Raw genomic sequence first — 115,343 nt, forward strand, 5'->3', positions numbered from 1 at the left:
ATGCTCTAGGTCAGAGAGTTTTATCATTTTAGCCTCCGTCACTATAAGGATAAAAGCGCGTGGTCGAAAGAGACTCTTGGGTGACGACCTTGGGTATTAAATCGCTCCATAGCCCCGCCAAATACATCGTCACTAGCTCCGTCTAGCGTATATTCAAACTGTTCAATTTTCTCATGAATATCACTTTTCACATCAGGGTACATATCAAGGGTTTCTTTAAGAACATCTATGTATGAAATGAGCTTGTAAACAGCTTCAACGTCATCTACCGCCTTGGCTGATTGGCACTTGTAACACATATCAAATTCAGCACAAGGTAAGCTTAGGCCTACTGCATAGTTTGTTTCTCGTTGCGTGTTTTTGCCATCACTAATGGCTTGTTGCCCATCACAAGTTAGACCATTGGGGTTGGTTTTTGCATTACCTGCTGTGCGCTTTTTCTTCCACTCATCGTGTGACAACATCGGAATCCCACGCCTTTTCACCACAATATCTTTTGCTTGCTCTAAGCTCGTTTCGTCATCAAGATTTTCAATGACCTCTATACTCTGAGATAGGATGACTTTATTTAGTAATGGATGCTCGTTAAGGTAACTTCTCTCTAAGGTTTCCTTCGCGTTTTGGAGTAAGCTTTGAGCGCCTTGAATACCGCCTTCTGCATAAGCTTGGTTACTGGTCATTTCTCTCCAGCGACTCGATTGAAGAGAGATATAATAATGGTTTGGCTCAACAGACCAAGTGCGCATTAACGTTGGTGAAATAGGGCTAGTGCCTTCCCAATCTTTAGGTACGTAGCGGCTACTTCTCGTTAAAAGTAGCCGTTCATATATCTTTGGCTGCTTGCCTGCGTTCTCTTTAGCATATTGCTCAATATCTTTGATTAAAGCTAAATCAGAAGCAGGTATTTTAAAGAAACCACCTATGCCATTTCTATAGCTAAAAGAAACGGTGACATTGCCATCACTATCTCTTTCAGAGTACGTGAGTGGAAGTAAAATACCTTTGAGTGGCAAGTCTGTGTAGCAAGACAAAATACAGTAGGCGCTATTGGTTGCCCCTTGCCCTGCCATGGTTTTGTTCGTTGTCTTGACTTCTTTACGAACAACAGTGCGACCCAGATGATTAACGACTTTCTTTAACGTGATTATTTGTTGGTTTCGGTAGGCGTAAAACAGCTCTTTAAACCAAGGTAGGTTGCCAGCCCGGTACGGAGATAACAGGTGTAGTTGGTTAACGAGCGTTTTATTTATCTCATTCAAATTAAAGGTATGATTCACATCGGCGTTGTTATTGAGGGTGAATATTAACTCTGAGCCATCTTCACTATTGCCATATAGCTTGGATAGTCGTTCGAGTAATCGAATAAACTTCACACCACCACGCTTATCAACGTCAAATTGCTCACCTACCAACAGAGCATCGACCTCTTTGTTCGCTCTGGGCTTATGGCTTGAGACTTTCACAACTTGCAGGCTCTTATCTCGATCTTCTGTATGAACCTTAATTGGGTGAGCAATGCTTCGAATGTTGCTGTCGTTTAGTGAGGTGAAAAAGCACATCAAATGATAGGCAGCGCCCATCGTGATGTTAAAAGCTGCTCCAGCATTAACTCTTGTACCATTTTTACTTGAAACGCCCCTGGTCGTATCCAACGATGTTGGAATTTGAACCACTTCCTCATGTTCACCAAGGTTAATAATAAGAGGAAGCGCTTCTGGCAAAGGTGTATCGTTTTCTTTGGCTGCAATAAGCTGTGGTGCGAGAGTGAAGAATAATGCATCTAACCGTGTCACAAGAAGCTTTTCTTCTTCCTCTGAATATCCTTTATAGGGCGTTTTTTCTAATGTAAACCCCCGATGATGCAAAGCCCAATCGGAAACAGGCAAGCCACACCAATCGAGCGCATGACGAAGCGATGTAAGTATAGACGAAGCTGACGACTCTTTCATGCCTAACTCATCACCATGATTGTATTCCCATAGGCGATTTGAAGGACTAAACATCTTGATACGATGCCTTAATTCGCCATCGTTGCCAGCAAACTTTAAATACCCACTTTCCGTAAATGGCGCTACATCTACCGCATCACAAAAAGCAAGATAGGAACGCAAGTTTTCGTAGTTAGTTGTGACTGTTCTAGCTGAGTTACCATTGCTGACATATTGGTTGGCTTTCTCGCAAAAGCGCCTAATAAATACGGTTCGGCTGTCTATTTTCTCATTTTCTTTGTTACACCCTAAATACAATAAGTGAGAAACATCGAACTGCTTTGGCTTACTTAAGCTTACGTTATTGTAAGGAATCGTCAGATTCAAAGGCACAACATTTTGACTATTTCGCACACGTTTAACGGAATTGGCTTGTCTGGTAATTTTACTTTTCGCCATTACGCCCAGCCTCCGTTTATTTTGCGGTTTTTCGCTTTAGCCATATTGATTTGGTCGTCCAGTTTATTCATGAACTTAATGTATTTCTCAGTGGTTGACGTGCTTGCATGCCCCATTAATTTCGCTAGTTCATCCATAAGGAAGTCATAGCCAACGGCACGCTTTTGCGACTCCTGCCAAAGCCAATGAGTTGCAAAGGTAGAGCGCAAATCATGAATCCTGTAATACCAAGAAGAGTCTACTTCACGTATCTGTTTTCGAAGGTTTGAAAAGTGCGTTTCTAGGGTGTTGCTTGAGTAGGGAGTCCCTTTATTTGAAATAAAGAGGTACTCTACGGTATCTAACACCTCACCTGACTGAACAAGCTCATTGCGTTTGTTTAGGTTCGTAAGTCGTGCATTACTTTCTTTGTATATCTCTAGCTCTTCGTAAAGCTCAATGGGAACTTCTACGGTACGTTCCTTACTACCTTTTGTGCGAGTGATTTTGATTGGTACTGCATCTAAATCACGGTAGTCAGCCTTTCCTATATCGTGAGCGGGGAAGTGAATAGCTTCGTCAATTCTTAGTCCAGCCTCGACACATAGCTGAAAGATTAATCCTGTCGCCTTTGGGAGTGAATTGGCATGTTCATTAAATAAAACCTTGTGCTCAGGGTGCATGGGCTTTAGTTTTTTATGGGCGGGAGTGTTTTCTTTTTTTGGAAACATCTTCATGAGATTGGATGTTTCATAATTACGTTTGGAACCTGACTTTGTGTGAGCCAACATATCGTGCTGATTTAACTCTTGATGCACCGTTCCTGTTGTGTAGTGGGTAACAACATTCTGAACGTCATTTTTGATGTAGCCGTACTTTTGCATCCACTTATAGAATCCAATAACGGCACTCATATAACTTCTAGCGGTAGATAAACTAAAAGCTTCATCGCCATTAGCACCTTCAATATTATTGCAGTTCGCAAGTAGAAACTCCGCAAATTGCCAAGGCGCACCTTCTTCCTCATACCTCGATAGGGTTTTATAAGTTAGATATTCAGGTGGTATTTCATTACCATCTTCATCAATTTGAGAGTAATGAGTGGAATCTAAATAACGAGTAAAAGCTAACAAGCCTTTTGCAATCGACCCTGTGTCTTTGACTTTCCCTTCACCACGCAATTTAGACACTAGGTATAGGGACTGTGGGTAAACAACCGTCCCATCAGGTGCAATGATGATATCGGTTTTCTTCAAGCGGGATTCCAGATTGGAAGGGAAAAGGTAGGGTGAGTGCGTCACTTCTCCAGATTCAGTATCGATACTCACTGAAATTTGTAGCTTTGCTAATGTATCTACCTCGATGGAAAGCAGTTGGTAGTCATCATAAATATCAGAATATTTGTCTTCATGCGTTTCTATCACAAAACAACCCTCAATATGTTACCCACATATTAAAGATAGATTTGTCATAAAAAATAATCAAGGTTTATTGTCATGAAAATTTTCTAAGGGTGAATTTCTTTTCACCCCAGACACCAAACTGCTCAGCCACGGCATGGTCTTCGTCAGACAGCAGCGTGAAGTTCAGGTTGTCGCGCTCAATAAATTTAGGCAGGCGTTTAACCGGATCGATACTCACCCCCAATACTTCCACATTCAGCGCATCCAGCTCGGCTTTACTGTCACGCAGGCCGCACGCCTGAACAGTACAGCCCGGCGTCATGGCTTTCGGGTAGAAGTAAACCAGCACTTTTTTGCCTTTAAAGTCAGCAAGGCTGACTGGCTCATCGTTCTGGTTTTGAAGGGTGAAGGCTGGCGCTGGCGTACCGGCGGTCAAAGTCTTCATAGTGTTTTCCTTATTGATTATGGCCGATGAATGTCACGCTGCCGGTAACAACCAGGTCGTGGCAGAGTGCTTCAAATTCTTCTTGCAGAGTCATCAGGTTACAGCCGTCGGGCAAATTGGTGCCGATCTGGAGCTGGAACCGGTTAGGCACCCCAGGCTCTGTACTGTCGTGGGTATGCGCGCTGAGCGAAGCGATATCAATCTGCCGGGAGGCAAAGAACCGGGTAAATTGCTCAATCAGTCCCGGACTGTCGTCAGCTTCGATATGAAAATCAGCTGTATAGGGGAAATAACGGTATTCATGTTTGCTGGTACGTTTCATCACCGTCAGCAGGTCATGTTCATGCGCTTTCAGCGGCAGCGTGGACTCAACCCGGGAGATGGCATTGGCATTGCCGGACAACAGCATCAGTAGGCTGAATTCGCGCCCGAAAATAGCCAGGCGACTGTCAACAATGTTACAGCCACACTGGGTGATGAGTCGTGTTATTTCATCTGAAATACCGGGGCGGTCCGTCCCAATTGCGGTCACAACGAGATAATGTTCCATATTTATTACATCACTTTATGAATACCTCTAGCATGGTAGCACACACACTGACTCAGCCAAGTGGCAGCTGCTGCAAAATCAGTCTTTCGACAGGCAGTTAGCCTTCCTGCATTTACATAACTCTGTCTTGAGTTTACTGTTACTGAAAAGTAGTATGGATTTTCCGGGCTGCCTTATTATTCGGTTCATCGGCATAAATTCCAGGCCGGGAGCCGTCTTTATCTTCATCGACCAATTGTGACTTGCTTTCTTTTCTGCTGGCGGCACCCAGCGGAGCTCTTCGGATCTGCGCTCTGCTCTGATGAAAGAATTTGTTGCAATTTCTTGTTCAGGTATAACCTGAAAAATGTTCAGTTATACGCATTATCAATGCGTGACATCCCACTGAGTGCTTTTCAGGAATTACACGACAATGTTGATGATTACCAGACTCTGGGCCCCGAAGATAAGGATACCGGGTCAACAATAATTATGGGGAGATGGACATGTTTTCAGGAAGCATGGTAGCACTTATTACACCATTGGATGACAATGGTGAAGTCGATTACGCCAGTCTGGCGTCTTTGGTTGAATATCATATTGCTGCCGGTACCGATGCCATTGTGGCTGTCGGCACAACGGGCGAGTCTGCGACACTGACGGTGGACGAGCATGTGAAAGTGGTACTCAAAACCGTTGAATACGTGAACGGGCGTGTGCCTGTGATCGCCGGTACGGGCGCGAATGCCACCCACGAAGCCATCACCTTTAGCAAACTGTTTAGTGGCACTGGGGTGGCGGGTTGTCTGACGGTAACGCCATATTACAACAAGCCAACGCAGGAAGGGTTGTACCAGCACTTTAAAGCCATTGCGGAAGCGACCGAACTGCCGCAGATTCTGTATAACGTACCGGGACGTACCGGTGTGGACATGCTGCCGGAGACCGTGGCGCGCCTGGCGAAGATTGATAATATTGTCGGCATCAAAGATGCGACCGGCGATCTGAGCCGAGTGAAGAAAACTCGGGAACTTTGTGGTGACTCTTTCATCCAACTGAGTGGTGATGATGCCACCGGGTTGGATTTTGTGCTTGAAGGTGGCCATGGCGTGATTTCGGTTACAGCGAACGTTGCCGCTGCCGATATGGCACAGATGTTTAAGCTGGCATTGTCCGGTCAGGCTGATGCCGCGCATGAAATCAATCAGCGTTTAATGCCTTTACATAAGCATTTGTTTGTTGAATCCAACCCAATCCCGGTAAAATGGGCAGCTCATAAGCTTGGTTTGATTCAGCATGGTACGCTTCGTCTGCCGCTGACCGAGCTGAGTGAATCTGCCCAACCAGTAGTTACGGAAGCCCTCAAGGATGCGAACGTACTGCTGTAAATAGCGAGAGCGTAGGAGCGCAGAAGCGGAATGAATTACAAATACAAGCTGGTGGCGGCTGCAATTGCAGTGGTAACACTGGCGGGCTGTTCTGACGGGGCGGATCGCCGCCGTCAGGCCAATCAGGATTTCAATTACCTTGAAACCGCCCCGTTGGGGACATGGACGCAACCGGCAGGGGCGATTCCTGCTCAGGTTAGTGATTACAATATCCCGGCTCGGAGTTTCCAGGGCGGGCTGGGGCCTTCGGTCGATATTCGTCCGCCGCAGCAAGTGCTGGCGCTGATCCCGGGTGCCCGGGCGGTGAAAGGCGAAGATGGCGTGAGCCTGTTGCTGGCCAAAGAAGAAGAGTTGAACAAGGTCTGGGCGTTAACTCAGAAGTTGATTGTTGAACGAAATATCACTTTGCGCAGCAATACCGCGAACGCGATGGAAACCGACTGGGTGACCTGGAATAATGACGATGAAGATCGTCAGATTGGCAGCCGTTACCGTATTGAGCGTTCCGCAGAGCCGGGTCGTTATACCTACCAGATTTCTCTGATTGACTGGCGGGAAGACGGGGTTGAAATGCCGGTCTCGGTTGACAACAAAGAGCGCTACAGCACCATCATGACCAACGTGGTGACCGCGCGTTATGATCAGCTAGAGCGTGATAAAGCCCGTGAACGTGCCCAGCAGCTGGTGAAGCAAATCCCTATTTCTATGGGACAGGATCGCAGTGGCCTGCCGGTGATCATCGCCCGTGCCCCTTACAATGTGTTCTGGGAACGTCTGCCGTTGGTGCTGAACGAGATTGGCTTTACAGTTGAAAGCCGTAACCGCTCGCAGGGTCTGGTTGAGGTGAAATACCGTTCTCCGGATGATGAGTTCTGGACTGAGCTGGGCACCAAGCCAATCATGCTGGACAGCCGTTCGTACAATGTTCAGCTGGGCGATCTGGGTAACCGGACGTCAATCAACATTACCAATGATAAAGGTAAGCCGGTGAATGAAGAGGCGTTGAACAGTCTGGCGCCGGTGCTGGCAGCTGCGATTGAGCGCGCGCAATAATAGGCGTACCTGTACCTGTACCTGAGTAGTGCAATTCGCAATCCTGCGTAGTGCAATCGTAATAACGCTGAATCAGCGACGAGTGCGATATGCATCCCTAAACGAAACGCTGCGGTTTTCCGCGGCGTTTTTTTTTTGCTGATGGCTTTGTCTGGTGAAATCTTGTTTGTGAATGATTGTTTGTGAATGATTGTTTGTGAATTTTTGCCTGGTGATTTCCGGCACCCGAAGAGTGCCGGTGTCAGACTCAAATCGGATGAGCTGTGTCACGAGGCAGCAACGTTGTGGCAAAGTGCAAAGTGCTTAGGGCTGAGCAAGCTAGGCAGTTGATGAAAATCAAGCATAAAAAAACGGTGAGCCAGGCTCACCGTTTTTATGAAAAAGAAGCGGCGTTTTTATTTCACTTCTTCGCCACGCGCCTGTAGGTCGGCGTGGTATGAAGAGCGAACAAACGGACCACAGGCTGCATGGGTGAATCCCAGTTCCAGCGCGATTTCTTTTAGCTCATCGAACTCTTCAGGCGGCACGTAGCGCTCTACCGGCAGGTGGTGACGGCTTGGTGCAAGGTACTGGCCCAGCGTCAGCATGGTCACACCGTGCGCACGCAGATCCTTCAGCACTTCAATGATTTCTTCTTTGGTTTCGCCAAGGCCCATCATCAGACCGGACTTAGTTGGTACCTCAGGGTGCATCTCTTTGAATTTCTTCAGCAGATCCAGTGACCACTGGTAATTCGCACCCGGACGCGCTTTACGGTACAGACGAGGTGCAGTTTCCAGGTTGTGGTTGAACACATCCGGCGGGTTATCACGCAGGATGTCTAGCGCACGATCCATACGGCCACGGAAATCAGGGACCAGAGTCTCAATGCGGATTTCCGGGCTTTTCACGCGAATTTCACGGATACAATCGGCAAAGTGCTGAGCACCACCGTCACGCAGGTCATCACGGTCAACTGAAGTGACAACCACATAGCGCAGCTTCATGTCAGCAATCGTTTGTGCCAGGTGGACCGGCTCTTCTGCGTTAGGCGGAAGCGGACGACCATGAGCAACGTCACAGAACGGACAACGACGGGTACAGATTGCCCCCAGGATCATAAAGGTGGCAGTGCCGTGGTTAAAACATTCTGCCAGGTTTGGACAAGATGCTTCCTCACACACAGAGTGCAGGTTGTTCTTGCGCATTGCCGACTTAATGTCCTGGATACGCTGACTGTCAGCCGGAAGTTTGATTTTCATCCATTCCGGTTTACGCAGCACTTGCTTTGGTGCTTCTTCAGCCACAGTACGAACTGGGATCAGCGCCATTTTGTCGGCATCACGGTATTTGACACCTTGTTCAATTTTGATTGGTTTACTCATGAATTGCTTTCCATTTTCCACTCAACGCTCTGATAATCGAGCAGGTTGTTCAGCTCTTCTACCAGTACAGGCTGAACTTCCGCTAGTTCAGAAGGCCCATTCAATGACACAGTTTGAGTCATTTCCATTCCTGCATAACCGCATGGGTTAATACGCAGAAACGGAGCCAGATCCATATTGATATTGAGTGCCAGACCGTGAAAAGAGCAGCCGCGTCTGATCCGCAGGCCAAGTGAGCATATCTTCTGGTGGTTGACATACACACCCGGTGCATCGGGACGGGCGTTAGATTCAATCCCGTAACGGGACAGGGTGTTGATGACAGTGTTTTCGATGTGGGTGACCAGCTCACGCACGCCCAGTTTGCGACGACGTAAATCGATCAGGATATAGGCGACCAGCTGGCCCGGACCATGATAGGTAACCTGACCACCGCGATCACTTTGCACAACCGGAATGTCACCGGTGTTGAGCAGGTGTTCGGTTTTGCCCGCCTGACCCTGTGTGAACACGGGATTGTGTTCAACCAGCCAGACTTCGTCGGTCGTGTCCGGAGTGCGTTCGTCAGTAAACTGATGCATCTCCTTCCAGATCGGTTCATAGTCCTGGCGGCCAAGGTTCCGAATAATTATCTTATTGTCCAATGTCACACCCATATATTGTCGTTTGGTAACGCCTGATACACGGACACCCCGGTAGGGGGTACGAGATTGAGGGTATTATAAAACTTGGCGACTGACTTTACAGCCGCCAATTTTGTAGGGGTATGCTGAACGCTTACAGAACGACGCGTACAATCTCAATTTCACTCAGTTCTTTGTACAGAGTTTCTACCTGTTCAATCGAGGTCGCTGTAATAGATACCGAAACGGCGCTGTAGGTGCCTTTACCACTTGGCTTCACGACAGGGCTGTAGTCACCTGGGGCGTGGCGCTGGATCACTTCAACAACCAGATCAGGCAGCTCAGGTTTGCTATAACCCATAACCTTGTACGTGAACTTACAAGGGAACTCCAAGAGATCTTTCAGTTTTGGCTGTTCTTGCTGCTGCATGCGGTACTCCGAGGTATTGCATTTATTGCGATTTAAGCCGTGCATATTAAAGGCTCAGACTAATTTTAACAAGTTCTGTGGGAATGCGAAAAGAGTCACAAAAAAGGGGCTGCAGAATCTGCAGCCCCTTTCTGTTGTATATCTGACTGTTACCCTAACCAGCTTTTAAACAGCAGCATGATGTAATCAATCAGACGGCTGAACATTCCGCCTTCGTTAACATCATTCAGTGCCAGCAGCGGGTACTCAGCAATGTCTTCTTCGCCAATACGGTAGTACAACTTACCCACGACGTCACCTTTTTGGATCGGCGCACGCAGCTCTTTTTCCAGCACAAAGCTGGCTGCCAGATCTTTGGTCTGACCGCGTGGCAGAGTCACAAAGGTATCTTCGCTGACGCCCAGTGAGACTTCATCGGTGTCGCCCATCCAGACTTTTTCGGTCACGAAGGTTTCGTTGGCTTTGTGTGGTGATACTGTTTCATAGAAACGGAAACCGTAGTTCAGCAGCTTCTTGCTTTCCGCTTTACGGGCGTTAGGGCTCTGAGTCCCCATCATTACCGCGATCAGGCGCATCTTGCCTTCCGTCGCTGTACTGACCAGGCTGTAACCGGCATTGTTGGTGTGACCGGTTTTCAGGCCGTCAACATTCAGGCTCTTATCCCACAGCAGGCTGTTACGGTTGTACTGAGTAATGCCGTTGTAAGTGAACGACTTCTCTTTATACAGCGCAAACTCTTCTGGGACATCGCGGATCAGGCCCTGAGCCAGCAGTGCCATGTCATACGGGGTGGTGTACAGGTTCGGGTTATCCAGACCGTGTACGTTGGCAAAGTGGGTGGAGTTCATGCCCAGGGTTTTTGCCCAGGCGTTCATCAGATCGACGAATGAATCTTCTGAACCGGCTACGTGTTCAGCCATGGCCACACACGCATCGTTACCGGACTGGATAACAATCCCGCGGTTCAGGTCAGAAACTTTAACCTCGCTGCCCACCTCAATGAACATTTTTGAGGAACCCGGGAAGTTTTTGGCCCAGGCGTTTTTGCTGATCACGACAGTATCATCCATAGATATGTTGCCGCGTTTGATTTCCTGGCCGATGACGTAGCTGGTCATCATTTTGGTCAGGCTGGCAGGCGGGATTTGTTCGTATTCGTTGTGACCAGCCAGAATTTTACCGGAATGGTAGTCTACAAGGACGTAACCCTTGGCAGCAATCTGTGGTGCTTCAGGGACAACCGCTGGTGCAGCAACCGCAGTTGCTGAAGCCAGCAGGGTGGCCGAGATTGCTACAGAGCGGAAAAGTGCAGCAGATTTCTTCATGATGGTTGTAACTTAATTTGTCGATTGCAAAAAATTGTACACACTATAGCAGATTGACAATAGCAGACCAGTGTTGGCGGTTGATATGACCGGTCATCCTGGTGACGATTGACGAATTTTGACAATACTGTGCGGAAATTTACCCGAGAGAAAGCACAAAAGTGCGGTCTCGGGCATCAAAAAGTCTGTTACTCAGAGTACAAATTACGATTTAGGTTCCAATTCCCTTTTCGAGGAAATGATGAAAGCCTGTGGGTAGCGGCTGGCTCGTGCCTTATCCCGCTGCGTCATGGCTTCTTCGCGATCCAGGTATGGCCCCAGGCGCAGGCGGTAAATATTACCGGTGTCGGCCTTTTGGGTATCGACCTGAGTGTTGAACTCTTTGGCCAGAGTCGTGGCAACTTGTTTGGCCTTGTCGCTGTCTGTGACGGCAGCCAACTGCACGAAGTACTGGTTCGGATTGGCGCTCTGCCATTCGTCAGGATTGGCCGGTTTGTCAATATTGATCAGCTCAATCTTTACCGGGGCAGTACCGTACTTGATCACATCCAGCCGGGCTGCAGCAGCCATACTCAGGTCAATAATGCGCCCGTCATGAAACGGACCGCGGTCATTAACCCGGACAACCACGGAGCGGCCGTTGTTCTGGTTGGTGACTTTCACATAGCTCGGTAACGGCAGAGTTTTGTGGGCTGCTGTCATCGAGTACATGTCATAAATCTCACCGTTCGACGTGCGGTGGCCGTGGAATTTTTTGCCGTACCAGGAGGCATAGCCTTCTTCGGTGAACGGCTGCTGACCGCGAATGATTTTGTAGTCATTGCCGCGCAGCGTGTAGTCCTTGTTGCCAGCCAGACTCTGCGGTTCGTAGCGCGGCTGGGCATCTTCAATGTGATCCAGCGTTGGCGATGATTCCGGCGCCTTATCATCGGCGATATCATAGCGCTCGTTGTTGGACGTGGAGCTACAGCCAGCAAGGATAAGAAGTAACAATAATGGAGATATGCGCATTTAGGTCGCCTTGGACAACATTTTTCTATGGGTGTGGATAGACATCAAAATACCGAAACCGGCCATCAGGGTTACCATGGAGGTTCCGCCATAGCTGACCAGCGGGAGAGGAACCCCCACCACCGGCAGCAGGCCGCTCACCATACCGATATTCACGAAAATATAAACAAAAAAGCTGAGCACGATACTGCCGGCCATCATCCGGCCAAAAGCGGTCTGGGCTCGGCTGGCCAGCATCAACCCGCGGCCGATGATGAATAGGTAAATTGTTAGCAGGCAGCAGACCCCAATCAGTCCCCATTCTTCGGCGATGACCGCAAAAATAAAGTCAGTATGGCGTTCAGGCAGAAATTCCAGCTGGGACTGGGTGCCCTGCATCCAGCCTTTGCCGTTGAGCCCGCCGGAGCCAATGGCAATTTTTGACTGGATGATGTGATAGCCCGCGCCTAGCGGGTCTGACTCTGGATTGAACAGGGTCAGCACCCGGGTACGCTGGTAATCCCGCATCAGGAACAGCCAGAGGACCGGTATGAACGCAGCCAGCATCAGCGCGGCAGCAATAATAATGCGCCAACTGATCCCGGACAGAAACAGGACAAAGATCCCGGAGGCGGCAATCAGGATAGAGGTGCCCAGATCCGGCTGCTTGGCGATTAGAATTGTCGGGACAAAAATCAGCACCAGAGCAATCGTGATGTTCTTCAGGCTGGGCGGTAGCGGGCGGTTACCCACAAAGCGCGCGACCATCAGCGGCACGGCCAGCTTGATCAGCTCAGAGGGTTGAAACCGGACTATACCCAGGTTCAGCCAGCGCTGCGCCCCTTTTGAGACTTCCCCGAACAGCAACACCCCGAGCAGCAGTAACAGCCCGACCCCGAACAGATAGGGAGCCCAGGTTTCGTAATGCCGCGGCGCAATCTGAGCCAGAATAAACATGACACCCAGTGAGAGCAGCATGCGAACCGCCTGACGTTCCATCATTTCCAGATTCTGGCCGCTGGCGCTGTACATCACAATCAGGCCAAAGCCCATCAGAGTGAAAATGCCCAGTAACAGCGGAAAATCCAGATGTAAGCGGTCACTCAGCGTACGTTGATTCCCTGTCGCTGACATCATACTCATGGTGATACCTCTGCGAGTTTTTTATCGACGATCACCTGCAGCGGATCCGGTTCGGTGGGTTCCAGCAGCATGTGGTCAAAGATTTTACGGGCAACCGGGCCCCCGTTCGAGGAGCCGCCGCCGGCATTTTCCAGCACCATCGAAACAACGACTTCCGGATGGTCAAATGGTGCAAAGGCCGTGAACAGAGCATGGTCGCGTAAATGTTCTTCCAGCTCCTCGGCGTTGTACTTCTGGTCTTCCGCCAGGCCAAAGACCTGAGCCGAGCCGGATTTTCCTCCGGCCTTGTATTCCGCCCCGTAGAAAGCCCTGCGAGCAGTCCCTCGGTTACCAAACAGTACGCGGAACATGCCGTCTTTGGCGACTTCCCAGGTGCTGTCGCTGACGTTATCGATCGGCGGGAAGTCATCAAAGTTGGCCGGCTTGCCGCCTTCATCATCAATGACATCCTTGAGCAGGTGAGGTGCCTGCACCCGGCCGCGGTTGACCAGTACGGTCGTCGCCTTGGCGATTTGCAGCGGCGTCGCTGTCCAGTAGCCCTGACCGATCCCGACCGGAATGGTGTCACCCTGATACCATGGCTGGCGGAAACGCGCCTGTTTCCATTCGCGGGTCGGCATGTTGGCCTTGCTCTCTTCGTAGATATCAATGCCGGTGTATTCGCCGTAGCCAAAGCGGCTCATCCAGTCCGACAGGCGGTCGATGCCCATGTCGTACGCCACCTGATAGAAGAAGGTATCAACCGATTCTTCAATGGCTTTGTGGATATTCACTCGGCCATGGCCCCAGCGCAGCCAGTCGCGAAACGGTCGGCTGTTGGTGTTAGGGATACGCCAGTAGCCCGGGTCATTTCTCGTGGTGTTGGTGGTGATCACGCCTTCCGTCAGTGCGGCGACAGCGATCATCGGTTTCACCGTGGAAGCCGGCGGATAAATGCCCAGCGTGACGCGGTTTACCAGCGGACGGTCTTTGTCATTGAGCAGATCGCGGTACTGTTTGCCGGAAATGCCGTGGACAAACAGGTTCGGGTCGTAACTCGGGCTGGATACCATAGCCAGGACTGACGAGTCACGCGGGTCGAGTACCACAACTGAGCCGCGCTTCGGTTTGACGATCTCTTCGCCGGTTTCCGGGTCAGTCGTGCGCACGGTCAGCAGCTCCTGCACATACAGTTGGAGGCTGATATCTATATTCAGCTTGATGTCTTTGCCAGGAATCGGCGGGACATATTTCAGAGTGCGGATGATCCTGCCGCGGCTGTTGACCTCGACTTCCTGATAGCCGGAGGTGCCGTGCAGCAGATCTTCGTAATATTTTTCAACGCCCAGCTTACCGATGTCGCGGGTCGCTTTGTAGTTATTCAGCTTGTTTTCGCGATCCAGCTTGTCGAGATCCCGATCGTTGATTTTTGCGACATAACCCAGCACATGGGTCAGGGCCTCGCCGTACGGATAGAAGCGCTTGAGGTAAGCTTTCACTTCCACGCCGGGGAAGCGGTGCTGGTTAACCGAAAATAACGCGACTTGCTCTTCGGTCAACTGGTTCATGATAGGCACGGACTTAAACCGGCGGGTACGGCGTCGTTCACGCTCAAACCGCTCGATTTGTTCGTCGGTGACGGCCATCATTTCTTTCAGGCGTGCAAAAGTGTCCTGCAGATCAGGCACTTTTTCTGAGGTGATTTCCAGGGAGTAGACCGGCCGGTTCTCTGCCAGCAGCACACCGTTACGGTCGTAGATCAGCCCCCGGTTCGGGGCGACGGGAACCACTTTAATCCGGTTATCGTTCGATCGTGTCTGGTAGTCTTCATGCTCGCGGATCTGTATGTGGTACAGATTCACCAGCAGAACACTGACCAGCACGATGATACCGATAAATGAGACAAGAGCCCGGCGAAAAAACAGTGCCGACTCAGCCCGGTGATCGCGGATCTGTGTACGCTTTTGCCTCATTCTCACTTATTCCCTGTGATATGGATGGTTAGCGGTGATGCTCCAGGCCCGGTACAGGCTTTCTGCCATTACGATACGGACCAGTGGGTGCGGCAGTGTCAGCGGCGACAACGACCAACTCTGGTCGGCAGCTGCCTTACAGGCTGGTGCCAGACCTTCAGGTCCGCCAATCAGAATAGACACATCACGGCCATCCAGCTTCCAGCTTTCCAGCTGTTCTGCCAGTTGTTCGGTGTCCCAGCGTTTGCCCGGAATATCCAGGGTGACAATCCGGTTGCCTTTCGGAACAGCGGCTAACATCGCTTCGCCTTCTTTTTGCAGAATACGGGCGATATCGGCATTTTTCCCCCGCTTGCCAGCAGAAATCTCGACCAGTTCAAGCGGCATATCTTTAGGGAAGCGACGGCTATACTCTTTGTAGCCTTCCTCAACCCATTTCGGCATTTTGGTGCCAACAGCAATCAGTTGAAGCTTCATTCTTGGTTAGCCCCAAAGCTTCTCCAGTTGGTACAGATTACGAGCATCTTCCTGCATGATATGCAGGATCACGCTGCCCATGTCCACGATGACCCATTCGCCGTCTTCTTCACCACTGATGCCTAATGGCGGGTAGTTGATCTGCTTGGATTCTTTGCTGACATGATCGGCAATAGAAGCTACGTGGCGGTTCGAGGTACCGGTGCACAGCACCATGAAGTCGGTAATGCTTGATTTACCGCGAACATCCAGAGTCACGATATCTTGGGCTTTGATATCATCAACTTTATCAACAATAAAATCGTGTAGTTCTTGAACCTGCAAAAGGATCTCCCTCTTTCACTGTATCTGTGTTTACTGTAGACCCGGAATCGGCCGGGTCACAATGTAGCGGCGCAGTATATCACGCACAAGAGCCGGCAACATATTCTGGCTGTAACTTTACATAACCCGTCCGGCTGTTGGGCGAAATACTAGCTAAACGGGTTGAGATGGGTTTTTATTCCGCACATTTGTGCACATAACGCTGCCAGTTCATCCCATGGTTGGGCGTCATAATCGGTTTTGACCTGCACTTCGAGCCGGGCCAGCTGACGCATCAGGGTGATCAGCGTCGGCAGGGGCAGGCGATGCAGTGCGCCGATGTAGAGCTCGCGGCGGCTTTGCCAGACCCGGAAATTTTCGAAGATTTTACTGAGTGGCGTGCCGCGGCTGCCCATTTCCTGCATCTTGTACAGTTGGGTGAGCTCGCGCTGGAGTGTGCGTAGCAATACCACCACTTCAACCCCTTCGCCTTCAAGCTGGCGCAGTACCCGCTGGCTGCGTTTGGCTTGTCCGGCGAGAATGGCATCAATCAGCTGGAACGGGGTGTAATGGTTGTGGCGGCTCAGGGCGTCTTCCAGCCGAGGTACCGTCAGTTCACCGTCAGGGTAGAGCAACACCAGTTTTTGCAGGCTTTGTGCCAGTGCCAGCAGGTTGCCTTCGTGCCATTGTGCCAGCATCAGTACCGATTCATGATCCGGCTTGAGGCCGAGCTGCTGGCAGCGTCCCTGAATAAAGCGGGGTAGATGGCGGGCATCCGGCGTGTTGCAGGGGACATAGAGCCCATGGTGATCCAGCTCCTTGAACCATTTGCTGGTTTCCTGCTTTTTATTCAGGCGTGGGCCCTGAAGCAGCAACAGAATGTCCGGGTGCAGATGAGCCGTGACCTCTTGCAGGGATTTGGCCTGTTGGGTATTGAGGCCGCTGTCTGGCAGAATGAGCTCGATGATCTGGCGAGCCGAAAACAGGCTCAGGGCCTGACAGCAGTCAAGCACCAGATTCCAGTCCAGCTGGGCATCAACGGTAAAGGTATGGCGTTCGTCAAAACCGGCTTGCTGAGCTGCCAGGCGAATCTGGTCGCAGGCTTCCAGCTTCAGCAGCGGTTCATTGCCGAACAGCAGATAAGCCTGACGCAGCCCTTTGCTGAGTTGCTGTGTCAGTTGTTCCGGGTAAATCCTCATTGTGTCGCAGTAACCTGACTGTTCTGGGTACGGTCGGCGTCAAACAGTTGCTCAGCGGCTTCCTGATCGGTCAGACGTTCAGTGGTGACTGTCACCTTGCCGTTAGCTGACGTGACGTCGTTGGCGGCATCTTGCTCCAGCGTTTCCAGTGATTCTTCATCAAGCTGATTGAACTTGGCGGTCAGGCGAGCTAGCTGACGCATGATCTGACGTGACGCCTGTTGGCGCATTTCGTTTTCAATCATGTCGCGCTCTACCGACTTGGCCAGTGCCGTTAACGGGTTATCAAGGAAGGTACGGTTAACACGGGTCGTGAAGCTTTGGCTGCCTTTGCCCGGCACCACAATGCTGTAGCGTACGGTGTAGGTCAGTTCATATTCAGCAGCACGGGCGTTCTGGTAGAGCGATAGGGTTCGCTCATCGACCGATTCGCTGATCAGGTGCAGGTTGGGTACTTTGCTTGAGCTTGGGACCGCTTCAATACCGTGCATTTTGAACTGGGATTTTACCTGACGGTGCAGGGGGCCATACGGGTCAAAGCTGGTCAGTGACAGTTTAGCAATGTCGTCTGGCAGCATATAGTTACCACGCAGGTGGAAACCACAGGAGGCGGTGGCCAGCGCCAGAGTGGCAATTAAAAAAGTGCGGAAGATGCTTTTCAGAGAAAATATGGCTTTCACCGAGTCTGCTCCATGAAAGTGAGTGAAAACGGACCGGCTGACGCAGGTGTATCTGATGGGATAGTGAGCCGGAAAATCTGTGGCTCCACAAGGGAGCCACAGGTTAGGCACTGAGAAACGGCGTTAGTTCGCAACAATATTCAACAGTTTACCCGGAACGAAGATGACCTTGCGGATCGTCTTGTCGTCGGTGAACTTAGTAACGTTCTCATCGTTCAGTGCGATGGCTTCTACCTGCTCTTTCGTCGCGTCAGCAGCAACCGTCAGCTTAGCACGCAGCTTACCGTTCACCTGTACGATGATCAGTTTCTCGTCTTCAACCAGTGCTTTCTCATCAGCCATTGGCCATGCAGCGTGGTCGATATCTGATTCACCCAGTGCTTTCCACATTTCGAAACAGATGTGCGGTGTCATCGGGTACAGCATGCACACGATAGCTTTCAGCGCTTCGTCAAGCAGAGCGCGGTCTTGCGCGCTTTCCTGCGGCGCTTTCGCCAGTTTGTTCATCAGTTCCATGATGGCCGCGATCGCGGTGTTAAACGTCTGACGACGACCCACATCATCGCTCACTTTAGCAATGGTCTTGTGAACATCGCGACGCAGCGCTTTCTGGTCGGCAGTCAGAGCCGCCGCATCCAGCGCTTCTGCTGCACCTTTGGCGGTGTGCTCGTGAACCAGTTTCCAGACGCGTTTCAGGAAGCGGTTAGCACCTTCCACGCCGGATTCCTGCCATTCCAGCGTCATGTCAGCCGGAGAAGCAAACATCATGAACAAACGAACGGTGTCTGCACCGTACTTGTCGACCATTTCCTGTGGGTCGATACCGTTGTTTTTCGACTTAGACATCTTCGTCATGCCTGAGTGAACGACTTCGTTACCTTCCGTGTCGACCGCTTTAGTAATGCGACCTTTCTCGTCACGCTCAACCGTTACTTCTGTCGGAGAAACCCAGATTTTCGCGCCTTTGTCGCTGGTGTAGTAGTAGGCATCAGCCAATACCATGCCTTGACACAGCAGCTGCTTGAATGGCTCGTCGCTTTGTACCATGCCACAGTCGCGCAGCAGTTTGTGGAAGAAGCGAGAGTACAGCAGGTGCATACACGCGTGCTCGATACCACCGATGTACTGGTCTACTGGCAGCCAGTAGTTTGCTGCATCGGAATCCAGCATTTCGTCCGCTTTTGGTGAACAGTAACGTGCGTAGTACCAGGAAGACTCCATGAAGGTGTCGAAGGTATCGGTTTCACGCAGCGCAGGCTTGCCTTCAAAAGTGGTTTCTGCCCACGTTTTGTCAGCTTTGATTGGGCTGGTTACGCCGTCCATGACCACGTCTTCCGGCAGGATAACTGGCAGTTGGTCAGCCGGTACCGGATGCACTTCACCGTCTTCTGTTGTTACCATCGGGATTGGTGCACCCCAGTAACGCTGACGGGAAACACCCCAATCACGCAGACGGAAGTTAACGGTCTTCTTGCCTTTGCCTTCCGCTTCCAGTTTTGCCGCGATCGCATTGAACGCATCCTGGAAGCCCAGACCGTCGAACTCGCCGGAGTCGAACAGCACACCTTTCTCGGTGTACGCCGCTTCAGAAATGTCCAGCTCGCTGCCGTCTTCTGGTTTGATAACCGGCACGATGTCTAGGCCGTATTTGGTTGCGAACTCAAAATCACGCTGGTCGTGGGCAGGAACAGCCATTACTGCGCCTGTGCCGTAGTCCATCAGAACGAAGTTAGCCACGTAAACCGGTACTTCACGGCCATTCAGCGGGTGAATCGCAGTCAGGCCCGTTGCCATGCCTTTCTTCTCCATCGTTGCCAGTTCTGCTTCGGCAACTTTGGTGTTACGGCACTCGTCAATGAACTTCGCCAGTTCCGGATTATTTTCTGCCGCCGCGGCAGCCAGCGGGTGACCGGCAGCAATGCCCACGTACGTAACGCCCATCAGGGTGTCAGGACGGGTGGTGTAAACTTCCAGGTCGCTGTGACCTTTAACGGCAAAGCTCAGTTCAACGCCTTCAGAGCGTCCGATCCAGTTACGCTGCATGGTTTTAACCATTTCAGGCCAGCCTTCCAGCTGATCCAAGTCGTCCAGCAGTTCCTGAGCGTATTCAGTAATTTTAATGAACCACTGTGGAATTTCTTTTTGCTCAACCGGAGTGTCACAACGCCAGCAGCAACCGTCTTCTACCTGCTCGTTAGCCAGAACGGTCTGGTCGTTCGGACACCAGTTAACGGAAGAGGTCTTCTTGTAAACCAGGCCCTTATTGTACAGCTTGGTGAAGAACTCTTGTTCCCAACGGTAGTATTCTGGCGTACAAGTTGCGAATTCGCGGTTCCAGTCGTAGCCGAAGCCCAGCAGTTTCAGCTGGTTCTTCATGTATTCAATGTTTTCGTAAGTCCAAGGCGCCGGAGCCGTCTTGTTCTTAACCGCGGCGTTTTCTGCTGGCAGACCGAATGCATCCCAGCCGATTGGCTGCATGACATTTTTGCCTTGCAGACGCTGGTAACGAGAAATCACATCACCGATGGTGTAGTTACGAACGTGACCCATGTGCAGACGACCACTTGGGTACGGGAACATGGAGAGACAGTAGAATTTTTCTTTATTAGGGTCTTCACTTACAACAAACGTTTTGTTGTTGTCCCAATGTTCTTGAACTTTCTGTTCAATGTCCTGCGGACGATATTGTTCTTGCATCGATGACATCCGGGGTTTTGTGAGTTGAGTACAAACACATTCAATATAATCGACATAGAATAACTAAAGGTAAAGGTGTCAACAATAGCTGAAAATCATTTCGGGCCGAATTGTTGACTGTTCGGCAGTGAAAGGCGGCTTAAGGCGTAAAAAGCCGGCAGAGTGACCGCGAGGAGGTGGCGAATGGCAAATCAGAAAAAGGATTATGAGACGCTGCTGGAGCAGGTAACCGAAACGCTCAAGCACAGTCCGGATGAGCTGAAACACTGGGCCGAAGTGACTGAAAAATACCGTCAGGCAGCCAGTGATATGACCAAAGATGAGCTGGCTTTGATCTCTGCATACCTGAAGCGGGATTTGCAGGAATTTGGGCAGAATGTGGAGGAAAGCCCGGCTCCGTTCAGCGAGAGTCCGTTTTATCAGGTCGTGAAAGAAACCATCTGGGAAGGACTGGCGGAAGTCACGGATAAAACCCAGATTGAGTGGCGGGAGGTGATGGATGACATCAAGCACCAAGGGGTGTACGAAGCCGGAGAAATTGTTGGGCTGGGCAATCTGGTGTGCGAGCAGTGCGGGCACAAGGAGTTGATCACCCATGTGAAAGAGATTTCCCCCTGTCTTAAATGCGGGCATACCCGTTTCACTCGTCAGCCGCTTTCTCCCTGAGAAGGGCAGTCATTTGTAACGGGTGAGTTGGAACTTGTCATCGATAATTGGTCATTAGCCATAGATAAAAAACAGCGGGTCTTTGAGCCCGCTGTTTTTATTGTGCGTCTTTGTTGCCTTCTCTGTAGTCTTTCCGACTCCCGCTTGTCGCCCTGAGTTTCATCAGAAGCTTATGGGCGCTCTAACGTCTCGACCACAACCGTGGTCGGTTCAGGCTCATACGGTTGGGTCTGCGGCTGGGCTGATTGTGCCGGTACCGCCGCTTGGGTGCTGAGCGGAGTATAGCTGAACTTCTGTCCGGCCAATGATGCCTCGACCATCATCCCGCCTTTGGCAAAGGTGAACACCGCAATCCCGTTGGTGTAGTTGGCATCAATGTATTTCTGACCGGAGCTGGCGCTGACGCCAGTGGTGCCCGCTTTGGCCTGCGCGCCCTCGGTTAGGGCGACGGCAGAAGCCTGCGCATCCAGCTCAAAGCTGCCGCTGGTAAAGCGGTCATATGCCCGTTTGTCCTGGAAGAAAATAATTTCGCTGTAGGCCTGACCGCCGAACTGGAGGCCGATCGAGACTTGGTACAGTTTGGCATGGCCGGTGACCTGGTGCTGCTGGTACACAGTACCGCTGCCGTAGGCTCCGCCAATCCAGAAACCGCCTTTACCGACTGATGGGAAAACCGCATAGCCGTAAGCGGACTGAAAGAAGGGATGGGTCTGTGATGCGGCCTTGAACTGATTCAGAGCCGCCTGGGTGTCTAGATCTTCTTTGGCGATAGAGCCGGTGGCGACACACAGCAGTGCGAGTGCGCCTAGCATGGCAAACAGTTTGTGAATGACTTTCATGGAGGTTCTCCCTGATTAAGCTGCGCGTTGTGTTCGCAGTTTTCTTTTCCGATATCTTAGCAGGGTGAAAAAAAAGGCGAAGGGGAGACCTTCGCCATTCCGTCATTTCTTGGTGAATTTTCAGTGAAGATTCAGCAAGATTCACGCTCATCAGTCGTGATAGTTAATTTCCGGCTGGTGATCGCGGAATCGGCCGCCTTGGCGGCGAATCAGAATCCACGACAGGGTGACAGACCACAGCAGGTAGAAATACAGCGGCCAGCTGCCAAGGGCTGTGTAAGGTGTCATCCCTTTGGTCGGCACTACTTTGCTGCGTAGCACAGCGGTTTCAAACTGCGGGATCTGGGCGATGATTTTGCCGTGATGATCCACGATACCTGTCAGGCCGCTGTTTGTTGCACGCAGTAATGGCTTACCCAGCTCCAGTGAGCGCATCTGGGCGATTTCCATGTGCTGGAACGGCCCGATTGACTTACCAAACCAGGTATCGTTCGACAAGGTCAGCAGAAACTCCGTGTTTTCATTCACATTGCGGCGCACCTGCTCGCTGAATGCCACTTCGTAGCAGAGTGCCGGGGCCAGCGAGTAACCGTTGGCTTCCAGGTTCGGCTGGATATAGTCACCGCGGCTGAACGACGACATTGGCAGGTTAAAGAACGGAGCCAGCGGACGCAGTAAATCCCCGAACGGGACAAATTCACCAAACGGCAGCAGGTGGTGCTTGCTGTAACGCTCGGCAGATTCATACTGGTACGGGCCGGCATTGTTGACCCCGAGGGTCAGGATGTTATTGAAATACTGGCCGTGGGCGTCCTGATCCAGCACACCGGTGAGAATGGTGGTCTGGTTGTTGCGCGCCGCGGCATCGAGATTCTGGAGGAAAGTCGGCAGTTGGGCTTCCAATGCCGGGATCGCCGCTTCCGGCCAGATGATCAGGTCTGCATCCCAGTTCTCTCGGGTCAGATCGGTGTACTTCATCAGGGTCGGCCAGCGCTGGCTTGGCAGCCACTTCACTTCCTGCGCGACGTTGCCCTGAATCATGGCAACATCCAGGGTGTTGTCCGGATCCGGCACTACCCATTGTTTCTGGCCCGCCAGCAGGGAGAAACCCAGTATCAGGGCCGGTACCAGCAGAGGCTTCCAGTTACGGTACGCGACGGCCGCGACCAGTGCCCCGCAGCTCAGTACCAGTGCCAGGGTGATCCCCTCGACACCTAAAATCGGCGCCAGTGAAGCATAAGGACTCTCAAGTTGGCTGTAACCCATCCACAGCCACGGAAAACCGGTCATCAGCCAGCCGCGGATCCAATCCAGCACCAGCCAGATCACCGGGCCGCTGAGCATCAGCTGGTGGAACGGCCGTCCCTGATTAAAGCGGTTGAACAGCGCACCGAATACCGCCGGGTAGAGGGCCAGGTAGCTGATCAGCAATGCCATCAGCGTCCAGCCGGCCAGCCACGGCATCCCGCCAAAGTTGGCGATACTGACGTGAACCCAGCTTATCCCGGTGCCAAATAATCCCAGCCCCCACAGGAAACCTATGGCAGCAGATCGTTTAACAGATTGATTTTGGAGCAGGAAAAAGAGAATAAAGAGAGAAACTGGTGCGAGGTACCAGTGTTGATACGGTGCAAAAGCCAGGGTGGCAAGAGCACCTGCTGGGACAGCCAGCGCAAGCTGTCCCAACTTCTTTAAGCGAATTGTTGTCATTCGTTATGGTGTCGTAGTCGGTTGATGAGCTTCGTGTGGTACGGTCACTTGCAGCTGGATCACCCGGCGGCTGTCAGCTGCCGTTACTTTGAACGAATACCCATCCAGTTCAACCACTTCGCCGCGAGTCGGCAGGTGGCCAAAACTGGTCATGACCAGCCCGCCGACGGTGTCGACTTCTTCGTCACTGAAGCGGGTCTGGAACATCTCATTGAACGCCTCAATGGTTGTCAGGGCTTTCACTGAGTAGGTATGTTTGCTTAATTGACGGATATCCTGTTCTTCTTCGTCGTCGAACTCGTCTTCGATTTCGCCTACGATCTGTTCCAGAATATCTTCAATGGTAATAACTCCCGATACCCCGCCAAATTCGTCAACCACTATCGCCATGTGATAGCGCTCTTCGCGGAACTCTTTCAGCAGGCGGTCAACGCGTTTGCTTTCCGGTACAACTACGGCAGGACGCAGTATCTCGTCCATATTAAATGGCTCACTATCTGGGCGCAGGTACCGTAACAGGTCTTTCGCCAGCAGAATGCCTTCAACATGGTCTTTGTCATCACTGATCACCGGGTAGCGCGAGTGTTGGGCATCGACAATAAGATCGATCAGATCCTCTAACTTCTGAGAACGTTCAATTGTGGTCATTTGGGAGCGTGGGATCATGATATCTCGCACCCGCATTTCAGAGATCTGCATGACCCCTTCCAGCATGTCCCGGGTGTCATGGTCGATCAGTTCATTTTCTTCCGAGTCACGGAAGACCTCGACCAGTTCCTCGCGGTTTTGCGGTTCGCCCTGGAACAGTTGACCAATACGTTCAAAGAAGGACTTTCTACTCGGACCTTCTGAATTCTGTGAGTTATCTTCGTTCATTGTTTGTAAGAATGGTTTCTCTAGCAATTAAGTGGCGAATGCCACGGAAATAAACAGGCTCGGCAGCAGGCTGCCGTGCCTGTTTGACAATTTTATCGGGGAAAGGTTACAGCTTTTCGTCGGCATACGGGTCAGCAAAACCCATGTTTTGCATGATTTCCGTTTCCAGCGCTTCCATTTCCTCGGCTTCATCGTCTTCAATATGGTCATAACCTAGCAGATGCAGACTGCCATGTACAACCATATGTGCCCAGTGGGCGTTAAGCGGTTTGTTCTGATCTTCGGCCTCATTTTCAACGACCTGACGACAAATCACCAGATCACCGAGCAGATCGAGTTCCATGCCCGGCGGGGCTTCAAACGGAAACGACAGTACATTAGTCGGCTTGTCTTTGCCCCGGTACTCGTGGTTCAGGGAATGGCTTTCTTCTGCGTCGACCAGACGCACTGTCACTTCGGCATCTGCCTGAAACGGGGTAATGGCAGCATCCAGCCACTGCTGGAAGTCAGCTTCACTTGGCATACCGTCAGGGTTGTCGGTCGCCACCTGGAGATCAAGATAAATAGCCATTAATCGGTTTTTTCCGTTTCTGCTTCTGGAAGAATGACGGCACCTGGCGTCAGTGCGGCCTGTCTGGCCATCTGCTCTTCACGGCGGCGTTGTTCAGCCAGCTTTCGTTGTTTCTGGTCTTCGGTTTCCCACACTTCATACGCCTGAACAATTCGGGCAACAACCGGGTGACGAACCACGTCGTCAGCCAGGAAGAAGTTGAAGCTGATTTCATCCACTTCAGACAACACTTCAATCGCATGGCGCAGGCCGGAACGGGCGCCGCGCGGCAGGTCGATCTGGGTGACGTCACCGGTGATCACGGCCCGGGAGTTGAAACCGATCCGGGTCAGGAACATTTTCATTTGTTCCACAGTGGTGTTCTGGCTCTCATCGAGGATGATGAAGGCGTCGTTCAGGGTACGGCCACGCATGTAAGCCAGCGGGGCAACTTCAATCACGTTACGCTCAATCAGCTTCTCGACCCGCTCGAACCCCAGCATTTCAAACAGGGCATCGTACAGCGGACGCAGATACGGGTCGACTTTCTGGCTCAGGTCACCCGGTAGGAAGCCCAGTTTTTCACCTGCTTCTACCGCAGGGCGGGTTAGCAGGATGCGACGGATTTCCTGACGCTCCAGAGCGTCTACCGCGGCAGCAACGGCGAGATAGGTTTTACCGGTACCGGCAGGACCAATCCCGAACGTGATGTCATGGCGAACCATGTTGGCAATGTATTGCGCCTGGTTCGGGGTGCGTGGTTTGATGATTCCCTTTTTGGTCTTGATTGTGACTTCTTTACCGTAAGGGATACTGGAGTCCGTCGATTGCTCCAGCACACCGGATTCTTTGATCGCCAGGTGGATTTGCTCTGGTTCAATATCCGGGATCACATTGCGGACCGGGGCGGTGTCGACATACAGGGTCTTGATGATGTCGGCGGCGGCACCGGCAGTATGCGGTTGGCCAACAATACTGAAACTATTGCTGCGGTGGTTAATTTCGACACCCAGACGGCGTTCAAGTTGTTTAATGTTATCGTCGAAAGGGCCACAAAGGCTGGAAAGGCGCTGGTTATTGGCGGGTTCCAGATTAAATTCAATCGTAATGACTTTACTCAAGATTTGCCTCTCATGAGGGTTGCCCGTTTGGTCGGGCAACCTTTGGTTCAGGGCTCGTCTGTTTGTATTTAGACGGGCGTCTTACTATGGAGTATATACGCCTACACCCAATTCATCTTCTTTGCGTGTTTTCTCGATGACTTCAGCTGGAGACATCGCAACACGCAGGTTCATTTCGGCTTCGGTACGTACCAGTTCACCACGCAGGGAGTTCGCGAAGACATCCGTGATCTTGACATCAACGAACTGACCGATCAAATCGACCGGGCCTTCAAAGTTAACTACGCGGTTGTTCTCAGTACGGCCACGTAACTCCATGATGTTCTTCTTAGAAGGACCTTCCACCAAGATACGCTGTTCAGTGCCCAGCATCTGGCGTGAGTAACGCATCGCCTGAGTATTGATCTGCTGCTGCAGTTCGTACAAGCGTTGTTTTTTCACGTCTTCAGACAGATCGCACGGATAGTCTGCGGCCGGTGTACCCGGACGTGGTGAGTAAATGAAGCTGAAGCTCATGTCGAAGTCGACATCACGGATCAGTTTCATGGTTTCCTGGAAGTCCTGATCGCTTTCACCCGGGAACGCGACAATGAAGTCAGAACTGATGGTGATATCCGGACGCGCTTTGCGCAGTTTACGGATTTTCGACTTGTACTCGATCGCCGTGTGCGGACGCTTCATCATCGCCAGAATACGGTCTGAACCGCTCTGTACCGGCAGGTGCAGGAAGCTCACCACTTCAGGGGTATCTTCGTAAACCGCGATGATATCATCGGTAAACTCGATAGGGTGGCTGGTGGTGTAGCGGATACGGTCGATACCATCGATGGCCGCTACCAGGCGCAGCAGCTCAGCAAAGCTCGCAATTTCACCGTCGTGGGTTTCACCGCGGTAGGCGTTTACGTTTTGTCCCAGCAGGTTGACTTCACGAACACCTTGTTCGGCCAGCTGAGCAATTTCAAACAGAACGTCATCCAGCGGACGGCTGACTTCTTCACCACGAGTGTAAGGCACCACACAGAATGTGCAGTACTTAGAACAGCCTTCCATGATAGACACGAAAGCCGTCGGGCCTTCTGCACGCGGCTCAGGCAGGCGGTCAAACTTTTCAATTTCAGGGAAAGAAATGTCCATGACCGGTGCGTCAGAGCTTTGTGACTGCTTAATCATCTCAGGCAGACGGTGCAGGGTTTGCGGGCCAAAGATCACATCCACATAAGGTGCGCGAACACGGATAGAATCGCCTTCCTGAGTTGCCACACAACCGCCTACGCCAATCACCAGGTCAGGTTTTTTGTCTTTCAGTGTTTTCCAGCGACCAAGCTGGTGGAACACTTTTTCCTGGGCCTTTTCACGGATGGAGCAGGTGTTAAGCAGCAGAACGTCTGCTTCTTCTGGTTCTTCCGTTAACTCGAAGCCATTGGCTGCATTAAGAAGATCGGCCATTTTTGATGAATCGTACTCGTTCATCTGGCAACCCCAGGTTTTGATAAGCAGTTTCTTAGCCATGTCTAACTCTTCACTCGTAGTGTTTATTCATTGCATTCAACATTGCTTCATTCGGCCAAGCGGCCGTGAACATGGCCGTCAGCTGTAGCAAGCCGCGTATTGTACTGCTTTAAACCTTGCCTGACCAGATCATCACCACCCCGAATACAATGTGGTTATAGACTAGAGCTTCTCCAGGGTTTGCATCCCGAGTTGGCGCATTTGCTGGCGGATCCAGCGACTGCGTTTGGCGACATAATCGGTCATCGGGGCCGGATGAATCCGGTAAGGGTTTGGCAGTACCGCTGCCAGCTGGGCAGATTGCTGAGCTGACAGGCGCGCAGCCGGGATGCCAAAGTAGGTCTGGCTGGCGGCTTCGATGCCGTACACCCCAGGGCCGAACTCAACGATATTGAGGTACATTTCAAGGATGCGCGTTTTGTCCCAAAGCCACTCCATCCATAAGGTGAAATACAGCTCGACCCCTTTGCGAATGAAAGTGCGGGACGGAAACAAAAACAGGTTTTTGGCCGTCTGTTGGGTAATGGTACTGCCACCTCGGCTCGGGCCGTCGCTGCCGCTTTGTTTCAAAATGGTCAGGACGGCATTAACGTCGATACCGCTGTGGTTCGGAAAGCGCTGATCTTCCGAAGCGATCACGGCCAGCTGGCTGTACGGTGAAATCGCCGATAACGGCTTCCAGTCATGGGCAGAGCGCGAAGGGTAACCGGCGGGCGGAAACAGGCTGCGGTGAAGCTGCCAGCCCCAGACCGGCGGATCGATGTATTTCCCGGCCATCACCAACAGGGGCGGGAGCGCCAGCAGAAGCAGTATAATGGTCAGCAAAAAGCGTTTCAGGCGGACGAACATAGGGGACGTAATCTTCCTCAAAATTGGATCAGCCCGCAGGATGCAGCGATTAAGCACTGATTGCGTAGCAGAAATTAGGTAAAATGATAGCAAACAGGTCGCTGTACCTGCCATAAATCAGAGTAGTGAGCATAACAAATGGAAACCGGAATGGAACAGTTTGATGTGGTTGTCGCCGGTGGCGGCATGGTCGGCGCGGCGATGGCAATAGGTCTGGCGCAGCAGGGACTGACTGTGGCGGTACTGGAGGGGGTTGCTCCCGCCACTTTTGCTGCTGACCAGCCGATGGATTTGCGGGTGTCGGCAATCTCACCCAGCTCGGTTGCCCTGCTGGAACGCCTGGGAGCCTGGGACAATGTGCGCGCCATGCGGTTGTGCCCGTACAAACGGCTTGAAACCTGGGAACACCCTGAGTGCCGGACCCGGTTCAGTGCCGAGGACATGCATCTCGATCAACTGGGCTTCATTGTGGAAAACCGTGTGATTCAGCTGGCGTTGTGGCAGCAGTTTGAACACTATCCGAATCTGACATTACTTTGCCCGGCGCGCATGGCATCGGCGACCCCACATGACGCCGGCTATCACATCAAGTTGGCCAGCGGAGAAGTATTAAGTGCGCGTTTACTGGTTGGGGCTGATGGGGCAAACTCTCAAGTTCGTCAGCAGGCCGGGATCGGAGTGACCGCGTGGGATTATCGCCAGCATTGTATGCTCATTAATATTGCGACCGCTTTGCCGCAACAGGACATTACCTGGCAGCAATTTACCCCAAGTGGTCCCCGCTCGTTCCTGCCATTGCCGGGCCATCAGGGCTCGCTGGTCTGGTATGACAGCCCTTCCCGCATCAAGCTGCTATCGACAATGGAACCTGAACAGCTGAAAGCGCAAATCGCCGCCCATTTTCCACCAGAGCTGGGCGATTTTTCAGTTATCGGCCAGGGCAGCTTTCCCCTCACTCGTCGCCATGCCCAGCATTATTTCAAGCCGGGTGTCGTGCTATTGGGGGATGCTGCTCATACCATTAATCCATTGGCAGGGCAGGGGGTGAACCTCGGCTTTAAGGATGTGGATACGTTGTTGCATGAAATGGAAAAGGCCGGCAATGATTGGGCCAGTTTGCGGGTCTTAAAAGCTTATGAGCGCCGTCGTCGTCCGGATAACCTGCTGATGCAAACCGGTATGGACTTTTTCTATACGACATTTAGCAATAATTTGCTGCCGGTCAAATTGCTGCGAAATGCGGGACTGAAACTGGCAGAGCATGCCGGACCGCTCAAACAGCAGGTGCTGAAATACGCGATGGGCATGTAATCGATACAGTGAGCCTGAGGGCTCACTTTTTTGTGCCTTGGTTTTTTCCTGGGCTTTGCGGTATCTCGTTCTAAGCATGGTCGCACCCTAGGCACATTCTTCTTATTCCATCTTATCCTGTCTCTCACCATCCGCTCTGATCCTGCCTGCCGTTGCATCTTCTTAAACAGTTAGCGTCAGCTGCCAAGTGCTTATCATCTACCTCCAGGCGCTTATCATTTACCGCTGGCGTGTATGAGTCATCTCAATGGGGATTTGGATGGCCAGTCAACCCTATAGTGTTCCGAATTCTATGTCGTGTTTTCGCCTGCCGGAAGCGTCGGGATTGATGTGCTGAGGCGTGATATGTCTAGGAGAAGTCAGCAGAGAAAGGTGTACAGAGAGAAGACGCTTGGTGCTCGAAACTGCTAGTCGCAGGTGCCTAATGGCCTGGTCAATGTAGATGAAAGCCGGTAGATAAAGCTACGTTGATAGAATTGGAGCTAGAAAAAGAAACAGCCGAATGTGACAGGCACATTCGGCTTAACAACCAGAGAGATACGATCATTGAGTAGGTTGTAAAAAATCGTTGCTCAGCACCCTAGCCGGATGCCAGACAAAAGAAAACCCACCAAAGGTGGGTTTCTTAAAGGATGGTGCGGAAGGAGAGACTTGAACTCTCACACCTTGCGGCGCCAGAACCTAAATCTGGTGCGTCTACCAATTTCGCCACTTCCGCGTAACTTAGCGTGCTGATAAATTCAGTACGATAAGTGAAATAATGGCAGGGCTACCTGGATTCGAACCAGGGAATGGCGGCATCAAAAGCCGCTGCCTTACCGCTTGGCGATAGCCCTACAGGTGCTCTGTAACAGAGACTTTAATCAGAGAGAATGGTGCGGAAGGAGAGACTTGAACTCTCACACCTTGCGGCGCCAGAACCTAAATCTGGTGCGTCTACCAATTTCGCCACTTCCGCATTTTGGTTTGCTGTTACCAGCAGTGTTCTCTGATTGTATTCTCAGACTGAAAAAACAATCTGAAAAATATGGTGCGGAAGGAGAGACTTGAACTCTCACACCTTGCGGCGCCAGAACCTAAATCTGGTGCGTCTACCAATTTCGCCACTTCCGCATATTTTGTTGCTTACGCCCGAAAGCCTAAGACTTGAATGTTGGTGCGGAGGGAGGGACTTGAACCCTCACGTCCTTGCGGACACTAGCACCTGAAGCTAGCGCGTCTACCAATTCCGCCACCACCGCACGTGGTTTATTTTTACATTCTCCGGGGAGAATGGTGGCTACGACGGGATTCGAACCTGTGACCCCATCATTATGAGTGATGTGCTCTAACCAACTGAGCTACGTAGCCATATGGGTTGCCGACTATACCTGATAATCACCAACCTTGTAAAGATGGCAGGTCTACCTGGATTCGAACCAGGGAATGGCGGCATCAAAAGCCGCTGCCTTACCGCTTGGCGATAGACCTACAGGGCAGCTCTTAATAATTTAAGAGATAACCGAAATTTTGGTGCGGAGGGAGGGACTTGAACCCTCACGTCCTTGCGGACACTAGCACCTGAAGCTAGCGCGTCTACCAATTCCGCCACCACCGCACGTGGTTTATTTTTACATTCTCCGGGGGAGAATGGTGGCTACGACGGGATTCGAACCTGTGACCCCATCATTATGAGTGATGTGCTCTAACCAACTGAGCTACGTAGCCATCTTTTTGTTTTCCTTGCAGCTTGTCTTGCTGACCGCTGTCTCGGGAACGGGGCGCATTATGCTAATACCAGCCAATACCGTCAACAGTTTTTTTTAAGATCCCCCGAAAATTCGATTGTTCGATGGATATTTGGACGAAGTGGGCGATTGACGTGCTGATTTTGTGGTTTCTGAAGGGGATAGGCAGGAAATCCGCAGTCTCTCATGGGCCGGGTTCGTTTTTGATTTGATGTTACAGGCTGACAAAACGGCGCTGAAAATGAAATGTGTGTTGGTTTTTTATGCGTTGTTGTCGCATAGACGTCGAAACGCTAGCGCCAAAAGCAAAATGCCAACCCCAAAAAACAAGAAGCCAGCCCGCAGGCTGGCTTTTGGACAACAATTGTCAGCAGTAAGCTCAGGTGTCACTGCCGCGCTTGTTGGTGATAGGTTGAATAGCTTATACGTTGAAGCGGAAGTGAACTACGTCGCCGTCTTTAACGATGTACTCTTTACCTTCCAGACGCCATTTACCTGCGTCTTTTGCACCGTTTTCGCCACCAAACTCGATGTAGTGGTCGTAACCAATAACTTCTGCGCGGATAAAGCCTTTTTCGAAGTCAGTGTGGATTTTACCCGCCGCCTGAGGAGCTGTAGCACCTACAGGGATCGTCCATGCACGAACTTCTTTCACACCAGCGGTGAAGTATGTTTGCAGGTTCAGCAGCTCGTAGCCAGAACGGATCACACGGTTCAGGCCTGGCTCTTCAATGCCCAGATCAGCCAGGAACTCTTCGCGGTCAGCATCATCCAGCTCAGCAATTTCTGATTCAATGGCTGCACAAACCGGGACTACCACAGCATTTTCTTTTGCCGCGTGCTCACGCACCATTTCCAGGAACGGGTTATCTTCGAAACCGTCTTCGCTGACGTTTGCGATGTACATAGTCGGCTTCAGCGTCAGGAAGTTCAGGTAGCTGATAGCTGCTGCTTCTTCTTTTGTCAGATCGATCGAACGTGCCATACCACCTTCGGTAAAGGTCGGCAGCATTTTTTCCAGTACCGCGATTTCGAATTTAGCATCTTTGTCGCCGCCTTTCGCACGCTTCGCCTGACGCTGAATGGCGCGCTCACAGGTATCCAGGTCAGCCAGTGCCAGCTCCAGGTTGATAACTTCGATATCATCCAGAGGGTTGATCTTACCGGCAACGTGAACAATGTTATCGTTCTCGAAACAACGTACAACGTGACCAATCGCGTCGGTTTCACGGATGTTAGCCAGGAATTTGTTACCCAGGCCTTCACCTTTTGACGCACCCGCTACCAGACCGGCGATATCTACGAATTCCATGGTCGTTGGCAGGATGCGTTCTGGTTTCACAATGGCCGCCAGCGCGTCAAGACGCAGATCAGGAACTGGAACCACGCCAGTGTTTGGCTCAATGGTACAGAACGGGAAGTTAGCTGCCTCGATACCTGCTTTGGTCAGGGCATTGAAAAGTGTTGACTTGCCTACGTTTGGCAGGCCGACGATTCCGCATTTAAAACCCATGGTGTAAAACCCTTTTGGTAGTGTTCGGTAAAACAGTCTGACAGCGGTTCTGTCAGATCAAATTCATGGTTGGTGACTATTATTCAGCTTTGAATGAATGTAGTCGATTCTGCGCTTTATTCAGGCCGTCTTTGAGCAAAATATCCATGCAGCGTACCGCTTCATCAACGGCGGCATCGATTTGCTCCTGCTCTTTGGCGGGAGCTTTGCCCAGTACAAAACCGGCAACTTTGTTTTTATCTCCCGGATGGCCGATGCCGATGCGTAGACGATAAAACTCTTTGTTGTTGCCCATTTTACTGATGATGTCGCGCAAGCCGTTATGGCCTCCGTGACCACCGCCTTTCTTGAACTTGGCGACGCCCGGCGGCAGATCCAGTTCATCATGCGCCACGAGAATCTCTTCCGGTTTAATCTGGAAGAAGTTGGCCAATGCTGCCACCGACTTGCCTGAGAGGTTCATGTAGGTAGATGGGATCAGCAAACGCAGATCCTGGCCATTGGCTTGGATCCGGCCGGTCAGGCCAAAATATTTGGCTTCATCACGCAGGATCACATTGTGGACACGGGCCAGCTCTTCGACCACCCATGCTCCCGCATTATGGCGGGTTTTCGCATACTCGGCGCCCGGGTTAGCCAGACCGACTAACAGGCGAATATTATTACTCACGCTCGTCTCTCAAGTCTTAGGGGCTGAAAACGCGCGCTATGTTATACCAAACGCGGGGAAATTGATATCTTCACCCCAGCCGTGGTTAACAGGCCGCCTGGTAATCACGGTGGTGGCGCTGTCCGGACACGGTTGATACCGGCGGGAAAAACAAAAACGCCCCGCAATTGCAGGGCGTTTGAAAACGATCAGTGTCGAGATTAATGCTCGAACATCGCCGAAATTGACTCTTCGTTGCTGATGCGACGAATGGCTTCCGCCAGCATGCCTGATAGCGTCAGTACAGAAACTTTACCGGTTGCAGCCATTTCTGGAGACAGTGGGATAGAGTCGGTGACGATCACTTCGTCAATGACAGACTCTTTGATGTTCTGTGGGGCACTGCCAGAGAAAACAGGGTGGGTAGCGTATGCAAATACACGCTTCGCACCACGTTCTTTCAGCGCTTCTGCCGCTTTACACAGTGTACCGCCGGTGTCGATCATGTCGTCAACAATGATACAGTCACGGCCTTCCACGTCACCGATCAGGTGCATAACCTGAGAAACGTTCGCACGAGGACGACGCTTGTCGATGATAGCGATGTCAGTGTCATCCAGCAGTTTTGCTGTTGCACGGGCACGCACTACACCACCGATATCCGGAGAAACCACAACTGGATCTTCCAGGCTTTTCGCCAGCATGTCTTCCAGCAGAACAGGGCTGCCGAAAATGTTGTCTACTGGTACATCGAAGAAGCCCTGAATCTGCTCTGCGTGCAGGTCAACAGTCAGAACGCGGTCAACACCCACGTTAGACAGGAAGTCAGCAACCACTTTAGCAGTAATTGGCACACGGGCAGAACGGACGCGGCGGTCTTGGCGAGCGTAGCCGAAGTAAGGGATAACAGCAGTGATACGGCCTGCTGAAGCACGGCGCAGTGCATCGATCATAACAACCAGTTCCATCAGGTTGTCGTTAGTTGGCGCACAGGTCGATTGAATGATGAATACGTCGCTACCACGGACGTTCTCATTAATCTGAACACAGACTTCACCGTCGGAGAAACGGTTAACTGTTGCGTCTCCGAGTGAAATGTAAAGACGATCAGCGATGCGTTGGGCTAGCTCTGGTGTCGCGTTACCAGCAAACAGCTTCATATCAGGCACGGTGGAAACCTCAGGTTGCGTCCAAGTTGTAGTTACTGACAATCCGTAGAAAGTGCGTGCAAGGCTGTCAAAAGAGGCGATGTGTTGACACCTTTGGCAACAAATCCGTGGAGCCAGTCAGGTAATTTTTTGAGAGTTGCATTGGCTTCGTGTTGGGTGCTAAATTCAGCGAAAACACAAGCGCCAGTGCCAGTCAATCTCGACGGCGCGTATTCTAACAGCCACGAAAGTGCCTTATCAACCTCGGGGTGCAGTGATCTCACGATTTTTTCGCAATCGTTTTCGTAAACCCCCGTCAATAGGGCATTCAGTGAGCGTTTTTCGGTATCACGTTTTAACCCCGGATGGGTGAAAATATCCACGGTGGCGATATTTACCTCAGGTTTCACGATCAGATACCACTTTTCCTCCGGCTCTGCCGGTTGCAGTTGCTCTCCGACACCTTCGGCAAAGGCACTGAAACCGCGGACGAAGACCGGCACGTCAGCACCGAGCTTCAGACCAATCTCTGCCAGTTCATCCACACTGAGGTTGGTTTGCCACAGGTAGTTCAGCGCTACCAAGGTCGTCGCCGCATTTGAAGATCCCCCTCCCAGACCCCCACCCATCGGCAGAATTTTCTCAATATGGATGTCGGCACCGGCTTTGATTCTGGCATAGCGACGTAGGGCATCGGCCGCTCTGAAGATCAGGTTATCTTCGGTCGCCACCCCCGGAATCGCGGGTGTCAGGATCAGGTCATTACTGTTGTTGGCGGTAATGGTTAGGGTATCGCCATGGTCGAGAAACTGAAACAGGGTTTGCAGCTCGTGATACCCATCCGGGCGGCGGCCGGTAATGTACAGAAACAGATTAAGCTTGGCTGGCGCCGGCCAGCGGGTCGTGCGGGTGATCATAGTATGCTCAGTTAGTAGACCAGTTATTAATAACAAGGGTAATGGTAACCCCGGTAGTGCTCAGAACCAGACGCTTAGGTAAGGCCGGCGTTACCGAGTAATCATACTCGTTGTAATCAAGCTGCCATAGCTTGCCATCGATTTCTTTCGCCAGGTAGCTGACGCGTCCTTCCTTGTTCAGCTGGTAGGTATCGGCAGCGGTTGGCAGGCCAATCAGCCAGTCCCGCATTTGGGTTACCGGTAAATTCAGGCCGGTTAGTTGTTCAACCAGTTTCCCGGCATCGCGGCCCTGGAAGGTTTTCCCCTCGTTATTAACCAGCGTGACCGATGACGGCGTGGCATTGAGCTTCAGCAGGGTGCTGCCAAGAAAATTGGTCAGCAGCAGCTTGTCTTCGCGCGGGCGGGTTTCCCAGTGCATATTGGCACTGAAACGTTGGCTGCCTTTATACCCAAGTTTCCCGGCTGCCTGATAGTGGGTCAGTTTAGTCAGCGCCTGTTCGTGGCTTTCCCAGCTGGTTTTGTGGTCGGTAGTCGGGGAGGTGGCACAGCCGCTCAGAAAGGCAAACAGGAAAAAAAGTACCGTTGTGCGACGGACCGGAACAGAAAGATGCCAATGGCGAAGCTCAAGAGTAGACAACATGGGTATCATTGTTTTTGTAAAGGATTATCGCCAAACAATAGCGGTAAAAAGGGAGGAATACCAATTTCTTAATGTTGATTTTGCAGTCTTTTTACTCGAACTTGATGAATTTGTTGTTAAAGAAAACACAGGTTTTGTGGTGTTATGCCATATTGATTAGGCTTGTGTTCTTTAATTAAGTTGGGGCATCAAGTAAAATCCCGCCCTACATCTTTTTTCATTGGCGAAGTGGTACACCGTCTCCATGACATTGCTTGCACTAGGAATCAACCATAAAACGGCCTCCGTAGACTTACGTGAACGGGTTGCGTTTTCGCCTGAAAAAATGAAACAGGCGCTGGCCCAATTGCAAGACCATCCCGATGTGAACAGCGGTGTTATCGTTTCTACCTGTAACCGTACTGAGCTGTACTGTGATGTGTCGCAGTCTGGTCCGGGGATCATGATTGACTGGCTGAGTAAGTTCCATCAAATCAGTACTGAAGATCTGATGCCGAGCCTGTATTTTCATGAAGAGCAGGCTGCTGTCCGGCACCTGATGCGGGTGTCCTGCGGGCTGGATTCGCTGGTATTGGGCGAGCCGCAGATTCTGGGTCAGGTGAAACAATCGTATTCTGACTCCCGGGAGCACGAGGTTGTGCACGGGATGCTCGAAAAGCTGTTCCATAAAACGTTTACCGTGGCGAAGCGAGTGCGCACCGAAACTGACATTGGCGGCAATGCGGTATCGGTGGCATTTGCGGCCTGTACGCTGGCCAAACAGATTTTTGAATCGCTCAGCGACGCGACTGTTTTGCTCGTCGGAGCCGGGGAAACCATTGAGCTGGTTTCCCGTCATTTGGCTGAACAGGGATGTAATAAGCTGATTGTGGCCAACCGTACCCGTGAGCGGGCGGAGAATCTGGCGAAGGAATTCGGTGCGGAAGTGATTACCCTGCCGGAGATTCCGGAGTACCTGCATCGGGCTGACATCGTGATCAGTTCAACGGCCAGTCCGCTGCCGATTATCGGCAAGGGGATGGTAGAGAAAGCCATTAAGCTGCGCCGTCACCAGCCGATGCTGCTGGTGGATATTGCCGTGCCGCGTGATATTGAGCCGGAAGTCGGCGATCTTAGCGATGCTTATCTGTATACGGTCGATGATCTGCACAGCATCGTCGAGAAAAACCGTGAGCAGCGCAAGATGGCCGCTATTCAGGCGGAAGCGATTGTCAGTGAGGAAAGCGCCGCCTTTATGAGCTGGATGCGATCCCTTGAAGCGGTAGACAGTATCCGGCAGTACCGATGCCAGGCTGATGATATCAAATCCGATTTGCTCAGCCGCAGCCTGCAGGCGCTGGCAAATGGCAGCGATCCGGAAAAACTGCTGATTGAGCTGAGTAACAAGCTGACCAATAAACTTATCCATGCCCCAACCCGTGCAATGAAAGACGCGGCCCATAATGGCGAACCCGAAAAACTGGCCGTGATCCGAGAAGCCCTCGGACTGGACATTGCCAAAAATTAATCCGGCAGAGCACTGCGCTCTGTTATTAGTGGAACTCAGTAGATACCTATATGAAACCTTCGATTTTAGTGAAATTAGAAACGCTGGTTGAGCGTTATGAAGAAGTCCAGCACTTGTTGAGCGATCCGGCTGTAATTGGTGACCAGGACAAATTTCGTGCGCTGTCCCGCGAGTATTCACAACTGGAGGAAGTGACCAAGTGCTTCCAGGCTTACCTGCAGGCAAAAGACGATCTGGCCACAGCAGAAGAAATGGCGCAGGAAGACGATCCGGAAATGCGTGAAATGGCGCAGGAAGAAGTGAAGGAAGCGAAAGCGGAAATCGAGCGTCTGGAAGATGAACTGCAGGTACTGCTGATTCCTAAAGATCCGAATGATGATCGTAATTGTTTCATTGAAATCCGTGCCGGTGCTGGTGGTGACGAAGCCGGTATCTTTGCCGGTGACCTGTTCCGTATGTACAGCAAGTTTGCGGAATCCCGTGGCTGGCGCATTGAAGTGATGAATGCCAACTCGGCTGAGCACGGCGGTTACAAAGAAATGATCGCCAAAGTGGCGGGTGATGGGGCGTATGGTACGTTGAAGTTTGAATCTGGCGGCCACCGTGTTCAGCGTGTTCCGGCAACCGAATCGCAAGGGCGTGTTCACACATCAGCATGTACTGTCGCTGTACTGCCGGAAATTCCTGAAGCGGAAATCCCGGAGATTAATGCCGGTGACCTGAAAATTGATACCTTCCGGGCATCGGGCGCGGGTGGTCAGCACGTTAACACCACTGATTCTGCGATTCGTATTACTCACTTGCCAACCGGCATTGTGGTGGAATGTCAGGATGAGCGTTCTCAGCACAAGAACAAAGCCAAAGCAATGGCGGTGCTGGCGGCGCGTATTATCAAGGCTGAAGAAGAAAAACGTCATGCAGAAGAAGCCAGTACCCGTCGTAACCTGTTGGGTTCCGGTGACCGCTCTGACCGTATTCGTACCTACAATTACCCGCAGGGACGTGTGTCCGATCACCGTATCAACCTGACCATTTACCGTCTGAACGAGGTCATGGAAGGAGAACTGAATACGCTGATTGAACCGGTGCTTCTGGAGTACCAAGCTGATCAGCTGGCGGCAATGGCCGAGCTGAACTGATGCAGCGTTCCATTGATGCCCTGCTGAAGCAGGCAGCATCAGCGTTAAGTGATGCGGGCTCAGACAGCCCGCATATCGATGCTGCCGTGCTGCTTTGCCATGTGCTCGACAAACCCCGCAGCTACTTACTGACCTGGCCGGAAAAAGAACTTGATGATTCGCAGCTGAGCGCGTTTAATGCGCTGTTAGCGCGCCGATTGACCGGCGAGCCGATTGCCTATATTGTCGGCGAGCGTGAATTCTGGTCATTGCCACTGAAAGTGGCACCCCATACTTTGATCCCACGACCGGATACTGAGCGCCTGGTGGAACTGGCATTGGATAAAATGCCGCCGCAAGCCTGTACCGTGTTGGATCTGGGAACCGGCACCGGCGCGATTGCCCTGGCCATCGCTTCGGAATGTCCACAGGCTCAGGTTACCGGGATCGATCTGCGGCCGGAGGCTGCGGCACTGGCGGAAGAAAACCGGATACGGCTGGGCATCGCGAATGCACGCTTTCTCAGTGGTAGCTGGTATAGCCCGCTGGACAGCCAGGAGCGTTTTGCTGTGATTGTCAGCAATCCGCCCTATATTGATGCGACTGATCCGCATCTGGATCAAGGGGACGTTCGGTTCGAGCCGAAAAGTGCCCTGGTCGCTGATGACGAAGGGCTGGCTGATATTCGTATTATCAGTGAGCAAGGTCGTCTTCACCTGAATGCCGGAGGCTGGCTGTTGCTGGAGCATGGCTACGAGCAAGGACAAGCGGTGCGCGAAATTTTAACATCGCTTGGTTACCAGCAGGTTTCGACCGCGCAAGATTATGCCGGCCTGGATCGTGTTACTCTGGGTTGCTGGCAAGGATAGAGAGAGAAGAATAATGTACACTGCTGTAAAACACCTTCACATGTTGGCGATTGCCCTGAGCGTGCTGCTGTTTGTGGTACGTTACGGCCTGATGATGGCCGACTCCCCGCTGAACCAGAAGAAATTCCTCAAAATTACCCCGCATGTGGTGGACACTGTGCTGTTGTTAACCGGTGTGGGCCTGATTTTTATCACCGGTTTTATGCCGTTTGCCCCGGGTGGCGAGTGGTTGACGCAGAAACTGACCTGCGTGTTGGCCTATATTGCTTTGGGTGTCTTTACCCTCAAAGTAGGTCGTAACAAAGTATTCAAGACATTCGCCTTCCTTGGTGCGTTGGGCTGGGTAGTGGCGGCTGCGCAATTGGCAATGACCAAAACTTCATTGCTGGGATAACCATGTTTCATTATACCGAACAAGAATTAGCACACATGCCTCTGGTTGAAGGGGCCATTGAAGTGACGGCGGCGGTGGATCCTTCCTTTCCTGCTGGTTGGGTAAAAGTGCAACTGGATCGGCTGGCTCAAGAGGCTGAAGAGGCACTACTGGATGAACCGAATGCCTCGCTGCGCCTTGATGGACTCATTCGCCTGTTTTACCGCGAGTGGGGATTCCGAGGCGATCACGAGCAGTATTTTTCTTCCGATAACGTCTTTCTGGATAAGGTGCTGGAGCGCCGGAAAGGGATCCCGGTCAGTCTGGGCGCGATTTTCCTGTATCTGGCGGATAAGCTGGAACTGCCGGTACGCGGCGTCGGATTTCCGACCCAGTTTGTCCTGAAAGTTGAGTGGTATGACGCGGAACCGCAGTTTATTAATCCGTTTGACGGTGAATACCTCAGCAAGCGAGTGATGGGAGCCTGGCTGAAGGGGCATCGCGGCCCGTTCAGCGAGCTGCGCAGTGAGTATTTCAATACCGCTGAGACCATTGATATTCTGGCCCGCTGGCTGACCGTTATGAAAAGCGCGTTGCTGCGTGAAGGACTGTTTACCGAAGCCTTGCGTTGCAGTGATGTGGTGCTGGACGCCTTCCGGCCGGGTGATCCCCATGAAATCCGTGATCGCGGCTATATTTATCAGCAGCTGGAATGCAGTCATGCTGCGGCCATGGATTATGAATATTTTATTGAGCAATGCCCTGAAGATCCGGCAGCAGAGCTGCTGAAGCTGCAAGTGGCAGAACTCCACAAAGAGCCGTTGACTCTGCACTGAGCAGGGTGGGCGAAGAGAAAAAAGAGAGATGATGATGGAACAGAAAGTTGTTCGCGTTGGCGATATTGATGTCGCTAATGACAAGCCATTTGTCCTGTTTGGTGGTATGAACGTACTGGAATCACGCGATTTAGCGATGCGAATCTGTGAAAAGTACGTTGAAGTGACGGACAAACTGGGTATTCCTTACGTCTTCAAAGCCTCGTTTGATAAAGCGAACCGTTCATCCGTTCACTCTTACCGTGGTCCGGGCATGGAAGAAGGCCTGAAGATTTTCCAGGAACTGAAGGATACCTTCGGCGTTAAAATCATCACGGATATTCATGAGCAGTACCAGGCGCAGCCTGTTGCCGACGTGGTTGATGTGATCCAGTTGCCTGCTTTTCTGGCCCGTCAGACAGACCTGGTGGAAGCGATGGCGAAAACCGGCGCGGTAATTAACGTGAAGAAACCTCAGTTCATGAGCCCGGGTCAAGTTGGCAACATCGTGGAAAAATTCGCAGAGTGCGGCAATGAGCAGATCATCCTGTGTGAGCGTGGGGTACTGCACGGATACGATAACCTGATTGTGGACATGCTGGGCTTTGGCGTAATGAAAAAAGCATCCAAGGGCAGCCCAATCATCTTTGACGTGACTCATGCTCTGCAATGTCGCGATCCTTTGGGAGCCGCGTCCGGTGGTCGCCGTGATCAGACTATTGATCTGGCGTTTTCTGGTCTGGCGACAAGAATTGCCGGTCTGTTTATGGAAGCACACCCGAATCCTGATCAGGCGCGCTGTGATGGCCCGTCTGCCTTCCCTCTGGATAAGTTGGAAGCCTTCCTGTCTCAGGCAAAACAGCTGGATGACATGATCAAGAGCTTTGAGCCTATCGACATCCAATAAGTCGAGTGGCTATACCATATAAAATACCCCTGCGGTTACCGTCAGGGGTATTTTTTTGTCTGTTTGTAGTGAAATCTGCTATGCCATTGATTTAGATCAATGTGAAGCATAATGTGCATTTTGTTTGATAACTTTGCACTAGGCAGGATTTATTGTAAAAATTAAAAAGTGTAAAATTTCGTACTTTAACTCTGTTATAGTTGGTTTTATTGGAGTTTTATTCTTATGAAATTCATTTAAATCGACATGAAAATCTATTTGTTAATGGTTTTTTAAGTGATATGTGTTAGCTTGTTGCTTTGAGAATTTCATACTGGATATGCATACTCACAGCCGATTAATATGCTGAATGGATAGGTGGTTGCGTGTCTATATCTCAAATTACGCAGGAAGCGATTTCTGAGCAACAAGTAAGCCGTTGGACGAAACACGATACAAGCTGGATGTTGAGCTTGTTTGGTACGGCTGTTGGAGCGGGAATTCTGTTCCTGCCAATTAATATTGGTATCGGTGGTTTCTGGTCACTGATTATTATGGCTGTTCTGGCCGGTCCGATGACGTTTCTGGCTCACCGTGGCTTGGCGCGTTTCGTACTTTCATCATCTCGTCGCGATGCAGATTTTACCGATGTGGTAGAAGAGCACTTCGGTAAAAGTGCAGGACGAATGATTTCAATGCTGTATTTCCTGTCCATTTTCCCGATTCTTTTGATTTACGGCGTGGGTCTGACTAACACAGTAGACAGTTTCGTGGTCAACCAGATGGGCTGGGAAAGCCCTAACCGTGTGCTGCTGTCTGGCGTACTGGTGTTTGGCATGATTTCGATCATGATGGCCGGTGAGAAAGTGATGCTGCGTTCGTTCGAGCTGATCGTTTACCCGCTGGCTGCAATTCTGGCTGGCTTGTCTCTGTATCTGATCCCGAACTGGCAGATGCCGCACATGGCAATGGATGTCGATTTGGGCCAGTTTACGCATACCCTGTGGTTAGCTATCCCGGTGACCGTGTTTGCCTTTAGCCACGCGGCCGCGATTTCGAGCTTCACCCACGCTCAGCGCCGTCAGTACGGTGATCAGGCGCAGCCTAAATCGGAGCAGATCCTGAAACGTACCTCGGTAATGCTGATTTCGTTTGTGCTTTTCTTTGTCTTCTCATGTGTACTGAGCCTGACGCCAGAGCAACTGACAGAAGCGAAAATGCAAAACGTGTCGGTACTGTCATATCTGGCTAATGTGAACGATAGCCCGTTCATTGTTGCTCTGGGTCCAATCATTGCCTTTATCGCGATCACCTCTTCTTTCCTGGGTCACTTCCTGGGGGCACGTGAAAGCCTGAATGGCATGATGCAAAAGCAGCTGTCATGGTCGGCAGGGACTATCGACAAAGTCGGCATCGTCTTTATGTTCCTGGCTATCTGGGGCGCATCAATCATGAACCCGAGCATTCTGGGTATGATGGAAGCGCTGTCTGGCCCGGTTATCGCGATGATTCTGTTCCTGATGCCAATGATTGCGGTATTCAAGGTTGAGTCACTGAAGCGCTACCGCGGCAATGCCAGCACTTACTTTATTATGCTGATGGGGGCACTGGCGGTTACCGGTCTGCTGTTCAGCATGATCTAACCTGGCGCTACTGACTGCGATAAACGAAAAAGGCTTGCCGGTAGGCAGGCCTTTTTTATCATTTCTACTCAGTACTCAGTACTCAGTACTCAGTACTCAGTACTCAGTACTCAGCACTCAGCACCCCCGAATGTCTGTGGGTTGCGGTGCGGGGAGAAGATCAGGCGAGGGGCTCGCGTGAGTTTTTATTACTTGAATTCTTAATACTGAAGTAAAGCCTTTCGCCGTTTACAAGTGAGCAGATGATAAGGGCGCAACACAGGAACAACCCAATAGGCCATAGCTTCGGGGGTAAAACCGGCGCGGAGGAATAAACCTTCAGTGCAGGTGATGCATTCTGCAGGGGTATTCGAAATACGGTAAAAGGAACAGAGGCTGACGGTATGCATGGGGATGTTTCTTGCCCGGCAAAAGATAAAAAAACCGCCTTCGAGAAGGCGGTTTGTCCGTTGTTCGTTGCTGCTGTCTGTCAGCTGACGGCAGAAGTTACAGCTTAAAGCGGCTGATTTCCTGATGCAGTTGGTGGGATAGCTCCGACAGCTCGGCTGCTTGTTTCGCGGCTTCGTCAGCTTCCACGGCCAGTTCATTGGACACATCGCGGATCCCTTCGGTATTACGGGTGATCTCAGCGGTTACAGAAGACTGCTCTTCTGCCGCCGATGCGATTTGGGTGGCCATGTCACTGATATTGGTCACTGCCGAGTTGATTTGCGACAGGCTGGCTGACGCGGCATTGGCATCATCCACACTGGTTTCTGCCAGACGACGACTGTCTTCCATAATGCCTACCGCACGCCCTGTGGTCTGCTGCAGGGTTTCAATCATCTGCTGGATTTCCTGCGTAGAGGCGTGGGTGCGCTGGCTCAGAACTCGCACTTCGTCTGCAACGACAGCAAAACCACGTCCCTGCTCACCGGCACGGGCCGCTTCAATGGCCGCATTAAGTGCCAGCAGGTTTGTTTGCTCTGCAATGTCCTGAATGGTCGACAAAATGGTGTTGATGCTCTGAGCGTGCGTGTTCAGTTCGCCAATCACACCCGTCGCCGTGTCCACTTCCGTCGCCAGGCTGGTGATAGAGTGTTGGCTTTGGCCGACCTGCGCGGCACCATGCTCAGAAACCTGCACAGTTTCACCCGCAGTGCGAGCAGTGTTGTCGGCATTACCGGCAATCTCCTGTGTTGCCGCCGCCATTTCGTTAATCGCAGTGGCAACCATATTGATCTCATCCTGCTGATGCTGGATGCGGGTGCTGCGCTCTTCCGCCTGCGAGGCGGTGACATGCGCCTGCTGGGTCAGGGCATTGGAAACGTCATTCAGGGTCGAAACCATGCTGTGCATGTTGCCGACGAAACGGTTGAAGTTATGTGCCAGCTGGCCGACTTCATCATCGCTGCGTGGCTCCAGACGCTGAGTCAGGTCACCTTCGCCAGTTGCAATTTCAGCCAGTGCGTCAGACACGCGGGCCAGATCCCGGAACAGGTAACCGACCAGTGCTGCGACTGCCCCTACCACAATCAGAGTGATTACGATGGAGGTAATAATCAGCTGGCGCAGCAGTGCCGTGTGTGCGGCTTCTTCTGTCGCACGATCCATTTCCAGGCCCAGAATCCAGTCAGTATCCGGAACTTGGCTGAAGTAGAATAGCTTCTCTTTACCATCAATGATGGCTGACTGGATTTCGCCGCTGCGGGTGGCCGCTTTGATCGACTCCATGGTCAACTGATTCGTGAAGCGGTTGATTGGCTGTAGGATCAGAGATTCATTCGGATGGGCAAGAAACGTGTTGTCCTGCTGATTGATCAGCATTGCGTAGGCGTTGGTGCCCACATCCAGGTTGATCACGTCGTTGATCAGTTGATCAATCAGAACGTCTGCGCCGACCACACCGACCATTGAACCTCGCTTCATTACAGGTTCTGCAATGGTAACCAGCAGGGCGTTGGTGATGGCATCGCGGTATGCGGTGGTGATGAGCTGCTTGCCAGCCGCTTGAGCATCACGGTACCAGGGACGGGTGCGAGGGTCATAATCTGCGCGGTTACGTTCCGGATGTGAACGGTACATGGCACCAGCAGGGGTACCAAAGAAGATGTCGTCAAACCCACCGGCTTTGCGGGCCTGTTGCAGGTAAGGGACGACGTCAGCTTCTTCACTGTAATCATTAAATGCGCTGGCAATATCACGGCGGATATTAACCCAGTTAGCAATGCCGTCACGGGCGGCACTGGCCAGACTGTCGGCGCGGGAATAAATTCCGTTTCGGGTTTGTTCAAAAAGTTGGTCTGCGGCGAGCCAGGTCAGTGCTGTTGCCATAACAACGACAGCTGACAGACTGGCTCCAATGAGCTTTTGTTTTAAGGATAGTGACATTTTTAATGTTCTCAACGGGTCAGGATGAGTGATGCGTGGCGGATTTTATAGCGGTTTATTACATGTTGCACGAAAAAGTGACATGTATTAAAAAATTTTATAAAACCGTGAAAAAGAATGACTTTTTATTGGCGATGTTGTCTTTTGGTGTCAATAAGTTGACCATTTTTCGTGTGTCATGGCCGTGATTTGAACGCACTGCATGATTTAATAGCGACCACCTTCTTTGGGTATTAAGTGCCGTTGTTAAAACGGTTGAAGGGCTCACAAAAAATAAATGCGAGCGACGGTGAAAAGTTTCACCTTACCCATCAGCTATCTCTCATTACTATGAAACAGGAGGTATTGCGCGGCGTGAATACAATCTTGCCGTGATATTCTGCACAACAGTCTTTTTCTGGATGTTTAGACGTCTAGAAGTTGACACTGCCAGAGTGAAGCCTTAGGCTAGGCAAAATTTTTAGAAAAGATGTCCTGTAGTCATCATGCCAAATACAACACAACATACTTCGACGGAGCCGACGCCCTCGGCACTGCCGCTACTCCCTCTGGGAATATTCCTTGCGCTATTTATTGGTGTGGGGACTTATTTGACTCTGCAAGGTGTGGACTTTGCCTTTTACCAGTTACCGGCTCCAGTAGCCGCGTTACCAGCTATCGTCGTTGCGATCCTGCTGAGTAAGGAAAATCTCAATAAAGCGATTGAACAATTCCTGCGTGGGGTAGGCCATGGCGATATTATGGCAATGTGTATGATCTACCTGCTTGCCGGTGCCTTTGCGGCAGTCGCGAAAGCAACGGGTGGGGTGGATGCGACGGTTAACCTCGGACTTTCTATGCTGCCGGCCAGCCTGATTCTGCCGGGCATTTTTGTGATTTCTGCTTTCATCGCGACAGCGATGGGAACGTCCATGGGCACCATTGCAGCGGTGGCTCCGGTTGCGCTGGGGATTGCGCAGGCGTCGGGAATGGATATTGCCCTGACCGCGGGTGTGGTACTCAGCGGCGCCATGTTCGGTGACAACCTGTCGATCATTTCAGATACCACGATTGCGGCGACTCGCTCTCAGGGCTGTCAGATGAAAGACAAGTTCCGTGAGAATATCCGTATTGCCCTGCCTGCGGCGTTGGCGGCGATCGTTCTGTTCCTGCTGAGCAGCACCCCAAGTGAGTTACCGGCAACCTCGGAAGTGGAATGGCTGAAGGTGTTGCCTTACGTCACGATTCTGGTGCTGGCTGTGTCCGGCGTGAATGTGTTTGTGGTGCTGAGCCTGGGCATTGTGCTGGCGGGCGGTATCGGTCTGGTTTCACTGCCTGAGTACCAACTGGCCACGTTCGGTCAGGATATCTACAGCGGCTTTGGTAATATGCAGGAAATTTTCCTGCTGTCGATGATGATTGGCGGTATGGGTGAACTGATGCGCCAGCAAGGAGGCCTTGCTTTCCTGACTCAGCTGGTCAGCAAGATTATCCGGGTGTTCAGTAAGCAGCATACTCAGGGGGAAAACCTGCGTGCCAGTGAGCTGGGGATTGCCGGTCTGGTCAGTATGACCAATGTGTGTACGGCCAATAACACCGTTGCCATCATTGTGTCTGGCGGTGTTGCGCGTGAACTGGCGGAAGAAAATGGTGTGACGGCCCGTCGTTCGGCCAGCCTGCTGGATATCTTCTCTTGTGTGGTGCAGGGTATCCTGCCATATGGTGCACAGGCTCTGTTGCTGGGCTCGGTGTTTGGTTTGTCACCGCTGGAAGTGGTCAGTCACTCTTACTACTGTTTCTTCCTGGCTCTGGCGGCTGTTGTGGCGGTATTCCTTCGCCACCAGTCACGCAACCTGGCTGTTGCATAAGTGATTGCTACAGGCCTTCATGCGATAGCGTAAGTACGCAGAAAAAGACAGAAATGACTCAAGCCTCCCGTCGTGGAGGCTTTTTTATGCTTGCTCTCTCAATATTTCAAAATGGAATGAGTGGTATAGTGATCTGGTCAACATATTGATGAAATCTATACAACAAGATTCATTAATTATTTTAAACTGACGCTCGTTATCTCCCTGTTTCTCCTCATTTTGCAGGCTTTTTTGATGCCTGTGCTTTCGTTTGTCTGCGTGACTGGCGCCAGAGCGTCCAGAACCACCGGAAAGGGGAGGTAGCGCCACAAGTGCGGTGATAAACCAGAACACAATTAGGATAAGGGATGCCCTCATGAAGCAACATTTCTTTGCCAAGACAGCATTGTCTGCTGTGATTCTTGCCACGCTGGCAGGCTGTGCCGGCCAGACTGATACAGCGCAGGGTTGGCAGGCCGACCAGACATACAAGCTGACCATCCTTCATACCAATGACCACCATGGCCGTTTCTGGCACAACCAAAACGGTGAGTACGGCATGGCGGCGCGTAAGACGCTGCTGGATCAGCTACGTGCTGACGTGGCCGCTGAGGGCGGAACAAGCTTGCTGCTGTCCGGTGGTGATATCAACACCGGGGTGCCGGAGTCAGATCTGCAAAATGCCGAGCCGGATTTTAAAGGCATGAATATGCTGGGCTATGACGCAATGGCGCTGGGGAACCACGAGTTTGATAACCCGATTAATGTGCTGCGTCAGCAGGAAGAGTGGGCTGAGTTCCCAATGCTGTCTGCCAACATTTATGACAAAACAACCGGCAAGCGTATGTTCCAGCCATACCAGATTTTTGAGCGGCAGGGCATCAAAATTGCGGTTATTGGCTTAACGACCGAAGATACGGCGAAGATCGGTAACCCAGAATACATTGGCGGCATCGATTTCCGCGATCCGAAAGAAGAAGCCCAAAAGCTGATTGCAGAGCTGAAAAAGACGGAAAACCCGGATGTGATTATTGCTGCGACGCACATGGGCCACTACGAAAACGGTAACCGGGGCGTCAATGCACCGGGGGATGTGGCACTGGCGCGCTTTCTGCCTGAAGGCGAACTGGACATGATCGTCGGCGGTCACTCTCAGGAACCCGTGTGCATGGAAGGCTCGAACATGTACAACAAGCAGTTCAAGCCTGGCGACGTCTGTAAGCCGGATCAGCAGAACGGTACCTGGATTGTGCAGGCGCACGAGTGGGGTAAATATGTAGGTCGTGCAGATTTTGAATTCCGCAACGGCGAATTGCAGATGGTGAGCTACGATCTGATCCCGGTTAACCTGAAAAAGAAAGTGCAGTTGGCTGACGGCAGCTCAAACCGTGTGTTCATTCAAAATGAAATCGCGCATGACCCATCAGTGAAAGCCTTCCTGCAACCTTATCAGGAGCGTGGTCAGGAAAAACTGAATGTGAAGATCGCTCAGTCAAACGGTAAGCTGGAAGGTGACCGTAATGTGGTGCGTTTTGAGCAGACGAACCTGGGTCGCCTGATTGCGGCATCGCATATGCAGCGTGCCAAAGCCGACTTTGCCGTGATGAACTCCGGCGGCGTGCGTGACTCTATTGCTTCTGGTGATATCACTTACAAAGATGTGCTGAAAGTGCAGCCGTTTGGCAATATCGTGACTTATACCGATATGAGCGGTGCAGAAGTGATGGACTACCTGAATGCCGTCGCAACCAAGCCGGTAGACTCTGGTGCTTACGCACAATTCTACGGTATCTCTATGACGGTACAGAATGGTAATGTGAGCAAAGTGTCGATTGGTGGCAAGCCGCTGGACATGAAGCAAACCTACCGCTTTACGGTTCCAAGCTTTAACGCTGCTGGCGGTGATGGTTATCCGAAACTGGCCGATCATCCGGGCTATGTGAACACTGGTTTTGTGGATGCCGAAGTTCTGAAAGAGTTCCTGGAAAACCACAGCCCAATCGACGTGAATTCGTTCGCGCCAAAAGGTGAAGTGGTTTACCTGTAAGTTTGCCTGAATCATCCGAAGCCCCGGCGATAGCTGGGGCTTTTTTATGGGCGGCAGTTTTGTCTGTGCTCCGGTTGGGCTATAGTGGGGCTTTTGTGACGGAGCTAAAAGTTTATGACCCCAGCAATTAATCTGGCCAAGAAGAATAAAATTCCTCACACCATTCATCAGTACGATCATGATCCGGCGAATACCAATTTCGGGCTCGAAGCTGCCGAGGTCTTGGGGCAGGATCCTGATCGTGTCTTCAAAACGTTGCTGTTTGCCCTGAATGGCGATCAGAAAAAACTGGCGGTCGCGATTGTGCCGGTATCCGGGATGCTGGATCTGAAAGCGGCAGCAAAAGCGGCGGGCTGTAAAAAAGTCGAAATGGCAAATCCACAGATAGCAGAAAAAACAACTGGTTACATTGTAGGTGGGATCAGCCCGTTGGGCCAAAAGAAACGCTTACCGACGTTTCTTGATGCATCAGCCCAGGCATTTGACTCTATTTGTGTCAGTGCCGGACGTCGCGGACTGGAAATTGAGCTCGCACCGACGGATCTGCTGAGCCTGACCGGCGGCCAATTTGCCCCCTTGGGCAAAGATTGATCAGCTGAAGAGCAAACACGGCCAGTAAAAACGGAGAGCCAGCCATTGCTAAGCCAGATCAACCTGAATTTGTTGCGTACGCTGCAGGTCCTGATGGAAGAGTGCCATGTCAGTCGCAGCGCTGAGCGGCTGTGCCTGACTCAGTCAGCGGTCAGCCGCCAACTTAACCAACTGCGTGAGCTGTTTGCTGATCCGCTGTTAATTCGTGAAGGGAACCGGCTGTTACCCACGCCGAGAGGATTGCAGCTTAAGCTGCAGGTGGATGCGATTCTGGAAGGTTGTGAGGCATTGCTGGCGGCTCCGAGTTTTGATCCTGAGCAGTGGCAAGGGCCGATGATCATGGCATCTTCCGACTATGTTGCTCAGTATATTCTGCCGGATATTGTTGAGCGGGTTCAGCGTCAGGCACCACGGCTGAACCTCAGCTACCGGCTTTGGTCTCCGGAACAGATCTCCCGGCTGGGAGAACTTGATATTCATTTGGTTTCGACGATGTTACCTGCCATACCAGACGGATTGTGCGGGGCCCAGATCGGTGCCGATTTTCCGGTGTGTGTGCTGCGCAGAGGCCATCCGCTAGCGTTGGCTCCTCGGCTGACACTCGATGACCTTGTGCGTTATCCGCACATGCGTGTCTCAGCCGGAGGTGACAAGGACAGCTTTGTCGAGCGGGAACTGTCCGCGCTGGGTTTGCAGCGTACCGTCAAATTTTCCGTTCCTTTCTTCAGTTCCGCTTTTCAGACCGTCAGTCGGACAGATATGTTGCTGGTGCTGCCTGAGCACATTGCCATGAATATGCAGGCCTTATTTGATATTACCTACTGCCCGTTACCATTAACCACCCCCGAGCATCGGTACTGGCTGTTATGGCATCCTCGCTATGACGCCGACCCAGCGCATCGCTGGTTCCGTGAGCAGGTAATGGCAGTGATGCAAAGCTCGATGTATTCCATTCAGCCTCGCGTGTATTAACGCAAGCATTCAGTCATCCACAAGGGTTAAGTCTGTTTTTTCAAGCCGGTTTTTCACCTGGATACCTGGCCAGGGTAGCCGGAGACAGTGAGCAAAACAGCACTATGATTTGAAATCATAACCTTAATGATTTCTTTTGATTTCACAGAATACCTTGGCGTTGCTACATTTTTGGCAATACAAGGAGAATCTTATGACATTCAGTATCTGGCTTTCACTATTAATGATTTGCATGCTTGGTGCCATGTCCCCGGGCCCGAGTCTGGCTGTGGTGGCTCAGCACAGTCTGGCAGGCGGCCGCTTACACGGCGTGGTAACATCTTGGGCACACGCTGCAGGTGTCGGCATCTATGCGTTGTTGACCTTGTTGGGTTTGGCTGTGGTACTGAAGCAATCACCGACCCTGTTTCAGGTGATGACATATGCGGGAGCCGCGTATCTTGCGTATCTCGGTTTTAACGCACTGCGTTCAAAAGGTGGCGTGGCGGCGAAGCTGGCTGCCGGTGAGCCGAGCAGTTTGCTGGTAGCGGCGCGCGATGGAGCCATGATTTCTCTGCTGAATCCGAAGCTGGCTCTGTTTTTCTTGGCTCTGTTCAGCCAGTTTGTGGCCATCGGGACAGAATTGTCCAGCCGGGCGATAATAGTGGCCACACCACTGCTGGTGGACGGATTGTGGTACACCCTGATTGCATTTGTGCTGTCTAACCCTCGGGTGCTGGATAAACTTCGCATGAAAGCGCAGCTCATTGACCGTCTGTCAGGGGTTGTATTGATTCTGCTGGCTATGCGGGTGGTTGTTCAGGCCTGAGAAACAACCCGGGGAATACCCAATGTATTAAAAAAGGAGCCACAGGCTCCTTTTGTTTTTCGCAATATGCACAAGAAATACGGATTAACCTTGGCGCTTGCTATGTCGCTCGCGGTTTTCCAGCTTACGCTCCGGGCTTTTTTTCAGCATCACGTATAAGGCACCATTGCCGCCATGCTGGCGGAGCGCTGAGTGAAAACACATCACATCCGTGATTTGTTCGAGCCAGGTGGCAACAAAGCTCTTCATCATGGCCGGTGGATTCGACTTTTCCCCTTTGCCATGAACAATGATGACTGTGCGAATGTCCATCCGCTGGCACTGACGCAGGAAATTCAATACTTCCTCGCGGGCTTCTTTCAACGATTTCCGGTGTAAATCCAGACGCGCCTGAAGATCGTACTTTCCTAAACGAAGTTTACGAAAAACGCCGTCCTGAACGCCGGAACGCTTAAACTCGACCATATCATCAGGTTTGAGCATTTTGGCATAATCTAGGGAAAGGTATTCAGGGTCACTATCGGATAGGGTTTGCGCGGCCAGTCGTCGGGCGAGTTGGGCCTCCGATACCTGGTGCTTTTGTGTGACCTGAACTTTGTCCTGCGCCAGCGGGGCAACGTCGGCCATCATCTCCCGAAAGAGATCAAATTCATTATTCTCTGACATGGTGTTTCAAGATTGGAGACTCATGGCCTGAGTATACCAATTTCGAGCGGCGGGTATAGCGGGGAAAAGAAATCCAGGGTCATCACCGACCGTCTGACCCTGGCGCAAGCAAAAGACTTTGCAAATGGCTCTAGTGAGGAGATGGTGCAGTCAAGACTTTGTAAACAAAGTAACCGCCGTAAAACAACATTAATCCCAAGGCGCCGAAAATGACAATCATTGATGAAAGACCGACTGCATTACCAAATAAAAGCTCTAACCAGAAATCCATAGTCATTCCTTTTTGGTCGTGGGATAGTGGTTGTAAGATACTAATGCAACAGGGTTGTTATGATGATCTGGATCAATGGTGTTTTACATGTTTCACTCTTGTAGCTGCCTCTGCGTGTCTGATCACTTTTTCGGCGCAATTGCTAAATCAATAAGCAATTAAACAGGGAAACGGATAAAATTTACGGTTTCCCTCTTGCGTAATTTCTTGGCCTGAGTAATATAAGCCACCTCAGCAGCACAAGAGCTGTTGGCAAGTAAAGAGTTTACAAGGCTTTTTACTATGTCGGTGAATAGCGCAGTTTGGTGACGCATCCTGATTTTAGGAATAGCGGACCAGAGGGTCGGGGGTTTTCCAAGACCTTGAATTGGCTTCTTCACCGACCACTTTTTAAGTGGCAGGTTTATGACGTGCCGCGACAATGTCGGTGAATAGCGCAGTTTGGTAGCGCATCTGGTTTGGGACCAGAGGGTCGGGGGTTCGAATCCCTCTTCACCGACCACTTTTCAAGTGGCAGGTTTTATGACGTGCCGCGACAATGTCGGTGAATAGCGCAGTTTGGTAGCGCATCTGGTTTGGGACCAGAGGGTCGGGGGTTCGAATCCCTCTTCACCGACCACTTTTCAAGTGGCAGGTTTATGACGTGCCGCGACAATGTCGGTGAATAGCGCAGTTTGGTGACGCATCCTGATTTTAGGAATAGCGGACCAGCGGGTCGGGGGTTTCCCAAGACCTTGAATTGGCCTTTTCATCGACCACTTTTCAAGTGGCAGGTTTACGACGTGCCGCGACAATGTCGGTGAATAGCGCAGTTTGGTAGCGCATCTGGTTTGGGACCAGAGGGTCGGGGGTTCGAATCCCTCTTCACCGACCACTTTTAAGTGGTAGGTTTTATAACGTGCCGCGACAATGTCGGTGAATAGCGCAGTTTGGTAGCGCATCTGGTTTGGGACCAGAGGGTCGGGGGTTCGAATCCCTCTTCACCGACCACTTTTCAAGTGGCAGGTTTTATGACGTGCCGCGACAATGTCGGTGAATAGCGCAGTTTGGTGACGCATCCTGATTTTAGGAATAGCGGACCAGAGGGTCGGGGGTTTTCCAATACCTTGAATTGGCCTCTTCACCGACCACTTTTTAAGTGGCAGGTTTTATGACGTGCTGCGACATGTCGGTGAATAGCGCAGTTTGGTAGCGCATCTGGTTTGGGACCAGAGGGTCGGGGGTTCGAATCCCTCTTCACCGACCACTTATTTGAAAGCCTGCTCATAGAGCAGGCTTTTTTCGTTTCAGTGTTTAGGTCATAACGTTACAGCGTGCAGAGATAAATGTGCTAAACGTGTCTTTCGGGTTATGACGTGTATTTTTGTGTGGAAGGACAGATGGCCTTGGCACTTTGAGTCAGCGGCTCAAGGGTAAACCCCTGATGACTCAGAAGGGCCGGGAGTCCCTGAGGGCCGAGTAAATGCATGGCACCGACCACGACCAGGTATTTGCCCGGCGGGTAGTACTCCGATGCCATCTGATTCGCCCAGTCTCGATTACGAGCATAGATCAGCAACTCATCCGTTTTGGCTGAGTAATGGCTGTCGTCAAAAATGCGTTGCAGCTGAGCCAGATCCCCCGCCTGCCAAGCCGAAATCATGCATTGCAATTGGCTTTCCAGTTGCTCCCATTCCCCTACGGTTGCCATTAACAGATCTTTGCCGTGGTCATCCAGCTGTTCCATCAGAGTGATTTGCTGCTGAACGCTTTCCAGTTCTTTGATGGGGAGTTGGTCTTTTTCTGCCCGACGTAACAACGTCATGTCGATACCGTGAGCCGGACTTAATCCTGCGTTGTCCGCCATTTTCATTTGCAGCTGAATGGCAGCCAGCCAGGGAGGGGATTTCAGCAGTGGCGTCACTTTCAATCCAGCTTTGCGGGCTGTGTCGAGCAAGGCCGTTTTTTCTTCGGTTGAGAGCAGGCTTTCAGTCAGAGGAATTGCGGGGTTAATCCGGGCCTGATTGGGAGCCAGAATGTTGGCTTCGACAACCAGGGCGTTGGCACTGCGCCAGTGGTTCAGGAAAGCTTGTGGCAGCGGGTACAGAGACGGGTGCCCGGCATGGATGGAACCTAGCAGGATAAACTGGCGTTGGCTATCCTGTGCCATCCAGACCAGAGGTTCAGCATGGCTCCAGCTACTGAAAACAGGCACAAGCAATAAGAGTTTAGAAAGTAACGACTTAAACATAGCAATCCTGAGGAAAAGGCGGATAACACAGTTATAACAGCTAACGAAGAGGCTCGCTAGACGAGAGCTTACTCAGAGAAAAACGGGGTTCAGGAAAGTAAATAGCCCTGTTCGGCAGTGGAAGCCGGACAGGGCCTGAAGGGACGTTATTGGCGATCAGGATGGAGCCAGAACCACCAGATAATAAAAGCAATGGTTAGTATACCGATGAGAGCGATCATTTGTGTTGCTCCTTATTGTCTGAGGTAGTACGAGGACGACCGTCCGGAGTGAATAATCGCAGTCGGTTGGCGTTACTGACCACCGTGATGGAAGACAGCGCCATCGCGGCACCGGCGATCACCGGGCTGAGCAAAGCGCCGGTAAACGGGAACAAAATACCGGCAGCAACAGGAATGCCCAAGGTGTTGTAAATAAAGGCACCAAACAAGTTTTGCTTCATGTTTTTTAGGGTGGCACGAGACAGCTGCAACGCATCGGCAACGCCGTGCAGAGAATGACGAACCAGTGTCAGCTGGGCACTTTCAATCGCTACATCACTGCCGCTACCCATGGCAATCCCGACTTCTGACTGGGCGAGGGCCGGAGCATCATTGATGCCGTCACCCACCATGGCCACTTTTTTCCCTTCAGCCTGAAGCGCTTGAATCTGGCTGGATTTACCATCCGGCAATACGCCCGCGATCACTGTGGTGATCCCTGCCTGAGCGGCAATCGCCTGTGCTGTCGATTTGATATCCCCGGTTAGCATGATGACCTCAAGCCCCATGGCCTGCAGGCGCTTGATCGCCTCGACGGAGTCATGGCGGAGCGGATCGCTGATACCGAGTAATCCTGCTAACTGATTCCCGACAGCCACAAAGATCGGAGTGATACCTTGCTGGCTGATTCGTTCGGCATCGTTAATGCCTGCCACGAAATCGACCTGATGTTGTTGCAAAAGCTTTTGATTACCCAGCAGCAAATTCTGTCCGGCCACATCCCCTTCCACGCCAAAGCCGGGTTTGGCTGCAAAGTGGCCATGGGGCTGCAGAGGTAGGGAGTCTGCTTTGGCGGCATCCAGAATAGCCTTCGCCAGTGGGTGCTCGGAGCCTTGCTCTAACGATGCTGCCAGCGATAGCAGGGTCTCTCTGGTGTAGCCGTTGAAAGTCAGGCATTCCACCAGTTGGGGTTTTCCTTCGGTCAGGGTGCCGGTTTTATCCAGCACGACAGTGTCGACTTCGGCGGCCATTTGCAGCGCTTCAGCATTGCGGATGAGCACGCCGTATTCCGCAGCTCGTCCAACCCCGACGGTGACCGACATCGGAGTTGCCAGCCCCAGTGCACATGGACAAGCAATAATTAACACTGTGGTGGCCGTAACCAGCATATAAATGGACGACGGCTCTGGGCCAAAGTAGTACCACACCATGGCCGTGATAACCGCGATGATCATTACCGATGGTACAAAGATCGACGAAATGGTATCAGCCAGCCTTGCCAGCGCCGGTTTACTGCTTTGGGCCTGACGGACCAAGTCGATAATGCGTGCCAGCATGGTGTCCCGGCCGATTTTTTCGGCCCGGAACAGCAGGGTACCATTTTGGTTAATCGTGCCGGCATGCAGAGTGTCCCCTTCGCGTTTGTGTGCGGGCAGCGGCTCACCGGTCAGCATGGATTCATCAATGTAGCTTTCGCCTTGCGTGATTGTCCCGTCTACAGGAATTCGGGCCCCCGGGTAGAGGCGCAGCAGCATCCCTTGTTGTACTTGCGCCAGCGGCACTTCCCGCTCTTCACCTTGCTCAACAATCACAGCGGTCTGGGGTTGGAGATCCATCAGCTGTTCCAGCGCTTTTGAAGTGCGGCTGCGGGCACGGGCTTCAAGGGCATGTCCCAGAGTAATCAAACCGAGGATCATGGCAGAGGCTTCAAAATACACGTGACGTGCCTGATCTGGCAGTAAGTCCGGCACCAGTACAACAAACATTGAATACAGCCAGGCTGCTCCAGTACCTAAGGCGACCAGAGTGTCCATGGTGGCACGGTGATGGCGAAACGCCTTCCAGGCATTAACATAGAAATGGCGACCAGTGGTGACCAGCAGAGCAAGGGTCAGTAAGCCAATGGCTCCCCAGGCCAGTTGCTCAGAGGCTGAGGCGATCATCATACTGCCACCCAGTAGCCCCCATCCCATCATGGGAATACCAACAGCCAGGGCAAGAAAGGCATTGCGCAGGTGGGTGCGGTACAGCTGTTCGTTCTGAGCCTGCTGGCGCTGGCGGCGGGTTGCTTCATCTTCTGATAATTCGGCGCCGTAGCCGGCTTGGGTCACGGCTTCGATGATCTGTTCACTGTCCGCCGAGCCAGTGACCTGCGCCGTCCTCTCAGCTAGGTTGACCGATGCCTGAGTGACGCCGGGAACGCTCAGAATGGCTTTTTCTACCGAGGCAACACAGCTGGCACAGGTCATGCCGGACAGCGTGTATTGCTGGGCTGTTGGTTGAGCTGTTGGAGGTTTTTGTTGCTCTGACGGCTGAGCCATGGGGGCAGTGACGGGCTGTGAGTGTTCAGGTGCCGCCGCTTTCGCCGCATCAGCAACCGGATTTTGAGGAATGACAGCAGGCAAAACCGAGTCATCCGGCACAGCCTGGTAGCCCAAGGCTGTTATTAGTGAGATCACCGCTGGTGTATCCAGTGTGGTGGTAACGGTAGCCAAAGTTTTGGTGACGGAAAACTGGCTGATCTCAGGCTGCTCTGCCAGTGCTTTTTCAACTTTCGCGACACATTTACCACAGCTAAGCCCGCTGAGAGCCAAGGAGAGAGTGGCGGGGGCAGCATCGGAAGAGCCATTTTCTGACCGTGGCACCTGATAACCAAGCGATTCGATCAGTGCAATTAATTCGTTTTCTGCCAAACGGGTGGTGGCTTTGAGGGACGTCTTGGTCACGTCGGCATTGCTCACCTGAGGATGCGCATCCAGGGCCGTCTTGACTTTGCTGACGCATTTTCCGCACGACAGACCGGCCAGTGGCAGGACAATTTCCCGGCCAGTGTCATAATCGACTTCGTACCCGAGTTGAGTAATCGCCTCGACAACGTCAGCCTCTTTCATCGAACCTCTGACCAACGCCTGTTGGGTATCAACATCAACAGATTCCACGCCGGGTAACTCGGTCAGCGCCGTTTTAATTTTGCCGGCACAGTTCATACACCGGACTTTTTTTAGGGGAAGAGTTAATTCAGCCATCATATAGCCTTGCTTGTCAGGTTAAAGCAATGCGTTTATCACAACACGCGCATTACTTGAGTCAATGCGTTTATCCATTACAAGTAATGATAAAGCTTCCATCAAGTGGAAGGTCAAGGAAGCGTGATAAAGAATTTTCATCATGGGTGCTTGAGGCGTTTTTCTGCGGTGTAGAGACAGTTTTTGCTGGTATGGTGACACTGACATTACGACTTGCGAACTGTCACAGTGAAGAGGCATACTGAATAAAACCTTCCATTAACTGTAAGGCAGAATGATGAACATCAGTGAAGTTGCTCAGCGTACGGGGCTGACCACCAAAACCATTCGATTTTATGAAGACAAAGGGGTGATATCGCCTCCGCTGCGGGCTGAAAATGGCTATCGCCAGTACAGTCGTCGGCATCTGGATGAGTTACTGCTGATCCGTCGCTCGCGGCTGGTCGGGTTTACGCTGGAAGAAAGCCGCGAGTTACTGGAGTTTTCCCGCGATCCCCATCGTCGCAGTGCGGATGTCAAAGCCAAAGCAGAGCAGAAGCTGCTGGAAATTGATGGAAAAATCCGGGAGTTGTTGGAAATGAAACAAACCCTGGAAGCATTAACCAAACAGTGTCCGGGCGATGAGGGCGCACGATGCCCGATTATTGATGGTCTGAGTCGTTGCGACGGCTAGCAAACAAGAAACAAACATCAGGAAAATAAAGATATCGCTTTAAGGGACAATAACCAATAGCCGGGCTTGGCAAAGCGACCGGCTCAGGTTAGAACTGTCTTTGGTAAAGGGCTTCAGTCAGCCTTCAGGAGATGTCAGTCTCGGCTTTCGTCTGACCTGTTCAGCCGCTTAGTAAAGCAGGGCGTACAGCTGACGGCGGTACTTGCTGGCAATGGCGTTCCCCTGACCCAGAGCCGTAAGAATATCCATCATGGTTTTCTTGGCCGCGCCGTCGGCAAAGTTGATGTTTTTACGCAGCAGTTTAAGCAATAATTCCAACGCCTCTTCGGTACGATCAACCTGGCTGTACTGAACGGCCAGTTCGAACGCAATCTCCTGATTCTCAGGCTCGGCTGTCAATTTTTCTTCCAACAGGCGAATTTCCGGGGAGTCACTGGCTTGTTTATGCAGCTCCAGCTTGGCAATCAGGCCTTTGAATTTAGCATCCTGATCCTGCATCGGGATGGTCGCCAGCAACAATTCAGCCTCATCAAACTGAGACGTCTCGAGCAGACACTCGGCCATTGCCAGATTGATCACACTGTTCTGCTCAAATTTCGCCGCCAGTTCGCGCAGAACCGGTAACGCTTCGTTGTATTGTTTTTCATCTACCTGTGCCAGGGCGTTTTTCAGTGCCAGCTCTTCCTGACTCGGCAGGTGTTTGCTCAGCATCTCACGCAGGCTTTGCTCCGTTTGCGGACCGGCCGCTCCATCTACCGGCTGACCGTTTTTGAACAGGGCGACGGTTGGCAGGCTGCGCACGCCAAACTGACCGGCCACCATAGGTTGGGCCTCGCAGTTCAGGGTCGCCAGCACGACTTGTCCCTGATAAGACGCCACAATGCGTTCCAGGAGGTGGTTTACTTCAGCCGTTTCCGGCATAGAGGATGCCCAGAAGCTGATTATAACCGGCGTCTGCATCGATTGCTCAATAACCTGGTGAAGGTTCTGCTCGTTCAATTCGATAGATACTTGTGGGTCATACATGGGTTCTTTTCACTCCCTGGGGAAAATGGCGATGCGCAGTGCTGAACACTATTCAGCTAACGCGCTGTATTGAATATGTTATGGGGGAGTGACGTCAGAATTTCAAGGGAAAGAGAGCGGAAGATCACGTGGCGGAAGAGAAAACACACAAACCGAAAAGTGGAGAGCCAGGCTCTCCACTTTTCAGGAAAAGGTCAACAGCAGAGCGAGTGTCACACAGACACAGAGAAAATTAATTTGGCGCAATGTCATAACCACACCTTTTATTGTTCAAAACGCACTACAGACAAAAGTTCTTGGTAAGTCATTGGTACTAAGGGGCACTTCCTTTAACTTACCGGAACAGAATATCTGTATTCTGTGACACTAATATTACATTTTGTCTGTTTTTGATGTGGTTGGTACCCTTATTTTGTTTAATCCGGTGTTTTTAATGCTTAACTTTATAAAATCGCTGCCATTTTGTGCAGCGATGTCACGATATTGTGTGAATGAATATTCACTCAATTGCAATTCTGGGCTGCCCGGGCATTAAAGCGCTTGGTTAGGCACTTTTTTTCAGCAGGTTGTCGAGCCAACGACTGGGCAATACTCGCCGCAGAAAACCGAACAGATAGGTCGGCTGTGTGACGAAATAGCGGGCCTTGGGGGTGTCACTGTCGATGATGGCTTGCAAGGGTTTAAGCACGGCTTCTGCCCCCAGAGTGAAGCGGTTCGACGGTGAGGATTTGCCCAGCCGTTCCAGCGTTTGTTGATAGGTGCGATGGTGGCGGGAAGCAGTCATGTCGATGTGTTGTTCAAACTTGGCTTTGGCGTTGGCCCGGAACTGGCTTTCAATAGGACCGGGCTCAATCAGGCTGACATGCACGGGGGTATCGTCAAGTTCAAGACGTAGGGTATCGGTGTAGCCCTCTAATGCAAACTTACTGGCATTGTAGGCACCGCGGTATTTCATCGCGACTAGGCCCAGTACTGAGCTGTTCTGCACGATTTTTCCGCTTCCCTGACGGAGCATGACCGGAATAACAGCCCGAGTCAGGTGGTGCCAGCCAAACAGGTTGGTTGAGAACTGCTGGCGCAGGGCATCGGTCGGGAGATCTTCCAGGGCGCCGGGCTGGCCATAGGCGGCATTGTTAAACAGCACATCCAGTCGCCCTTCTGTAATCGCCAGCGTTTCGGCCAAACCTTGTTCAATTGACGTTTCGCTGTCCATATCAAGTTGGACACACTGTAGTCCCTCCTGTTTCAGACGCTCGACATCTTCCCGGCGACGGCAGCTGGCCACTACCTGATAACCTGCGCGATGCAGGGCATGGGCGCAGTGATAGCCAATGCCGCTACTGCACCCGGTTATTAAAATACTGATGGTCATGATTATTCCGTTAGGTCTGAAAGGTGAAACTTACTGGCAAAGCCGCACTCTGATTTACAGGTGCGGCGCGACTTCCTGCGCCATAAACTCGGCGATCCAGGGTTGGGCGGCGGCGGTCGGATGCAGCCCGTCCTCCATCATCCAGTCTGGTTTCAGGATGATGTGTTCCAGAAAAAAGGGCAGCAGCGGCACCTCATATTCTTTACTGATGTCCTGATACAACATCGCAAACTGCTGACTGTAGCGTTTGCCGTAATTAGGCGGGACATAAATCTGCATTAACAACGGCTTTGCCCCGCTGGCTTCGATTTGGGTGATCATCTCTGCAAGGTTATTGCGTATAGTTGAAGGAGGAAAACCGCGCAGGCCATCGTTGGCACCCAGCTCAATGATCACATAGGCGGGCTTATGGCGTGTCAGCAAAGCCGGTAGCCGGGCTAGGCCGTTCCCGGTCGTATCGCCGGAAATACTGGCATTGACGACGTCAAGACGGCGGCCTTTTTTGTCCAGCTCATCGGCCAGTAAGTTCGGCCAGCTTTGTTCGGCTGACATCCGGTAGCCGGCGCTGAGGCTGTCGCCCACCACAACCAGAGTACTGGCCAGGCTCAGGGGCGCTAAGAGTAACAATAAGATAACTGAAAGGAATCGTAACATGTCTACATCCGTGATAAAGGCTGTCTCAGTGTCCAAGCAGGTAACGACGGCATCGTCGTCTCTGACCATTCTGCAGGATGTTTCTCTCGAGGTCGAGCAGGGGGAGGCGATCGCGTTGGTCGGCGTCTCCGGGGCGGGTAAATCCACCCTGATGACATTACTGGCAGGACTGGACTTGCCGACCCACGGAGACATTGAGTTACTGGGAAATGCTCTGAGCCAGATGGATGACGAAGCCCGTGCAGCCTTGCGCAGTGAATCGGTTGGCTTTGTTTTTCAGAGTTTTCTTCTTATTCCCTCACTGTCGGCGCTGGAGAATGTGATGCTGCCTGCAATCATCAAAGGGGAGGTTTCGGACGAATCCCGGGCTCGCGAATTGCTGAATCAGGTTGGCCTCAGCGGCCGTGAAACGCACCTTCCCAGCCAGCTTTCCGGCGGTGAGCAACAGCGGGTGGCCCTTGCCAGGGCGTTTATGACCTCGCCCAAAGTATTGTTTGCTGATGAACCGACCGGGAATCTTGACCAACACACGGCCGCGACGGTGATTGAGCTGCTATTTGCCCTTAACCGGGATCACGGTACAACGCTGATTCTGGTCACCCATGACCCGTATCTGGCGGATCGCTGCGACCGAACCCTGACACTGGAAAATGGCAAGGTGGTGGCATGACCGATATGAGTGACACCCGAGTGATCACGGCATCTGCCAACCACTCTCTGATGCTGAAATGGACCTGGCGGGAATTGTGGCAGGGGCAGTTGTGGCCGGTCGCTGTTGCGCTGACCCTCATCATTGCCTGTGTCTTTGCGCTGGCTGCACTGGTGGTGCGGGTGGAAAAAGTGATGGTGGCTCAAGGGCGCTCGATGATCGCAGCCGATTTGGTGCTCAGGGCATCCAACCCGATTTCGCCGGATCTGATTGCTCAGGCTCAGCGTCAGGGGCTGGTTATTTCCCGCCAGACCCGGTTTGGCACCATGGCGTTCAGTGATTCTGCTATGCAGCTGGTGAGTGTCAAAAGTGTTGAAGGAAATTTTCCGCTCAGGGGAGAGCTCAGCCTGAAAACGCCGACCGGGATGCATCACCAGGTGTTACCCGGCGAGCTGTGGCTGGATGAGCGCCTGTTCGGGCTGCTGAATGTGAAACCCGGTGACAGCCTGGCAATTGGTGATGCTGAGCTGGTGGTCAGCGGCACTATAGTTCAGGAGCCGGAGCTGTCGTTTAATCCTTTCAGCCAGATGCCGGCGGTGATGATCCATGCCGATGATCTGGCTCGCACCGGTGCCATACAACCTGGCAGCCGGGTCAGTTACCGTGCTTATTTCAACGGCGCTGACAATCAGCTGGCCGCCTTACAGCAAGCCGTGACGCTGACACCGGATCAACGCTGGATCAGTGAGACGACTCAGGGCCGTACCGGCGATATGCTGGACAAAGCCCGTCAGTACCTGTCTCTGACGTTGATTCTGGTGATCCTGATGGCGGCCGCTACGCTGGTGCTGACCTGCCTGCATTATGTTTCGACCCGCACTGAAACGGTAGCCATGATGAAAAGTCTCGGCGCCAGCAAGCGCTGGCTGTGGCGCTGGCTGGCACGTCAATTGGCCATGTTGTTTGCAGTTGCTGCAACCGCCGGGATTACTCTGGGTTGGCTGTTGGAGTATCTGCTGCGGGTGCCGCTGCACGATATTTTGCCGGATCCTTTGCCGGACATGGGCTGGACGCCGGGAGTGGTCAGCTTGTTGGTGGCGGGGTTGGTGGCACTGCCCGGAATGGGGATCGCCTTGATACGACTGGTTGACGCTCCGGCGATTTCGGTGATTCAGCAGCAGGTGGACTGGCCGGTACAAAAGCGGGGATACTGGCTGCTGGTTCTGCCATTGGCGGCGGCACTGCTTTGGTTTGGCCAGAACACTTTGGTCTGGATGACCCTGGCCGGGTTGCTGGTGGTCTTAGCCGTGCTGGCCGGGCTTGGTGTCGCACTGGTGCTGTTGCTCAAGCGCGGGCAATGGGGGCCGGCAATGACGCTCGCCCTGAGCCGGATCAGCCGCAGCCGGATGGCAACCGGTGCGCAGCTGGCGGCATTGACCAGCTCGCTGATGCTGCTGACGGTTATCTGGCTGCTGCGGTCCGATTTGCTGGCTGACTGGCAACAGACGTTACCGCTGGATGCGCCCAATGTGTTTGCTCTCAATATCAGTCCCGAGCAGCGTGAAGAGTACTTATCCACTCTGGATGCCGAAGGGGTGATTCGCTCGGACATTTACCCGGTGATTCGGGGACGTCTGACCCATCGCAACGGCGAGGATTTGCTGGCCGGAGAGCGTGAAGAGCAAGACGATGCCCTGCGGCGTGAACTGAATTTTACCTGGCGTAAAGCCATGCCGGTTCATAATACGCTGATGGAAGGACGCTGGGGCGAACCGGGCAGTGTATCGGTGGAGTCGGGTATTGCAGAGCGGCTGGGCATTGTGCTCGGGGATACCCTGACGTTTTCCGTTAACAGCCAGCCGTTCACGGCCAACGTGTCCAGTATCCGCGAAGTGGAGTGGCGCAATATGCGGCCAAACTTTTTCTTCATCTTTGCCCCGGATGTGATGGAGACTCTGCCTGCGACCTGGCTGGTCAGTTACCGGGTTGAGGACGGGCAGAGTGCGTTGGTCAACCGGTTAGGACGGGATTTCCCGACCGTCACCTTGCTTGACCTGCGGACCATGGCGACCCGGATTCAGGGCATCATGCAGCAAATTTCCCTGTCGCTGTCGGTGCTGGCGGCGCTGGGGGTGATCAGCGGTTTGCTGCTGGTTCTGACCCTGTTACGGCTGAGTATGGCGCAGCGGCGCCAGGAAATTCGGCTGTACCGGACCCTCGGTGCCAGTAAAAAACGGATTGCCGCAACGGTATGGGGGGAGTTTGGCATTATGGCATTGCTGGCCGGCGTGCTGGCTGCGGCAGCCGCGGAAGTGGTTGTAGCCGCTCTGGTCAAGTGGGGATTCGAGCTGCCGGTGCAGGGGCATCCGGTGATCTGGCTGGTCGTGCCTGTGTTGTCATTGCTGCTGGTGGTCGTGATTATCCGCAGTATGCTGCGGGATTTGTTGGAGCCGGTACGAAGCTAGCTGCCAATGGCTTATATTATCCAATGCGTAAGCAGAAACAAAAGCATAAGCAGTGCAGCAAGGCCGCCTGAACAGGCGCAAGAAGTTACGGGCTGATATGCCATGGCTTTGAATGAACACGCCCGAACAGGAGATAATTTCCGGTCGGGCGTGGGAGGTATCTGTTTATGTCCCTTGGTCTTGCTTTCTCAGCGGCGAAAACGCGCGACATGCCGTTGTAGCAGGACAGATTTGGATCGAAATCCGAACAAGTCAGTGGCTCAGTAAATCGGTCAATGCCTGCGATAAGTGTCGGTGGTGAAATTCAAATCCCAAAGTGGTCAGCTTCATCGGAATCGCGCGTTGCCCTTCCAGCAGGAGTGATGCCGATTCACCCAAGGCCAGTTTAAGGGCAAACGCCGGGGTAAACAGGAAATGCGGCCGGTGCAGGGTACGGGCTAACGTGCGGCTGAAGACCTTATTGGGTATCGGATCCGGCGCGGTCATGTTAAACGGTCCCTGGGCATCCTGAGTGTGGAGCAGAAATGTAATGGCGCGCACCATATCATCCAGGTGAATCCACGGAAAATACTGCTTACCATCGCCAATCGGCCCGCCGAGTCCGAGTCGGTATGGCGGCAGCATTTTGGCCAGTGCACCGCCGTGTTTGGCCAGAACGATCCCGGTTCTGAGCAAGCAAACCCTTGTGGCATCACTTTCGGCTTCACGGGCGATGTTTTCCCATTGCTGACACACGTGGTGGGCAAAATCGTCGGCTGCAACGTGAGCCGGGATGTCAAAATGTTCGTCAATGACGGTATCGTGCTGATCGCCGTAAATGCCCACGGCGGAACCGCTGATAAAAGTATGAGGTGGCTGCGCACTGGCCTGTATTTTTGCGACCAGTTGCCGGGTGATTTGCCAGCGGCTTTCACAGATCAGTGCTTTTTGTCGGGGTGTCCAGCGTTTATTGATGATGGGTTCGCCGGCCAGGTTGATGACGGCATCATAACCGTCGAAGGATGCCAGTTGATCCAAATCGCCGATCGCCTGAACATGGCTACCCAATTGTTCACTGGCTCGGGCGGGGTCGCGGCTTAAAACCGTAATGCGGCAATCGCGCAGTTCACTAATCAGTGCCGAGCCAATAAACCCGGTTCCGCCGGTAATGAATATCTTCATGGCATCCTCTCAAACCTCGCCCATAGACTGTCCTCTACAAGTATATCCAAACCAATAGCTTGCGACACTATCTGTCACCGTTCGTTCTCCACATCAGGAATGTGGGTCAGTTCTCGTGACGGCAAAAAAGTTGTGTCAATTTGTAACCGGCGGATTACTGTTAATTGATAGCAGTGTTTTTTGTATGGCTATGTTTAACGCCAGAAAGATCGGTGACCGCGGGCGGTTGGTTCAGGGAGGGGGAATGTCAGCATTGTGGGTGTTAATGAAGTCCCTGCTTGCCAGTTTGCGAGATCTGATGCCGATAGTTCTGGTGGTTGCGTTTTTTCAGCTCGTCGTGTTACAGCAGCCATTGCCGCACCTTGGCTCAATTTTGCTTGGGTTGGGATTTGTGGTCATCGGTCTGACGCTGTTCGTGCTGGGACTCGAAATGGGGCTGTTCCCGATTGGTGAATCGATGGCCAGAGCCTTTGCGAGCAAAGGTAGCCTGGTGTGGCTGATGGTGTTTTCATTTTGTCTGGGATTCGGCACCACGATCGCTGAACCGGCACTGACGGCAGTAGCCTCGGAAGCGGCTAATGTGGCCTCTGAGGCCGGAATCTTACAGGATGGTGCACAGGCCCGGGAAGATTACGCAACCGGACTGAGGCTGACAGTGGCGGTGTCTGTGGGTCTTGCCATCATGCTGGGGGTGATCCGTATCCTTAAAGGCTGGCCGATTCATAGGGTGATTATCGGCGGGTACATTCTGGTGATGATCATGACCTGGTTTGCCCCGCCCAGCATTGTCGGAGTGGCCTATGACTCCGGCGGAGTCACGACGTCGACGATTACCGTGCCGCTGGTGACCGCGCTCGGGGTCGGGTTGGCTTCGTCCATCAAGGGACGCAACCCGATGGTTGACGGGTTTGGCCTGATTGCCTTCGCTTCGCTGACCCCGATGATTTTTGTCATGGCCTATGGCATGTGGGTGCACTAACGGGAGCCGAAGAAAGTCATGACGGAAACCACAGCCCTGAGCATCCACTTCTTTGAAACGCTGCTATCCACCCTGCGGGATGTACTCCCGATTGGCATTATTATTTTTGGTTTTCAGCTGGCGGTATTGCGGCGACCGGTCGCGAACTGGCCGCGGGTGGGGCTGGGTTTTGTGTATGTGATTCTGGGGCTGTCGCTGTTTCTCATGGGATTGGAGCTGGCGTTGTTTCCGCTCGGGGAATCGATGGCCCGGCAACTCACGGCTCTGGATTTTCTGTTTGGTGCCGGGGAGAGTGTGCCCGCGACTGTCCATTGGCAGGATTACTACTGGGTGTACCTGTTTGCCGCTGCCATCGGCTTTAGTACCACAATCGCGGAGCCATCCCTGATTGCCGTTGCGATTAAAGCCAATCAGGTCTCGGGGGACACCATCAGCGTGACCGGTTTGCGAGTGGCCGTGGCATTGGGGGTGTCGCTGGGGATTTCGTTGGGCAGTTACCGGATTGTCGCAGGTGATCCGCTGCATTATTACATCCTGACCGGGTACGTAGTGGTCGTGATCCAGACGCACTTTGCCCCGAAAGCGATTGTGCCGCTGGCTTATGATTCCGGCGGCGTCACAACATCGACCGTGACAGTGCCGATAGTGACGGCGCTGGGGCTGGGACTGGCATCGACCGTTCCGGGGCGCAACCCGATGCTGGACGGGTTTGGGCTGATCGCGTTTGCCAGCTTATTTCCAATGATTACCGTGATGGGCTATGCCCAGTTGTCGCAATGGCACTCTGCAAGGAGACAAAAAGATGCGCTTTAAGCTGTTGATTGCCTTCGTGGAAGACACGAAAACGGACGCCGTGCTGGATGCCGCCCGAAAGGCGGGAGCAACCGGCGCGACGGTGATTAACAATGCCCGTGGTGAAGGGCTGTTCCAGAAGAAAACCTTTCTGGGACTGGGGTTGGATGTACAGCGGGATGTGATCCTGTTTGTGGTGGAGGAGCATCTGGCGCGTACCATACTGGAGACAATCGAAGAGGCGGGCGATTTTGATACCGAATCGGGACAGGGGATCGCCGTTCAGCTGGATGTGGAAGATGCCGTAGGGGTTGCCCACCAGGTGCGGACGTTGACCAAAGTGGTGGAGGAAAAACTATGAGTAATGACAAGGTCGTACGGGTAAGGGATGTCATGATGAACACTTATGCCATGGTTGAAGGGCTGACCACCGTGGCAGAAGCCATCAGGATTGCCAAGCGCCGGCAAATCAAAGCGCTGATTGTCGATAAGCGGCATGAAGATGATGAATACGGCATTGTGCTGATGAATGACATCGCCAAAAAAGTGCTGGCGTTGGATCGCTCACCGGAGCGCACGAATGTGTATGAGATCATGACCAAACCGGCGCTGTCGGTCAGTGCCGATATGGATGTGCGCTATTGTGCCCGCTTGTTCGAACGGTTTGGCATCAGCCGGGCCCCGGTGATCGAAGACGGCGAAATCCGCGGTATGGTCAGTTATAACAATATTGTTCTGAACGGCATGCTGCGGGAAGAGTAGCCGCCGTGACATGACTGGCGTGGCTTGGTGGTGAGTCATGGCATTCCCGGGTGGCAAGGTGTAGGATCTGGCTACCTGTTCCAAAAAAGAAGATACATGGCATGAAACTCTTTTTTGCCTCCGATATTCACGGCTGTGCTGACAGCATGCGTCGTGCCCTGACTGCTTTTGAACAAAGCGGTGCCGAGCATTTTATTTTGCTGGGGGATGTACTGAACCACGGCCCACGTAACCCGTTGCCAGCGGGTTATGCCCCGACCGAAGTGGCTGAGATGCTGAACCAGTACGCAGAGCGTATTACGGCTGTTCGCGGCAATTGCGACAGCGACGTTGATCAAATGCTGCTGGATTTCCCGATGATGGCCGATTACAACCTGGTGTTATTGCCAAATGGCCGTCGGCTGTTTCTGACCCACGGCCACCTATACAACGGCGACAAGCATCCGCGTCTGCGCGACGGCGATGTGATTGTATCCGGGCATACCCATTTGCCGGTTGCGGAGCAACGCGGGGCGCTGTATCTCTTCAACCCTGGCTCCATCACCATTCCTCGTGGTGAGCATCAGGCCAGTTACGGCCTGCTGGAAGATAACACGCTGAAAGTGGTAACGTTCGAAGGCGAGGTGATTTGCCAAGTCGAGCTGCGTTAAGTTCGTCACTCCCTAAACCGAACTAGCCTAATGTACTGTCTTGCGTTGTCTTGCGTTGTCTTGCGTTGTCGCGCACAGTTCGCCGCAATGGCGAAGGCCATTCTTGTGAAGAAGCTCCGTGTTGTGAAGAAGGTCAGTGTAGTGAAAATGATGCTTGCGAAGGTGGTACTTGCTGGGGTGATGCGAAAAACGGAAACAGGCTGCTCAGGCTGCCTGTTTGTTTTTGGATAATCCTTGCAAGTTGGCTTAAACCTGTTTGTGGCGCGATATATCTGCTTAGACAGCGCCCCTCAAACCGTGTCTCTCAGAAGATGAGAAGATGCCGCTTTGCAGGGAACCGTTTCAAACAGTGCCGTTTCAAATAGCATTGTTCCAATTAGTGCTAATCATACCGCACCTTTCATTTAACCCGCTTCAGATTGCGCTGCCTTACATCCCCAGTAGCAACTTGAAGCCAATCAGGAACGTCAGTACCTCAAAGCATCGTTTGATCAGCCGGTTACTTTTCTGGGTTGCCAGATGAGCTCCCAGATACCCTCCCAGCAGCGAGCCGGCCAGTAGAACCGGAATCCACGGCCAGTATATCTCGGCCCCTGCCACATACATGGTAACCGCCCCGATTCCATTCCAGAACAATCCGACACTGACCAGTGTCAGGGCGACGGCCTGCTTGTAATCAAAACCGAACCAACGGATCAGAAACAGGGTGACAAATAGCCCTGTGCCCGCAGTCAAGGAGCCATTCAACACCCCAATCGCCGCCAGTCCGATGCCGCCGATCACCATGCCAGCCAGATCCCGGTGGCGTGGCTGGGTGTCCTGCCCGAGAGATGATTTAGTCAGCGAGTAGATCCCCAGCCCGAGAATGAGCACGCCAAGCAGCGCTTCTGCCACTCTGCCCGGGATAAACAGGATCAGGTTGGCACCGGCAATGACCCCGACCATCCCGGCCAGAATGACATAAATCGTTAAGGTCCAGTCGAGCGTGCCGGCCCGCACATGTTTGAGGGCCGCTCCAAGTCCCAGGGCCACGCTGGCAACTTTATGGGTAGCCAGTGCAATGGCAAAAGGTAGCCCGAGAAAGATCAGCAGCGGAAATTGTATGAGTCCGGCCCCGCCGCCGGACAGGGAAGCGAGTGTGTTTGATAAAAGCGAGCCGATAAAAAGGCCCATTGAGCTCAGAAAATCCATCGTGGAAGGTTTCGCCTGCGTCCTGCAAAAACATTCACCTTAGCGGCTTTTACCATCGGAATCTACTACGGCCTCACGCAGGTGACAGCGGGGCATAGTCCGACAGGAGAGCGGAATCGGCAAAACTAAATGTGGCTTAATATTTATGCGTGTGATTGCAAGATTGATGGTTTGAGAGGATCTGGTCAAGGAATTGTTCCCGGATGTTTACATTTTCTGTTGATTCGGGATATCCGAAATATCTGTTCGTATATTTCGAGTTTTTGTTGATCTGAGTGCTTGAACTTTCGATGCATTCGGTTCAATATCGCGCCTCACCTTTTTATATGTGTTACAAATTGTGTCAGGTGCTCATCACCATGTATCAAAATCAGTTTGATGCGCTGTTACCGCCTCAGATGGCGGAACGAGCTGCGGAAATCGGGGTCGGCAAGGCAACCAAAGACCCTGTGAAATCGCTTCTGCTGGCTATTACGGCCGGGATGCATATCGGGATTGCCTTTGTCTTTTATACCGTCGTGACCACTGGTGCCGGTGACATGCCGTGGGGGATGTCGCGGTTCGTGGGCGGGCTGGCTTTTAGTCTGGGGTTGATCCTGGTTGTGATCACCGGTGGAGAGCTGTTTACCAGCTCGGTGCTGACGCTGGTCGCGAGGGCGAGCGGTAAGATTAGCTGGAAAAGCCTGTGGCTCAACTGGGGGGTCGTTTACGTCGGCAACCTGATTGGCGCTCTGCTGCTGGTGGTGATCATGCTGATGACCAAGCAGTACATGTCAGCAAACGGCGAACTGGGGATCAATGCCATGCATATTGCCCAGCATAAGCTGCATCATGATTTCTGGCAGGCCGTTGCGCTGGGCGTTATGTGTAACGTGCTGGTGTGCGTCGCGGTCTGGATGACGTTCAGCGGCCGTACGCTGACTGATAAGATTCTGGTTATGATCCTGCCGGTGGCGATGTTTGTCTCATCTGGTTTTGAGCACTGCATTGCCAACATGTTTCAGGTGCCGATGGCGATTGGTATCAAGCATCTGGCCAGCCCTGAATTCTGGCAAATGACCGGAATGAATCCGGCCGACTTTGCCGATCTGACGTTCAGCAACTTTTTCATTAATAACCTGATCCCAGTGACCATCGGTAACATTATCGGTGGGGGAGTTTTTGTTGGGATGGGTTACTGGATTATTTACCTGCGTGGTCACGACAACTGATGGCGTGATGCTGCGGGTAAACAACCGCGTTCTACATTGCTGACTTACCCTTTGTGAGTCAGATATCTCTTGCTTGTATTGAGTCTAACCTTTGCCGCTGCGGAAACCCCCAGCGGCTTTTTTTGTAACCGGCAGGCTTAGCGACACGGAAAGGGGCGCCTGAAGGTAAAAGCATGCGGCGAGTCGGCATGCTGGCGTAAGTACAGTAAGCGGGATTTGGCTTCCTCGACTGTCGGAATATAGCCGTCCGGCACCCACCACAACACATATGTATCCTCGGCCAGAGGATAAAACCATTCGCTCTTACGCCGCATGAAATCCCGATGGTGTGTCCGGAACATGAAGTCTTTGAGCGCCTCGACGGATTCCCAGACCGACATATTGACGAGCATATCGGGGTCGCTGAATGCCTTAATGGACGTCGCATCACCGGAATCATCTTTAAGTCGCCAGATAAAGCCATCGCTGCGTTCGGCAAGGCGATTAATGGTATCCAAGTTATCGACAAAATCCTTGAGTTCAAGGGAATCCAGCGGATACCGGGCTTTGGCGATATTCAGTTGAGCCAGCTTCATGTTTCCTCCATCTGTCGAAACCGGGTGGGCCAAGGTTATTGTTCAGTTATGGCATGGGGTTGGGGCGATGGTTAGCATTGAGGCGGGCGCACTGCGGAGGAATTGTAAAAGTGAGGAATATCGCAAACTTTTGCGGTTTTCATGGTTGCAGCGTGTAATGTGGTTTTTCTGTTTACTGGCTGATCAAATCTAAAAAGATAGATGTTGTTTTGTGGTGGAAAATAGTGCCGATGAGTGCCGTAGCATAAAAAAACGCCCCGGCATTGGCAGGGGCGTTTCATCATTCAGACTAACCGGCAGTAGGCCGATAGGTACTGTGATTAGGCTTTAGCATCTTCAGCTTGTTTCGCCTGAATCGCTGTCAGTGCAACGGTGTAGACGATGTCGTCAACCAGTGCGCCACGAGACAGGTCGTTTACAGGCTTACGCATGCCTTGCAGCATTGGACCGATAGAAACCAGGTCAGCAGAACGCTGTACCGCTTTGTAAGTGGTGTTACCTGTATTCAGGTCAGGGAATACGAATACTGTCGCTTTACCCGCAACCGGAGAGTTCGGAGCTTTAGAAGCGGCAACGTTTTCCATGATAGCTGCGTCGTACTGCAGAGGACCGTCGATCACCAGGTCAGGACGTTTTTCCTGAGCGATGCGAGTCGCTTCACGTACTTTCTCAACGTCTGCACCCTGACCAGATGTACCTGTAGAGTAAGAGATCATTGCAACGCGAGGCTCGATACCGAACGCTTTTGCAGAGTCAGCAGACTGGATAGCGATTTCCGCCAGTTGCTCAGACGTTGGATCCGGGTTGATCGCACAGTCACCGTAAACCAGAACCTGGTCAGGCAGTAGCATGAAGAACACAGAAGACACCAGAGATGCACCCGGTGCCGTTTTGATCAGCTGTAGCGGTGGACGGATAGTGTTTGCCGTCGTGTGAACCGCACCAGATACCAGACCGTCAACTTCGTCACGCTCAAGCATCATAGTACCCAGTACCACTGTGTCTTGCAGTTGCTCACGCGCAACTACTTCAGTCATACCTTTGTTCTTACGCAGCTCAACCAGACGTGCTACGTATTGCTCACGTACCACTTCAGGGTCGATGATTTCAACGCCAGCACCCAGAACAACGCCTTGTTGTTCTGCAACACGCTTGATTTCAGCCGGGTTACCCAGCAGCACACATTCCGCGATACCGCGTTCAGCACAGATAGCTGCTGCTTTAACGGTACGTGGCTCGTCACCTTCAGGCAGTACAACGCGCTTAGCCGCTGCACGGGCAAATTCAGTCAGCTGGTAACGGAATGCTGGTGGGCTCAGGCGACGCTCGCGAGTTGAACCTTCAGACAGAGATTCAATCCACTGGCCGTCGATGTGGCTAGCCATGTATTCGTTAATCAGTTCAACGCGCTCTTTGTCGTCTGCTGGTACTTCCAGGCTGAAGCTCTGCAGGTTCAGAGATGTCTGCCAAGTGTTACCTTGTGCTGTCATCACTGGCAGGCCAGTGTCAAATGCACGCTTACACAGATCCATCACAGCTTTAGGCAGTTCATAGCCGCCAGTCAGCAGCAGGGCACCGATTTCCACGCCGTTCATCGCTGCCAGACACGCTGCCACGATAACGTCAGGACGGTCTGCTGAAGTTACCAGCAGAGAGCCTGGGCGGAAGTGCTCAACCATGTTCGGGATAGAGCGTGCACAGAACGTGATGCTCTTGATGCGGCGAGTTTTGATTTCACCCGGGTTAACGATTTCAGCGTTCAGGTGCTTCGCGATGTCAGTGGCACGCGTAGCGATCAGCTCAGCACTCCAAGGCGCACAACCCAGTACGCGGATTGGGCTGGAGTTGAACACCTGCATCACTTCTACGTGAGAAGGTACAGTTGCTTCTGCATCATCAAAAATTTCAGACAGATCAGGACGAGTACGGCCTTCAGCGTCAACCGGTGCGTTCAGTTTGTTAACGATAACACCAGCGATTTGCTTGTTCTTGATGCCGCCGAAGTTAGAGCATGCAACTTCGATACGCTCTTTCAGCTGAGAAGGATTGTCAGTACCTGGTGCAACAACGAACACGATTTCCGCGTCCAGTGTCTTTGCCATTTCGAAGTTGATTTGGTTCGCGAACGGATGCTTGCGAGTTGGAACCAGACCTTCGATCAGGGTAACTTCAGCACCGGCAGTCGCTTCTTTGAAACGAGCAACGATGTCTTCCAGCAGCACGTCGCTCTGATCGTTACGGATCAGCTCTTCAGCGCTAGCCATTGAGAACGGCTCAGCCACTTTCATGTCGCTGTTTGCAGTGATGATAGTGGTTGTCAGATCTGGCTGCTCACCGCCGTGACGAGGCTGCGCGATAGGCTTGAAGAAAGAAACGCGAACACCTTTGCGTTCCATGGCACGAAGCACACCCAGGCTAACGCTGGTCAGACCAACTCCGGCGCCAACCGGAACAAGCATGATAGTACGGGACACTATAGATTCCTCAACTATTCAGGAAACAACTGTGCTGTTCAATAACGATGAATCACCGGTATTGGACAGCACCTCAAAAAGCGGATAACTCAGTCTGTGGCACGTTGCCGGGGCAGACTGGTTATGTGAAAACGGCCGGCCCAGGCCAGCCGTCTTCAGACTCATGTCGCGGATTAGATGTCAGCCAGACGAGCTGTATCTTCAGCGATAACAAGTTCTTCGTTAGTAGAAACAACCATTGCAGGAACACGGCTGTTTGCAGTAGTGATCACACCTTCACCACCGAAGCGAGCTTTCAGGTTAGCTTCGCTGTCTACTTCTACACCCAGAATAGCCAGACGGTTCAGAACCATCTCACGGATTGGTGCAGAGTTTTCACCGATACCACCGGTGAAAGTGATTGCGTCCAGACGGCCATCCAGAGTTGCAGTGTAACCAGCAACGTATTTCGCCAGACGGTGGCAGAACACGTCCATTGCACGCGTTGCTTCTTCTTTCTGACCGTAGTTGTCTTCAACAAAACGGCAGTCAGAAGTCACTTCAGTCAGACCCAGCAGGCCAGACTCTTTAGTCAGCATCGTGTTGATTTTCTCAACAGAGTAGCCCAGTGTGTCGTGCAGGTGGAAGATGATTGCAGGGTCGATGTCACCACAACGAGTACCCATTACCAGACCTTCAAGCGGAGTCAGACCCATAGATGTATCTACAGACTTACCGTTCTTGATTGCACAAACAGACGCACCGTTACCCAGGTGGCAGTTGATGATGTTCAGTTCTTCTTCTGGCTTGTTCAGCAGTTTCGCAGTTTCGCGAGTGATGAACAGGTGAGATGTACCGTGCATGCCGTAACGACGGATACCGTGCTCTTTGTACAGGTTGTATGGCAGTGCGTACAGGTACGATTCTTCTGGCATAGTCTGGTGGAACGCAGTGTCAAATACCGCTACGTTCTTCAGGCTTGGGAAAGATTTTTGTGCCGCTTTGATACCGATGATGTGCGCTGGGTTGTGCAGCGGAGCCAGAGTAGAACACTCTTCGATACCTTTCAGTACGTCTTCACAGATCAATACTGACTGAGTGAACTTCTCGCCACCGTGTACTACGCGGTGACCGATAGCTTTCAGGTTTTCTGCTAGTTCAGGCTTAGATGCAAGGATAGTATCTACCATGAATGCCAGCGCTTCTTCGTGCGCAGCGCCTTCGCCCAGTTGTGCTTCGTGCTTACCGTCAAGTTTCCACTTGATACGAGCTTCAGGAAGGTGCAGACATTCTGCAAGACCTGTCAGGTGCTCTTCACCAGATACCGCGTCAACAACAGCGAACTTTAGAGAAGAACTACCGCAGTTAAGTACTAAAACCAGCTTAGACATGAGTGACTACCTATAATCTGTCTGAAAGTTGATATTCAACCGTATAAAAATTACCCATAGGATAGACGACTTTTCGATAGTCGGTCTCATCAGGGTCAAAATCGAGTTATGTCCGTATTATGTAGGAAGCGTGTAAATCAGCTCCTGGGGCCATCCATGGGGGTGCCTCTAGTTGCCAGAACAGAGATTACAGGCAACAATGAAAAGTAGGCGTGCCTAGGATAGCGATTGTTACGCAATATAACAAAAAGATTTTTAGAAAAATTTAATTTGAATCAAGTTTGTTATCCGTACAGTTTAAGTTTTACTGTTTTTTTTGAAGTTTGGTGATTTATGAGTCAACAAAATTCTATCTGGCGGGCGTTTCGCCATGGTCAGGATTACATGGCGGTCTGGCCGATACGCAAAGAGCTGGCCATCCTGTTTCCGGAGCAGCGTTACATCAAGGCAACCCGTTTTGCGATGCGGGTAATGCCGGCTGTTGCGGTAATGAGTGTGTTGAGTCAGATGGCCTTCAATAACTATCAGGCCCTGCCGCAGGCCATTGCGGTGGCTTTGTTTGCTCTGAGTATGCCATTGCAGGGGCTGTGGTGGCTGGGTAAGCGCAGCCGGACGGTGTTGCCGCCTTCTTTAGCTGGCTGGTATCGCGAAATTTACGACAAAATTGTCAGCGAGGGGTATGCATTGCAGCCGCCTAAATCTCAGCCGCGTTATCTCGAACTGGCTCAGGTGCTCGATCGCGCGTTTAAGCAGCTCGACAAAGGGGCCCTTGAACGCTGGTTTTGAGCGCCGGTTTTTGACGTGCCGACAGGGTTGGCACTGAGAGAGCCATATAAAACAGACAGGCCCAATAAAAAAAGTAGCCGCTTGGCTACTTTTTTTGGACGAGCTTTTGATGAATCAGGCGCTGTACTGGCTGCCTTATTCTTCAGTTTCGTCAAGGTCGGAAACGACTTTCTTCTTGCGAACACCTGGTTTTGCCAGGATCTCAACATAACAAGACGTTAGAGCCAGAGCTTCGGCTTCGTCCAGATTTTTGTTGATTTCTTTGACATGAATAACCTTTGCTTCCTGCTCGGTATGGCCGAAACGGCAGTCAAAATCCCAGTAGTCAACGCCTTCCGGCAAGCGTTTGTTGCGCTCACGCTTCAGGTATTTTTTGATCTCATACTTTACGGCTTCTACAACACGTGGAACCGCTTTCTTCGGGTGAGTTAAAGCAAATGTCTTTTTCATCGTATTCCTAAAATAAAAGGCCCGGACCATGCCGGGCTCAGTCAGTATTTTACTTTAATTCTGCCGCCGTCGCGAATACCGCGTGCGTACCGAGTGCTTTGGGGCTCTTAGCTCAGCAGCAAACTGTCGTCGGCCAGCTCTTCCCCACGCACTTTGCTGAACATTTCTAGCAGGTGTTTCACGTCCATATTGGCCCGCTCTTCACCTTCCACATCGAGAACAATTTGTCCCTGATGCAGCATCACCGTGCGATCGCCGTAGGCCAGGGCATCTTTCATCGAGTGGGTGACCATCATGACGGTGAGGTCGAATTCTTCCACCACCTTTTTGGTCAGCGCCAGGACGAAAGCAGCCATGCGCGGATCCAGCGCAGCGGTGTGCTCGTCGAGCAGCAGCAGTTTACTGTCGGCCAGTGTGGCCATCACCAGACTGACCGCCTGACGTTGGCCACCGGACAGCAGCCCGATGCTGTCGCCGAGGCGATCTTCCAGACCCAGCCCAAGAATGCTGATTCGTTCCTGGAACAACTTACGGCGCTTGGAGGACAAAGCCAGCTTCCAGCTGCGCTTTCCGCCCCGCTTGTAGGCTAGCGCCATGTTTTCTTCGATGGTCAGGGCCCCACAGGTCCCGGCCAGCGGGTCCTGAAATACCCGGGCGGCATACTGGGCGCGTTCATGCACCGACTGACGGGTTACGTCGATGTTGTTGATCAGCACTTGACCGCCAACCATCGGGGTTTCACCGCTGACGGCACCCAGCAGGGTTGACTTGCCCGCACCGTTGGAGCCAATGACCGTCACAAATTGTTTTTCCGGGACGGTCAGGTTGACGCCTTTCAGGGCCTGATTTTCCAGAATGGTGCCTTCATTGAAGGTCACGCGAATATCGTTTAGCTCAATCATGGTACATCCTTATCCCACTCAGGCCATTTTCTTAGCGGCGACGGAAGACTTCTTTTTTCCGCCACGTTTCAACTGGGTTTTCATGCGAGGTGCGATAAGAGCAACCGCTACCAGCAGAGCCGTGATCAGGTTGAGATCCGACGCCTGCAGGCCGAACATGCCGCTACTCAGGGCAAAGGCAACCGCCAGACGGTACAGGATTGACCCCAGAATCACGGCGACAACCGCGACCCAGATTTTGCGTCCCGGAATCAGGGTTTGCCCCAGGATCACCGCCGCCAGACCAACCACAATGGTGCCGACCCCAGATGTGACGTCAGCAAAGCTGTTAGTCTGGGCAAACAGGGCACCGGAGAAACCCACCAGGCCATTGGACAGTGCCAGACCGAAGTAGGTGTACAGTGCGGTGTTACCGCCCTGAGCACGCACCATGCGGCTGTTGACCCCGGTCGCGCGCAGACCCAGACCGAAATCACTGGCTAGCAAGCGGGTGATGAACCAGCCACTGAGTATCACCAGCAGCAGCACAACCACAAGACGGAATACGCTACCGTCCATGCCGGCATCAAACGCCAGCGTTTCAAACGGAGTGAAAATGGTATCTTCACCCAGCAGCGCGATGTTAGGGCGACCCATGATACGGATGTTGATCGAAAAGGCGGCGATCATGGTCAGGATACTCGCCAGCAAATGGAGGATCCCGCAGCGCACGGCGAGAAATGCCGTCACCAGGCCACACAGACCACCGGCCATAATAGCCAGCAGGGTCGCAACCCAAGGGTTGACACCGGCCACAATTGCAGTTGCGGCAACGGCGGCCCCCATAGGGAAACTGCCATCCACGGTCAGATCCGGAAAATCCAATACGCGGAAAGTAAGGTAGACCCCGAGCGCCACCAGGCCGTAAACCAGCCCGATTTCCAGGGTGCCGAGAAAGGCAAAGAAAGACATCCCAATTCTCCTTGTCTTTTGTCTTGCAGGGAATGGCGTGTAACGAAGCCGGCAAACCTAACACTGTCAGATAGCAGGGGAGACAGACAGCGCCCGGGAGCGCTGCCACGTGTCCTAGCCTCTTGTCCTGACGGTGAATGGGTCAGGACACCAGCCGTGTGATATCACGGCTGTGTCATGTCATGGTGAAAGGTCACTCAGTGCCGGACTGCGTCGGTCACGCAAAATGGTTTATTTCGCAACTGACGTCGCACGTTCCAGGACTGACGCCGGGAAGGTGATGCCCAGTTTGTCTGCCGCTTTTTGGTTTAGCGCTAAGTCGGAGCCACGCGCCACTTTGACCGGTAACTCAGACACTTTTTTACCTTTAAGGATAGCGTCAACGTAGTCGGCGGTCTGGATGCCTACCTGGTAGTAGTCAAAGCCCAGTGCTGCCAGCGCACCGCTCTCAATGTAGGTGGTCGATGCCCCAATAACCGGGGTATTGTTTTGGTTACCCGCATTGACCAGACCATCAATAGCACTGGCGACGGTGTTGTCGGTTGGCGCGTAAATCACGTCAGCTTTAGCGGCAACAATCTGTGCGGCAGCCTGAACATCGGCGCTCTTTAGTGCCGTGCCTTCTACGACCATCAGCCCACGTTCTTTTGCCGCGTTACGAAGCAGTTCGACCAGTGCTACGGCATTGGCTTCACCCGGGTTGAAGATCACGCCCACGCTCTTCATGCCAGGCAGCAGCTCCTGCATCAGCTCAATATGCTGGGCGACCGGAGACAGGTCAGACAGGCCAGTCACGTTGCGGTTGGGTTTATCCGGGTTGCTGACCAGCTTCGCGCCGACCGGGTCGGTTACGGCAGTAAAGACGATAGGAATAGAGCGGGTCGACGCCGCCAGCGCCTGAGCCGTTGGTGTTGCAATACCGACCAGAACATCCGGATTTTCACCAACAAACTGTTTGGCGATCTGAACGGCAATGGCCGGATTACCTTGAGCAGTCTGATACGTAAACTCCAGGTTTTCCCCTTCGACGTAGCCTTTTTGCTTCAGGCCATCAAGCAGACCGTTACGGGCCGCATCCAATGCCGGGTGCTCTACAATCTGAGAGACAGCGACTTTGGCCACATCAGCGAGGACTGCCGGTGAAGACAGTGCCAGTGACGCTGCCACTGCGGCAGCAGTAAGTAGTTGTTTGCTCTTGAATACCATATCTGAACACGCTCCCTGTAGTAATAGTACTGAGGTCTGACAGCGCTAAATCAGCAATCGGAGGTTGACTGCGCAGCTGTCTGGGGTCGATTCGCATCCGGTGCGAATCCCTCTTGGCATAAAGTTTTAGCGCAACGGGCTATAAAAGAACATAAGAATTTTAACAATGTTGCAACATGGTGATAGTGGTTCGTGCTGGCAGGTGGTGGATTGGGCAGGGGATTACATGGTGATACTGAGGGTATCCATATTAGTGTAAGGTTTATTGTATTAAAAATAGCCTTGCATTCTTATTTGGTATTTTTATTGGTGGCACAGGAATTGTGCGCCAAAGCAGTGTTTCTGCTAGAGGATGACAGGGCAATACACCGCGCTAACCGGGTGGATATTTCGTCATACCATTAATTACAGATACAGCATAATTGGCTGCAAAAGGCAGGCTACCCAGGCTACCGGCGCATTCTCTGGTGGGATTCTCCCTCTTCTGGCCGAATGAAATCGTTCAGACCAGAAGGGGGAATCAGTATGTTACGTCAGGATGAGGCGTCAGGTTGAAGGACCAAACCGGTATGGCTCAGGAACACCGTTTTCAGTACAGGCACTCACCCATTATTAATTTATGAGAACGTATTGAACTGAGGAAACGTATTGACCACAGATAACGCGTTAACCCCTCATTGCGAATTAGGCGAATAGCACTGTAATGACTGGTTGCGGCTGTGGATTGTCTTCATCGCTGCCATCATTTTGACCTCATCCACGTAACCCGGCGGCAGAGGCATGACCGTGAACGTGTAGTCTGGCGCGCCTTCTGCCAGTGGCGATTCCGTAGTGACTGGCGTGACCATCATGACCTTCAGATTCGGGTTACGTGCCAGAATGCGTGATGCGGTGCCCAGCCCTTCGGCCACATGGAAACGTCCAGCGGTATGGATGATTTGGGTGCCGGGATGGCGGGTGAGGTAGTTCACCATGCTTTCTGCCATTGTGTCATCCCACGCGGTTTGCGCGGCAAACTGGCGGCTGGTCTTGGCCTCATCGCCGTGGTGCATTGAGGCATTGAAGGTTTGGCGGTAGGCATCATCGTTCAGGGTCAGAGACTGTGCGACCCACTGGCGTTCCTCTGCCGGTAGCAGGGAGAGATAGGCGGGGCCTTGCTGGCCGATGCAGCGCACGATGCTTTTCGGAGCATTCGCCGCGATCACATCCAGCTGATGGGTTTTGGCGAATTCCACTAACGGACGATAATCACTTTCGTAGTTGGGCCAGGCATTGCCCTCGTTCATCAGGGTTTTCTCGCCGATTTTGCCTGCCAGGTATTGATCAACCACGGCTTGTTTGTCGCGGGTGAACTGCTCCATCGACAGGGCCAGTTTCGGCTTCTGGCTATACAGGGCCGCCATTAATTGCGCTTGCATCAGATGCGATGCTGGGTGGCCGTGCCATTCCCCCACCAGAACAATATCGGCGTCGCGCAACGCCGATGTCAGCGCTGACAATGTCATCGGGGAGCCATCCGGGGACTGGATGGTGAAGTCGTACATGGTCGGGGCTGGGGTAAAGGCGGTGTCCGGCTCAGATTGAGCGGCACAACCGGCCAGCAGTCCGGCCAGACCAAGTGAAAGCCATTTTTTCATGAGAAATAATCACACTGGTTAGCAACACTTAACAGGGTTAAGTGTATGAGAAATCCGAAAATCTGGCGTGAGATATTAGATGAGTTGATAGTGGTTATCAAATGTTATTGATAACCACTATCAATTGATGGCGTTTATTGTGGTTGCAAATTGCGGCTGTTCAGCGACAAAGGGAAGCAACTGACGGTTAGGTTTCTGGCTGAGACTTCGACAGGCATTCTGGCGCGTTATCTTCGTTTCGGCGGTACACCCGAATCGCAAAATCGGCTTCACAGTCAAACGTCTCACTGTCAGCCAGTTGTTGCCAGACTGCTTCGCTGGTTTTCCAGGCAAACGGTGTCATTTGCATCAGTGCCGTTGCTTCTGCTCCGCTCAATGTCAGGGTGTAATGGAGCTGGGTATCGTCAATCAGGGAGAAGCCGTCAAGGGTTTCCGGTGTCATATCATGCAGACGGACGTCGTTATAAATCAGCTCTTTGAGCTGGTACAAATGACGTGCGGCCGGTGTGACCGTGACCAGAATACCGGCCGGGCGGATGGTTCGTTTCAGCTCTTCCGGCTTGCAGGGTGCATAAATGCGGATCACCCCATCCAGCGACTGATCGGCAAATGGCAGGCGGTGGCTGGAAGCCACGCAAAAGTGGCATTGCTTGTAGCGTTTTGCTGCATAACGCACGGCTACCTTCGAGATGTCGAGGCCATGAACTGTCAGTGACGGAGAATGCGTATGGTTTTGTGTCAGACCGTCAGCAAAGCCGGACGTGTAGTAACCCTCACCACAACCAATATCCAGCAGTTGCTCCGCCTCTTCCGGTAGCAGGGTCGCCAGTTTTTCCACCACCTTAGCCCGCAGCGGATCATAATGACCGGCTTCCAGAAATGCGCGGCGTGCCTGCATCATTTCTTTGTTATCACCCGGATTTTTCGAGCTTTTGTGATGAACCGGCATGAGGTTGACATACCCTTCTTTGGCCTCATCAAACTGGTGGTTGTTGGCACATTTCCAGGTTTTGTCTTGCTGGCTGAGTGGCTGGTGGCAGAGAGGGCATTGGTACGGCATGGGATCACACGGTCAGTTGAATTTGCGGGCATTGTAAACGTCTGCTCCGGCAAGCTGCAAGTAAACCGAGTGCGCCCGACCGTCTTGCTGGTGCAACAGGCTTTCTGGGCGCCACCATCGAGGTAGGCAACGCCAATGCTTTATTGCACTAAATTAGGGCGTACGTAATGTTCGGAAACAGGGCTCAGGAAGGCGGTTGAGCGTCAATGGCCGAAAATTCCACAAGTGAAAAAAATATTATTTTGTAAAGTTTTTGTGTGCCACCTAAGTTAATTAAGACAAGTCTGTTTTATGTCAGCGAGGATTTTATTGACAACAGGTTGTATCTGACTAACAAAGATAGGATATCTACAGATGAAAAAAAAAATCGCTATAGCAGTGGCATGCTCTTTTTCAACCACGGTCGTTTCAGCCGCAACGGTATATCAGGACGATGAAACCACCTTTAATGTCGGCGGTCGAGTGGAGGTCAGGGCTAACTTTTCTGATGCCAACAAAACATCCGACAACAGCAGTAGTTATCAGGATGCATCCCGAGTTCGACTCAGTGTCGATGGTCGGCAGGCGGTATCAAGCAATTTGTCCTTTTTCGGCAAGTATGAATTTGAGTTAAAAGAAGCGGAAGATGGCTCAAGCGATGACGTTAAAATTAATACCCGTCATTTATACGCAGGGGTTGAGACCAGCCGGGGGAACTTATACTACGGTCACCAGACGAATGCGGTCACGTATTTGACCGATTGGACTGACGTGGCGGAAACATTTGGTGGCTACATCAATGAATATACCGTCGCGACAGCGGACCGGGCGAAAAATGTCCTGCGCTATGAGCTCATGACGGATTATGGCTTGACCTTCCAGATAGATGGCAACTTCAATTCCGATAGCGACAGTGCAAAAAGCGACGGCTATGGCGCGGTACTTGCCTACAGTCTGCCGGTCGGGCTTGAGCTGGGTGTCGGCTATGCTTCCAGTGATGAAACATACGGGAATGGCTCCGACACCGACCGCTCAGATGCTATTTTCGCTGGTGCGAAATACACCAATGATCTCGGTCTTTGGCTAGCGGGCTTGTACCAAGGGGGAAGTATTTCATCGTTAGGTATTCAAGACTCTGATTACAATGCGGCTGACTTTTACCTGGGCTACTTCTTTGGTGACAACAACGTCAACATGACATACAGCTATTTCTCGGCCGATGATATTGACGCTCTGGATATCAATTTCATTGGCGTTGAATATGCGCGCTATATCGGCGGTGTCACTCTGTTTGGCAGCTACAAGTTCAACCTGCTGGATGAAGGAGAGGGTGGCGTCGGGGATAACGACGAAGACGAACTCATGCTCGGGCTGCGTTACGCATTTTAAGCGTACCTTTTACCCAATACTGTTACTTACCCAACACTGTTACGCCTATTCATCCGCTAAGTCTGTGGGCGGCTGAAGTAGCAAAAAGCCTAGGAAAGCTTTCCTAGGCTTTTGGGTCAGAACAGCCACGGGTGGGTGATGACGTGGCAACACAAACTGGTTGGGATCAGCCTCTGGCCTTGTACTCGGCTTTATCCAGATTGTGTTTTTTCATTCGTAAGTACAGCTTTTTGCGTGGAATCTGCAGATAGTTGGACACATCGTTGATCCGTCCTGCAAACAGGTACAGCGCATCTTCAATCACCTGTTTTTCGTAATTGTCGACCAGATCGTCCAGTGGGCTGCTCATGTGCTCGATCGGTTTGGTGCGATCCTGCCCCGCCAGTTTCACGATACCGATAGCGTATAGCTCTGCCACGTTTTTCAGCTCCAGCACGTTGCCGTTCCACTCATGCCGGTTCAGGGTATTGATATACGCCTTGTCGAGCGTTGGCATCGGTTTGTGCAGTTTCTGGCAGCTGAGCTTGAGGAAATGCTTAAACAGCGGCGCAATATCACACACCCGCTGACGCATTGGCGGCATCTGGAAGCGTACCTGGCTTAGGAAGTAAAACAGCTCCGGCAGCAGGTTGTCATGCTCGACCAGGCTTTCCGGATTCGGTCCGGTGACGGCCAGTACCCGGACTTCTTTTTTGTTCAGACGCTCCTGCTCCAGCAGGAAGCGGCACAGCCATTGCTGTGTTTCCTGCGGCATAGCCTGCGGTTCACTCAGGCTGAGGCTGCCGCCGCGGGCGGAAATCATTGCACGCTGCAGATCTGCGGTACAGGTTATCGCCGAGCCCTGCACCGTAACATACGGGCCGTCACACACCATACTGTGGCGGTGCAGCAGGCGGGTCACGGTATGGCGACCGGTGCCGTTTTCGCCTTCGACCAGAACGTCCCGGCTGGTGAGGGCGATCTGTGCCACTTTCTCCCGCAGCTTGATCATCAGCGGGCTGTCACCCAGCAGTTCAGCGCTGGTGGTCTGGGCCATCGCCCGGCGTTGCTCAATTTTGGACTTGCGCAGTGGCAGGTGTTTATCGAGCAAGGCGAGCAGCTCGGCTGGTTGCAGCGGTTTTTGCAGAAAGTCGATGGCTCCGCGTTTGAGGGCATCGACAGCCATTGGAATATCCCCATGACCGGTGATCATGATCACCGGCAGCTCAGGATCCAGTGCTTTGACTTTCTCCATCAGCTCCATCCCACTCATACCGGGCATGTACATATCGGTCACCACGACACCCGGCCAGTCCTTATTCAGCAAAGGCGTGACTTGTGTCGGGTCGGTAATGGCTTTCACGGTGTAGCCGGACATTTCCAGCAGTTGCTGGTACGACTCAAGTACATCCTGATCATCATCAATGATTAAGATTTCGGTTTCGTTATTCATTGTCATAATGTTTTAACTCCAACACGACCATGGCCCCGCCGGACAGGTTAGACGCGAGAAAAATATCCCCGTCCAGGCGGTGCATGATGGATCGGCAGATACTCAGGCCAAGGCCCAGTCCCACCTCTTTTGTAGTAGTAAATGGAATAAAGAGCTTTTCTATAATTTCAGCGGAGAATCCCTGTCCGCTGTCGGTAACGGCCAGCCGACACCGGCCGTTTTCAATGCCAAGCGGCAAAATGTCAATCTGGCGTTGTTCACAACCGGCCACGGCATCGCAGCTGTTGACCAGCAAGTTGACCAGCACCTGCTCGAACTGAACTTGATCGGCCAGTCCGGCCAGTGGAGTGCTGATCCGGTTGATAATTGTGGTTTGCTGCTGACGGGTCCGGCTGTCCACAATCATCATGGCCTGCGCGATCGAGTCCTGAACATTGACCGGTTTGAGCGGGCTGTCGGCCGGCTGTTTCTTAGAGAAACTTTTCAGGCTCGAGATCATCTGTCCCATGCGGGAGGTCAGGTTATCTATCTTGTCGAGGCTTTGCGGTAGTTTGTCCAACCGCTCTTTTTCCAGCGCCAGCTTGGCGGTAAACAGATGGGTGGAAATAGCCGACAACGGTTGATTCAACTCATGGGCGAGGGAGGTCATGGTCTGGCCGACCACCGCCATTTTCGCTGCCTGGATCAGTTCATTCTGGGTGGACCGCAGATCGGCTTCGACCCGTTTCCGGTCTTCCACCTCGGCTTTCAGCTGGCGGTTACGGCTGGTCAGTGAGCGGGTTTTTTCCCGCACCATTTTTTCCAGCCAGCGGGCGGCATTTTCCTGCTCGGTAATGTCGGTCATGGTGATAATGACCTTGTCCGTTGGTCCCTGTTCAAACAGGCGGAAATCAAGCCGCAGGTACAGGGCGCTGCCTTCGTCATGCGGGTGTTTGATGGTCAGGTTGCAGCCACGGTTATTCAGCAGCGGGCTGTTGTCGGCGAACAGCGACTGCAGCCGGAACTGCATGGTCGGGCTGAACAACTCCCACAGGAATTTATTCTGGGGCTCGCTCACTTCGTCAAACAGGCTGAGCGCGCTGGAGTTGACGGACTCAATGGTGCCGCTCAGGTCGCAGGTAATGATACTGGCCTGAGTGTTGTTGATGAGGTTCAGGGCATTGCTTTGCTGCATTTCCTGCATCTGACGGCAGAACTGGCGCAGATTATCGCCCAGCAGGCCGATTTCGTCATTGCCGCTGACCTGAATCTGGGCATTGTGCTGGTTGCTGGCAACGGCATAGAGATCCTGCGACAACAGGTTGAGGCGTTTCACGATGCCTTGGCCGACCAGATAAACCGATACCATCACCGACAAAAACAGCGTGATGAACATCATTCCGAACAGGATGAAATTACTGATGGTGATGGATTGCCGGGTTTTCTCATTCAGCTGGTTCAGCAGGGCATCTTCGGTTTCCACCATGGTCAGGATCAGGGCTTCCAGATCGCTCAGCTGATGCTGAATTTTGGCTTGGTAGCGGGTGATCTGGCGTGACAGGTCTGTATCCCGGATTAGCTGGGCCTCCAGAATTCCGCCCGGTTGCACCAGCGAAATCATCTCCTGCAGGAGCTGCCGGTATGAGGCTGTCGACGCGTAGTGGCTGAGCTGCTGGCTCATCTTGCTGACTTCCTCGGTTTTATAACCGATGAAGTAGAACGCATTGTTGATGTCGCGATCCTGACGCTGGCGGATGATCTCCTGCACCAACTGGTGAAGCTCATTCTCTTTGACGGTAATGGCCTGGATCAGGGAGAACTCCGTCATCACATCGTTCAGCGCGCTGCTGCTGATCGCGTTCGGCAGCATCCGGGTAAGCTGCCACTCCACTTCCTGACGGATCGGGGTCAGCTCATCAATCAGATCCTGATGCAGCCACTTGATGTTGTTTTCGGTTTGCGCCAGCACCAACTGGTGGGTGTTGCGCTCGTACAGCAGATCCGCATAAAACTGGATATCTTGTTGCAGCGCCTGATAAGCATGGCGGATATCTGAATGCATATCCAACCCGGCGGTCTGCGTGATCGCCCCGTTGATCCGGCCGAGTTTATCAATGATGTTCTGCTTTAAATCGGCATGCAGGACGGTGTCGGTGTTATTGCCAAGCTGGTTCAGGGCCGCCTGCAGACCCGCGGTATTGCGCTCCAGCTGATAACTGGCACGCAGGGTCGGCAGGTTTTTCTCCACCATGGCCTGAATCTGGTCGTCAAAGCTCTCCCAGTTAACAATTGCAATCAGGCTGACGGCGATTGTCAGAAATGCCATAAACCAGATGGATACAATCAGGCGGTTTCCTATGGTGTTACGCTTTTTCATCGTGCACCTGCCTGTGTTCTTTCGAGGCGATTAACTGTTCGCAGATGGCTATCGCCTGATCCAGCTGGCTGGTCATCAGCTGGCGCCACTGGTTGATATGGTGGAGGGTGCTGATGTCCTGACGGTTCAGGCTGAGGGCCTCCAGCAAAATCGGGTCTTCGGCCTGACTTTCGGTGATCGGCGGGGTTGAAGCTAGTTTGACGGCCAGATTGAGCTGGCGGGTTTCCGCCATGGTCAGTAGCGGCAGCGAGCGGACTTCATGAATCAGCTGCCAGGCTTGATTAAGACGCAACAGTTGCTGATTGACGATTTGCTCAAACAGCAGCTTGATCAAAATGGTTCGCTGCTGCATTTGCGTCAGGTTAATAGGGGTAATATCCAGCGGCTGGCTCAGAGTCTGGTTCAGGGCGTATTTGTTCAGGGTGTCCTGAGCCAGTTTTTTCTGGACTTCTTCTGACAGCAGAAACCTGATCAGCGCCACGCTGTGCAGCGCCTGATTGGTATTGCGGACTGCCGCAACATAGCCGGGCAGCAGCGGGCTGTGCGGTTGGTAGGTAAAGCCAATATACGGAAAATGCTTCTGGCGGGAGAAGGCGTGACTGTCGATGGTCAGGCCGATCCCGGCCAGCCCGCGGGTAATGCTGTCACTGACCCCGTAACTGCGGGCCGAAACGGCGGCCAGGTTACCGCCTATCTGCAGTATGATCTGCCAGCCGCGCTTCCAGCCGTAGCGCTGGAGCAGGTTTTCGACCATAACATGCGTGGTGCCGGAGCGGGCCGGGCTGCTCATCACCAGATGACGGAAATACTCCGGAGCGGTGAGATCTTCCCAGCGTTCCGGGCGGGTCAGGTGGTGTTTATCGAGATAATCCTGATTCCACATCAACCCGAGCCCGGAATAACCGAAAATCACCACATTGTTGATGGTGTGCTGCATAAACCGTTGTTGCTGGGAGGTCGAATCAAAGTTCAGGGTTTCCAGCGGCAGCAAGCGCTGTTGCTCTTCCAGCGTGGAGAACAGAGACAGCGATGAAGACAGGACAACGTCGATGTCGTGATTGTCCTGATTTAATAGGTGCAGGCCGGAGGTTTCCCGGCGGTGCAGGACACTGAAACTGACATCGGGGTAATACTGCTGAAAAGCGTCGAGAACCGGCTGCAGTGACTCACGGGTAAAGGTCGTGAGAATGATCAGCTGGTTGGTCGGTTGTGCCCAACTCGATGCCGAGAGAAAGACAAAGACAAACAGCAGTAATCTCATCATAAAACGGGCAGCCGCTCCGGGAGGTGGCAGACAGACGAATATCCCTGTTTTCATCGTGTATCGGCGCAGCGCGTGGCTGGTTGTCAACGCTTATTGCAGGGATTGGGGTATATATACTCGTTAACGGGCGTTAAGAATAGCGGAATTGAATTTGATTGTTTCGAATTATTAAAGGTTTAGCGGTTTTTTTGTTGGTTATGTCTCACCCTGGGTCAAAAACAACTCAAAAGAGAAAAAATTATTGTTTGTGATCACAGTTTAAGGCTTGGAGCGTGGAGGTCGCGTGAGGCACAGGGATCAATAGCGGGCAAATGGCAGACAGCCGGGACAAGCCCGGCTGCGGAGAGAGCAAACGTGAGCGAGGTGGCTCAGGCGTTCTGAATCTGCTGGATTTCTGTTACTGACAGGTGGTACTGACGCGGGCAGTTACGCCAGGTTTGCAGCATACGCTGGTATTTTGCCAGCATGGGTACCTGACTGTTGAACATGTGCAGGGCTTTATCAAACTGTGGATACAGGCCTTCTTCTTCGGTTAGGAAGCGGACATAGTGCACCAGTTGTGCTTCGGTGGCGGCATCGAAACCCAGGAACTGCAGACGACGTTCGTCGACCTGGCCCTGATTTTCACCTGCCAGCATTTTGTAGGATTCCTGCATCGCGTGGTACATCTCCATGAAGTCGATGACCTGGCGGCAATCCTGCTCTGACAGTTCACCGAAGTCTTTGTCCAGCTCCCGCATCTGCAGGCCATAGCCACGTTCAACAATGGTTTGCAGGCGGCGGTACTTGGCGGCATGTGTCGGATCTAACTGCGACATCAGGAAGTACTGGTTAGATAGGATCAGGCGTTGTGCGTTTGTCATTTCCATAATGAAAGCCTTTATTGTGTCTTTGAGCTGTCATTGAGATTAGCAGGTTGGCAGTAAAAAAAATTGATCTGGTTTCGCTACAACTGTGAAAAATTGCGAAAATCGGTTAACGAGATGACATCTGCCCCTCGGGTAGGAACAACAGGGAAGGCTGAGTGGCATTTCCTTCAATAAAATCATGGCATATGGCTGGCGTCGGATGGTTTTTTTTGTCTTGCGGCACGCCAGGCCGGTGCCAGTCTGGAATCAGGAAAACACAGAAGGATGTGGTGACAATGACGGGGTTACAATGGGTAGGACTGGCGGGCTGGCTGGGGTTTCTGGCGGCTTTTTTTCCGCGGGAATTCTGGCCGAAGTTTAAACAGGAAAAAGATTACCAGCACTGGGTGCTTGCCAGTGTGGTGGTGTTGTTTCTGCTCTGGAGTCTGAGAGCCGGGCTGACGGACGGCCTGAAAGTACATTTTCTGGCGCTGACTATCCTGACCCTGTGCCATGGTTGGCGAATTGCCTGTCTGATAGGTGTGGCTCCTTTGCTGTTACTGGCCGGGTTCGGGTTGCTGCCACTGGCGGACATCGGGTTGTACGGCCTGACCGGAGTGACTTTGCCGGTGCTGGTCAGTTATGGTCTGTTTGCCCTGACTTACCGGTATCTGGCCCATCATCTGTTTGTCTATATCTTTGTCGGCGCGTTCATCAATGCGGCTCTGACTATGATTGCCCATATGGTGCTGACCAGTGGCTGGATTGCCCTCAGCAGTATCTTCAGCTGGTCATACATAGTGGAGAATTATCTGGTTCTGATGCCGTTGCTGTTGTTCCCTGAAGCCCTGATTAACGGGATGGCAATTACACTGCTGGTGGTTTACCGGCCGGAATGGGTGCGAACTTTCCATGACAGTGATTACCTGGATCGCCGCTGACTGAGCGTGCGTCGCCAGCGCAGCTACGGTCAATGGAAAGTACTCTACAAGTCTCACACCAGTGTTTGCGGGTGTGAGACTTGATCCTGGATAGAGGTTAAGGGAATGCGGCTAGGAATACCGCGTTTTTACCTCTGCCTCTATCACTATCTATGGCAGTCGCACTGCAGGCGAGTGAGACGGTTCAGCTCAGGCCGATGATATGGCCGTTTTCATCAATATCCAGTGCCATGTAGGCAGGCTTTTCCGGCAGCCCCGGCATGGTCATGACATTCCCGCACAAGGCATACACGAAGCCAGCTCCGGCGCACAGTTTCAGCTCTCGCACCGGGAGGACAAAATGACTGGGCGCACCTTTCAGGCTTGGATCGTGACTGATCGACAGCGGCGTTTTTGCCATGCACACCGCCAGGTTATCGTGCCCCTGAGCCTTAAAGGCGGCGAGCTGGTTTTGCGCCAGTGGCGACAGCTCAATGCCGCTGGCACCGTAACCGACTTCTGCCACAGCCATGAGCTTCTCTTCCAGCGGCTGGCCGAGGTGGTACAACGGGCGAAATTGCGCTGGATGCGCACATGCCCGAATCACGGCATCCGCCAGTTCAGCGGCACCGTCACCGCCTTTGCCAAAGGCTTCGCTCACTGCAACCTCGACATGGGTTGAAAACGAAGTGTTTGCGACCATGGCTTTGAGCTGCTCCAGTTCGGAGTCGGTATCCTGCGGGAAGCGGTTAATTGCCACAACTACCGGCACGCCGTACTTGGCGGCGTTATTGATGTGCCATTGCAGGTTGGCAAAACCGGCGGTTAACGCATTTTCATCCGGTGCGAAAATGGCGTCCGGCAGTGCTTGCCCCGGGCGCAGATCGTACAGGCCAGAGTTAGCTTTCAGGCCGCGCAATGTGGCAACCACGACCGCACAATCGGGACCACGACCGGCTTGCTGTGCTTTGATATTGCAGGCTTTCTCAAACCCCATATCAGAGCCGAAGCCCCCTTCAGTAACGGTAAACTCGGTCAGCTTGAGAGCAATGCGGTCGGCCAGAATGGAGGAGTTGCCGTGGGCAATGTTGGCAAATGGCCCGGCATGGATCAGCGTCGGGACACCTTCAAGAGTCTGCATCAGGGTCGGCTCAATGGCTTCGCATAATGTCACCGCCATGGCACCGGCCACCTGCAGATCATCCGCGGTGATGGGCTGACCGTCAATGTCATATGCCAACACGATCCGGCCAATACGCTGGCGCATGTCCGCCAGATCGCGGGACAGAGCCAGAATGGCCATCAGCTCAGAAGCGGCTGAAATATCAAAGCCGTCTTCGCGCTCAATGCCGTTAATGGTTTTTCCCGGTTCATTCTTGCCCACAGTGACCATGCGCAGGGCGCGATCGTTATGATCCATGACCCGCTTCCAGACTATGCGCTGGACGTCGATGCGCAGGGCGCGCAGGCTGGTTTTCTCGGTAAACCCGTCATAGCCATGACGGCTTTCATGGTACAGGCGGGCATCCAGCGCCGCCGCGGCCAGATTGTGCGCGGCGGTAACTGCGTGAATATCACCGGTCAGGTGCAGATTGAGTTTTTCCATCGGGGCAACTTGGCTGTAACCGCCCCCGGCGGCTCCGCCTTTGACTCCAAACACCGGCCCCATGGATGGCTGACGAATACAGGCCATCACTTTTTTGTGCCGTTTGGCCAGTCCTTGCGCCAGTCCGATGGTGGTGACAGTTTTGCCTTCTCCCAGCGGCGTGGGGGTGATTGCGGTGACCAGAACCAATTTCCCTTCCGGCTGATTTGCCAGTCGGTTGAGTACGGAGGGCTTCACCTTGGCTTTCAGGGTGCCTTGTGGAGTTAAGTCTTCCGGATGCAGTCCGGCACGTCGGGCCACATCATCGATAGGGGAAAGTGGGGTTTCGCGGCAGATCTCAATATCATTTTTCATGGTCAGCCATCACCTCGCTGGAAGTTGGGAATGTTGTCGATTCTATCATTTATAGAAAGGCAATCGTTTGCGTGCGGGTTATACCACAATAATATCATGCCTATGTATCTTTTTTACGGTGTAAGTGCGGTGATTTTGATGTGCGGCAAATTTCAGTACCTTGCCAAAACCAGGGCGACGGGGGAGGTTGGAAGGGAAATGGCAGCAAAGGCGACAAACAAAAAACAGGCCAGCTGAGAGCTGGCCTGTGAGTAAGAGATTGATACTCAGGCAGTTTCGACTTGTGCGGAGACTTCTTCGGAAGCGTCACTGTGATCCGTCACTGCACGAAGCTGACCGTATACCGGACGCAGCGCCTGGACAATTTCCTTACGGGTGATCAGGCCAACCAGCTGGTCGTCCTCTACAACCGGGTAGATATGCGGACGGCTGACATTCATGGTCCGTGCCCGCTCATTGAGTGACAGGCTGGTCAGTTGGGTCGCAATACCGCTGCTGGAAACCGGGTACAGGATATTTTTGTCGATACTCATGTATTCCGCGATTTCCAGAATGGAGTTGTCCGGGCTGACGGTCTGGATTTCATGGCGCATCAGATCCTGCACTTTGCTTTCCTGATCCGGCATGTAGTCATTGCACCACAGGTCAACCAGCGCATCATGCAGGGAGAAGAACCCCACCAGACGTTCGTCGCTGGTTAATACCGGTGCACCGGACAGGTCTTCACGCAGCAGTAAATCCAGCGCGGTAGCCACCGGCATTCCTGGTGCCAGAGTGAGAGGGGCAGGGTGCATGTGGTCTTTGACCAGTAAGTTATCGTTGAGCATATCAGAGTCCATTTGTAAGTTGTTGTGGGCTGAAAAATCCGGACGAATCAGAGTGGCGGAAGCCAGCGCCGGTTGCGGAGAGTGGTAAATCGCCCAGTAGCTGAGCCCGACCAGTACTCCTCCGCCGACGATATTCCCCAAGGTGACCGGGATAAGATTGGCAAAGATAAAGTTGTAAACAGTGAGATCGGCGTAGTGCTCGGGAGCAACGCCCAGGTTGGTCCAGAACGAAGCCGGTGCCAGCTGCTGAATGGTGATCCCAAGCGGAACCATGAACATATTGGCGACGCTGTGCTCAAACCCGGTGCTGACGAACATGGCTACCGGCAGAACCAGCATGGCCATTTTGGTCATCATGTTGTTGGAGCAGAATGTCATCCAGACTGCCAGGCATACCAGCAGGTTACATAGTACCCCCAGTGCGAATGCCTCCGCTGGCTGATGGTGCAACTTGTGCTGAGCGATATTCAGGGCATTGAGTCCCCATTGGCCGCCGTCGAGCTGATACAGGCTACCCATGGTGACCAGCAGCAGTAACAACATGGCACCGATGAAGTTGCCGAAGTACACCTTCCCCCAGGTACTCAGCATTTTGTGGGTGCTGATGTGACGGTTGGCGCGGGCGATAGAAGAAAGCACGGTACTGGTAAACAGCTCGCCGCCGCAGATAACCACCAGAATCAGGCCGAGGCTGAATGCCAGTCCGCCGAACAGACGGTTGATGCCCCAGTTAATTGCCTGGTTTCCGGTCGTGACCGTGATGTAAAACACGAAAGCCAATCCGATGAAGACACCAGCGGTTACCGCCAGAGCAACGGTGGTGTGCGTCGGCTTGGATGCTTTGCCGACGGCATAAGCCTCCGCTTGCTTCATCATCTCTTTCGGATTGAAGTTGGTGTTGTTGGATGAGGATGCTATTGCCATATTGCACCTCCTCCGTGGCGTCGTGGACGCACAGTGACTGCGTGATGCAGAGTTGATAACGTCACATTTCCTCCTGGTTGTGAATGTAGACTGCAGGCAGGATAGGTCGCGCGTAATACTTGAGTAAAATTGATAATTTCTTTAACCCTTATCACTAATGTTGATATTCTAGAGGGTGTATACAGGCAGATTTGCGAAGAGGATGGAATGCGCTACTCACTGAAACAGCTGGCCGTATTTGAAGAGGTGGCCAATACCCGCAGCGTCAGCAAAGCCGCGGAAAACCTGGCTCTGACTCAGTCCGCTGCCAGTATGGCGTTGTCACAGCTGGAAAAATTGCTTGGACGGCCATTGTTTGAACGGCAGGGGAAACAGATGGCGCTGACTTACTGGGGCGCCTGGCTGCGCCCACGAGCCAAACAACTGCTGTTTGATGCCCAGCAAATCGAGCTGGGGTTTTATGACCAGCACATTGTCAGTGGCGAGATCCATGTGGCGGCCAGCCAGACCGCGGCCGAGCACCTGCTACCTGATCTTATCAGTATGATAGATAAAGACTTTCCCGAATTGCGTATCCAGCTTAGCGTCAGCAATGCCCAGAAAGTTATTGATCGGGTCCGTAATTACGAGTGTGAGCTGGGTATTATTGAAGGGCGTTGTGATGACAGCCGGGTCGAGCAGGAAGTCTGGTGCCATGACCACCTGGTCATTATCGCTTCCAAATATCACCCCTACGCCAAACTGGAAACGGTCAGCCTGGCACAGCTGGAGCAGGCTAAATGGGTATTGCGCGAGCAAGGTGCAGGTACCCGAAAGAGCTTTGAAAGTGCGATTCACGGGGTGATTGATGATCTGGATGTGTGGCGGGAGTATGAGCAAATACCGGTGTTACGGACGCTGGTGATGAATGGCCCTTACCTTAGCTGCCTCCCATATTTGGATGTGGTGAAGCACATTGAGCGCGGTGAGCTGGTGGCACTGAAGGTACCGGAACTGAATATGCGCCGGACGTTATCTTTTATCTGGCGAGCGGATTCGATTGAAAACCCACTGCGGGAATGCATTCGGCGGGAAGCGATCCGGATGATGAAGGACCGTAAAATGGAGATGTAGGCCTGAAATGGCCATATTGGCTCAGCTTATATCATTAAAACTGATGTTAATTTTCAGGAAAACTTATACTCAATTACGAGCATATAAAGGGTTGTGTCGCTATTAATGGCAATTTCATTATGGATATTGCATTGAAAAAACATGTTTTTTCGTAATGTTTCCATCATGTACTGCTGATTCTGTTTAAAAACACTCTTCTGATGACAAAATGAAGGAAGTTTTCTTTATCAATTTAGCTGATTCATTTGTTAGATATATTAGATATGCATTTGAGTGATTAGTGTGCGGTTTAGTGGTTGTAAGGGGGCAATTTTGCGGCGCACTCTAAGTGGCTTTGCCACTCTTTGAAGCATTGCTTAGGTGTTAATGGTCGTTTGTCCTTTGGTATTTTTGCTCTTTCCACAGAAGTTGCCCTTGAGGACCAATTAAGTTTCCATCTTTGAGAAGACAACATTTAACAGCTGAGTTTCTTTGAATACCAGACCGATATTGAGTCTGAGCCAGCTTCCCATGTTCGATTTTCTCAACAATCGCTAGTTTGAAGGCGAGGGCGTTTGAGGTGGGTAATGATAGGTGGTTAGATTAGCTGTTATCATCAAGCCAATCTAACCAAGGGTGACCTTTCAGCTTTTTGTTTTATCATCAAGGCATTTAGGAATATGAATAACATCAGCTAAATGCTTCTTTTTAACTTTGGCTAAAATTTCACGTGACCTCTGCTTAATTTTCCTCTGCTTTTCCTTTGAATAGTCATTCACAGCTTTTGGTGCTTACCACATACAGTGCAGCGATAGAGTGCTTTATAAGAAAAGCGTTGAAAAAAATTACGTTTAATACGTACCCAATTATGATTAGCGCATTCCATGCTTCACCTCTCCTACAGACATCACTGAAATGTACCTGTAAGTATGAGAGGTTGCTCCCAAAAAATTCAGCTATTGAGATTCCGGTCAATAAATGGGAGGGTATATTTGATTGGCGTTATGAATAGTTTATTTTACTGTCTAAATAAGTGGGCTGGTAAATAAAAAATAAATACATTCAATAAGTTGCTAACAGATTCTGGGGGCTGGTGCTTTTATTGACCCATATTAAATATTGATTAAAATTTATGATTGTTGATATGGAAGTAGTTTAATAATGGGCGATTTTCGCTATGCCTGGTGTCTATCGCATCTTGCTGTGTGACATTGGTAGCTGCTAACACAAATAATCCGCATGTTCTTTCCACCAGAGAGTCTTAATCCCTTGCTCTGAGTAATTACAGCCATTCATTAGAGCCAAGTTTACTCTTCTACGGCTGACTTTAAACGTTCATCCATCTTTATTTTACCTCCCAAATAAAGCCATTTATCTAGTCACTTGCGACTCATCGACACGACTAAAAAGACGCCCTCTCTTTGTGAACGTTAATTGCTTGTTTTTACAGTGGCTTTAATCTTCTGTCTGGCCATGTGAACCTGTGTTCAGGACGGGACAGGAGAGAAAAAAGAGGGAGAGCATTAGCTCTCCCTCTGTTGTTTGAGATGACTTATTCAGCAACGTGGTGTTTGACTGGCTGAGGTTCACCACAATTCAAGGTCAGGCTTAGCCTTAGTACATGACCTTCGCGTTGGTGTAGCTGCTGATCACCGCTTTGACGTTTTCCATAACCTCTTTCGATGGCGGATTCACACCGGCCAGCGGGTATTCCAGCCCCATGGCTTCCCACTTGTGGGCACCCAGTTGGTGATACGGCAGCAGTTCCACTTTTTCAATGTTGTCCATATCCTGGATGAATTCACCCAGTAAGCGGGCAGAGCGTTCGTCGTCGGTAAAGCCCGGTACCACCACGTAACGGATCCAGGTTTTTTGCCCACGTTGTTGCAGGTAGCGGGCAAAGTCCAGTACGCGTTTGTTTGGTACGCCAACCAGATTCTGGTGGATGTCATCGTCCAGGTGTTTCAGATCCAGCATGACCAGATCTGTAGCATCCAGCACATCATCGATCACCTGTGAATGCTTGCGAATATAGCCGTTGGTATCCAGACAGGTATGAATTCCCTCTGCCTGAGCGGCGCGGAAAAAGTCGCGGATAAATTCTGGTTGCAGCATAGCTTCGCCGCCGGAGGCCGTCACGCCGCCACCTGAGGCATTCATGAAGTGACGGTAAGAACGGGCTTCTGTCATCAGCTCGTCAACGGTGATTTCCTTGCCTTCATGTAAGTCCCATGTATCCCGGTTATGGCAATACTGGCATCGCATCAGGCAGCCTTGCATGAAAACGATGAAACGGATACCTGGTCCATCAACGGTTCCGCAGGATTCGAAAGAGTGAATTCGGCCTTTAACTGGCATAGTGAAGCTTCTCCGCAAGGGATGTGTTTACGTGTCATTTTATTACAAAAAGACACGCTTAAATAGCAATAAACGCATAAAAACTGTAAGGATAATTCATTTTCATTCCCTTCTTAAAGTCTACACCCAGCCTGGCTTTCCGGCCTGCGGAAAAACCGCGTCAGCTCTCATGTTCACGTATTCGAAATGTAATCAAAAAGCTCGAGATGATCCCGTTTATAAACAAAATATTCACATCTGAGGTGCGAATTGCGGCGTTAATCGCATCAAACTGATTGCATAAAGATTATCCTTTAAATAACAACATCTTTCATGGGGTTTCATCCCCCTTGATGGCCGGATATGAGACGCTGCCGGGCAACGCGCTGGTGCAATCTGGATGATAAATGTAAGTGAGTTGTAACCGTGGAGTGGGAACAAGGAGAGATATGATCAACTTTAGCAACCTGTCGGTCAGAAATAAGCTGGTGGCGCTAATTGTCTGCGCCATTATTTTGCAAGTCAGTGTCAGTCTGTATGACATGATTGAGCAGAAAAAAGCGGCGTATTTTGAACGTAAAGCCTCGCTCAAAAGCCAGGTGGAACTGGCCGTTGACATGATTAATTATTATGCCGCGCAGCAGGGAACTCTGGGAGAACAGCTGGCCCAGCAGCAGGCAATTGCGATGATCAATGCCGTGCGCTATGACAGCAGCAACTATTTCTGGATCATGCAGCCTGATCTGACAATCGTAAACCACCCGTTGAAGCCGGAGCTGAACGGAACCTCTGCCCGTCAGCTGACCGATGCGGCGGGAAAGTATCACTGGCAGGAGATGGTCACGGCCAGCCAGCATGGCGGTGACGGGTATCTGGAATACAGCTGGCGATCGCCAGCCGGGCAGATCGAACCTAAAGTATCTTACGTAGCGCGTTACCCGACCTGGAACTGGATCATCGGAACCGGTGTGCACGTCAAAGATATCGAAGATGATTTCATGGCCTCGGCTGTCAAATCCGGCGGTCTGGCACTGCTGGCAACGCTGGTGCTGATGAGCTTCGGGTACGTCATCAGCAACAATATCTCCAGACCGCTCGCTGGGTTGGTGAAAAAATTTGATGCCCTGGCTGAGGGTGATTTGCGGGTGCATTTCAACGACGATCGCCGTGACGAAATCGGGATGTTGTCGCAGCGCATGGACACGGCGGTCGGGACGATTCGCCAGGCACTGAAGGCCGCGAATACCTCAGCGATGCAGTCTTCTCAGATGGCGAGCACCATTGCCTCGGCTACTGAGCAAAGTGCGCAAAGTATTCAGTCGCAGCATGTTCAGCTGGAGCAACTGGCAACAGCAATGAATGAGATGACTGCGACCGTAGCTGAAGTGGCCAGCCATGCTGAAAAAACGGCCAGTATGACTGACAGGATTGCGGAAAAAGCGACGCTCAGCAACGCGCAGCTTGAAGAAAACACCAGCCATATCCGCCAGGTCGCCGATCAGATCACAGAGGCCAGTCAGCGGGTTGATGCTCTTAAGCAGGGCGTCGGCCAAATACGCGACATGGCCGATGTGATTCGCGGCATTTCTGAGCAAACCAATTTGCTGGCACTGAATGCCGCAATCGAAGCGGCACGTGCTGGCGAACAGGGCCGGGGATTTGCTGTCGTTGCTGATGAAGTGCGAACACTGGCACAACGTACCCAGCGCTCAACGGAAGAAATTCAGGTGACGGTCGATGCGTTAACCCGCGGGGCCTTTGAAACCGCAGAGGCGATGAAAGCCAGCCATGAAAGCAGCCATCAAAGTGTTGAGAATGCGCTGGAAACCCAGCGGCAGTTACAGGTGATGGTGGAAGAACTGTATCAGTCGAATGAGCAGGTGGCACAAATTGCCGCCGCCGCAGAACAGCAGGAAATCGTGTCTGAAGATATTAACCGTAATGTCAGCAGTATTCATCTGTCGGCCAACGAAGTGAATGCAGCGGCGCAGCATCTGGCCAAAGAGAGTCAGAGTTTGGCGGAAACGTCGGATGATTTGGCGCACCAGTTACAGCACTTCAAGGTGTAATTCGGCGATCTCAACAGCAAAAAAGCGTTCACCAAAAAAAACAATAAAAAAGCCGGTTATAAACCGGCTTTTTCGTTTTCACCGGAGCCTGAATGCAGGCTCCGACCAGTCTTACAGAGACTGAGTGAATGTACGTGCGATAACGTCTTGTTGCTGTTCAGCCGTCAGAGAGTTAAAGCGTACAGCGTAACCCGATACACGGATAGTCAGCTGTGGGTACTTCTCTGGGTGCTTAACGGCATCTTCCAGGGTTTCACGGTTCAGTACGTTAACGTTCAGGTGCTGACCGCCTTCGATACCAGACTCGTGGTGGAAGTAACCATCCATCAGACCCGCCAGGTTTGCTTTCTGAGTATCAACATCTTTACCCAGTGCGTTTGGCACGATAGAGAAGGTGTATGAGATACCGTCTTTCGCATCAGAGAATGGCAGTTTACCAACTGAAGTCAGAGAGGCTACTGCACCTTTCTCATCACGGCCGTGCATTGGGTTTGCACCTGGAGCAAATGGCGCGCCTGCACGACGACCGTCTGGCGTGTTACCTGTTTTCTTACCGTATACCACGTTTGAAGTGATAGTCAGGATTGACTGAGTTGGCTCAGCATTGCGGTAAGTGTTCAGCTTACGGATCTTGTTCATGAAGGTTTCAACAAGTTCGCAAGCGATGTCATCAACGCGTGCATCGTTGTTACCGAATTTCGGATAGTCGCCTTCGATTTCGAAGTCAATAGCGATACCGTCTTCGTCACGAACTGGTTTCACTTTCGCGTACTTGATCGCAGACAGGGAGTCAGCAGCTACAGACAGACCTGCGATACCACATGCCATAGTACGTTTCACGTCACGATCGTGCAGCGCCATCAGAGCCGCTTCGTAGCTGTACTTGTCGTGCATGAAGTGGATAGCATTCAGGGCAGTCACGTACTGCTTCGCCAGCCAGTCCATGAAGTGATCCATGCTGTTCCAAACAGTGTCGAAGTCCAGCACTTCATCAGTGATCTTCGGCATCTGAGGACCAACCTGCATCTTCAGCTTCTCATCCACACCGCCGTTGATGCTGTACAGCATGGTTTTCGCCAGGTTCGCACGGGCACCGAAGAACTGCATTTGCTTACCAACAATCATTGGCGATACACAACATGCGATTGCGTAGTCGTCAGACTCGAAGTCTGGGCGCATCAGGTCGTCGTTTTCGTACTGGATTGAAGACGTATCGATAGATACCTTCGCACAGAAACGCTTGAAGCCGTCAGGCAGCTGCTCAGACCACAGTACAGTGATGTTTGGCTCCGGAGATGGACCCATAGTGTACAGGCTGTTCAGGAAGCGGAAGTTAGTACGAGTTACCAGAGTACGGCCGTCAAGACCCATACCGCCCATAGATTCTGTTGCCCAGATTGGGTCACCAGAGAACAGTTCATCGTACTCAGGAGTACGCAGGAAGCGAACCATACGCAGCTTCATCACGAAGTGGTCGATCATTTCCTGAGCTTGTTCTTCATTGATCTTACCGGCTTCGATATCACGTTGGATGTACACGTCTAGGAACGTAGAAGTACGACCCAGTGACATTGCTGCACCGTTCTGAGATTTAACCGCAGCCAAGTAACCGAAGTAAGTCCACTGGATAGCTTCTTGAGCCGTTTCTGCTGGGCGAGAAATATCACAACCGTATTTCGCAGCCATGGTTTTCATCTGGCCTAGCGCGCGGTGTTGTTCTGCAATTTCTTCACGCAGTTGCATGGTCATTTGCAGATCTTCGCCGTTTTCGAATTTTTCCTGCAGAGACGTGAACTGAGCCAGTTTGTCTTTCATCAGGAAGTCGATACCGTACAGTGCAACACGACGGTAGTCACCGATGATACGACCACGGCCGTAAGCATCTGGCAAACCAGTCAGAACACCAGACTTACGACAAGCCAGAATTTCTGGTGTGTAGATGTCGAATACGCCGGCGTTGTGCGTTTTGCGGTATTCAGTAAAGATTTTCTTCACCATCGGATCCAGTTCGCGATCATACGCTTTGCACGAACCTTCAACCATGCGGATACCACCGTTAGGAATGATGGCACGCTTCAGCGGCGCATCAGTCTGCAGACCAACGATAGTTTCCAGATCTTTGTTGATGTAACCCGCGTCGTGAGCAGTGATGGTAGAGATAACAGAAGTATCGAAATCAACAGGTGCGTGAGTAGAGTTTTCCTGTTTGATGCCTTCCATTACTTTAGCCCAAAGCGATTTAGTCGCTTCAGTACCTTCAGAAACCAGGAAAGACTCATCGCCTTCATATGGCGTGTAGTTCTTCTGAATGAAGTCACGTACGTTTACTTCGTTCTGCCAATCACCCGCAGTGAAACCTTCCCAAGCTTTAGCAAATTGCTCTGCCATGACATACCTACCTTTTTAGTAGAAAAAACACGTACTGAGTCGGCTGTTGAGCCCGCCTGCCCGTATGGGGCAACAGTACACTTTGAACAATAATACGGATAACCAATGCATCGTGCTGAAACGGTTGTGTCGGTTATTCGTATTGGTGCTCTTACTTCCCGTTAATGTGAGTGGGTTCTGAGAGGGGCAGTGCAGGCACTGCCCCTGTCTCAATTATAGTAACGCCGGAATACCGTATTGGCCTTCAAGCATGCCGACTGCCAGCATGGCAACCAGACAGATAATCAGTGCGCCTGCCGGAATGACGACTTTATCGATCATAGACAGTTTTGTGGCACGTTCTTTGTTCCCAATCAAACCGTTGTTATCTAGTAGCATGGTCAGGGCCCAGGCCAGAACCGGGTTAGTCACCATCGCTGCAAAGACACAGATACCAGCTGCTTGTGAATCTTTCGTGTCTTTCACCATCTGCACACCTGCTTCCAGCAGTGGCAGGAATACCCCTACCAGCAGCGCGATACGCATTACTGGTGGCCACACGGCAACGTCCATCGGGAAGCCCAGAATCGCTACGATGATACAGAAGCTGCCTAGCAGGATAGCACCCGCCGGGATTGGACGCTTCGCGATACCTGCCGGAATAATGTAAGTACCCCAGGAAGACGTAATGTTACAGCCACCTACAGCAGTACCGACCATCTGACGCAGTGAACAGGTTGTCATGGTGTCGTCCACGTCCATCAGTACGCGGTCAGTGCCTTTCGGGTAGTTCAGTTCCTGGAAGATACGGTGACCCAGGAAGTCCGGAGACCACATAGCAACCGCCAGAATCGCGAATGGCAGAGAGGCGATGAAGTGCTGCAGATTCGGCAGACCCAGCATCCAGCCATGTTCAGTGCTGCCCCACCAGTAAACCGGGTTCAGGTTAGGCAGGCCGGTTTCTGTTTCAAACACCAGGTCGAAGCCCGCGCCCAGAGCCAGTGAGACAAACAGACCGGTTACCGCACATGCCGGAATCGCCAGCCAGCGTTTGTTCACTTTCGCCAGGTAGGCGTACAGAATAACGTTGACCGCCAGCACCACCAGGCCAATGTAGCCCAGGCTGCCTTTTGCGACATCGGCACTTTCCAGCCCCACGGCCCATGACTGAATGTCGCTGATTTGGCTCATGGCACCGGTAAAACCAAGGAATATCAATAAGCCGCCGGCCACCCCTTCACTGGTTAGGTTAACCAGTTTGGAGCCCCCTTTAAAATAGCTCAGCAGCAAACCAAATACACCGATCAGAATGGCCAGCGCCAGAGGGTGGGCACCCGCCAGAGCAATTGTACCGATCAGTGGAATCATTGGACCGTGGTTACCGGCCAGGTTAGCGCGAGGGTTGAAGAATCCGGAAGCAAGAATACAGAACAGCAGGGCGGGGATTAACATTTCGACCCGGGCAACTTCAATGGCGAACGTCTTACCGAGTTCAACATGTTCCCAGGCCGCGCTCAGGCCATCAGCCCAAGACATGGCGACAGACGAGTACATCGCGATAATCGCAATAGTGCCCGCCAGGGCCGGAACCAAATCTTCCAGCTCAAAGCGAAAATCACGACCCGGCAGGTTTAATCCCCAACGGCGAGGTTTCATGATTTTCAGCTCATGATCAAGATAGTCGGAGCGACTAGCGAAGTCAGAAGCAGGGCGGTGGAGCTCCTGGTAACTTCTTTCTTGTGATGACATAAGTGCCTCGTTCTACATTAAAAAATAATTCTTATAATGCTGGTGAATTGTGTTTGCATGACTGCATCGGGATTGTCCCACGCAAGCTGCCATTAAGTGTAATTAACTTTCACCAATTTTGGAGGCAGTGTACCGCTTGCGTCGTTCGGTAAAATTGATCTTGATCAGGCTCACTCAAAAATTGAAAGAAAATAACCAAAAAAAATTGAGTGGTGAGTCGAAATATTGCCGGATATGAAAGAATGTTTATAAAAAAATTGGCCGTGTGAATTAGCTCGCAAAACTAAAAAGCAACAATAACCACTTGATTTCAGTGGTTAATTTTGAGTGAAATACGACATATTTGTGCTACAAATGTGAACGTGGGTGACCGAACGGGCAAGGGGGAAGTCTGTTCATAAAATTCAACTTTAGTTGAGCGGTGAGCAAAAATCAGGCTGAAAAAAAAGTACAAAAATGCCAGCCTGAAGGCTGGCATTGTCGTTAATTCAGCGGCGAAAATAGCGGCTTATTTTTGTGCGTGTGCTTTTTTGGCAGCCTGCAGCTTGTGGTAAGACGCCAGAAGCTTCTGGTGAGCCGGGAACTGCGTCATGCTCAGATCGCCGGCAGTCAGGCCGTGGAAACGAACGGTACCCTCAATGGAGCCCCATGCTGCAGCAACGGTTTCTTCACCAAACATACGTTCGAAGGCCGGCTTGAACTGGGCCGGATCGCGTTCTTCGTCCAGGGCCAGTTTCAGGCTGGCAACCAGGCAGCGGAAGAAGCGGGCGCGTTCTGCGCTGTAGGTAGACACGTTGTAGTCCACACACCAGTTCGCATGCTCCAGCGCCAGCTCCAGATCGCCGCCAGCCAGTGCCAGCAGACACTTCAGCTCACCGATTCGCAGGGTCTGCCATGCATTGCCAGCTTGTGGGACCAAGCCAACAATCTCATACAGACGGTTAAAGTCATCGAAACCTTCTTCTTCCAGAATGTGGAACATTTCGGCGTACTGTTCGGCTTCCCATTCTACTTTTGGCAGGGCCAGCAGGGTTTCGCGCAGCTCCATTGCTACGTTGTTGTTGGCTTCGATCAGCTCTTCAACCGGATAGATCTCAGACCAGCCCGGTACGATGATGCGACAGCAGTCAACGCCCAGATGATCATAGTCGGCGATGTAGGCATCAGTGCCTTCTTCGTGCAGCAGCGCCAGCAGGTGGTTGAACTCTTCTTCTGAGGTGCCGCTGAAGTTCCAGTCTACGAACTCGTAATCGGCATCCGCTTTGAACAGATCCCAGGAGATCAGGCCTGAAGAATCAATGAAGTGGGTTTCCAGGTTGTGGTGATCGCTCACTTCCTCGTTGTCGAATGACGGCTCAGGGAACACGTCCAGATCTTTCAGCCCACGACCCTGCAGCAGCTCGGTCACAGTACGCTCGAAAGCAACTTCAAAGCGCGGGTGAGCACCGAAAGAGGCAAAACAGGTGCTGTTGGTCGGGTTCAGCAGTACCACGCAAATCACTGGGTACTTACCGCCCAGAGAGGCGTCGTAGCAGTAGATAGGGAAACCTTCGGCTTCAAGGGTGTCGATAGATGCCTTGATACCCGGGAAACGCTCTACCACGTGTGACGGGATTTCCGGCAGGCTGATGCGCTCAGCGATGATACGGTTTTTGATCGCACGCTCGAACACTTCAGACAGACCCTGAGTGCGGGCTTCGGTTCTGGTGTTACCGGCAGACATCCCGTTCGAGACGTACAGGTTACCGATGATGTTCATCGGGATGTACACCGTTTCTTTGTCACTCTGGCGCTCAAACGGCAGGCAGCAAATGCCGCGTTTCATGTTGCTCGACTGCAGATCGATCAGATCGGTACCCAGCAGCTCCAGCGTCGGATCGTAGAACTGGGTCAGACGCTCGTCCAGAATGCCTTCCGGCGGCAGGTTTTCTTCCAGATCAACCGGGAACCACTTCTCATTCGGATAATGAACAAACTCGCTGTTGGCGATCGCTTCATCCAGGTAGTAGTCAGCGTAAAAGTAGTTCGTTGACAGACGTTCAAAGTACTCGCCCAGTGCTGAAGCCAGTGCAGCCTTCTTGGTGGCACCTTTACCGTTGGTGAAGTTCATTGGGGCATCCACATCGCGGATGTGAACAGACCACACGTTTGGTACCGGATTCAGCCAAGAAGCTTCTTCAATATTGAAGCCTAGGTCTTTGAGTTTGTTCTGAAAACGCTCGATAGATTCTTCAAGCGCGGCGTCTTTACCCGGAATAAATGTTTTCATTATCGATCTCGTCGAGGATGTTGAGTGGCGCGAAGTATAACCAATTTCAGCGCGGAAAACTAAATGTGATCACTATCAATGATCCCGGCCTCGGTGTGGCAGAAGTTGTTCAGTCTTTGAGCTGTGTCCCACTGTGTCCGGATAAGCAGTGAAAGCTATCACAGATTGCTGGCTATCCCTGTAGCAGAATACCTTGGTCAATAAAGATACAACTAACTGATAATTCTAAATCGAGCTGCCTTTTTGTTGGTTTAGTCGGTACTGGGAATAATAAGCAGACTAAATCAGATGGAGCTGAGAGGGATGCGATGAAAGCCAAAATAGCGACAACAAAAATAGCGACTGCCATTGATGCAATGCGTGACGATTACCTGGCTGCGGTGAAACGCCTGGTGGCCATTCCGAGTGTCTGGCAGGAAGATGACAGCGGGACACCTTTCGGACAACCGATTGATGATTGTCTGGATGCCACTCTGGCACTGTGCCGGGAAATGGGGTTCCTCACCTTCAAGGATCCGGCTGGTTATTACGGCTATGCCGAAATTGGCAGTGGTGAGCAGATGATTGGGGTTCTGGGGCACCTTGATGTTGTACCAACCGGTGAGCGTTCGGCCTGGCAATCAGACCCGTTCAGCCCGGAAGTGCGCGACGGCCGTCTATACGGTCGCGGCGCGCAGGACGACAAAGGGCCGACGCTGGCCGCACTGTTTGCGGTCAAAGCCTTGCTGGACAGCGGGGTACAGCTCGAAAAACGGGTACGTTTTATTTTCGGAACGGACGAAGAAACCCTGTGGCGCTGCATTGATCGTTATCTGGCCAAGGAAGAAGTGCCGCAGTGCGGGTTCACCCCGGACTCTGCCTTTCCGCTGATTCACGCGGAAAAAATGCTGATTCAGGCTTGGTTACATGGGCCGGGTGATCCGCTGATTGAACTGGCCTGTGACGGGGCGCTGAATGCGGTGCCGGAGCTGGCACGCTATGAAGGTCCGCTGTGGGAAGAGTTGGCCGCCAAGCTCGATGAACTGGGGTATGACTTTACCGCAGAAGATGCCGAGGTGGTGGTGTTCGGCAAGGCGGCGCATTCGGCCTCGGCCGATACTAAGGGAGTCAATGCCATTGCCCGCCTGTGCCTGGCATTGCGCCAGTTGGGTGAAACCCATCCGGCTGTGAAGTTGATTGCCGAACAGATTGGTGAGGATGCTAATGCCCGGGAAATTTTTGGCCCGGTGGAGGATGTCAGCGGTCGGCTGACCTGTAATGTGGCCAAGCTGACAATTACACCAGAGCACAGCCGTATCGGATTGGATATCCGGGTTCCCGTCACTTTCAGCAAAGCCGACTATGATACGGATATACAGGCCGTTGCCGAACAGTATGGCCTGCGATACGAAGAGTTTGATGTGCTGCCCTCTCTGTATATGCCTGCTGACAGCCCGGTAATCACTGCCCTGATGGATGCGTATCAGGCCGTGAGCGGTGATATGGACAGCTTGCCGATGACGTCCGGCGGTGCGACGTATGCCCGGGCGATTCCGAATTGTGTCGCGTACGGGGCGATTTTCCCGGGGCGTGACAAGGTAGAGCACATGCCTGATGAGTACCTGATCATTGATGACATGATGCAGGCCATGAAGGTGTATGCCGAGGCAATCTATCGTTTGCAGGGAGTGGCGTTATGACAACAACAACGACTGAGGCTGGCAATATGAAACGTAAGTTTTCCATGCCGACTGTATATACCATCCTGTTCATTATTATCGCGCTGGTGGCTGCGCTGACCTGGATCATGCCTGCCGGGAAATATGACTATCTGGTCAATGGCACCGATCAGGTCATTCCGGCGGCGGAGGTACTCAACTACAGCGGCGGCGAACGTCTGCTGCCGATACCGGGTACTTATCAGGAGTTGGAATCGTCCCCGCAGGGGATTGTCGATGTGCTGATGGCCCCGATTAAAGGCTTTCACAAAGCTGTTGATGTGGCGCTGTTCGTGCTGGTGATAGGTGGTTTTCTCGCCGTGACCATGCGTACCGGGGCGATGGATGCCGGGGTGGCCTCGATAGTCCGCCGGTTCCATGGGCGTGAGCAACTGATGATCCCGGTACTGATCTCGCTGTTTGCTCTGGGCGGTTCCACCTACGGGATGGCTGAAGAAACGGTCGCCTTCTGGGCGGTGATCCTGCCGGTCATGGCTGCGGCCGGGTATGACCGGATGGTTGCGGCGGGCATCATTCTGCTGGGATCTGGCGTCGGGGTGCTGGCCTCAACCGTCAACCCGTTTGCAACCGGGATTGCGTCAGGGTTTGCCGGACTGCCGATTGGTGACGGGATTGGCCTGCGCCTGATTCAGCTGGTGATTCTGGTGGTGTTGGCATCCTGGTTTGTCATGCGCTACGCCGCCAGGGTTAAAGCCGATCACGCCTGTTCGGTGCTGGCCGATATCCAGTTTGATGATGAATTCTCCCACATCAGTGAAGATGGCGGTGAATTTACGACCCGTCAGAAGTGGACCATGGCGATCTTCTTTGGTGCGTTTCTGGTGATGATCTACGGTGTGATCCCGTGGGAAGACATGGGCATTACCGCGATTCCGACCCTGTGGTGGTGGTTTGATGAGCTGTCTACGCTGTTTCTGACCGCTGCGATTGTGATTGCGGTGATCAACCGCATGGGGGAAGGAGTGTTTATCAAAACCTTCCTGGAGGGAGCCAAGGATCTGATCGGGGTTGCGTTGGTAGTTGCGGTGGCGCGGGGGATTTATGTGGTCATGGATAACGGTGTGATCATCGATACCATCCTGAACTGGGCGGAAGGTGTGGTTACCGGCCTTTCCTCAGGCGTATTTGTTGTGGTGACCTACTTCGTCCATATCGTGCTGAGCTTCTTCATACCGTCGACTTCCGGTCTGGCGACCGTTTCTATGCCGTTGATGGCTCCGCTGGCCGACTTTTCCGGCATCGGGCGGGATCTGATCATCACCGCGTATCAGTCAGCCAGCGGTTGGATCAATATTTTTGCGCCGACAGCCGGGCATCTGGTAGCGGGGCTGGCGCTGGCCAAAATTCCGTATGAACGTTTCCTCAAGTGGGTGATGCCGTTTGTTATTATGGTGCTGGTGGTTACCGTGATTCTGCTGTTTGTCGGGGCGGCGCTGGCTGCGTAAGCCCACGGAGGAGGTATTTGGTGGATAACGCATCAGCCTGTTCAAATAGTCTTTAAGTAGCAATGTGTTAAGTGGCAATGTGCTAAATACTAACTCTTTAACAATAATGCTTTAAGTCATAGTCTTTAATCAATCACCCTATCCACAACAAGCCCGGACTGAATAGATTCAGCCCGGGCTTGCCTCTTTCTTCGTCTTAGTGTTTCACCGGATGCTCATCACCGGCCTGCCGGGTTTCGGTATCGGTGGCTGTTGGGCGAAGGGCCAGCACATGCAGCAACCGCTCTGGTGCCTGCGGCCAGACCAGCGGACTGGCGACCGGGTTATCTTTGTTGAACCAGCCCGTGAACCGACGGGTGTTGTACTGGTAAAACTGCACGGTGTTGTAGAGCGGCACTGTGATCTGTCGGCTGGCGGTGATATGGCTCAGCTCATGGATGATTGCCAGACGCTGCTTCGCGGTCGGCGCGACCGGGAAGCGGGCCAGCAAGGTATCGATCGCCGGATCCCGGTAATAATGTTTGGCATAGCGGGGATACTGCGGCGCCTGATAGGCGCTGTTGAAGGCCATATCGAAGTACTTAAACGGGGTCGGTCCCTGCGGGTAATTGGTCAGTGCCAGCTGGTAGTCGGCATGGCTGAATCGCTCAGCAAACTCATTGAAGTTCGTCTCAATAGTGCTCACCTTCAGACCGATTTCCCGCAGCATTTCACTGGCAAGCAGTGCCGTGGTATTGAAATCGGTCCAGCCACGAGGCGTCATAATCGTGAGTTCCAGTGGTTTCCCGGACGGCAGGTCACGCCAGCCATCATTGTTCTGGTCCGTCACCTGAATCTGCGCCAGCAAATCACCAGCCAATTGTGGGTTGTAGGTCATGTAGGGCCGGTAGCGCTCCGCTTCAAGCGGATTGGCCCAGCTTTGAAAACGCTCACTCATCCCGGATGCAAAACGGGATGGCTCACCTTGTCCGAAAGTGGCAATGTCGATCATCAACTGGCGCTGAATGGCCATCGAAACGGCCCGCCGGAACGCCAGCTGGTTGAAAACCGCGCGGACTTTCGGATCCTGTGCCCTGAAATTGAACATCAGGCTGATATTGCTGGCCGGTGGCAGCCAGTATTGGAAATCAGGAGAAAGCGAGGCGTAATGCCGTTCGATGTCCGGGATGAAACTGCCGGTCCAGTCAAATTCGCCGGAGGCAATACGCGTGATGAAGTCATCATTATTGGTGACCTTGGGATAGCGCAGGCAGTCAATATGTCGCTCGCTGGCCTGCCAGTATACGGGATTGGCGCACTGGAGGTAGCCGGAGTCACTCAGCGCGTGGATTTCTGTAAAAGGCCCTGTACCGACAGGGACTGGATTGGTGAAGTGTACATAATCGGTCACCGTGCGCCATTGGTGCTCAGGCACTATCGGCAGCAAGACCAGCGTGTATGCGACCAAAGCATTAGGCTTCTTCAGCCGGAAATAGACCTCATACTGTGACCGCTTCTCGATTTTTTGCACCCACTGGTTAATGCCATGGGAATCCAGTTCTGGATATTTTTGCGCAATGGCAAAGGAAAACAGCACATCATCAGCGGTAAAAGGTTTTCCGTCAGACCACTTTACCCCCCGGCGCAAGGTGAAGTGTATCCCTTTTAAATCCGGATCGAGCGCATAGTGGGTGGCTAAACGGTATTCAGGTTTGTTGTTCTGAAGCGTATTAAATATCACCAGTGGCTCAAAAATAAATTCATGCGTTGTAGGCATGCTGGACTTTAAAAAGGGATTGAAATTAGCAGTGATACTGTCTTTGTATTCCGGTACAAGCGTCAGAATGCTCGGGTTTTTGAAGGCTGGTTCTGTGGCGAGAAGGTTGGTTGAAAATAGATTTAAAACAATAAGTAAGGCTGATATCTGAAGCGTGGGCTGGTGCGAAAAAAAACTGCTGAACATGGGTTTACCGGATGATGCTGGTTATGGCGGTATTTTATAAAGATAAGCTACGCCATGTTGCGGGATGGATCAAATACTCTCGAGTCGGGGTTCTTGACTGTTTTATGCGTAAAATGTAATTTTTTATTCTATCATTCGGTAAGTTAATGAAATGTTGCCAAATTGAATGGGTAGTGATACCTTCGAGAAAGTGTTCGAAAAGCAGGCAATCTGTCTACCGTAAAAGTGTAGGTTTTCACCAGAGGCGAAAACCCGCGAACGATGGCAAAAGGTCGGATTTTTTTGGATGTAAGTTGTTCACGGAATACAGGAGTTAGCGCACATGGCAGGTGAAGTGGCGCTTGATGTAAAGGATTTACACAAATCTTTCGGTCAGAATGAAGTCCTGAAAGGGATTTCACTAACTGCCCACCGTGGTGATGTGATTTCTATTATTGGCTCTTCCGGCTCAGGCAAGAGTACTTTTCTTCGCTGTATTAATTTGCTTGAAACCCCGACCCAGGGGGAGATTTGGGTAAACGGCGAACTGATCAAAATGAAAAACAATCGTCAGGGCGAGTACCTGCCGGTTGATGAAAAGCAGGTGCAGCGCATTCGCTCCCGCCTGGCAATGGTGTTTCAGGGATTCAACCTCTGGTCGCATATGACGGTACTGGGCAATGTTATTGAAGCACCGGTTCACGTTCTGGGCGTGCCTAAAGCTGAAGCCATTGAGCGGGCAGAAGCCCTGCTGAAAAAAGTCGGTCTGTATGAGCGTCGTCATTATTACCCCGGTCACCTGTCGGGTGGCCAGCAGCAGCGTGCGGCGATTGCGCGTGCACTGGCCGTTGACCCGGAAGTGATGCTGTTTGATGAACCTACCTCGGCGTTAGACCCGGAATTGGTGGGCGAGGTACTGGGTGTTATGCAGGATCTGGCGCAGGAAGGCCGTACTATGCTGGTGGTGACCCACGAGATGGCTTTCGCTCGTGATGTCTCAAATCAGGTCATGTTTTTACATCAGGGTAAAGTGGAAGAGCAGGGAGAACCTGCAAAATTATTCACTAACCCGGATTCAGAACGTCTGCAACAGTTTATTTCTTCTATATATTGATGGGACAAAACCGGACGGGCAAAGACTTGTCAGGTAATCAGGACAATAACAACAGACAAAGCAAACATAACAGGAGTAGAAGATGAAAAAATGGATTTTGGCCGCTGCTGTCGTTTCAGCACTAGGCGTTACCTCTGCCCAGGCAAAAGAATGGAACACCGTGCGTTTTGGTATTGAAGGGGCTTACCCTCCGTTCAGCTGGACGGAACCAAGCGGTGAACTGAAAGGCTTTGATGTCGACATGGCGAATGCGCTGTGTCAGGAAATGCAGGCGAAATGTAAGATCGTGGCCCAGGACTGGGACGGCATTATTCCGTCACTGCTGGCGCGTAAATATGATGCCATCATCGCGGCGATGTCGATTACCGATGAGCGTAAGAAGAAAGTCGACTTTACCGGTAAGTACGCCCTGATCCCAAATAAGTTCGTGGCGAAGAAAGGCACGGACATTGTGTTCACCAAAGAAGGTCTGAAAGGGGTGAAAGTCGGCGTACAGCGTGCGACTACGCACGACAAATACCTGACGGATAACTACGGTGATGCCGTTGAGATTGTCCGTTACGGCTCGTTTGATGATGCCTACCTGGATCTGAAAGCTGGTCGTATTGCGACAATTTTGGGTGATGCGTCTGCACTTGAAGACGGTCTGCTGAAAAAAGCGGGCGGTGACGACTTCGAGTTTATCGGTCCGTCTCTGACTGATCCGCAGTGGTTCGGCGAAGGCTTCGGGATTGCGGTACGCAAACAGGATAAAGATCTGACCAAGAAACTGGATGAAGCGATCAAATCTCTGCGTGAGAAAGGGATCTACCAGGAAATCGCGTCTAAATACTTCGCTTATGACGTATACGGGCAATAACGCTTAATCACAGAGCAACAGTCCCGGAAGTTTTTGTCTTCCGGGGCTGATTCTCCTCCTGAGTCGTAATAAGGAGCTTCCTTTTGATTGATTTAAAAGGTTACGAATGGTCACTGATGGAAGGGGCTCTGATCACCCTGCAAGTGGCCTTGCTATCTCTCATTTTGGCCATGATTCTGGGGATGGTCGGCGCTCTGGCGAAACTGTCTCCGTACCGTTGGGCGCGTGCTGTTGCCACAACTTACACCACGGTGATTCGTGGTATCCCGGATCTGGTGTTAATGATGCTGATTTTCTTCGGCGGGCAAATGCTGCTCAACGACAGCCTTTATCAGCTCAATGAATCTATCAACAACTTTTTTTCTTCCAGCGATCCTAATCATGAGTGGGCCACTTATCTGCCTGACTATATTGAGATCAGTCCTTTTGTAGCCGGTATTATGACCATTGGCTTCATTTTCGGTGCGTATATGGCCGAAACGTTCCGTGGCGCTATCCTGGCGGTCGACAAGGGCGAACTGGAAGCGGCCAAAGCCTATGGGATGGGCAGTGTGCTGTCATTCCGACGCATTCTGTTGCCTCAGATGATTCGTCACGCCCTGCCGGGATTTGGTAACAACTGGCTGGTGCTGCTGAAAACCACGGCACTGGTGTCTGTTATCGGGCTTGACGACATGGTGCGCAAAGGAGCACTGGCGGCGGGGACAACCCAGATGCCGTTTACCTTCTACATGAGCGTTGCCATTATTTTTCTTGTTTTCACCTCGCTGTCGACCACTGGCCTGAAGTGGGCAGAGCGTAAATTCAGCATTCACACGAGGTAAGTATGGACTTCAGTATTCTGTCTGACTCGTGGCCAATTTATTGGCAGGGTTTTTATACCACCTTTTGGATGGTT

At 52.1% G+C, this 115,343-nt stretch carries 95 protein-coding genes, 17 tRNA genes and 1 pseudogene (2 of these 113 cut by a window edge); 45 read left to right on the forward strand and 68 right to left on the reverse strand.

Annotation, left to right across the window (positions count from 1 at the left end; translation table 11 throughout):
• The 5 genes and pseudogenes from C9I92_RS20635 to C9I92_RS20655 form a co-directional block, all read right to left on the reverse strand.
• Positions 1 to 27, reverse strand: the 5' end (the start) of a protein-coding gene (locus C9I92_RS20635; RefSeq protein WP_047886768.1) for a site-specific integrase. Its footprint begins 2,169 nt before the window's first position; only the first 27 of its 2,196 coding nucleotides appear in the window; the start codon lies at positions 25 to 27; its stop codon lies off the left edge, out of view.
• Positions 28 to 41: 14 nt separating this feature from the next.
• Positions 42 to 2,387, reverse strand: a complete 2,346-nt coding sequence (locus tag C9I92_RS20640) for a hypothetical protein (protein WP_047886767.1) — start codon at positions 2,385 to 2,387, stop codon at positions 42 to 44.
• A complete protein-coding gene (locus C9I92_RS20645; protein WP_047886766.1) occupies positions 2,387 to 3,790 on the reverse strand; it encodes a tyrosine-type recombinase/integrase in 1,404 nt (467 codons plus the stop codon). The genes C9I92_RS20640 and C9I92_RS20645 overlap by 1 nt, the downstream gene beginning before the upstream one ends.
• A 76-nt stretch (positions 3,791 to 3,866) precedes the next feature.
• Positions 3,867 to 4,214: pseudogene (gene bcp / locus C9I92_RS20650) on the reverse strand (thioredoxin-dependent thiol peroxidase); the annotation flags it as partial.
• A 10-nt stretch (positions 4,215 to 4,224) separates the two neighbouring features.
• Positions 4,225 to 4,764 carry an ACT domain-containing protein gene (locus C9I92_RS20655; RefSeq protein ID WP_047886765.1) on the reverse strand — a complete coding sequence of 180 codons (540 nt, stop codon included), beginning with the start codon at positions 4,762 to 4,764 and terminating at the stop codon, positions 4,225 to 4,227.
• A 485-nt stretch (positions 4,765 to 5,249) separates the two neighbouring features.
• Between C9I92_RS20655 and dapA the strand changes: the two genes are divergently transcribed.
• Positions 5,250 to 6,131: a 4-hydroxy-tetrahydrodipicolinate synthase gene (dapA, locus tag C9I92_RS20660; RefSeq protein ID WP_047886820.1), complete on the forward strand. Its 882-nt coding sequence runs from the start codon at positions 5,250 to 5,252 to the stop codon at positions 6,129 to 6,131.
• A gap of 30 nt (positions 6,132 to 6,161) precedes the next feature.
• Positions 6,162 to 7,184 (forward strand): outer membrane protein assembly factor BamC, encoded by a 1,023-nt coding sequence (gene bamC, locus C9I92_RS20665; protein WP_047886764.1) that lies wholly within the window; start codon positions 6,162 to 6,164, stop codon positions 7,182 to 7,184.
• 395 nt (positions 7,185 to 7,579) lie between these two features.
• On the opposite strand, the gene lipA is transcribed toward bamC, so the two are convergent.
• The 12 genes from lipA to leuS form a co-directional block, all read right to left on the reverse strand.
• On the reverse strand, positions 7,580 to 8,548 hold the full coding sequence (gene lipA / locus C9I92_RS20670; protein WP_047886763.1) for a lipoyl synthase: 969 nt from the start codon (positions 8,546 to 8,548) through the stop codon (positions 7,580 to 7,582).
• Positions 8,545 to 9,204 (reverse strand): lipoyl(octanoyl) transferase LipB, encoded by a 660-nt coding sequence (gene lipB / locus C9I92_RS20675; protein WP_047886762.1) that lies wholly within the window; start codon positions 9,202 to 9,204, stop codon positions 8,545 to 8,547. Before lipB ends, lipA begins: the two co-directional genes overlap by 4 nt.
• A gap of 121 nt (positions 9,205 to 9,325) precedes the next feature.
• A complete protein-coding gene (ybeD, locus tag C9I92_RS20680; protein WP_047886761.1) occupies positions 9,326 to 9,601 on the reverse strand; it encodes a DUF493 family protein YbeD in 276 nt (91 codons plus the stop codon).
• Between the two features lie 149 nt (positions 9,602 to 9,750).
• The gene (locus tag C9I92_RS20685) at positions 9,751 to 10,926 is read right to left on the reverse strand and encodes a serine hydrolase (RefSeq protein WP_047886760.1); all 1,176 of its coding nucleotides are present in this window, start codon (positions 10,924 to 10,926) and stop codon (positions 9,751 to 9,753) included.
• Positions 10,927 to 11,130: 204 nt separating this feature from the next.
• Complete coding sequence (locus C9I92_RS20690) at positions 11,131 to 11,937, reverse strand: septal ring lytic transglycosylase RlpA family protein (protein WP_047886759.1); 807 nt, start codon at positions 11,935 to 11,937, stop codon at positions 11,131 to 11,133.
• Positions 11,938 to 13,059 carry a peptidoglycan glycosyltransferase MrdB gene (mrdB, locus tag C9I92_RS20695; RefSeq protein ID WP_047886758.1) on the reverse strand — a complete coding sequence of 374 codons (1,122 nt, stop codon included), beginning with the start codon at positions 13,057 to 13,059 and terminating at the stop codon, positions 11,938 to 11,940.
• On the reverse strand, positions 13,056 to 15,011 hold the full coding sequence (mrdA, locus tag C9I92_RS20700; protein WP_047886757.1) for a penicillin-binding protein 2: 1,956 nt from the start codon (positions 15,009 to 15,011) through the stop codon (positions 13,056 to 13,058). Before mrdA ends, mrdB begins: the two co-directional genes overlap by 4 nt.
• A 6-nt stretch (positions 15,012 to 15,017) precedes the next feature.
• Entirely contained in the window at positions 15,018 to 15,488 is a 471-nt protein-coding gene (gene rlmH, locus C9I92_RS20705) for a 23S rRNA (pseudouridine(1915)-N(3))-methyltransferase RlmH (protein ID WP_047886756.1), read from the reverse strand.
• A gap of 6 nt (positions 15,489 to 15,494) precedes the next feature.
• Entirely contained in the window at positions 15,495 to 15,812 is a 318-nt protein-coding gene (gene rsfS / locus C9I92_RS20710; protein WP_047886755.1) for a ribosome silencing factor, read from the reverse strand.
• Positions 15,813 to 15,961: 149 nt separating this feature from the next.
• Positions 15,962 to 16,990 (reverse strand): DNA polymerase III subunit delta, encoded by a 1,029-nt coding sequence (gene holA, locus C9I92_RS20715; protein ID WP_047886754.1) that lies wholly within the window; start codon positions 16,988 to 16,990, stop codon positions 15,962 to 15,964.
• A complete protein-coding gene (locus C9I92_RS20720; RefSeq protein WP_047886753.1) occupies positions 16,987 to 17,670 on the reverse strand; it encodes an LPS-assembly lipoprotein LptE in 684 nt (227 codons plus the stop codon). The genes holA and C9I92_RS20720 overlap by 4 nt, the downstream gene beginning before the upstream one ends.
• Positions 17,671 to 17,793: 123 nt before the next feature.
• Positions 17,794 to 20,367, reverse strand: coding sequence for a leucine--tRNA ligase (gene leuS / locus C9I92_RS20725; protein WP_047886752.1), 2,574 nt, complete (start codon positions 20,365 to 20,367; stop codon positions 17,794 to 17,796).
• 183 nt (positions 20,368 to 20,550) lie between these two features.
• Here leuS and C9I92_RS20730 point away from each other — a divergent pair, with 183 nt between their 5' ends.
• Complete coding sequence (locus C9I92_RS20730) at positions 20,551 to 21,033, forward strand: zinc ribbon-containing protein (protein WP_047886751.1); 483 nt, start codon at positions 20,551 to 20,553, stop codon at positions 21,031 to 21,033.
• A 170-nt stretch (positions 21,034 to 21,203) separates the two neighbouring features.
• Here C9I92_RS20730 and C9I92_RS20735 read toward each other — a convergent pair whose 3' ends face one another.
• The 7 genes from C9I92_RS20735 to mtgA form a co-directional block, all read right to left on the reverse strand.
• Positions 21,204 to 21,872 (reverse strand): lipid-binding SYLF domain-containing protein, encoded by a 669-nt coding sequence (locus tag C9I92_RS20735; protein WP_047886750.1) that lies wholly within the window; start codon positions 21,870 to 21,872, stop codon positions 21,204 to 21,206.
• 150 nt (positions 21,873 to 22,022) lie between these two features.
• Positions 22,023 to 23,582, reverse strand: coding sequence for an apolipoprotein N-acyltransferase (lnt, locus tag C9I92_RS20740; RefSeq protein WP_047886749.1), 1,560 nt, complete (start codon positions 23,580 to 23,582; stop codon positions 22,023 to 22,025).
• Between the two features lie 3 nt (positions 23,583 to 23,585).
• The gene (corC, locus tag C9I92_RS20745) at positions 23,586 to 24,458 is read right to left on the reverse strand and encodes a CNNM family magnesium/cobalt transport protein CorC (protein ID WP_047886748.1); all 873 of its coding nucleotides are present in this window, start codon (positions 24,456 to 24,458) and stop codon (positions 23,586 to 23,588) included.
• 106 nt (positions 24,459 to 24,564) lie between these two features.
• Positions 24,565 to 25,029: an rRNA maturation RNase YbeY gene (gene ybeY / locus C9I92_RS20750; RefSeq protein ID WP_047886747.1), complete on the reverse strand. Its 465-nt coding sequence runs from the start codon at positions 25,027 to 25,029 to the stop codon at positions 24,565 to 24,567.
• On the reverse strand, positions 25,029 to 26,129 hold the full coding sequence (locus tag C9I92_RS20755) for a PhoH family protein (RefSeq protein ID WP_047886746.1): 1,101 nt from the start codon (positions 26,127 to 26,129) through the stop codon (positions 25,029 to 25,031). The genes ybeY and C9I92_RS20755 overlap by 1 nt, the downstream gene beginning before the upstream one ends.
• A gap of 84 nt (positions 26,130 to 26,213) precedes the next feature.
• Positions 26,214 to 27,638 carry a tRNA (N6-isopentenyl adenosine(37)-C2)-methylthiotransferase MiaB gene (gene miaB, locus C9I92_RS20760; RefSeq protein ID WP_047886745.1) on the reverse strand — a complete coding sequence of 475 codons (1,425 nt, stop codon included), beginning with the start codon at positions 27,636 to 27,638 and terminating at the stop codon, positions 26,214 to 26,216.
• A 162-nt stretch (positions 27,639 to 27,800) separates the two neighbouring features.
• On the reverse strand, positions 27,801 to 28,487 hold the full coding sequence (gene mtgA / locus C9I92_RS20765) for a monofunctional biosynthetic peptidoglycan transglycosylase (RefSeq protein ID WP_084712663.1): 687 nt from the start codon (positions 28,485 to 28,487) through the stop codon (positions 27,801 to 27,803).
• 150 nt (positions 28,488 to 28,637) lie between these two features.
• Between mtgA and C9I92_RS20770 the strand changes: the two genes are divergently transcribed.
• Complete coding sequence (locus tag C9I92_RS20770; RefSeq protein ID WP_047886744.1) at positions 28,638 to 29,798, forward strand: 2-octaprenyl-3-methyl-6-methoxy-1,4-benzoquinol hydroxylase; 1,161 nt, start codon at positions 28,638 to 28,640, stop codon at positions 29,796 to 29,798.
• 633 nt (positions 29,799 to 30,431) lie between these two features.
• Here the strand turns inward: C9I92_RS20770 and C9I92_RS20775 are convergent.
• From C9I92_RS20775 to lolB, 14 genes are all read right to left on the reverse strand, one after another.
• A tRNA-Leu gene (locus C9I92_RS20775) sits at positions 30,432 to 30,516 on the reverse strand.
• Between the two features lie 43 nt (positions 30,517 to 30,559).
• Positions 30,560 to 30,634: transfer RNA gene (locus C9I92_RS20780), tRNA-Gln, on the reverse strand.
• A 37-nt stretch (positions 30,635 to 30,671) separates the two neighbouring features.
• Positions 30,672 to 30,756: transfer RNA gene (locus C9I92_RS20785), tRNA-Leu, on the reverse strand.
• Between the two features lie 70 nt (positions 30,757 to 30,826).
• Positions 30,827 to 30,911 (reverse strand) — tRNA-Leu (locus C9I92_RS20790).
• 41 nt (positions 30,912 to 30,952) lie between these two features.
• Positions 30,953 to 31,039: transfer RNA gene (locus tag C9I92_RS20795), tRNA-Leu, on the reverse strand.
• Between the two features lie 32 nt (positions 31,040 to 31,071).
• Positions 31,072 to 31,148, reverse strand: a tRNA-Met gene (locus C9I92_RS20800).
• Between the two features lie 45 nt (positions 31,149 to 31,193).
• A tRNA-Gln gene (locus C9I92_RS20805) sits at positions 31,194 to 31,268 on the reverse strand.
• A gap of 40 nt (positions 31,269 to 31,308) precedes the next feature.
• Positions 31,309 to 31,395, reverse strand: a tRNA-Leu gene (locus C9I92_RS20810).
• Positions 31,396 to 31,428: 33 nt separating this feature from the next.
• Positions 31,429 to 31,505, reverse strand: a tRNA-Met gene (locus C9I92_RS20815).
• Positions 31,506 to 31,946: 441 nt separating this feature from the next.
• Positions 31,947 to 33,038, reverse strand: a complete 1,092-nt coding sequence (gene ychF / locus C9I92_RS20820; RefSeq protein WP_047887635.1) for a redox-regulated ATPase YchF — start codon at positions 33,036 to 33,038, stop codon at positions 31,947 to 31,949.
• A gap of 79 nt (positions 33,039 to 33,117) precedes the next feature.
• On the reverse strand, positions 33,118 to 33,708 hold the full coding sequence (gene pth, locus C9I92_RS20825; protein ID WP_047887636.1) for an aminoacyl-tRNA hydrolase: 591 nt from the start codon (positions 33,706 to 33,708) through the stop codon (positions 33,118 to 33,120).
• Between the two features lie 200 nt (positions 33,709 to 33,908).
• On the reverse strand, positions 33,909 to 34,856 hold the full coding sequence (locus tag C9I92_RS20830; protein WP_146149710.1) for a ribose-phosphate pyrophosphokinase: 948 nt from the start codon (positions 34,854 to 34,856) through the stop codon (positions 33,909 to 33,911).
• A 32-nt stretch (positions 34,857 to 34,888) separates the two neighbouring features.
• Positions 34,889 to 35,752, reverse strand: a complete 864-nt coding sequence (gene ispE, locus C9I92_RS20835; RefSeq protein WP_047887638.1) for a 4-(cytidine 5'-diphospho)-2-C-methyl-D-erythritol kinase — start codon at positions 35,750 to 35,752, stop codon at positions 34,889 to 34,891.
• A gap of 7 nt (positions 35,753 to 35,759) precedes the next feature.
• On the reverse strand, positions 35,760 to 36,392 hold the full coding sequence (gene lolB / locus C9I92_RS20840) for a lipoprotein insertase outer membrane protein LolB (protein WP_107193920.1): 633 nt from the start codon (positions 36,390 to 36,392) through the stop codon (positions 35,760 to 35,762).
• Between lolB and C9I92_RS25465 the strand changes: the two genes are divergently transcribed.
• From C9I92_RS25465 to C9I92_RS20875, 8 genes are all read left to right on the forward strand, one after another.
• A complete protein-coding gene (locus tag C9I92_RS25465; protein ID WP_157038333.1) occupies positions 36,391 to 36,552 on the forward strand; it encodes a hypothetical protein in 162 nt (53 codons plus the stop codon). The two genes, lolB and C9I92_RS25465, sit on opposite strands and share 2 nt — an antisense overlap.
• An 84-nt stretch (positions 36,553 to 36,636) precedes the next feature.
• Entirely contained in the window at positions 36,637 to 37,899 is a 1,263-nt protein-coding gene (gene hemA / locus C9I92_RS20845) for a glutamyl-tRNA reductase (protein ID WP_047887639.1), read from the forward strand.
• Positions 37,900 to 37,949: 50 nt separating this feature from the next.
• Positions 37,950 to 39,038, forward strand: coding sequence for a peptide chain release factor 1 (gene prfA / locus C9I92_RS20850; protein ID WP_047887640.1), 1,089 nt, complete (start codon positions 37,950 to 37,952; stop codon positions 39,036 to 39,038).
• Entirely contained in the window at positions 39,038 to 39,886 is an 849-nt protein-coding gene (gene prmC, locus C9I92_RS20855) for a peptide chain release factor N(5)-glutamine methyltransferase (RefSeq protein WP_047887641.1), read from the forward strand. Before prfA ends, prmC begins: the two co-directional genes overlap by 1 nt.
• Before the next feature lie 13 nt (positions 39,887 to 39,899).
• Positions 39,900 to 40,280 (forward strand): SirB2 family protein, encoded by a 381-nt coding sequence (locus C9I92_RS20860; RefSeq protein WP_047887642.1) that lies wholly within the window; start codon positions 39,900 to 39,902, stop codon positions 40,278 to 40,280.
• 2 nt (positions 40,281 to 40,282) lie between these two features.
• Complete coding sequence (locus C9I92_RS20865; RefSeq protein ID WP_047887643.1) at positions 40,283 to 41,095, forward strand: SirB1 family protein; 813 nt, start codon at positions 40,283 to 40,285, stop codon at positions 41,093 to 41,095.
• A gap of 31 nt (positions 41,096 to 41,126) precedes the next feature.
• Positions 41,127 to 41,981 carry a 3-deoxy-8-phosphooctulonate synthase gene (gene kdsA / locus C9I92_RS20870; RefSeq protein WP_207103494.1) on the forward strand — a complete coding sequence of 285 codons (855 nt, stop codon included), beginning with the start codon at positions 41,127 to 41,129 and terminating at the stop codon, positions 41,979 to 41,981.
• 365 nt (positions 41,982 to 42,346) lie between these two features.
• Positions 42,347 to 43,603: an SLC5/6 family protein gene (locus C9I92_RS20875; RefSeq protein ID WP_047887644.1), complete on the forward strand. Its 1,257-nt coding sequence runs from the start codon at positions 42,347 to 42,349 to the stop codon at positions 43,601 to 43,603.
• A gap of 486 nt (positions 43,604 to 44,089) precedes the next feature.
• On the opposite strand, the gene C9I92_RS20880 is transcribed toward C9I92_RS20875, so the two are convergent.
• Positions 44,090 to 45,973, reverse strand: a complete 1,884-nt coding sequence (locus C9I92_RS20880; RefSeq protein ID WP_047887645.1) for a methyl-accepting chemotaxis protein — start codon at positions 45,971 to 45,973, stop codon at positions 44,090 to 44,092.
• A 485-nt stretch (positions 45,974 to 46,458) separates the two neighbouring features.
• On the opposite strand from C9I92_RS20880, the gene C9I92_RS20885 reads away from it, so the two are divergent.
• The 5 genes from C9I92_RS20885 to C9I92_RS20910 all read left to right on the forward strand — a co-directional run bounded on the left by C9I92_RS20885 (position 46,459) and on the right by C9I92_RS20910 (position 52,217).
• A complete protein-coding gene (locus tag C9I92_RS20885) occupies positions 46,459 to 47,820 on the forward strand; it encodes a Na+/H+ antiporter NhaC family protein (protein ID WP_047887646.1) in 1,362 nt (453 codons plus the stop codon).
• Between the two features lie 355 nt (positions 47,821 to 48,175).
• Positions 48,176 to 49,846 (forward strand): bifunctional UDP-sugar hydrolase/5'-nucleotidase UshA, encoded by a 1,671-nt coding sequence (gene ushA / locus C9I92_RS20895; protein ID WP_047887648.1) that lies wholly within the window; start codon positions 48,176 to 48,178, stop codon positions 49,844 to 49,846.
• 114 nt (positions 49,847 to 49,960) lie between these two features.
• Entirely contained in the window at positions 49,961 to 50,437 is a 477-nt protein-coding gene (ybaK, locus tag C9I92_RS20900; protein ID WP_047887649.1) for a Cys-tRNA(Pro) deacylase, read from the forward strand.
• A gap of 45 nt (positions 50,438 to 50,482) precedes the next feature.
• Positions 50,483 to 51,409, forward strand: a complete 927-nt coding sequence (locus tag C9I92_RS20905; protein ID WP_084712694.1) for a LysR family transcriptional regulator — start codon at positions 50,483 to 50,485, stop codon at positions 51,407 to 51,409.
• Positions 51,410 to 51,602: 193 nt separating this feature from the next.
• Complete coding sequence (locus tag C9I92_RS20910) at positions 51,603 to 52,217, forward strand: LysE family translocator (protein WP_047887650.1); 615 nt, start codon at positions 51,603 to 51,605, stop codon at positions 52,215 to 52,217.
• 84 nt (positions 52,218 to 52,301) lie between these two features.
• On the opposite strand, the gene smrA is transcribed toward C9I92_RS20910, so the two are convergent.
• Entirely contained in the window at positions 52,302 to 52,883 is a 582-nt protein-coding gene (smrA, locus tag C9I92_RS20915) for a DNA endonuclease SmrA (RefSeq protein ID WP_047887651.1), read from the reverse strand.
• A 130-nt stretch (positions 52,884 to 53,013) separates the two neighbouring features.
• Positions 53,014 to 53,154, reverse strand: a complete 141-nt coding sequence (locus C9I92_RS20920; protein ID WP_047887652.1) for a DUF3149 domain-containing protein — start codon at positions 53,152 to 53,154, stop codon at positions 53,014 to 53,016.
• A gap of 286 nt (positions 53,155 to 53,440) precedes the next feature.
• Here C9I92_RS20920 and C9I92_RS25470 point away from each other — a divergent pair.
• From C9I92_RS25470 to C9I92_RS20945, 8 genes are all read left to right on the forward strand, one after another.
• Positions 53,441 to 53,540 (forward strand) — tRNA-OTHER (locus C9I92_RS25470).
• A gap of 39 nt (positions 53,541 to 53,579) precedes the next feature.
• A tRNA-Pro gene (locus tag C9I92_RS20925) sits at positions 53,580 to 53,656 on the forward strand.
• A gap of 40 nt (positions 53,657 to 53,696) precedes the next feature.
• Positions 53,697 to 53,773: transfer RNA gene (locus tag C9I92_RS20930), tRNA-Pro, on the forward strand.
• Between the two features lie 39 nt (positions 53,774 to 53,812).
• A tRNA-OTHER gene (locus C9I92_RS25475) sits at positions 53,813 to 53,912 on the forward strand.
• Between the two features lie 39 nt (positions 53,913 to 53,951).
• Positions 53,952 to 54,028, forward strand: a tRNA-Pro gene (locus tag C9I92_RS20935).
• A 39-nt stretch (positions 54,029 to 54,067) separates the two neighbouring features.
• Positions 54,068 to 54,144 (forward strand) — tRNA-Pro (locus tag C9I92_RS20940).
• 40 nt (positions 54,145 to 54,184) lie between these two features.
• A tRNA-OTHER gene (locus tag C9I92_RS25480) sits at positions 54,185 to 54,284 on the forward strand.
• Between the two features lie 39 nt (positions 54,285 to 54,323).
• A tRNA-Pro gene (locus tag C9I92_RS20945) sits at positions 54,324 to 54,400 on the forward strand.
• Between the two features lie 102 nt (positions 54,401 to 54,502).
• Here C9I92_RS20945 and C9I92_RS20950 read toward each other — a convergent pair.
• On the reverse strand, positions 54,503 to 55,384 hold the full coding sequence (locus C9I92_RS20950) for a TraB/GumN family protein (protein ID WP_047887430.1): 882 nt from the start codon (positions 55,382 to 55,384) through the stop codon (positions 54,503 to 54,505).
• 217 nt (positions 55,385 to 55,601) lie between these two features.
• Positions 55,602 to 58,610, reverse strand: coding sequence for a cation transporter (locus C9I92_RS20955; RefSeq protein WP_047887434.1), 3,009 nt, complete (start codon positions 58,608 to 58,610; stop codon positions 55,602 to 55,604).
• A 277-nt stretch (positions 58,611 to 58,887) separates the two neighbouring features.
• Between C9I92_RS20955 and cueR the strand changes: the two genes are divergently transcribed.
• Complete coding sequence (cueR, locus tag C9I92_RS20960) at positions 58,888 to 59,283, forward strand: Cu(I)-responsive transcriptional regulator (RefSeq protein ID WP_047887429.1); 396 nt, start codon at positions 58,888 to 58,890, stop codon at positions 59,281 to 59,283.
• 168 nt (positions 59,284 to 59,451) lie between these two features.
• Here the strand turns inward: cueR and C9I92_RS20965 are convergent, their stop codons facing one another.
• The 3 genes from C9I92_RS20965 to tesA form a co-directional block, all read right to left on the reverse strand.
• The gene (locus tag C9I92_RS20965) at positions 59,452 to 60,309 is read right to left on the reverse strand and encodes a co-chaperone YbbN (RefSeq protein WP_047887428.1); all 858 of its coding nucleotides are present in this window, start codon (positions 60,307 to 60,309) and stop codon (positions 59,452 to 59,454) included.
• A gap of 544 nt (positions 60,310 to 60,853) precedes the next feature.
• Positions 60,854 to 61,681 carry an SDR family oxidoreductase gene (locus C9I92_RS20970; RefSeq protein WP_047887427.1) on the reverse strand — a complete coding sequence of 276 codons (828 nt, stop codon included), beginning with the start codon at positions 61,679 to 61,681 and terminating at the stop codon, positions 60,854 to 60,856.
• Positions 61,682 to 61,735: 54 nt separating this feature from the next.
• On the reverse strand, positions 61,736 to 62,335 hold the full coding sequence (gene tesA / locus C9I92_RS20975; RefSeq protein ID WP_047887426.1) for a multifunctional acyl-CoA thioesterase I/protease I/lysophospholipase L1: 600 nt from the start codon (positions 62,333 to 62,335) through the stop codon (positions 61,736 to 61,738).
• On the opposite strand from tesA, the gene C9I92_RS20980 reads away from it, so the two are divergent.
• A complete protein-coding gene (locus C9I92_RS20980) occupies positions 62,334 to 63,005 on the forward strand; it encodes an ABC transporter ATP-binding protein (RefSeq protein ID WP_047887425.1) in 672 nt (223 codons plus the stop codon). The two genes, tesA and C9I92_RS20980, sit on opposite strands and share 2 nt — an antisense overlap.
• The gene (locus C9I92_RS20985; RefSeq protein WP_047887424.1) at positions 63,002 to 65,449 is read left to right on the forward strand and encodes an ABC transporter permease; all 2,448 of its coding nucleotides are present in this window, start codon (positions 63,002 to 63,004) and stop codon (positions 65,447 to 65,449) included. The genes C9I92_RS20980 and C9I92_RS20985 overlap by 4 nt, the downstream gene beginning before the upstream one ends.
• Before the next feature lie 252 nt (positions 65,450 to 65,701).
• Here C9I92_RS20985 and C9I92_RS20990 read toward each other — a convergent pair whose 3' ends face one another.
• A complete protein-coding gene (locus C9I92_RS20990; protein WP_047887423.1) occupies positions 65,702 to 66,610 on the reverse strand; it encodes a TIGR01777 family oxidoreductase in 909 nt (302 codons plus the stop codon).
• Between the two features lie 244 nt (positions 66,611 to 66,854).
• Between C9I92_RS20990 and C9I92_RS20995 the strand changes: the two genes are divergently transcribed.
• From C9I92_RS20995 to yfcE, 5 genes are all read left to right on the forward strand, one after another.
• Complete coding sequence (locus C9I92_RS20995; RefSeq protein WP_047887422.1) at positions 66,855 to 67,589, forward strand: DUF1538 domain-containing protein; 735 nt, start codon at positions 66,855 to 66,857, stop codon at positions 67,587 to 67,589.
• Between the two features lie 18 nt (positions 67,590 to 67,607).
• The gene (locus C9I92_RS21000; RefSeq protein ID WP_047887421.1) at positions 67,608 to 68,402 is read left to right on the forward strand and encodes a DUF1538 domain-containing protein; all 795 of its coding nucleotides are present in this window, start codon (positions 67,608 to 67,610) and stop codon (positions 68,400 to 68,402) included.
• Positions 68,392 to 68,742: a P-II family nitrogen regulator gene (locus C9I92_RS21005; RefSeq protein WP_047887420.1), complete on the forward strand. Its 351-nt coding sequence runs from the start codon at positions 68,392 to 68,394 to the stop codon at positions 68,740 to 68,742. The genes C9I92_RS21000 and C9I92_RS21005 overlap by 11 nt, the downstream gene beginning before the upstream one ends.
• Entirely contained in the window at positions 68,739 to 69,143 is a 405-nt protein-coding gene (locus tag C9I92_RS21010; RefSeq protein WP_047887419.1) for a CBS domain-containing protein, read from the forward strand. The genes C9I92_RS21005 and C9I92_RS21010 overlap by 4 nt, the downstream gene beginning before the upstream one ends.
• Positions 69,144 to 69,244: 101 nt before the next feature.
• Positions 69,245 to 69,793, forward strand: a complete 549-nt coding sequence (gene yfcE, locus C9I92_RS21015; RefSeq protein ID WP_047887418.1) for a phosphodiesterase — start codon at positions 69,245 to 69,247, stop codon at positions 69,791 to 69,793.
• 429 nt (positions 69,794 to 70,222) lie between these two features.
• Here the strand turns inward: yfcE and C9I92_RS21020 are convergent, their stop codons facing one another.
• On the reverse strand, positions 70,223 to 70,984 hold the full coding sequence (locus C9I92_RS21020) for a sulfite exporter TauE/SafE family protein (protein WP_047887417.1): 762 nt from the start codon (positions 70,982 to 70,984) through the stop codon (positions 70,223 to 70,225).
• 359 nt (positions 70,985 to 71,343) lie between these two features.
• On the opposite strand from C9I92_RS21020, the gene focA (C9I92_RS21025) reads away from it, so the two are divergent.
• Complete coding sequence (gene focA, locus C9I92_RS21025; RefSeq protein WP_047887433.1) at positions 71,344 to 72,195, forward strand: formate transporter FocA; 852 nt, start codon at positions 71,344 to 71,346, stop codon at positions 72,193 to 72,195.
• 137 nt (positions 72,196 to 72,332) lie between these two features.
• Here focA (C9I92_RS21025) and C9I92_RS21030 read toward each other — a convergent pair whose 3' ends face one another.
• The 3 genes from C9I92_RS21030 to C9I92_RS21045 form a co-directional block, all read right to left on the reverse strand.
• Positions 72,333 to 72,770 (reverse strand): DUF3291 domain-containing protein, encoded by a 438-nt coding sequence (locus C9I92_RS21030; RefSeq protein WP_047887416.1) that lies wholly within the window; start codon positions 72,768 to 72,770, stop codon positions 72,333 to 72,335.
• 320 nt (positions 72,771 to 73,090) lie between these two features.
• Positions 73,091 to 75,244, reverse strand: a complete 2,154-nt coding sequence (gene pta / locus C9I92_RS21040) for a phosphate acetyltransferase (protein WP_047887414.1) — start codon at positions 75,242 to 75,244, stop codon at positions 73,091 to 73,093.
• A gap of 173 nt (positions 75,245 to 75,417) precedes the next feature.
• Positions 75,418 to 76,614 carry an acetate kinase gene (locus C9I92_RS21045; protein WP_047887413.1) on the reverse strand — a complete coding sequence of 399 codons (1,197 nt, stop codon included), beginning with the start codon at positions 76,612 to 76,614 and terminating at the stop codon, positions 75,418 to 75,420.
• A 333-nt stretch (positions 76,615 to 76,947) separates the two neighbouring features.
• Between C9I92_RS21045 and yfbV the strand changes: the two genes are divergently transcribed.
• Positions 76,948 to 77,400: a terminus macrodomain insulation protein YfbV gene (gene yfbV, locus C9I92_RS21050; protein ID WP_047887412.1), complete on the forward strand. Its 453-nt coding sequence runs from the start codon at positions 76,948 to 76,950 to the stop codon at positions 77,398 to 77,400.
• A 135-nt stretch (positions 77,401 to 77,535) separates the two neighbouring features.
• Here the strand turns inward: yfbV and C9I92_RS21055 are convergent, their stop codons facing one another.
• The 6 genes from C9I92_RS21055 to rlmA all read right to left on the reverse strand — a co-directional run bounded on the left by C9I92_RS21055 (position 77,536) and on the right by rlmA (position 83,606).
• On the reverse strand, positions 77,536 to 77,850 hold the full coding sequence (locus tag C9I92_RS21055; protein WP_047887411.1) for a DUF6172 family protein: 315 nt from the start codon (positions 77,848 to 77,850) through the stop codon (positions 77,536 to 77,538).
• A gap of 107 nt (positions 77,851 to 77,957) precedes the next feature.
• Positions 77,958 to 78,752, reverse strand: coding sequence for an ABC transporter ATP-binding protein (locus C9I92_RS21060; RefSeq protein ID WP_047887410.1), 795 nt, complete (start codon positions 78,750 to 78,752; stop codon positions 77,958 to 77,960).
• An 18-nt stretch (positions 78,753 to 78,770) separates the two neighbouring features.
• Positions 78,771 to 79,703 carry an ABC transporter permease gene (locus C9I92_RS21065; RefSeq protein ID WP_047887409.1) on the reverse strand — a complete coding sequence of 311 codons (933 nt, stop codon included), beginning with the start codon at positions 79,701 to 79,703 and terminating at the stop codon, positions 78,771 to 78,773.
• A gap of 231 nt (positions 79,704 to 79,934) precedes the next feature.
• Positions 79,935 to 80,909 carry an ABC transporter substrate-binding protein gene (locus C9I92_RS21070; protein WP_047887408.1) on the reverse strand — a complete coding sequence of 325 codons (975 nt, stop codon included), beginning with the start codon at positions 80,907 to 80,909 and terminating at the stop codon, positions 79,935 to 79,937.
• 674 nt (positions 80,910 to 81,583) lie between these two features.
• On the reverse strand, positions 81,584 to 82,546 hold the full coding sequence (locus C9I92_RS21075; protein ID WP_047887407.1) for a ChaN family lipoprotein: 963 nt from the start codon (positions 82,544 to 82,546) through the stop codon (positions 81,584 to 81,586).
• Positions 82,547 to 82,733: 187 nt separating this feature from the next.
• Positions 82,734 to 83,606, reverse strand: a complete 873-nt coding sequence (gene rlmA / locus C9I92_RS21080) for a 23S rRNA (guanine(745)-N(1))-methyltransferase (RefSeq protein ID WP_047887406.1) — start codon at positions 83,604 to 83,606, stop codon at positions 82,734 to 82,736.
• Positions 83,607 to 83,960: 354 nt separating this feature from the next.
• Between rlmA and C9I92_RS21085 the strand changes: the two genes are divergently transcribed.
• Complete coding sequence (locus tag C9I92_RS21085) at positions 83,961 to 84,974, forward strand: porin (RefSeq protein WP_047887405.1); 1,014 nt, start codon at positions 83,961 to 83,963, stop codon at positions 84,972 to 84,974.
• A 166-nt stretch (positions 84,975 to 85,140) separates the two neighbouring features.
• Here the strand turns inward: C9I92_RS21085 and C9I92_RS21090 are convergent, their stop codons facing one another.
• From C9I92_RS21090 to C9I92_RS21105, 4 genes are all read right to left on the reverse strand, one after another.
• Positions 85,141 to 86,412, reverse strand: coding sequence for a sigma-54-dependent transcriptional regulator (locus C9I92_RS21090; RefSeq protein ID WP_047887404.1), 1,272 nt, complete (start codon positions 86,410 to 86,412; stop codon positions 85,141 to 85,143).
• Positions 86,399 to 88,762 (reverse strand): ATP-binding protein, encoded by a 2,364-nt coding sequence (locus tag C9I92_RS21095; RefSeq protein WP_047887403.1) that lies wholly within the window; start codon positions 88,760 to 88,762, stop codon positions 86,399 to 86,401. Before C9I92_RS21095 ends, C9I92_RS21090 begins: the two co-directional genes overlap by 14 nt.
• The gene (locus tag C9I92_RS21100) at positions 88,749 to 90,026 is read right to left on the reverse strand and encodes an ABC transporter substrate-binding protein (RefSeq protein WP_047887402.1); all 1,278 of its coding nucleotides are present in this window, start codon (positions 90,024 to 90,026) and stop codon (positions 88,749 to 88,751) included. Before C9I92_RS21100 ends, C9I92_RS21095 begins: the two co-directional genes overlap by 14 nt.
• Positions 90,027 to 90,394: 368 nt before the next feature.
• The gene (locus C9I92_RS21105; RefSeq protein WP_047887401.1) at positions 90,395 to 90,895 is read right to left on the reverse strand and encodes a YfbU family protein; all 501 of its coding nucleotides are present in this window, start codon (positions 90,893 to 90,895) and stop codon (positions 90,395 to 90,397) included.
• 275 nt (positions 90,896 to 91,170) lie between these two features.
• Between C9I92_RS21105 and C9I92_RS21110 the strand changes: the two genes are divergently transcribed.
• Entirely contained in the window at positions 91,171 to 91,815 is a 645-nt protein-coding gene (locus C9I92_RS21110; protein ID WP_047887400.1) for an energy-coupling factor ABC transporter permease, read from the forward strand.
• Positions 91,816 to 91,999: 184 nt separating this feature from the next.
• Here C9I92_RS21110 and C9I92_RS21115 read toward each other — a convergent pair whose 3' ends face one another.
• Together C9I92_RS21115 and focA (C9I92_RS21125) are read right to left on the reverse strand one after the other, a co-directional pair.
• Positions 92,000 to 93,754 (reverse strand): formate--tetrahydrofolate ligase, encoded by a 1,755-nt coding sequence (locus C9I92_RS21115; RefSeq protein WP_047887399.1) that lies wholly within the window; start codon positions 93,752 to 93,754, stop codon positions 92,000 to 92,002.
• Between the two features lie 266 nt (positions 93,755 to 94,020).
• Positions 94,021 to 95,505 carry a formate transporter FocA gene (gene focA, locus C9I92_RS21125; protein ID WP_047887397.1) on the reverse strand — a complete coding sequence of 495 codons (1,485 nt, stop codon included), beginning with the start codon at positions 95,503 to 95,505 and terminating at the stop codon, positions 94,021 to 94,023.
• A gap of 207 nt (positions 95,506 to 95,712) precedes the next feature.
• Between focA (C9I92_RS21125) and C9I92_RS21130 the strand changes: the two genes are divergently transcribed.
• The gene (locus tag C9I92_RS21130) at positions 95,713 to 96,618 is read left to right on the forward strand and encodes a LysR substrate-binding domain-containing protein (protein WP_047887396.1); all 906 of its coding nucleotides are present in this window, start codon (positions 95,713 to 95,715) and stop codon (positions 96,616 to 96,618) included.
• Between the two features lie 1,593 nt (positions 96,619 to 98,211).
• On the opposite strand, the gene pflA is transcribed toward C9I92_RS21130, so the two are convergent.
• Positions 98,212 to 98,955, reverse strand: a complete 744-nt coding sequence (gene pflA, locus C9I92_RS21135; protein WP_047887395.1) for a pyruvate formate lyase 1-activating protein — start codon at positions 98,953 to 98,955, stop codon at positions 98,212 to 98,214.
• Positions 98,956 to 99,383: 428 nt separating this feature from the next.
• Here pflA and C9I92_RS21140 point away from each other — a divergent pair, with 428 nt between their 5' ends.
• The gene (locus C9I92_RS21140) at positions 99,384 to 101,003 is read left to right on the forward strand and encodes a methyl-accepting chemotaxis protein (protein WP_047887394.1); all 1,620 of its coding nucleotides are present in this window, start codon (positions 99,384 to 99,386) and stop codon (positions 101,001 to 101,003) included.
• Positions 101,004 to 101,114: 111 nt separating this feature from the next.
• Here C9I92_RS21140 and pflB read toward each other — a convergent pair whose 3' ends face one another.
• From pflB to ycaO, 3 genes are all read right to left on the reverse strand, one after another.
• Positions 101,115 to 103,391, reverse strand: a complete 2,277-nt coding sequence (gene pflB / locus C9I92_RS21145) for a formate C-acetyltransferase (RefSeq protein WP_047887393.1) — start codon at positions 103,389 to 103,391, stop codon at positions 101,115 to 101,117.
• A gap of 213 nt (positions 103,392 to 103,604) precedes the next feature.
• Entirely contained in the window at positions 103,605 to 105,119 is a 1,515-nt protein-coding gene (locus C9I92_RS21150) for a DUF3360 family protein (protein WP_047887392.1), read from the reverse strand.
• A gap of 508 nt (positions 105,120 to 105,627) precedes the next feature.
• A complete protein-coding gene (gene ycaO / locus C9I92_RS21155; protein WP_047887391.1) occupies positions 105,628 to 107,388 on the reverse strand; it encodes a 30S ribosomal protein S12 methylthiotransferase accessory factor YcaO in 1,761 nt (586 codons plus the stop codon).
• Positions 107,389 to 107,696: 308 nt separating this feature from the next.
• On the opposite strand from ycaO, the gene C9I92_RS21160 reads away from it, so the two are divergent.
• Positions 107,697 to 109,067 (forward strand): M20 family metallopeptidase, encoded by a 1,371-nt coding sequence (locus C9I92_RS21160; protein ID WP_047887390.1) that lies wholly within the window; start codon positions 107,697 to 107,699, stop codon positions 109,065 to 109,067.
• Positions 109,064 to 110,551 (forward strand): YfcC family protein, encoded by a 1,488-nt coding sequence (locus C9I92_RS21165; RefSeq protein WP_047887389.1) that lies wholly within the window; start codon positions 109,064 to 109,066, stop codon positions 110,549 to 110,551. The genes C9I92_RS21160 and C9I92_RS21165 overlap by 4 nt, the downstream gene beginning before the upstream one ends.
• Before the next feature lie 196 nt (positions 110,552 to 110,747).
• Here C9I92_RS21165 and C9I92_RS21170 read toward each other — a convergent pair whose 3' ends face one another.
• Positions 110,748 to 112,307 (reverse strand): ABC transporter substrate-binding protein, encoded by a 1,560-nt coding sequence (locus tag C9I92_RS21170; protein ID WP_248827398.1) that lies wholly within the window; start codon positions 112,305 to 112,307, stop codon positions 110,748 to 110,750.
• A 508-nt stretch (positions 112,308 to 112,815) separates the two neighbouring features.
• Between C9I92_RS21170 and C9I92_RS21175 the strand changes: the two genes are divergently transcribed.
• From C9I92_RS21175 to C9I92_RS21190, 4 genes are all read left to right on the forward strand, one after another.
• Complete coding sequence (locus C9I92_RS21175; protein ID WP_047887388.1) at positions 112,816 to 113,586, forward strand: ABC transporter ATP-binding protein; 771 nt, start codon at positions 112,816 to 112,818, stop codon at positions 113,584 to 113,586.
• Positions 113,587 to 113,668: 82 nt separating this feature from the next.
• Complete coding sequence (locus C9I92_RS21180) at positions 113,669 to 114,445, forward strand: ABC transporter substrate-binding protein (RefSeq protein ID WP_047887387.1); 777 nt, start codon at positions 113,669 to 113,671, stop codon at positions 114,443 to 114,445.
• Between the two features lie 83 nt (positions 114,446 to 114,528).
• Positions 114,529 to 115,269 (forward strand): ABC transporter permease, encoded by a 741-nt coding sequence (locus C9I92_RS21185; protein ID WP_047887386.1) that lies wholly within the window; start codon positions 114,529 to 114,531, stop codon positions 115,267 to 115,269.
• 2 nt (positions 115,270 to 115,271) lie between these two features.
• Positions 115,272 to 115,343, forward strand: partial view of an ABC transporter permease gene (locus C9I92_RS21190; protein WP_047887385.1) — the 5' portion only. It continues 606 nt past the right edge of the window; the window shows 72 of its 678 coding nt (coding positions 1–72); the start codon lies at positions 115,272 to 115,274; its stop codon lies beyond the right edge, outside the window.

Origin of the sequence: Photobacterium ganghwense (assembly GCF_003025595.1) — a bacterium.
GTDB classification, from domain to species: domain Bacteria; phylum Pseudomonadota; class Gammaproteobacteria; order Enterobacterales; family Vibrionaceae; genus Photobacterium; species Photobacterium ganghwense.

Bases quoted from the DNA above. Each gene is read 5' to 3' on its own strand.
- C9I92_RS20640 (WP_047886767.1), bottom strand. From the start codon at position 2,387: ATGGCGAAAAGTAAAATTACCAGACAAGCCAATTCCGTTAAACGTGTG.
- C9I92_RS20655 (WP_047886765.1), bottom strand. From the start codon at position 4,764: ATGGAACATTATCTCGTTGTGACCGCAATTGGGACGGACCGCCCCGGT.
- dapA (WP_047886820.1), top strand. From the start codon at position 5,250: ATGTTTTCAGGAAGCATGGTAGCACTTATTACACCATTGGATGACAAT.
- bamC (WP_047886764.1), top strand. From the start codon at position 6,162: ATGAATTACAAATACAAGCTGGTGGCGGCTGCAATTGCAGTGGTAACA.
- lipA (WP_047886763.1), bottom strand. From the start codon at position 8,548: ATGAGTAAACCAATCAAAATTGAACAAGGTGTCAAATACCGTGATGCC.
- lipB (WP_047886762.1), bottom strand. From the start codon at position 9,204: ATGGGTGTGACATTGGACAATAAGATAATTATTCGGAACCTTGGCCGC.
- ybeD (WP_047886761.1), bottom strand. From the start codon at position 9,601: ATGCAGCAGCAAGAACAGCCAAAACTGAAAGATCTCTTGGAGTTCCCT.
- C9I92_RS20685 (WP_047886760.1), bottom strand. From the start codon at position 10,926: ATGAAGAAATCTGCTGCACTTTTCCGCTCTGTAGCAATCTCGGCCACC.
- C9I92_RS20690 (WP_047886759.1), bottom strand. From the start codon at position 11,937: ATGCGCATATCTCCATTATTGTTACTTCTTATCCTTGCTGGCTGTAGC.
- mrdB (WP_047886758.1), bottom strand. From the start codon at position 13,059: ATGAGTATGATGTCAGCGACAGGGAATCAACGTACGCTGAGTGACCGC.
- mrdA (WP_047886757.1), bottom strand. From the start codon at position 15,011: ATGAGGCAAAAGCGTACACAGATCCGCGATCACCGGGCTGAGTCGGCA.
- rlmH (WP_047886756.1), bottom strand. From the start codon at position 15,488: ATGAAGCTTCAACTGATTGCTGTTGGCACCAAAATGCCGAAATGGGTT.
- holA (WP_047886754.1), bottom strand. From the start codon at position 16,990: ATGAGGATTTACCCGGAACAACTGACACAGCAACTCAGCAAAGGGCTG.
- leuS (WP_047886752.1), bottom strand. From the start codon at position 20,367: ATGCAAGAACAATATCGTCCGCAGGACATTGAACAGAAAGTTCAAGAA.
- C9I92_RS20730 (WP_047886751.1), top strand. From the start codon at position 20,551: ATGGCAAATCAGAAAAAGGATTATGAGACGCTGCTGGAGCAGGTAACC.
- C9I92_RS20735 (WP_047886750.1), bottom strand. From the start codon at position 21,872: ATGAAAGTCATTCACAAACTGTTTGCCATGCTAGGCGCACTCGCACTG.
- lnt (WP_047886749.1), bottom strand. From the start codon at position 23,582: ATGACAACAATTCGCTTAAAGAAGTTGGGACAGCTTGCGCTGGCTGTC.
- corC (WP_047886748.1), bottom strand. From the start codon at position 24,458: ATGAACGAAGATAACTCACAGAATTCAGAAGGTCCGAGTAGAAAGTCC.
- ybeY (WP_047886747.1), bottom strand. From the start codon at position 25,029: ATGGCTATTTATCTTGATCTCCAGGTGGCGACCGACAACCCTGACGGT.
- miaB (WP_047886745.1), bottom strand. From the start codon at position 27,638: ATGGCTAAGAAACTGCTTATCAAAACCTGGGGTTGCCAGATGAACGAG.
- mtgA (WP_084712663.1), bottom strand. From the start codon at position 28,487: ATGTTCGTCCGCCTGAAACGCTTTTTGCTGACCATTATACTGCTTCTG.
- C9I92_RS20770 (WP_047886744.1), top strand. From the start codon at position 28,638: ATGGAACAGTTTGATGTGGTTGTCGCCGGTGGCGGCATGGTCGGCGCG.
- ychF (WP_047887635.1), bottom strand. From the start codon at position 33,038: ATGGGTTTTAAATGCGGAATCGTCGGCCTGCCAAACGTAGGCAAGTCA.
- ispE (WP_047887638.1), bottom strand. From the start codon at position 35,752: ATGATCACCCGCACGACCCGCTGGCCGGCGCCAGCCAAGCTTAATCTG.
- C9I92_RS25465 (WP_157038333.1), top strand. From the start codon at position 36,391: ATGGGTATCATTGTTTTTGTAAAGGATTATCGCCAAACAATAGCGGTA.
- lolB (WP_107193920.1), bottom strand. From the start codon at position 36,392: ATGTTGTCTACTCTTGAGCTTCGCCATTGGCATCTTTCTGTTCCGGTC.
- hemA (WP_047887639.1), top strand. From the start codon at position 36,637: ATGACATTGCTTGCACTAGGAATCAACCATAAAACGGCCTCCGTAGAC.
- prfA (WP_047887640.1), top strand. From the start codon at position 37,950: ATGAAACCTTCGATTTTAGTGAAATTAGAAACGCTGGTTGAGCGTTAT.
- prmC (WP_047887641.1), top strand. From the start codon at position 39,038: ATGCAGCGTTCCATTGATGCCCTGCTGAAGCAGGCAGCATCAGCGTTA.
- C9I92_RS20860 (WP_047887642.1), top strand. From the start codon at position 39,900: ATGTACACTGCTGTAAAACACCTTCACATGTTGGCGATTGCCCTGAGC.
- C9I92_RS20865 (WP_047887643.1), top strand. From the start codon at position 40,283: ATGTTTCATTATACCGAACAAGAATTAGCACACATGCCTCTGGTTGAA.
- kdsA (WP_207103494.1), top strand. From the start codon at position 41,127: ATGATGGAACAGAAAGTTGTTCGCGTTGGCGATATTGATGTCGCTAAT.
- C9I92_RS20880 (WP_047887645.1), bottom strand. From the start codon at position 45,973: ATGTCACTATCCTTAAAACAAAAGCTCATTGGAGCCAGTCTGTCAGCT.
- C9I92_RS20885 (WP_047887646.1), top strand. From the start codon at position 46,459: ATGCCAAATACAACACAACATACTTCGACGGAGCCGACGCCCTCGGCA.
- ushA (WP_047887648.1), top strand. From the start codon at position 48,176: ATGAAGCAACATTTCTTTGCCAAGACAGCATTGTCTGCTGTGATTCTT.
- ybaK (WP_047887649.1), top strand. From the start codon at position 49,961: ATGACCCCAGCAATTAATCTGGCCAAGAAGAATAAAATTCCTCACACC.
- C9I92_RS20910 (WP_047887650.1), top strand. From the start codon at position 51,603: ATGACATTCAGTATCTGGCTTTCACTATTAATGATTTGCATGCTTGGT.
- smrA (WP_047887651.1), bottom strand. From the start codon at position 52,883: ATGTCAGAGAATAATGAATTTGATCTCTTTCGGGAGATGATGGCCGAC.
- C9I92_RS20920 (WP_047887652.1), bottom strand. From the start codon at position 53,154: ATGGATTTCTGGTTAGAGCTTTTATTTGGTAATGCAGTCGGTCTTTCA.
- C9I92_RS20950 (WP_047887430.1), bottom strand. From the start codon at position 55,384: ATGTTTAAGTCGTTACTTTCTAAACTCTTATTGCTTGTGCCTGTTTTC.
- C9I92_RS20955 (WP_047887434.1), bottom strand. From the start codon at position 58,610: ATGGCTGAATTAACTCTTCCCCTAAAAAAAGTCCGGTGTATGAACTGT.
- cueR (WP_047887429.1), top strand. From the start codon at position 58,888: ATGAACATCAGTGAAGTTGCTCAGCGTACGGGGCTGACCACCAAAACC.
- C9I92_RS20965 (WP_047887428.1), bottom strand. From the start codon at position 60,309: ATGTATGACCCACAAGTATCTATCGAATTGAACGAGCAGAACCTTCAC.
- C9I92_RS20970 (WP_047887427.1), bottom strand. From the start codon at position 61,681: ATGACCATCAGTATTTTAATAACCGGGTGCAGTAGCGGCATTGGCTAT.
- C9I92_RS20980 (WP_047887425.1), top strand. From the start codon at position 62,334: ATGTCTACATCCGTGATAAAGGCTGTCTCAGTGTCCAAGCAGGTAACG.
- tesA (WP_047887426.1), bottom strand. From the start codon at position 62,335: ATGTTACGATTCCTTTCAGTTATCTTATTGTTACTCTTAGCGCCCCTG.
- C9I92_RS20985 (WP_047887424.1), top strand. From the start codon at position 63,002: ATGACCGATATGAGTGACACCCGAGTGATCACGGCATCTGCCAACCAC.
- C9I92_RS20990 (WP_047887423.1), bottom strand. From the start codon at position 66,610: ATGAAGATATTCATTACCGGCGGAACCGGGTTTATTGGCTCGGCACTG.
- C9I92_RS20995 (WP_047887422.1), top strand. From the start codon at position 66,855: ATGTCAGCATTGTGGGTGTTAATGAAGTCCCTGCTTGCCAGTTTGCGA.
- C9I92_RS21000 (WP_047887421.1), top strand. From the start codon at position 67,608: ATGACGGAAACCACAGCCCTGAGCATCCACTTCTTTGAAACGCTGCTA.
- C9I92_RS21005 (WP_047887420.1), top strand. From the start codon at position 68,392: ATGCGCTTTAAGCTGTTGATTGCCTTCGTGGAAGACACGAAAACGGAC.
- C9I92_RS21010 (WP_047887419.1), top strand. From the start codon at position 68,739: ATGAGTAATGACAAGGTCGTACGGGTAAGGGATGTCATGATGAACACT.
- yfcE (WP_047887418.1), top strand. From the start codon at position 69,245: ATGAAACTCTTTTTTGCCTCCGATATTCACGGCTGTGCTGACAGCATG.
- C9I92_RS21020 (WP_047887417.1), bottom strand. From the start codon at position 70,984: ATGGATTTTCTGAGCTCAATGGGCCTTTTTATCGGCTCGCTTTTATCA.
- focA (WP_047887433.1), top strand. From the start codon at position 71,344: ATGTATCAAAATCAGTTTGATGCGCTGTTACCGCCTCAGATGGCGGAA.
- C9I92_RS21030 (WP_047887416.1), bottom strand. From the start codon at position 72,770: ATGAAGCTGGCTCAACTGAATATCGCCAAAGCCCGGTATCCGCTGGAT.
- C9I92_RS21045 (WP_047887413.1), bottom strand. From the start codon at position 76,614: ATGTCTAAGCTGGTTTTAGTACTTAACTGCGGTAGTTCTTCTCTAAAG.
- yfbV (WP_047887412.1), top strand. From the start codon at position 76,948: ATGAGTCAACAAAATTCTATCTGGCGGGCGTTTCGCCATGGTCAGGAT.
- C9I92_RS21055 (WP_047887411.1), bottom strand. From the start codon at position 77,850: ATGAAAAAGACATTTGCTTTAACTCACCCGAAGAAAGCGGTTCCACGT.
- C9I92_RS21060 (WP_047887410.1), bottom strand. From the start codon at position 78,752: ATGATTGAGCTAAACGATATTCGCGTGACCTTCAATGAAGGCACCATT.
- C9I92_RS21065 (WP_047887409.1), bottom strand. From the start codon at position 79,703: ATGTCTTTCTTTGCCTTTCTCGGCACCCTGGAAATCGGGCTGGTTTAC.
- C9I92_RS21070 (WP_047887408.1), bottom strand. From the start codon at position 80,909: ATGGTATTCAAGAGCAAACAACTACTTACTGCTGCCGCAGTGGCAGCG.
- C9I92_RS21075 (WP_047887407.1), bottom strand. From the start codon at position 82,546: ATGAAAAAATGGCTTTCACTTGGTCTGGCCGGACTGCTGGCCGGTTGT.
- rlmA (WP_047887406.1), bottom strand. From the start codon at position 83,606: ATGCCGTACCAATGCCCTCTCTGCCACCAGCCACTCAGCCAGCAAGAC.
- C9I92_RS21085 (WP_047887405.1), top strand. From the start codon at position 83,961: ATGAAAAAAAAAATCGCTATAGCAGTGGCATGCTCTTTTTCAACCACG.
- C9I92_RS21090 (WP_047887404.1), bottom strand. From the start codon at position 86,412: ATGACAATGAATAACGAAACCGAAATCTTAATCATTGATGATGATCAG.
- C9I92_RS21095 (WP_047887403.1), bottom strand. From the start codon at position 88,762: ATGAAAAAGCGTAACACCATAGGAAACCGCCTGATTGTATCCATCTGG.
- C9I92_RS21100 (WP_047887402.1), bottom strand. From the start codon at position 90,026: ATGATGAGATTACTGCTGTTTGTCTTTGTCTTTCTCTCGGCATCGAGT.
- C9I92_RS21105 (WP_047887401.1), bottom strand. From the start codon at position 90,895: ATGGAAATGACAAACGCACAACGCCTGATCCTATCTAACCAGTACTTC.
- C9I92_RS21110 (WP_047887400.1), top strand. From the start codon at position 91,171: ATGACGGGGTTACAATGGGTAGGACTGGCGGGCTGGCTGGGGTTTCTG.
- C9I92_RS21115 (WP_047887399.1), bottom strand. From the start codon at position 93,754: ATGAAAAATGATATTGAGATCTGCCGCGAAACCCCACTTTCCCCTATC.
- focA (WP_047887397.1), bottom strand. From the start codon at position 95,505: ATGGCAATAGCATCCTCATCCAACAACACCAACTTCAATCCGAAAGAG.
- C9I92_RS21130 (WP_047887396.1), top strand. From the start codon at position 95,713: ATGCGCTACTCACTGAAACAGCTGGCCGTATTTGAAGAGGTGGCCAAT.
- pflA (WP_047887395.1), bottom strand. From the start codon at position 98,955: ATGCCAGTTAAAGGCCGAATTCACTCTTTCGAATCCTGCGGAACCGTT.
- C9I92_RS21140 (WP_047887394.1), top strand. From the start codon at position 99,384: ATGATCAACTTTAGCAACCTGTCGGTCAGAAATAAGCTGGTGGCGCTA.
- pflB (WP_047887393.1), bottom strand. From the start codon at position 103,391: ATGGCAGAGCAATTTGCTAAAGCTTGGGAAGGTTTCACTGCGGGTGAT.
- C9I92_RS21150 (WP_047887392.1), bottom strand. From the start codon at position 105,119: ATGTCATCACAAGAAAGAAGTTACCAGGAGCTCCACCGCCCTGCTTCT.
- ycaO (WP_047887391.1), bottom strand. From the start codon at position 107,388: ATGAAAACATTTATTCCGGGTAAAGACGCCGCGCTTGAAGAATCTATC.
- C9I92_RS21160 (WP_047887390.1), top strand. From the start codon at position 107,697: ATGAAAGCCAAAATAGCGACAACAAAAATAGCGACTGCCATTGATGCA.
- C9I92_RS21165 (WP_047887389.1), top strand. From the start codon at position 109,064: ATGACAACAACAACGACTGAGGCTGGCAATATGAAACGTAAGTTTTCC.
- C9I92_RS21170 (WP_248827398.1), bottom strand. From the start codon at position 112,307: ATGCCTACAACGCATGAATTTATTTTTGAGCCACTGGTGATATTTAAT.
- C9I92_RS21175 (WP_047887388.1), top strand. From the start codon at position 112,816: ATGGCAGGTGAAGTGGCGCTTGATGTAAAGGATTTACACAAATCTTTC.
- C9I92_RS21180 (WP_047887387.1), top strand. From the start codon at position 113,669: ATGAAAAAATGGATTTTGGCCGCTGCTGTCGTTTCAGCACTAGGCGTT.